Origin of the sequence: Flavobacterium sp. TR2, assembly GCF_025252405.1 — a bacterium.
GTDB lineage: Bacteria > Bacteroidota > Bacteroidia > Flavobacteriales > Flavobacteriaceae > Flavobacterium.
The window spans coordinates 4,958,821-5,074,163 of record NZ_CP104307.1 but is presented as its reverse complement, the minus strand read 5'-3'; the positions used below and the strand labels follow the sequence as shown (position 1 = coordinate 5,074,163).

At 35.2% G+C, this 115,343-nt stretch carries 102 protein-coding genes and 2 tRNA genes (1 of these 104 running past the window's edge); 55 read left to right on the top strand and 49 right to left on the bottom strand.

Annotated elements, in window-relative coordinates:
• The first annotated feature begins 224 nt into the window (after positions 1 to 224).
• Together N4T20_RS21615 and N4T20_RS21610 are read left to right on the top strand one after the other, a co-directional pair.
• On the top strand, positions 225 to 1,274 hold the full coding sequence (locus tag N4T20_RS21615) for a sensor histidine kinase (protein WP_260671117.1): 1,050 nt from the start codon (positions 225 to 227) through the stop codon (positions 1,272 to 1,274).
• Between the two features lie 241 nt (positions 1,275 to 1,515).
• Positions 1,516 to 2,229 (top strand): LytTR family DNA-binding domain-containing protein, encoded by a 714-nt coding sequence (locus N4T20_RS21610; RefSeq protein WP_313771883.1) that lies wholly within the window; start codon positions 1,516 to 1,518, stop codon positions 2,227 to 2,229.
• 2 nt (positions 2,230 to 2,231) lie between these two features.
• Here N4T20_RS21610 and N4T20_RS21605 read toward each other — a convergent pair whose 3' ends face one another.
• Positions 2,232 to 3,167, bottom strand: coding sequence for a DUF6268 family outer membrane beta-barrel protein (locus N4T20_RS21605; RefSeq protein ID WP_260671115.1), 936 nt, complete (start codon positions 3,165 to 3,167; stop codon positions 2,232 to 2,234).
• A 166-nt stretch (positions 3,168 to 3,333) separates the two neighbouring features.
• The gene (locus N4T20_RS21600) at positions 3,334 to 3,852 is read right to left on the bottom strand and encodes a hypothetical protein (protein ID WP_260671114.1); all 519 of its coding nucleotides are present in this window, start codon (positions 3,850 to 3,852) and stop codon (positions 3,334 to 3,336) included.
• Positions 3,853 to 4,041: 189 nt separating this feature from the next.
• On the opposite strand from N4T20_RS21600, the gene N4T20_RS21595 reads away from it, so the two are divergent.
• The 3 genes from N4T20_RS21595 to N4T20_RS21585 all read left to right on the top strand — a co-directional run bounded on the left by N4T20_RS21595 (position 4,042) and on the right by N4T20_RS21585 (position 7,720).
• On the top strand, positions 4,042 to 5,424 hold the full coding sequence (locus tag N4T20_RS21595) for an MATE family efflux transporter (protein WP_260671113.1): 1,383 nt from the start codon (positions 4,042 to 4,044) through the stop codon (positions 5,422 to 5,424).
• A gap of 84 nt (positions 5,425 to 5,508) precedes the next feature.
• Positions 5,509 to 5,736 carry a hypothetical protein gene (locus tag N4T20_RS21590; RefSeq protein ID WP_072973177.1) on the top strand — a complete coding sequence of 76 codons (228 nt, stop codon included), beginning with the start codon at positions 5,509 to 5,511 and terminating at the stop codon, positions 5,734 to 5,736.
• Positions 5,737 to 5,782: 46 nt separating this feature from the next.
• The gene (locus tag N4T20_RS21585; protein ID WP_260671112.1) at positions 5,783 to 7,720 is read left to right on the top strand and encodes an LTA synthase family protein; all 1,938 of its coding nucleotides are present in this window, start codon (positions 5,783 to 5,785) and stop codon (positions 7,718 to 7,720) included.
• Positions 7,721 to 8,280: 560 nt separating this feature from the next.
• On the opposite strand, the gene meaB is transcribed toward N4T20_RS21585, so the two are convergent.
• From meaB to N4T20_RS21560, 5 genes are all read right to left on the bottom strand, one after another.
• Entirely contained in the window at positions 8,281 to 9,387 is a 1,107-nt protein-coding gene (gene meaB / locus N4T20_RS21580) for a methylmalonyl Co-A mutase-associated GTPase MeaB (protein ID WP_260671111.1), read from the bottom strand.
• A 239-nt stretch (positions 9,388 to 9,626) separates the two neighbouring features.
• Positions 9,627 to 10,268, bottom strand: coding sequence for an NAD(P)-dependent oxidoreductase (locus N4T20_RS21575; RefSeq protein ID WP_260671110.1), 642 nt, complete (start codon positions 10,266 to 10,268; stop codon positions 9,627 to 9,629).
• A 57-nt stretch (positions 10,269 to 10,325) separates the two neighbouring features.
• Positions 10,326 to 10,733, bottom strand: a complete 408-nt coding sequence (locus tag N4T20_RS21570; protein ID WP_260671109.1) for an RrF2 family transcriptional regulator — start codon at positions 10,731 to 10,733, stop codon at positions 10,326 to 10,328.
• Positions 10,734 to 10,883: 150 nt separating this feature from the next.
• On the bottom strand, positions 10,884 to 11,348 hold the full coding sequence (locus N4T20_RS21565; protein ID WP_260671108.1) for a hypothetical protein: 465 nt from the start codon (positions 11,346 to 11,348) through the stop codon (positions 10,884 to 10,886).
• A gap of 58 nt (positions 11,349 to 11,406) precedes the next feature.
• Entirely contained in the window at positions 11,407 to 11,973 is a 567-nt protein-coding gene (locus N4T20_RS21560; RefSeq protein ID WP_260671107.1) for a Crp/Fnr family transcriptional regulator, read from the bottom strand.
• A 106-nt stretch (positions 11,974 to 12,079) separates the two neighbouring features.
• Here N4T20_RS21560 and N4T20_RS21555 point away from each other — a divergent pair, with 106 nt between their 5' ends.
• Both N4T20_RS21555 and N4T20_RS21550 read left to right on the top strand, forming a co-directional pair.
• The gene (locus tag N4T20_RS21555; protein ID WP_260671106.1) at positions 12,080 to 12,991 is read left to right on the top strand and encodes an AEC family transporter; all 912 of its coding nucleotides are present in this window, start codon (positions 12,080 to 12,082) and stop codon (positions 12,989 to 12,991) included.
• 112 nt (positions 12,992 to 13,103) lie between these two features.
• Entirely contained in the window at positions 13,104 to 13,742 is a 639-nt protein-coding gene (locus N4T20_RS21550) for a peroxiredoxin (protein WP_111363956.1), read from the top strand.
• An 89-nt stretch (positions 13,743 to 13,831) separates the two neighbouring features.
• Here N4T20_RS21550 and N4T20_RS21545 read toward each other — a convergent pair whose 3' ends face one another.
• The 5 genes from N4T20_RS21545 to N4T20_RS21525 form a co-directional block, all read right to left on the bottom strand.
• On the bottom strand, positions 13,832 to 16,108 hold the full coding sequence (locus N4T20_RS21545) for a cation:proton antiporter (RefSeq protein WP_260671105.1): 2,277 nt from the start codon (positions 16,106 to 16,108) through the stop codon (positions 13,832 to 13,834).
• A 214-nt stretch (positions 16,109 to 16,322) separates the two neighbouring features.
• On the bottom strand, positions 16,323 to 16,934 hold the full coding sequence (locus N4T20_RS21540; RefSeq protein ID WP_260671104.1) for a hypothetical protein: 612 nt from the start codon (positions 16,932 to 16,934) through the stop codon (positions 16,323 to 16,325).
• Between the two features lie 4 nt (positions 16,935 to 16,938).
• Positions 16,939 to 18,285 carry an adenylosuccinate lyase gene (gene purB, locus N4T20_RS21535; RefSeq protein ID WP_260671103.1) on the bottom strand — a complete coding sequence of 449 codons (1,347 nt, stop codon included), beginning with the start codon at positions 18,283 to 18,285 and terminating at the stop codon, positions 16,939 to 16,941.
• Positions 18,286 to 18,353: 68 nt separating this feature from the next.
• Positions 18,354 to 19,046 (bottom strand): sterol desaturase family protein, encoded by a 693-nt coding sequence (locus tag N4T20_RS21530; RefSeq protein ID WP_260671102.1) that lies wholly within the window; start codon positions 19,044 to 19,046, stop codon positions 18,354 to 18,356.
• Between the two features lies 1 nt (position 19,047).
• Complete coding sequence (locus N4T20_RS21525) at positions 19,048 to 19,743, bottom strand: NAD-dependent deacylase (protein ID WP_260671101.1); 696 nt, start codon at positions 19,741 to 19,743, stop codon at positions 19,048 to 19,050.
• Positions 19,744 to 19,909: 166 nt separating this feature from the next.
• Here N4T20_RS21525 and cysC point away from each other — a divergent pair, with 166 nt between their 5' ends.
• The 4 genes from cysC (at position 19,910) to N4T20_RS21505 (ending at position 22,832) form a co-directional block, all read left to right on the top strand.
• Positions 19,910 to 20,437: an adenylyl-sulfate kinase gene (gene cysC, locus N4T20_RS21520; RefSeq protein WP_111426678.1), complete on the top strand. Its 528-nt coding sequence runs from the start codon at positions 19,910 to 19,912 to the stop codon at positions 20,435 to 20,437.
• Positions 20,438 to 20,441: 4 nt separating this feature from the next.
• Positions 20,442 to 21,113 (top strand): aspartyl/asparaginyl beta-hydroxylase domain-containing protein, encoded by a 672-nt coding sequence (locus tag N4T20_RS21515; RefSeq protein ID WP_260671100.1) that lies wholly within the window; start codon positions 20,442 to 20,444, stop codon positions 21,111 to 21,113.
• 20 nt (positions 21,114 to 21,133) lie between these two features.
• Positions 21,134 to 22,108, top strand: coding sequence for a sulfotransferase family protein (locus tag N4T20_RS21510; protein WP_260671099.1), 975 nt, complete (start codon positions 21,134 to 21,136; stop codon positions 22,106 to 22,108).
• Between the two features lie 61 nt (positions 22,109 to 22,169).
• A complete protein-coding gene (locus tag N4T20_RS21505) occupies positions 22,170 to 22,832 on the top strand; it encodes a TrmH family RNA methyltransferase (protein WP_260671098.1) in 663 nt (220 codons plus the stop codon).
• Between the two features lie 90 nt (positions 22,833 to 22,922).
• On the opposite strand, the gene N4T20_RS21500 is transcribed toward N4T20_RS21505, so the two are convergent.
• The 7 genes from N4T20_RS21500 to N4T20_RS21470 all read right to left on the bottom strand — a co-directional run bounded on the left by N4T20_RS21500 (position 22,923) and on the right by N4T20_RS21470 (position 32,599).
• Positions 22,923 to 24,521, bottom strand: a complete 1,599-nt coding sequence (locus tag N4T20_RS21500; protein WP_260671097.1) for a PepSY-associated TM helix domain-containing protein — start codon at positions 24,519 to 24,521, stop codon at positions 22,923 to 22,925.
• A gap of 2 nt (positions 24,522 to 24,523) precedes the next feature.
• Positions 24,524 to 26,680, bottom strand: coding sequence for a TonB-dependent receptor (locus tag N4T20_RS21495; RefSeq protein ID WP_260671096.1), 2,157 nt, complete (start codon positions 26,678 to 26,680; stop codon positions 24,524 to 24,526).
• An 85-nt stretch (positions 26,681 to 26,765) separates the two neighbouring features.
• Positions 26,766 to 27,110 carry a hypothetical protein gene (locus N4T20_RS21490; RefSeq protein WP_111378385.1) on the bottom strand — a complete coding sequence of 115 codons (345 nt, stop codon included), beginning with the start codon at positions 27,108 to 27,110 and terminating at the stop codon, positions 26,766 to 26,768.
• A gap of 244 nt (positions 27,111 to 27,354) precedes the next feature.
• Positions 27,355 to 30,702, bottom strand: a complete 3,348-nt coding sequence (secA, locus tag N4T20_RS21485; RefSeq protein WP_260671095.1) for a preprotein translocase subunit SecA — start codon at positions 30,700 to 30,702, stop codon at positions 27,355 to 27,357.
• Positions 30,703 to 30,788: 86 nt separating this feature from the next.
• Positions 30,789 to 31,010 (bottom strand): DUF2795 domain-containing protein, encoded by a 222-nt coding sequence (locus N4T20_RS21480; RefSeq protein ID WP_007138072.1) that lies wholly within the window; start codon positions 31,008 to 31,010, stop codon positions 30,789 to 30,791.
• A gap of 229 nt (positions 31,011 to 31,239) precedes the next feature.
• Positions 31,240 to 31,809: a cob(I)yrinic acid a,c-diamide adenosyltransferase gene (locus tag N4T20_RS21475; RefSeq protein WP_260671094.1), complete on the bottom strand. Its 570-nt coding sequence runs from the start codon at positions 31,807 to 31,809 to the stop codon at positions 31,240 to 31,242.
• A gap of 103 nt (positions 31,810 to 31,912) precedes the next feature.
• Positions 31,913 to 32,599: an ABC transporter ATP-binding protein gene (locus N4T20_RS21470; protein WP_248727918.1), complete on the bottom strand. Its 687-nt coding sequence runs from the start codon at positions 32,597 to 32,599 to the stop codon at positions 31,913 to 31,915.
• Positions 32,600 to 32,895: 296 nt separating this feature from the next.
• On the opposite strand from N4T20_RS21470, the gene N4T20_RS21465 reads away from it, so the two are divergent.
• Positions 32,896 to 33,555 carry a DUF6565 domain-containing protein gene (locus tag N4T20_RS21465; RefSeq protein WP_260671093.1) on the top strand — a complete coding sequence of 220 codons (660 nt, stop codon included), beginning with the start codon at positions 32,896 to 32,898 and terminating at the stop codon, positions 33,553 to 33,555.
• A gap of 55 nt (positions 33,556 to 33,610) precedes the next feature.
• Here the strand turns inward: N4T20_RS21465 and N4T20_RS21460 are convergent, their stop codons facing one another.
• The 4 genes from N4T20_RS21460 to N4T20_RS21445 form a co-directional block, all read right to left on the bottom strand.
• The gene (locus N4T20_RS21460) at positions 33,611 to 34,594 is read right to left on the bottom strand and encodes a hypothetical protein (RefSeq protein WP_260671092.1); all 984 of its coding nucleotides are present in this window, start codon (positions 34,592 to 34,594) and stop codon (positions 33,611 to 33,613) included.
• Positions 34,595 to 34,653: 59 nt separating this feature from the next.
• Complete coding sequence (locus tag N4T20_RS21455; protein ID WP_260671091.1) at positions 34,654 to 35,433, bottom strand: O-methyltransferase; 780 nt, start codon at positions 35,431 to 35,433, stop codon at positions 34,654 to 34,656.
• 23 nt (positions 35,434 to 35,456) lie between these two features.
• Positions 35,457 to 35,936 (bottom strand): FKBP-type peptidyl-prolyl cis-trans isomerase, encoded by a 480-nt coding sequence (locus tag N4T20_RS21450; RefSeq protein WP_260671090.1) that lies wholly within the window; start codon positions 35,934 to 35,936, stop codon positions 35,457 to 35,459.
• 99 nt (positions 35,937 to 36,035) lie between these two features.
• Entirely contained in the window at positions 36,036 to 37,901 is a 1,866-nt protein-coding gene (locus N4T20_RS21445; RefSeq protein WP_260671089.1) for an ABC-F family ATP-binding cassette domain-containing protein, read from the bottom strand.
• A gap of 205 nt (positions 37,902 to 38,106) precedes the next feature.
• Here N4T20_RS21445 and N4T20_RS21440 point away from each other — a divergent pair, with 205 nt between their 5' ends.
• Genes N4T20_RS21440 through N4T20_RS21425 form a run of 4 tightly spaced genes read left to right on the top strand, consistent with a single transcriptional unit; the run spans position 38,107 to position 41,333 of the window.
• Complete coding sequence (locus tag N4T20_RS21440; RefSeq protein ID WP_260671088.1) at positions 38,107 to 38,538, top strand: DUF6326 family protein; 432 nt, start codon at positions 38,107 to 38,109, stop codon at positions 38,536 to 38,538.
• Positions 38,539 to 38,557: 19 nt separating this feature from the next.
• Positions 38,558 to 39,253, top strand: a complete 696-nt coding sequence (locus tag N4T20_RS21435) for a DUF4386 domain-containing protein (protein ID WP_260671087.1) — start codon at positions 38,558 to 38,560, stop codon at positions 39,251 to 39,253.
• Between the two features lie 40 nt (positions 39,254 to 39,293).
• Positions 39,294 to 40,436 (top strand): helix-turn-helix domain-containing protein, encoded by a 1,143-nt coding sequence (locus N4T20_RS21430; RefSeq protein ID WP_260671086.1) that lies wholly within the window; start codon positions 39,294 to 39,296, stop codon positions 40,434 to 40,436.
• 60 nt (positions 40,437 to 40,496) lie between these two features.
• Positions 40,497 to 41,333: an alpha/beta fold hydrolase gene (locus N4T20_RS21425; protein ID WP_260671085.1), complete on the top strand. Its 837-nt coding sequence runs from the start codon at positions 40,497 to 40,499 to the stop codon at positions 41,331 to 41,333.
• 85 nt (positions 41,334 to 41,418) lie between these two features.
• Here the strand turns inward: N4T20_RS21425 and N4T20_RS21420 are convergent, their stop codons facing one another.
• Positions 41,419 to 42,384 (bottom strand): T9SS C-terminal target domain-containing protein, encoded by a 966-nt coding sequence (locus N4T20_RS21420; protein WP_260671084.1) that lies wholly within the window; start codon positions 42,382 to 42,384, stop codon positions 41,419 to 41,421.
• 149 nt (positions 42,385 to 42,533) lie between these two features.
• Here N4T20_RS21420 and N4T20_RS21415 point away from each other — a divergent pair, with 149 nt between their 5' ends.
• Entirely contained in the window at positions 42,534 to 43,952 is a 1,419-nt protein-coding gene (locus N4T20_RS21415; protein WP_260671083.1) for an undecaprenyl-phosphate glucose phosphotransferase, read from the top strand.
• 6 nt (positions 43,953 to 43,958) lie between these two features.
• Here N4T20_RS21415 and N4T20_RS21410 read toward each other — a convergent pair whose 3' ends face one another.
• Entirely contained in the window at positions 43,959 to 44,696 is a 738-nt protein-coding gene (locus N4T20_RS21410) for a tyrosine-protein phosphatase (RefSeq protein ID WP_260671082.1), read from the bottom strand.
• Between the two features lie 111 nt (positions 44,697 to 44,807).
• Between N4T20_RS21410 and N4T20_RS21405 the strand changes: the two genes are divergently transcribed.
• Complete coding sequence (locus N4T20_RS21405) at positions 44,808 to 45,998, top strand: DUF5009 domain-containing protein (protein WP_260671081.1); 1,191 nt, start codon at positions 44,808 to 44,810, stop codon at positions 45,996 to 45,998.
• Positions 45,999 to 46,191: 193 nt separating this feature from the next.
• Here N4T20_RS21405 and N4T20_RS21400 read toward each other — a convergent pair whose 3' ends face one another.
• Positions 46,192 to 46,773, bottom strand: coding sequence for a hypothetical protein (locus N4T20_RS21400; protein ID WP_260671080.1), 582 nt, complete (start codon positions 46,771 to 46,773; stop codon positions 46,192 to 46,194).
• Positions 46,774 to 46,896: 123 nt separating this feature from the next.
• Between N4T20_RS21400 and N4T20_RS21395 the strand changes: the two genes are divergently transcribed.
• The 11 genes from N4T20_RS21395 (at position 46,897) to ftsY (ending at position 56,071) form a co-directional block, all read left to right on the top strand.
• Positions 46,897 to 48,078 (top strand): hypothetical protein, encoded by a 1,182-nt coding sequence (locus tag N4T20_RS21395; RefSeq protein ID WP_260671079.1) that lies wholly within the window; start codon positions 46,897 to 46,899, stop codon positions 48,076 to 48,078.
• Between the two features lie 31 nt (positions 48,079 to 48,109).
• On the top strand, positions 48,110 to 49,273 hold the full coding sequence (locus N4T20_RS21390) for a glycosyltransferase family 2 protein (RefSeq protein ID WP_260673131.1): 1,164 nt from the start codon (positions 48,110 to 48,112) through the stop codon (positions 49,271 to 49,273).
• 84 nt (positions 49,274 to 49,357) lie between these two features.
• Positions 49,358 to 50,716 carry a dihydrolipoamide acetyltransferase family protein gene (locus tag N4T20_RS21385; RefSeq protein ID WP_260671078.1) on the top strand — a complete coding sequence of 453 codons (1,359 nt, stop codon included), beginning with the start codon at positions 49,358 to 49,360 and terminating at the stop codon, positions 50,714 to 50,716.
• Positions 50,717 to 50,935: 219 nt separating this feature from the next.
• Positions 50,936 to 51,706 carry a 3'-5' exonuclease gene (locus N4T20_RS21380; protein WP_111363996.1) on the top strand — a complete coding sequence of 257 codons (771 nt, stop codon included), beginning with the start codon at positions 50,936 to 50,938 and terminating at the stop codon, positions 51,704 to 51,706.
• A gap of 86 nt (positions 51,707 to 51,792) precedes the next feature.
• A complete protein-coding gene (locus tag N4T20_RS21375; protein WP_260671077.1) occupies positions 51,793 to 52,404 on the top strand; it encodes a fumarylacetoacetate hydrolase family protein in 612 nt (203 codons plus the stop codon).
• Complete coding sequence (locus N4T20_RS21370) at positions 52,404 to 52,748, top strand: Hpt domain-containing protein (protein ID WP_008468078.1); 345 nt, start codon at positions 52,404 to 52,406, stop codon at positions 52,746 to 52,748. Before N4T20_RS21375 ends, N4T20_RS21370 begins: the two co-directional genes overlap by 1 nt.
• A 182-nt stretch (positions 52,749 to 52,930) precedes the next feature.
• Positions 52,931 to 54,184 (top strand): competence/damage-inducible protein A, encoded by a 1,254-nt coding sequence (locus tag N4T20_RS21365; RefSeq protein WP_260671076.1) that lies wholly within the window; start codon positions 52,931 to 52,933, stop codon positions 54,182 to 54,184.
• A gap of 71 nt (positions 54,185 to 54,255) precedes the next feature.
• A complete protein-coding gene (rpmB, locus tag N4T20_RS21360) occupies positions 54,256 to 54,492 on the top strand; it encodes a 50S ribosomal protein L28 (RefSeq protein ID WP_008468080.1) in 237 nt (78 codons plus the stop codon).
• A gap of 27 nt (positions 54,493 to 54,519) precedes the next feature.
• Entirely contained in the window at positions 54,520 to 54,702 is a 183-nt protein-coding gene (rpmG, locus tag N4T20_RS21355) for a 50S ribosomal protein L33 (RefSeq protein WP_008253902.1), read from the top strand.
• A gap of 73 nt (positions 54,703 to 54,775) precedes the next feature.
• Entirely contained in the window at positions 54,776 to 54,928 is a 153-nt protein-coding gene (locus N4T20_RS21350) for a DUF4295 domain-containing protein (protein ID WP_008468081.1), read from the top strand.
• A 189-nt stretch (positions 54,929 to 55,117) separates the two neighbouring features.
• Positions 55,118 to 56,071 carry a signal recognition particle-docking protein FtsY gene (gene ftsY, locus N4T20_RS21345; RefSeq protein WP_260671075.1) on the top strand — a complete coding sequence of 318 codons (954 nt, stop codon included), beginning with the start codon at positions 55,118 to 55,120 and terminating at the stop codon, positions 56,069 to 56,071.
• Between the two features lie 252 nt (positions 56,072 to 56,323).
• On the opposite strand, the gene N4T20_RS21340 is transcribed toward ftsY, so the two are convergent.
• Positions 56,324 to 57,394 (bottom strand): serine hydrolase domain-containing protein, encoded by a 1,071-nt coding sequence (locus tag N4T20_RS21340; protein ID WP_260671074.1) that lies wholly within the window; start codon positions 57,392 to 57,394, stop codon positions 56,324 to 56,326.
• A gap of 287 nt (positions 57,395 to 57,681) precedes the next feature.
• Between N4T20_RS21340 and N4T20_RS21335 the strand changes: the two genes are divergently transcribed.
• The 3 genes from N4T20_RS21335 to N4T20_RS21325 all read left to right on the top strand — a co-directional run bounded on the left by N4T20_RS21335 (position 57,682) and on the right by N4T20_RS21325 (position 59,248).
• Positions 57,682 to 58,122, top strand: a complete 441-nt coding sequence (locus N4T20_RS21335; RefSeq protein WP_260671073.1) for a lipocalin family protein — start codon at positions 57,682 to 57,684, stop codon at positions 58,120 to 58,122.
• Positions 58,103 to 58,399, top strand: coding sequence for a DUF721 domain-containing protein (locus tag N4T20_RS21330; RefSeq protein ID WP_111364004.1), 297 nt, complete (start codon positions 58,103 to 58,105; stop codon positions 58,397 to 58,399). The genes N4T20_RS21335 and N4T20_RS21330 overlap by 20 nt, the downstream gene beginning before the upstream one ends.
• Before the next feature lie 129 nt (positions 58,400 to 58,528).
• The gene (locus N4T20_RS21325; RefSeq protein WP_260671072.1) at positions 58,529 to 59,248 is read left to right on the top strand and encodes a hypothetical protein; all 720 of its coding nucleotides are present in this window, start codon (positions 58,529 to 58,531) and stop codon (positions 59,246 to 59,248) included.
• A 64-nt stretch (positions 59,249 to 59,312) separates the two neighbouring features.
• Here N4T20_RS21325 and N4T20_RS21320 read toward each other — a convergent pair whose 3' ends face one another.
• From N4T20_RS21320 to bshC, 3 genes are all read right to left on the bottom strand, one after another.
• Entirely contained in the window at positions 59,313 to 59,732 is a 420-nt protein-coding gene (locus tag N4T20_RS21320) for a nucleoside-diphosphate kinase (RefSeq protein WP_071634812.1), read from the bottom strand.
• A 228-nt stretch (positions 59,733 to 59,960) separates the two neighbouring features.
• Positions 59,961 to 61,232: an acyltransferase family protein gene (locus tag N4T20_RS21315; RefSeq protein WP_260671071.1), complete on the bottom strand. Its 1,272-nt coding sequence runs from the start codon at positions 61,230 to 61,232 to the stop codon at positions 59,961 to 59,963.
• Positions 61,233 to 61,356: 124 nt separating this feature from the next.
• On the bottom strand, positions 61,357 to 62,946 hold the full coding sequence (bshC, locus tag N4T20_RS21310) for a bacillithiol biosynthesis cysteine-adding enzyme BshC (protein WP_260671070.1): 1,590 nt from the start codon (positions 62,944 to 62,946) through the stop codon (positions 61,357 to 61,359).
• Positions 62,947 to 63,214: 268 nt separating this feature from the next.
• On the opposite strand from bshC, the gene N4T20_RS21305 reads away from it, so the two are divergent.
• Complete coding sequence (locus N4T20_RS21305) at positions 63,215 to 64,492, top strand: MFS transporter (protein ID WP_260671069.1); 1,278 nt, start codon at positions 63,215 to 63,217, stop codon at positions 64,490 to 64,492.
• Between the two features lie 46 nt (positions 64,493 to 64,538).
• Positions 64,539 to 64,799 carry an SdpI family protein gene (locus N4T20_RS21300; RefSeq protein WP_260673130.1) on the top strand — a complete coding sequence of 87 codons (261 nt, stop codon included), beginning with the start codon at positions 64,539 to 64,541 and terminating at the stop codon, positions 64,797 to 64,799.
• Positions 64,800 to 64,915: 116 nt separating this feature from the next.
• Here N4T20_RS21300 and N4T20_RS21295 read toward each other — a convergent pair whose 3' ends face one another.
• On the bottom strand, positions 64,916 to 68,266 hold the full coding sequence (locus N4T20_RS21295) for a T9SS type B sorting domain-containing protein (RefSeq protein ID WP_260671068.1): 3,351 nt from the start codon (positions 68,264 to 68,266) through the stop codon (positions 64,916 to 64,918).
• A gap of 137 nt (positions 68,267 to 68,403) precedes the next feature.
• Here N4T20_RS21295 and N4T20_RS21290 point away from each other — a divergent pair, with 137 nt between their 5' ends.
• Positions 68,404 to 70,602: a B12-binding domain-containing radical SAM protein gene (locus N4T20_RS21290; protein WP_260671067.1), complete on the top strand. Its 2,199-nt coding sequence runs from the start codon at positions 68,404 to 68,406 to the stop codon at positions 70,600 to 70,602.
• Here N4T20_RS21290 and N4T20_RS21285 read toward each other — a convergent pair.
• Positions 70,599 to 71,363, bottom strand: coding sequence for an MBL fold metallo-hydrolase (locus tag N4T20_RS21285; protein WP_260671066.1), 765 nt, complete (start codon positions 71,361 to 71,363; stop codon positions 70,599 to 70,601). The genes N4T20_RS21290 and N4T20_RS21285 overlap by 4 nt on opposite strands.
• Before the next feature lie 95 nt (positions 71,364 to 71,458).
• Here N4T20_RS21285 and N4T20_RS21280 point away from each other — a divergent pair, with 95 nt between their 5' ends.
• Complete coding sequence (locus tag N4T20_RS21280; RefSeq protein WP_260671065.1) at positions 71,459 to 71,764, top strand: GIY-YIG nuclease family protein; 306 nt, start codon at positions 71,459 to 71,461, stop codon at positions 71,762 to 71,764.
• 186 nt (positions 71,765 to 71,950) lie between these two features.
• Here the strand turns inward: N4T20_RS21280 and N4T20_RS21275 are convergent, their stop codons facing one another.
• Positions 71,951 to 72,637 (bottom strand): response regulator transcription factor, encoded by a 687-nt coding sequence (locus tag N4T20_RS21275; protein WP_260671064.1) that lies wholly within the window; start codon positions 72,635 to 72,637, stop codon positions 71,951 to 71,953.
• Positions 72,634 to 73,899, bottom strand: coding sequence for a sensor histidine kinase KdpD (locus N4T20_RS21270; RefSeq protein ID WP_260671063.1), 1,266 nt, complete (start codon positions 73,897 to 73,899; stop codon positions 72,634 to 72,636). The genes N4T20_RS21275 and N4T20_RS21270 overlap by 4 nt, the downstream gene beginning before the upstream one ends.
• A 164-nt stretch (positions 73,900 to 74,063) precedes the next feature.
• On the opposite strand from N4T20_RS21270, the gene N4T20_RS21265 reads away from it, so the two are divergent.
• Positions 74,064 to 74,480, top strand: coding sequence for a DUF1573 domain-containing protein (locus N4T20_RS21265; protein WP_260671062.1), 417 nt, complete (start codon positions 74,064 to 74,066; stop codon positions 74,478 to 74,480).
• Positions 74,481 to 74,648: 168 nt separating this feature from the next.
• Positions 74,649 to 76,229 carry a murein L,D-transpeptidase gene (locus tag N4T20_RS21260; protein ID WP_260671061.1) on the top strand — a complete coding sequence of 527 codons (1,581 nt, stop codon included), beginning with the start codon at positions 74,649 to 74,651 and terminating at the stop codon, positions 76,227 to 76,229.
• 97 nt (positions 76,230 to 76,326) lie between these two features.
• Here the strand turns inward: N4T20_RS21260 and N4T20_RS21255 are convergent, their stop codons facing one another.
• Complete coding sequence (locus N4T20_RS21255; protein ID WP_260671060.1) at positions 76,327 to 76,752, bottom strand: C40 family peptidase; 426 nt, start codon at positions 76,750 to 76,752, stop codon at positions 76,327 to 76,329.
• Between the two features lie 302 nt (positions 76,753 to 77,054).
• On the opposite strand from N4T20_RS21255, the gene N4T20_RS21250 reads away from it, so the two are divergent.
• The 3 genes from N4T20_RS21250 to bglX all read left to right on the top strand — a co-directional run bounded on the left by N4T20_RS21250 (position 77,055) and on the right by bglX (position 82,164).
• Positions 77,055 to 78,155 (top strand): SGNH/GDSL hydrolase family protein, encoded by a 1,101-nt coding sequence (locus N4T20_RS21250; RefSeq protein ID WP_260671059.1) that lies wholly within the window; start codon positions 77,055 to 77,057, stop codon positions 78,153 to 78,155.
• Positions 78,145 to 79,536, top strand: coding sequence for a sialate O-acetylesterase (locus N4T20_RS21245; protein ID WP_260671058.1), 1,392 nt, complete (start codon positions 78,145 to 78,147; stop codon positions 79,534 to 79,536). The genes N4T20_RS21250 and N4T20_RS21245 overlap by 11 nt, the downstream gene beginning before the upstream one ends.
• A gap of 330 nt (positions 79,537 to 79,866) precedes the next feature.
• A complete protein-coding gene (gene bglX, locus N4T20_RS21240) occupies positions 79,867 to 82,164 on the top strand; it encodes a beta-glucosidase BglX (protein ID WP_260671057.1) in 2,298 nt (765 codons plus the stop codon).
• A 233-nt stretch (positions 82,165 to 82,397) separates the two neighbouring features.
• Here the strand turns inward: bglX and N4T20_RS21235 are convergent, their stop codons facing one another.
• Both N4T20_RS21235 and N4T20_RS21230 read right to left on the bottom strand, forming a co-directional pair.
• Positions 82,398 to 82,733: a DUF5615 family PIN-like protein gene (locus N4T20_RS21235; RefSeq protein WP_260671056.1), complete on the bottom strand. Its 336-nt coding sequence runs from the start codon at positions 82,731 to 82,733 to the stop codon at positions 82,398 to 82,400.
• Complete coding sequence (locus tag N4T20_RS21230; protein WP_260671055.1) at positions 82,733 to 82,963, bottom strand: DUF433 domain-containing protein; 231 nt, start codon at positions 82,961 to 82,963, stop codon at positions 82,733 to 82,735. Before N4T20_RS21230 ends, N4T20_RS21235 begins: the two co-directional genes overlap by 1 nt.
• Positions 82,964 to 83,381: 418 nt before the next feature.
• Between N4T20_RS21230 and N4T20_RS21225 the strand changes: the two genes are divergently transcribed.
• Positions 83,382 to 83,948: an HdeD family acid-resistance protein gene (locus N4T20_RS21225; RefSeq protein WP_260671054.1), complete on the top strand. Its 567-nt coding sequence runs from the start codon at positions 83,382 to 83,384 to the stop codon at positions 83,946 to 83,948.
• Positions 83,949 to 84,085: 137 nt separating this feature from the next.
• Positions 84,086 to 85,042 carry an L-glyceraldehyde 3-phosphate reductase gene (gene mgrA / locus N4T20_RS21220; RefSeq protein WP_260671053.1) on the top strand — a complete coding sequence of 319 codons (957 nt, stop codon included), beginning with the start codon at positions 84,086 to 84,088 and terminating at the stop codon, positions 85,040 to 85,042.
• A 50-nt stretch (positions 85,043 to 85,092) separates the two neighbouring features.
• Here the strand turns inward: mgrA and N4T20_RS21215 are convergent, their stop codons facing one another.
• The 5 genes from N4T20_RS21215 to N4T20_RS21195 all read right to left on the bottom strand — a co-directional run bounded on the left by N4T20_RS21215 (position 85,093) and on the right by N4T20_RS21195 (position 91,661).
• A complete protein-coding gene (locus tag N4T20_RS21215; RefSeq protein ID WP_260671052.1) occupies positions 85,093 to 86,379 on the bottom strand; it encodes a glycoside hydrolase 5 family protein in 1,287 nt (428 codons plus the stop codon).
• 121 nt (positions 86,380 to 86,500) lie between these two features.
• Positions 86,501 to 87,691 carry an AGE family epimerase/isomerase gene (locus N4T20_RS21210; protein ID WP_260671051.1) on the bottom strand — a complete coding sequence of 397 codons (1,191 nt, stop codon included), beginning with the start codon at positions 87,689 to 87,691 and terminating at the stop codon, positions 86,501 to 86,503.
• Between the two features lie 6 nt (positions 87,692 to 87,697).
• Positions 87,698 to 88,888: a glycosidase gene (locus N4T20_RS21205; protein ID WP_260671050.1), complete on the bottom strand. Its 1,191-nt coding sequence runs from the start codon at positions 88,886 to 88,888 to the stop codon at positions 87,698 to 87,700.
• A gap of 28 nt (positions 88,889 to 88,916) precedes the next feature.
• Positions 88,917 to 90,308, bottom strand: coding sequence for an MFS transporter (locus tag N4T20_RS21200; RefSeq protein WP_260671049.1), 1,392 nt, complete (start codon positions 90,306 to 90,308; stop codon positions 88,917 to 88,919).
• 213 nt (positions 90,309 to 90,521) lie between these two features.
• The gene (locus N4T20_RS21195) at positions 90,522 to 91,661 is read right to left on the bottom strand and encodes a glycoside hydrolase family 26 protein (protein WP_260671048.1); all 1,140 of its coding nucleotides are present in this window, start codon (positions 91,659 to 91,661) and stop codon (positions 90,522 to 90,524) included.
• 306 nt (positions 91,662 to 91,967) lie between these two features.
• On the opposite strand from N4T20_RS21195, the gene N4T20_RS21190 reads away from it, so the two are divergent.
• The 7 genes from N4T20_RS21190 to N4T20_RS21160 all read left to right on the top strand — a co-directional run bounded on the left by N4T20_RS21190 (position 91,968) and on the right by N4T20_RS21160 (position 102,996).
• Positions 91,968 to 92,846 carry an AraC family transcriptional regulator gene (locus N4T20_RS21190; protein WP_260671047.1) on the top strand — a complete coding sequence of 293 codons (879 nt, stop codon included), beginning with the start codon at positions 91,968 to 91,970 and terminating at the stop codon, positions 92,844 to 92,846.
• Positions 92,847 to 93,160: 314 nt separating this feature from the next.
• Positions 93,161 to 96,352, top strand: a complete 3,192-nt coding sequence (locus tag N4T20_RS21185; protein WP_260671046.1) for a TonB-dependent receptor — start codon at positions 93,161 to 93,163, stop codon at positions 96,350 to 96,352.
• Positions 96,353 to 96,364: 12 nt separating this feature from the next.
• Positions 96,365 to 97,963, top strand: coding sequence for a RagB/SusD family nutrient uptake outer membrane protein (locus N4T20_RS21180; RefSeq protein ID WP_260671045.1), 1,599 nt, complete (start codon positions 96,365 to 96,367; stop codon positions 97,961 to 97,963).
• Between the two features lie 20 nt (positions 97,964 to 97,983).
• Positions 97,984 to 99,021 carry an IPT/TIG domain-containing protein gene (locus N4T20_RS21175; protein WP_260671044.1) on the top strand — a complete coding sequence of 346 codons (1,038 nt, stop codon included), beginning with the start codon at positions 97,984 to 97,986 and terminating at the stop codon, positions 99,019 to 99,021.
• 90 nt (positions 99,022 to 99,111) lie between these two features.
• Entirely contained in the window at positions 99,112 to 100,344 is a 1,233-nt protein-coding gene (locus N4T20_RS21170; RefSeq protein ID WP_260671043.1) for a glycoside hydrolase family 27 protein, read from the top strand.
• An 11-nt stretch (positions 100,345 to 100,355) separates the two neighbouring features.
• Positions 100,356 to 101,321 carry a glycoside hydrolase family 5 protein gene (locus tag N4T20_RS21165; protein ID WP_260671042.1) on the top strand — a complete coding sequence of 322 codons (966 nt, stop codon included), beginning with the start codon at positions 100,356 to 100,358 and terminating at the stop codon, positions 101,319 to 101,321.
• Positions 101,322 to 101,907: 586 nt separating this feature from the next.
• Positions 101,908 to 102,996, top strand: coding sequence for a porin (locus N4T20_RS21160; RefSeq protein ID WP_260671041.1), 1,089 nt, complete (start codon positions 101,908 to 101,910; stop codon positions 102,994 to 102,996).
• Positions 102,997 to 103,307: 311 nt separating this feature from the next.
• Here the strand turns inward: N4T20_RS21160 and N4T20_RS21155 are convergent, their stop codons facing one another.
• The 5 genes from N4T20_RS21155 to N4T20_RS21135 form a co-directional block, all read right to left on the bottom strand.
• On the bottom strand, positions 103,308 to 104,213 hold the full coding sequence (locus N4T20_RS21155; protein ID WP_260671040.1) for an N-acetylmuramoyl-L-alanine amidase: 906 nt from the start codon (positions 104,211 to 104,213) through the stop codon (positions 103,308 to 103,310).
• Positions 104,214 to 104,241: 28 nt separating this feature from the next.
• Complete coding sequence (locus N4T20_RS21150) at positions 104,242 to 104,799, bottom strand: hypothetical protein (RefSeq protein ID WP_260671039.1); 558 nt, start codon at positions 104,797 to 104,799, stop codon at positions 104,242 to 104,244.
• 42 nt (positions 104,800 to 104,841) lie between these two features.
• Positions 104,842 to 106,155, bottom strand: coding sequence for a 30S ribosomal protein S12 methylthiotransferase RimO (rimO, locus tag N4T20_RS21145; protein WP_260671038.1), 1,314 nt, complete (start codon positions 106,153 to 106,155; stop codon positions 104,842 to 104,844).
• A 211-nt stretch (positions 106,156 to 106,366) separates the two neighbouring features.
• Positions 106,367 to 107,950, bottom strand: coding sequence for an OmpP1/FadL family transporter (locus N4T20_RS21140; RefSeq protein WP_260671037.1), 1,584 nt, complete (start codon positions 107,948 to 107,950; stop codon positions 106,367 to 106,369).
• Between the two features lie 44 nt (positions 107,951 to 107,994).
• The gene (locus N4T20_RS21135; protein WP_260671036.1) at positions 107,995 to 109,005 is read right to left on the bottom strand and encodes a hypothetical protein; all 1,011 of its coding nucleotides are present in this window, start codon (positions 109,003 to 109,005) and stop codon (positions 107,995 to 107,997) included.
• 102 nt (positions 109,006 to 109,107) lie between these two features.
• Between N4T20_RS21135 and proS the strand changes: the two genes are divergently transcribed.
• The 4 genes from proS (at position 109,108) to rpsT (ending at position 111,259) form a co-directional block, all read left to right on the top strand.
• The gene (gene proS / locus N4T20_RS21130; RefSeq protein ID WP_260671035.1) at positions 109,108 to 110,586 is read left to right on the top strand and encodes a proline--tRNA ligase; all 1,479 of its coding nucleotides are present in this window, start codon (positions 109,108 to 109,110) and stop codon (positions 110,584 to 110,586) included.
• A gap of 78 nt (positions 110,587 to 110,664) precedes the next feature.
• Positions 110,665 to 110,736: transfer RNA gene (locus N4T20_RS21125), tRNA-Glu, on the top strand.
• A gap of 45 nt (positions 110,737 to 110,781) precedes the next feature.
• Positions 110,782 to 110,853, top strand: a tRNA-Glu gene (locus N4T20_RS21120).
• Positions 110,854 to 111,007: 154 nt separating this feature from the next.
• Complete coding sequence (gene rpsT, locus N4T20_RS21115) at positions 111,008 to 111,259, top strand: 30S ribosomal protein S20 (RefSeq protein ID WP_012026903.1); 252 nt, start codon at positions 111,008 to 111,010, stop codon at positions 111,257 to 111,259.
• Positions 111,260 to 111,469: 210 nt separating this feature from the next.
• Here the strand turns inward: rpsT and N4T20_RS21110 are convergent, their stop codons facing one another.
• Entirely contained in the window at positions 111,470 to 111,877 is a 408-nt protein-coding gene (locus N4T20_RS21110; protein ID WP_260671034.1) for a response regulator, read from the bottom strand.
• Positions 111,878 to 111,882: 5 nt separating this feature from the next.
• On the bottom strand, positions 111,883 to 113,592 hold the full coding sequence (locus tag N4T20_RS21105) for a PAS domain-containing sensor histidine kinase (protein WP_260671033.1): 1,710 nt from the start codon (positions 113,590 to 113,592) through the stop codon (positions 111,883 to 111,885).
• Between the two features lie 168 nt (positions 113,593 to 113,760).
• On the opposite strand from N4T20_RS21105, the gene typA reads away from it, so the two are divergent.
• Positions 113,761 to 115,343: the 5' portion of a translational GTPase TypA gene (gene typA / locus N4T20_RS21100; protein ID WP_260671032.1), read on the top strand. It continues 214 nt past the right edge of the window; 1,583 of the gene's 1,797 nt are visible here — the first part of the coding sequence; its start codon is at positions 113,761 to 113,763; the stop codon falls past the right edge of the window.

The window sequence follows — 115,343 nt, the reverse complement described above, 5'->3', positions numbered from 1 at the left end:
AATTGAGATAATTCATCAATTAGATAATTTTAAACCCTGACAGTCTCGAACCTTAGGGACAGTCAGGGTTATTTTATACTCCTTTGTAAAATCCATTGGTCAAAGTAAAAATGCAGTTCGTCAAATTAATTTTAATAGTGGTTGCGGTTTATGCTCCTTTGTTATTTGTTTAAAAAATATAGGATTACTTTTGAAGTTAAATTTTGTCAACAAATTATTTATAGATGATTGCAATCAATAAAAATAGGCATTGGATATTTTTAGTCTTTTTTTGGAGCTTATTAGGCATCACGATTTGGGCGCAGATGATCGAAGATTACGATTTTTTGACCGCTACGATTCAGGCTGTTTTGGTTTTGTTTTGCTCTGCTGTTTTAGCTCATGTGTTAAGTGACGTTATACTGCCCAAAGCACTAAAACAAAATAAAATGAACTGGTTTGCGGTACAAAGCGTTATTGTGGTACTGCTTTTGGCATTTTGCCTGTCATTGATTTATATTGTTTTTTCTGATTCGGTTATGAGAAGAAGAGCATATCCTGAAGCAGCAGATGTAGATTCTCTTCATTTTTTATGGGCGCGATTTTACGGCAACATTCCGTCGGCGATTTTAATTTGCGGTACTGCGTGCGGACTTCGATTTTATCAAGAACACAGCATTATCGAAAAAAATCATGCTCAATTGCAGCAAGTTCATTTAGAAGCGCAAATCAAGATTTTGCAAGATCAGATAAATCCGCATTTAATGTTTAATGTGTTAAATCATATTCATATTCTGATGCAAAGCGATGTAAAGTTAGCCTCCGACTTATTAGTTCGGTTTTCAGATATTTTGAGGTATCAATTGTACGAATGCAATAAAGAATATGTGCCTTTGCATCTTGAAATTAAATACTTAAAAGATTTGATTGCTGTTGAAGAAACCAGATGGGGAAATGAACTCGATGTTAAAAGCAAATGGAAGATTGAAGATGGCCAGCTCCAAATTGTACCTCTGCTTTTAGTTCCGTTAATTGAAAATGCTTTTAAACACGTTTCTAGGCTTCCAGACCAAAAAAGATATGTGAAATTGTCCTGTAAACAATTCAATGACCAATTAAATTTTAAAATTGAAAATTCTTACACGGAGCAATACAAAATACCTTCAAAAAATCAGGGGTTAGGTTTAGAGAACGTAAAGAAAAGACTGGAAATACAATATCCCAAAAAATACAAATTTGAAATCCATAAAACCGATTCTGATTTTACTGCGGAAGTGATTTTAGATTTAAAATAAATTTTTAGCCACGAATTGCACGAATTAGCAAAAATTTTAAATCAGTTTCTTTGCGATCTTTAGTCTTACTTTTAAAATTAAAAATTAAAACTTTGCGAACTTAGGTATCCCGATAGCTATCGGGATTGTGCTCTTTGCGTTTAAAATTTTTGCCACAGTTTATAAAGGTTAAAGGATTTCGAAAAAAAATCTGCTAAATCTGCGTGAAACAAAAAAACACCAAACCTGAAACAAGAAAACTATGAAAATGAAATGTCTCATTATCGATGATGAACCCATAGCAAGAAACGGAATAGCAGATTTTGTTTCTAAAATTGATTTTCTCGAAACGGTAGGCACTTGCGCTTCGGCTCTTGAAGCCACTTCATATCTCCAGGAAAAACAGATAGATTTATTGTTTTTGGATATAAATATGCCTTATTTGTCTGGATTAGAATTCTTAGAATCGCTAGAAAATCCGCCATTGGTGATTTTTACAACTGCTTATTCAGAATATGCTTTAGATGGGTACCGACTTCAGGTAGTAGATTATTTAGTAAAGCCAATTACTTTTCAGCGCTTTTATCAGGCTGCGCTAAAAGCAAAACAATGGTATCAAATGCTGAGTTCTCCAAAACAAAGTCAGTTAGATCCCTTTTTATATGTGCGTCAGGAAGAAGGATTTCAAAAAATTTCTTGGATGGATATTTTGTATATCGAAGGAATGCAAAATTACGCTAAACTTCATTTTAAGGATAAAGTGCTGATTATCCATCAAACGATGATTTCATTAGAAGAAACACTTCCGACAGAAATTTTCTTTCGAATCCATAAATCTTTTTTAGTAAATGTTACACATATCGATTCTATTGCTGGCGGACGTTTATTTATAAAAGGACAAGAACTACCTATTTCAAGAACTCGCAGAGAAGTATTATTGAAAGAGGTAGTCTATAAAAACTTATTGAGCAGATAACTCTAGAATTTCCATTTTAGAGCTATTGCTCCATAAAAAGTGGTGGTGAATTTTGGATCTGCAATATCCTTCTCCTTAAAAATTTCTTTTATTTTTCGGTTTGTCGTCGAAAAACTTCGTACAAGAGTAGTTCCTCCAGTTGGTTCTAAAATCCAATGCTTTCCAAATTTTACCTGAGGCCGTAAGCCTGCAATTATCTGCTGATATCCAAGTAGTGTAGATTTATTTCCAACTTTGGTTTCAGCAGTCATACCGCTTAATTCGGCTACTGCTTTTAAGTCAAAACGATCAGACATTCGATAGCCTATTTCTACACCTTCCGGAAAAGCAACTTTAAAGTGTAAAGCTCCAGTAGATTCCCAGTTAAAATAAATTCCGGGAAGAACCATTGGAACACCAAAACTGTTTGTCAAAACAGGACCTGCACCCAAGGCGAGTTTAGGGTTAAATTGTTTGATAAAAAGAATTCCGCCTTGAATTAAGACATCATCCTTATTAATTTCCACCATGTCTGTGTAAACACCTACAGAAGCCATTATTAATAAAGACCAAGAAGAAGAAATAGATCGCAAGTGCTTGACTCCAATTTGCGTATTGAGCAATTCATCTGGAAATCCGCCTTGAAATGCCACTGGAAGATCTTGAATATTGTAATTTCTGTTTTCCATTTTGGCATAGCTGCTAGTAAAAAACACTGACCAAAGTTTGGGATGATCGTATTGATCCATTTTTAAAGATAACGGCACTTCAAATGCCAATTGCGCTCTTTTAAAATTGCTTTCGGCATTTGTTTTGGTGCTGTCCATTGGTCTTACATATTTAGAAAAAGGGACATAATCGAGTTTAAATTCGCCTGAAATTCCCGACTGTGAGTGTGCGGCAGCTGTAGCCAGTAAAAAAAGTAAAAGCTGCGAGAGATAAAAGATTGTTTTGTTCATGTTTTGATTAATTTTTCTGCGAATTACAGCGTTCTAAATCAATCCCAAAAAATCATTTGACTACCAGCACTTTTCTTTTGACCAACGGCATAAAATAAAAAACCCGACAGACTTCTCAGACTGTCGGGTTTTTACCAAAAACAAAATAATAAATTAAACCTATTTTTTATAGTTTAAAACCATAAGCAACACGCAATGCTACTTGATTGGTTCTAAAGTCATGATAATCTTCGTAACGAACACTTAAATCGATGTACTTGTTGGCATAACCAATTCCCGGAGCCCATAAAAAGGTTGTTTTGTCGTAACCATTTGTTACTGCAAAACCAGCACCAAGTTCTCCTAACACATAAAACTGATCTTTTAAGACAAAAGCTTTAAAACCTGCTTTGGCCGGAATAAATCCAAGATCTTTTACGTTATTTCCAAGTTCATCTTTTCCCATAAATAAATTTGTAAATCCCGTTGTTAAGGTTAATGATGTTTTTTTAGAAAGATCGTACTGTAAACGTACATCTCCACCCAGAGACCAGTCATAATCGTTGTCGGTTGGAAGCCCTCCATTTAATCCGAAACCTAATCTAAAACCCTGATCGTAATTTTGTACTTCGCTCTCTTGAGCAAAAGTTGTGTTGGCAAATAAAAACGTGAACGCAGCTAGGCATAACATCTGTAATTTTTTCATGGCTTATATTTTTGAAATTTCTATGATGTAAAATTATAGGCAAGGCATTTGGAGTTTGTTATACAATTTTTAAAAATCGTTACATAATATTGAGCTCGTCTTATTTTTGTCTTAAAATTGGGATATATTTTTATTGATAGGACAGAATTCGAAGCTTCTGACTATCTTTGCGCACAAAATTGAATACAAGTGAATTTAAAGCAGTACACCAAAGAGTTTTCGTATAATTTAAGACTGGCATATCCTGTTATTTTAGGAATGGTCGGACATACCTTAATCGGTATTGTCGATAATATAATGGTTGGAAAAATTGGAAGCACAGAACTGGCGGCGGTTTCGCTTGGAAATAGTATGATTTTTATCGCAATGTCTTTAGGAATTGGCTTTTCTACAGCCATAACGCCAATTGTTGCTGAAGGTGATGCAGAAAAAAATGATACCAAAATTCGATCTGCTTTTCATCATGGTTTATTTCTATGCACCATTTTGGGACTCGTCCTTTTTACTGTAATCATGTTCGCCAAGCCAATTATGGAATTGCTGCAACAGCCGGCAGATGTTATTGTGCTTGCAAAACCATATTTAGGATGGGTAGCTTTTTCTCTAATTCCGCTGGTAATGTATCAAGGCTATAAACAGTTTGCAGACGGAATGTCGCTGACCAAATATTCGATGTATGCGATGGTCATGGCCAATGTACTTCACGTGGCTATAAACTATGTTTTAATCTATGGTATTTGGATTTTTCCAAAAATGGGAATTATAGGCGCCGCTCTAGGAACTGTGATTTCAAGAATATTTTTGGTAATGTTCATGCATATCATGCTTTCGCGAAGAGACGATTTAAAGCGCTTTTTTAAAGGCTTTAGTTTTAATGAAATAAAAAAGGCAACCATAAAAAAGATTATCAGCATCGGGTTTCCTTCTGCCATGCAGATGCTTTTTGAGGTAGTTTTATTTACGGCTTCAATTTGGCTTTGCGGTAATATCGGCAAAACGAGTCAGGCAGCAAATCAGATTGCTTTGAGTTTGGCGTCGATGACTTTTATGTTTGCAATGGGACTTAGCGTGACTTCGATGGTGCGTGTAAGCAATCAAAGAGGCCTGATGGATTATAAAAAACTAATTGTTGTAGCACGTTCAATCTTTTTGCTTGCCATAATTTTAGAAACCGTTTTTGCTATTTTCTTTATCGTTTTCCACGATTATCTGCCTTATATTTTCTTGAATATGGAAAATACAGGACAGATTTTGGATAATGAAGAAGTAATTGCCATTGCATCAAAACTGCTTTTAATTGCTGCCATTTTCCAGATTTCTGACGGAATTCAGGTTGTGGTTCTAGGAGCATTACGCGGATTGCAGGATGTAAAAATTCCAATGTACATTACTTTTGTAGCCTATTGGGTAATTGGTTTTCCTATTTCGTATTATTTAGGAGAACATACCGAATTGAAGGCTCAGGGGGTTTGGGTTGGACTTTTGGCAGGATTAACTGCGGCAGCGATCTGTTTGTATGTGCGCTTTCATTACTTAACAAAGAGATTAGTTAAAAATTCAGATACAGAATAATTAAATTTGAAAAATATAAACTGCTGATTTTAAATGATAAATCAGTGGCAAACAATTAATAACCAATTACTAAAAAAATAATATATGGAATTACCTAAATTTTTACTTGGAGATAATACTGACTTTCCAGACGATATTTTTATCATTCACCTGGATTATCCAAGATTCATTATCAATTTAAAAGATGATGAGGTTGAGTTTTTAGAAGAAGCTGAAGATCTTGACGAAGCAGAATTAAACGCCGAAATGGAAGGTTTAATTGAGAAGGCCAATGAGTTTTATGATAGAGAAATAAACCGTTACGAAGAGTAATCGTGTTTTTTGAAAATCACTTTTACGTTCTTAATACTTTTTATTGATGAAGAAATTATCTTTTTTAAGGCCGATCTTAAATTTTATAGCAATCGGATTGTTGATAACAACGCTAAGCCGAATTTTTTTATTTTTTCTTTTTAAAGAAAGAGTAGAGCAGACGCCAGACTTCTGGTATATTTTTCCAATCGGTCTCCGAATGGATTTGATATTGCTTTGCTACTTATCTTTTCTGCCGGCGGTTTTGATTACTTTTCTGCCGAATAAATGGTTAAAATTTACCAATAGATTTCTGGTAATCTATAGTTTTCTATTTCTGTTTTTGATTCTTTTTGTAGAATTGGCGTCGCCAGATTTTGTAAAACAATATGACACTCGTCCGAATAAGATTTTCTTAGACTATCTTATCTATCCAAAAGAAGTGGTTGGAATGCTTTTAAAAAGTTATCTGACTTCTATCATCGTGACATTTTTGATTTTGGGAGTTGTGATTTATTTTGCTTTCAAAAAAGGGAAAAAATATTTCCATACAACAAGCACAGAATACAAATTCAAATTGATGGTATTTCCATTAGTAGCTTTTTTACTGTTTTTTGGAGCACGTTCGAGTCTGACTTCAAAACGTCCTATTAATGCGAGTAATGCCGTTTTCTCAACAGATCAACTGACGAATACTTTGGGGTTAAATTCATTTTATACCGTTGCATTTGCGGCGTATTCCATCAAAAATGAAGGAAATACCAAAATGTATGGTAAAATGGATGAAGCCGAAGCAATTGCTCGCGTAAAAAAATACATGATCGCTGGACCAAATGATTTTACCGATAAGGATATTCCGTTTTTGCATATCCAGCAGCCAGATTCTGTTGTACAGAAACCGTACAATCTAGTTATCTTTTTGCAGGAAAGTCTAGGTGCAGAATATGTTGGAATTTTAGGGGGAAAACCATTGACTCCAGAATTTGATAAATTGTCTAAAGAAGGAACACTATTTACCAATTTATATTGTACAGGAACAAGAAGTGTCCGCGGAATTGAAGCTGTTGTTACCGGGTTTTTGCCTTCGCCATCAGAAAGCGTTGTAAAGCTTGGAAACTCGCAGCAAGGATTTTTTACTTTGGCAGATGCTTTAAAACAGAAAGGTTACGACACGAGTTTTATATATGGAGGAATGGCCAATTTTGATAATATGGCATCGTTTTTCAACGGAAATGGTTTTACAGACATTGTAGACCAAACCGATTTTGAGTCTGATGGAAACAAATATGCTTTCAAAGGAACTTGGGGCTATTCTGATGAAGATTTGGTAACCAAAGCCAATCAGTATTTCAAATCAAAAGGAGACAAACCGTTTTTCTCTTTAATGTTCTCGACTTCAAATCATGAGCCTTTCGAATATCCTGCTGGAAGAATTAAACCTTATGACAAAAAGCCTAATACGGTAAATAATGCAATGAAATATGCCGATTTCTCTATTGGTAAGTTCTTTGAAATGGCTAAAAAAGAACCTTATTTTAAAAATACGATTTTCATTGTAATTGCAGATCATAATACAAGAACGTACGGTAAAAATTTAGTGCCGATTAATAAATTCCATATTCCCGCATTCATCATGGGGCCAGGAGTTCAAAAAGGGGCTGTTTATGATAGATTGGCAAGCCAGATTGATATTCCGCCAACATTGTTGGGTTATTTGGGTATGCCTTTCGAAACGCCAATGGTAGGACGAAATCTGACTAAACTAGATCCGAAAGTGCAAGGAAGATCTATTATGCAGTTTAACGACATCAACGCATTTAGAGTAGAAAATCAAGTGGTGATTATGCAGCCAAATTTGAAACCGCTTCAATTTGAAATTAAAAATGATACCACTTTAATTCCTGTAAAACTGAACGAAGATTTAGCAAAAGATGCTCTAGCACACGTTATCACAGCAGGGAATTTGTATAAAGAAAGCAAGTATAAGCTTAGACCTAAGAAATAAAGGTGGTAAGATGCTAAGCTTATAAGTTTTGTCACATTGAGCGGAGTCGAAATGCTTTGCGGGTTCTCGACTCCGCTCGAACTGATAAAGAAGCCTTAAGAAATAAAGGTGCTAAGATGCTAAGCTTCTAAGTTTTGTCACATTGAGCGGAGTCGAAATGCTACGCAGGTTTTCGACTCCGCTCGAACTGACAAGAAGCCTTAAGAAATAAAGGTGCTAAGCTGCTAAGCTTCTAGGTTTTGTCACATTTCGCTCGAACTGACAAAGAAGTCTTAAGAAATAAAGGTGCTAAGATGCTAAGCTTCTAAGTTTTGTCACATTGAGCGGAGTCGAAATGCTACGTAGGTTCTCCACTCCGCCCGAACTGACAAAGAAGCCTTAAGAAATAAAGGTGCTAAGATGCTAAGCTTCTAAGTTTCTAAGTTTTGTCACATTGAGCGGAGTCGAAATGCTATGCAGGTTCTCGACTCCACTCGAACTGACAAGATTGTGTATCGAGATTATTGAGCAATTAAAAGGAGCAAAGCGACTTTTTTCTACTTTGCACTTTTGCACCTTTGTCACTTTGAGCCTTTGCACCTTTTTTCAAAATACAATTTTAATAACTCAGAAGCAGCTGCAAAAGATGAAACTTCATTGTTTTGCACTGCTTTTTTTCTTTCTTCCAATAATGAAATAATTTCTGGCTGATTATAGAAATTTTGTTTCAATTGCTCGTTGATGGTTTCCATCATCCAGAAATTGTTTTGTTCATTTCTTTTTTCTTGGAAAAAACCTGTTTCTTTCATCATTTCGAAATATTCAGAAATAGTTTCCCAAACTTCAGAAATTCCTTCTTTTGTCATCGAGCTGCAGGTGGTTACTTTGGGCTGCCAATTTGATCTTTTGGGAGGAAATAAATGCAAAGCGCGGTTAAATTCTACTTTCGCCTGATTTGCTTTTTTTACATTATCGCCGTCTGCTTTATTAATGGCGATGGCATCTGCCATTTCCATAATTCCGCGTTTAATGCCCTGAAGTTCGTCGCCAGCGCCAGAAATCTTTAAAAGCAAAAAGAAATCGACCATGCTGTGAACAGCAGTCTCACTTTGGCCTACGCCAACTGTTTCAATGATAATAGTGTCAAAACCTGCGGCTTCGCAAAGGATAATTGTCTCTCTGGTTTTTCGTGCCACACCGCCTAAAGTTTCTCCAGAAGCGCTTGGACGTATAAAAGCGTTTTCATCTTTAACCAATTCTTCCATTCGCGTTTTATCTCCCAAAATACTTCCATGCGAAAGCGAACTGCTCGGATCAACTGCCAAAACTGCCACTTTTTTCCCTAATTGGGTCAGATGTTTTCCAAAAGCCTCGATAAAAGTACTTTTCCCAACTCCTGGAACACCTGTAATTCCAATTCGAATTGATTTATTGGCATGAGTCAAACAGCCTTGAATCACTTCGCCAGCTTTTTCAAAATGGTCTGAATTGGTGCTTTCGATTAACGTAATGGCGCGGCTGAGAGAAGTTCTGTTTCCTGCTAAAATACCGTCAATTAGTTCTTGAGAAGTAGGTTGATGCCTGCGTTTGTTTTTAATTTGATTGATAGCCGAAACATTGGTGATTTCGGGAGGTGAAATTCCAGCTTTTTCAGATAGGCTGCTTTTTTTTTTATTTGAATCTGACAAAACGCACTTTTTAGAAATGTAAAAGTACAGAAAACAAAAACAGTTTCAAAAAGTTAGTTTGCCACGAATTACATGAATTTGTTATGCTCAAAGGGAGTTAAAAAAAGTTTGCCACGAATTCACGAATTTTATTTTTAAAATCTTTATCCAATATTATTCGAATTAATTCGAAAAAATAACATCAAAAATTTTAAAAAGAAAATTCGTGAATTCGTGGCAAAAAAAAACTTAAAATATTGTTAGTAACCTGCTGTAAATCTCACCTGATGATGTTTTGGAGTTTCTACTTCGTCAGCAATAACAACGGCCAAATCTTCTACAGACAAAATGCTTCTCTGTTCGTCATTAAAAACTGGATTTTCTAAACCTAAACGATATTTTCCTGTTCTTCCTGTTTTAGTGCCAGCGTGCATTTCGAAAGCGGGACTAAAGAATGCCCAATCCAAATCTTTTTCTTCTTTGATGATATTTAAATAATGTCTTGCAGCATTGGCGCCTGGAAAAATCTCTTTTGGAAAATCTGGCGTGTCAACTGCTTGCAAATCTGGTGCAACGTACAAACTTCCCGCGCCGCCGATAGTGATAAAACGTTTAACGCCCGATTTTTTAACCGCTTCCTGAATAGCTTTAGAGCCTGCTAAAAAGTCATCGTAAATATTAGGATTTGTCCAACCTGGATTGTAAGCATTGATTACAGCATCGTGGCCTTTTAAGATTTCTGCCAATGCATCAACATTAAAAATATCTGCCGCAACCCACGTTGCATTTGCTGTGTCTTTTGGAGTTCTTGCAATAGCAGTGATTTCATGTTTTCTGTCTGCTAATTCGTTTAAAATTGCTGAGCCAACAAATCCTGTAGCTCCGATAAGTGCGATTTTCATAATATATAAATTTATTTAGTAATAAAAAATGTTACAGTTTTGGATAAAAAAATAGTTTTAAAATTGATTCGAAAAATCTTCCAATGAAATTCCCTCCAGCTGTGCGCTGACTTTTTGATTCATTTCGCTGTATAAAGCTTCCAAATGCTGATTGATGTTTTTTCCGACAGGGCAATCAGGATTTGGCTGATTTTTTGCAAAACCTAAACCAATGGTTTCAAAGGTCATTTCGAATATTTGTTTTAAAGTCAGTTCAGCAGCATTAACCGCCAATTTTGTACCGCCATTTTTTCCTTCTTTACTTTCTACAATATGATGCGATTTTAAGTTGGCAATTTCTTTTCGAACCAAAACAGGGTTCAAATTAATACTTCCCGCAATAAACTCCGATGACAAATAATCATTTGGGAATTTATGGAGCAGAGTAAGAATGTGAATCGTTATGGCAAATTTACCTGAAATCATACTGTAATAAAATATGTTACAAATTTACATCTTTTTGTAACACAAACTACTAATTTAACTAAAAATTAATTAAGGCAATCAAAAACATAAAAATAAAACGAAAGGAAAATGCAAATTATTACTAGGAACAATCGGCATTTTCCGTATTGGCTATTTGATTTTTGATTGATTGCTGAGAGTAGAAAAATATACCCAAGCTATAAAAAGAAGCTGCATCGGCACCCTAATCCATAAGTAAGAAGTGCCCTTGCCAGTATAGTCGGCAGTCTGCAAATTGATATTATGGCTTGCCGCATAAATGTTAGCAGGAAGCAGTAGGATAAAAAATAAAATCAGCAGTTTTCCTGTGAGAGCTTTGGTTTTTGGCACTAATAGTCCAATGGCAGCAATTAATTCTATAATTCCTGTAATAAATACAATAACATTTGCGTGAGGCAAAAAAGAGATCATCATCGCCATTCCTTTGCTAAAAACAAAATGTCCTACAGAAGTAAAGACCAGCATAACTGCCATGGCCATTCTGCCTGAAAATGCAAGTTCAAATCTTTTTGTTATAAGCCAATTAATTAGTATCGTTGCGATAAAAACTCCAAAAAGAACAATTAAGGTTTCCATATCTTTTTTTTATTGTGCAAAGATGCATAGTAAAGAAACCTAAAACAATGAACCTGGGTTAATAAATGCGTTTTCTGATTCGGCTTAAAGCTTGTGGAGTAATGCCAATATAAGAGGCAAGATATTTTTGCGGAATTTTTTGTATCAGATGAGGTTTTTCGATAAATAGATTACGATATCGCTGTTCTGCAGAGTCATTAAGCAAAGACAGCTCTCTCTTTGATTTTTTAAGAAATAATCCTTCACTTGCCAATCGGCCAATGGTATTGCCAATTTTGGTTTTGGCGTAAATATCCTGAAGATCGTTATGAGAAATGCTCCAAAGTATGGTATCTGAAAGAGCTTCGATAATATAGCTAGCAGGCAGTCTTGTAATAAATGAATCGTAACCGCTTGTAAACTCGCCATCAAATACAAAAGCAAATGTTAGGTCTTTATTCTCAGAAGGAACATAATACCTAAGGATTCCTTTTTCTATAAAAGAAAGATAATTTTCTACATGACCGGTTTGGAGTATTGTCGTTTTCTTTGGGAATTCCTGACGAATGAGTTTTGACGAAAAGGTATTCCAGTCTTCATCAGAAAGTTTAGCCATTAGTTCAAAATTATCCCTTATTTGCTGCATAGGTTTTTAGAATTACATATTAAAAGTAACAAAAAACTTAAAGAGAGACTATAATTTGTTCAAGCCATCAATATATAATTCGCTATTTTTGTGTCTACGCCATGATATGAACAATTTTATATTAATATTTCTCTTTCTTTCGCTAGGTTTAGTTTTACAGCGCGTAAAACAATTTCCTACCCATATCTATAAGACGCTCAATAAAATTGTTATTTATTTTTGTCTTCCCGCCATTACTTTATATCATATTCCAAAAATAAAATGGAGTAGCGAATTGCTGTTTCCAATAGGAGCGGGGTGGATTACGTATATTTTGGCTTTTATATTTTTTCATTTTTTAGGAAGAAGAAATGGCTGGTCCAACAAATTGATCGGCTGTTTGATTTTGACAGCTGGATTGAGCAATAGTTCTTTTTTAGGATATCCGATTATTGAAGCTTTATTTGGAAAGAAAGGATTAGAAACAGCTGTATTGGTCGATCAGCCGGGAACTTTCGTGGTGGTTTCGACCCTTGGGGTCTTTACTGCGGCATTTTATTCTAAAGGCAGTCCGAATGCATTGGGGATTTTCAAAAAAATCATTTTGTTTCCGCCGTTTTTAATGTTCGTTTTGGCCTGTCTAATGAATGTTTTCGACTATCATTTAAATGAAAATTTGCAATCTGTATTACTGAAAATTGGAAGTCTGGTAACGCCTTTGGCCTTGCTTTCTGTCGGTTTGCAATTGACTTTTGATAGAAAAAGCCAGCATTGGAAATTTTTGCGTCTTGGCCTTTTCTTTAAATTGCTTTTGATTCCTTTCGTAATTTTTGTGCTGTATGTCTTCATTTTTAACCAGCATTCTGAAGCGATAAAAATTACTATAATGGAAACTGCCATGGCGCCCATGATAACGGGCGCAATTTTGGCTTCAACTTACGGTCTAAAACCAAAATTGAGCAGCATGATGATTGGTTTCGGGATTCCAATTTCCTTTGTTACGCTTGCTTTCTGGTATTTGGTTCTGAGTTTTATTTAATAGTAAAATACTAATTATATCGACAAAGTAGAATTTTAACGTTTTTTAAGAAATTCAATGTTTTCGATATGCTTTTTTTGGTTAATTTTAGATGAACTAAAAAAATGAAATTATGTCAACATTAAGATTAGGCGATATAGCTCCCGATTTTCACGCAGAAACCACGCAAGGACCAATTAATTTTCACGAATGGCTAGGAGATTCGTGGGGTGTTTTGTTTTCGCATCCAGCAGATTTTACGCCAGTTTGTACTACTGAATTGGGAACTGTCGCGAACTATGTGCCAGAATTCAAAAAAAGAAATACTAAAGTTATTGCGCTGAGTGTAGACGGTTTAGACTCGCACAAAGAGTGGATTAAAGATATCAACGAAACTCAAAATACTGAAGTAAATTTTCCGATTATTGCAGATGAGGATAAAAAAGTAGCTAATCTATACGATATGCTTCATCCAAATGCAAGCGATAAATTTACAGTGCGTTCTGTTTTTGTTATCGGACCAGATAAAAAAATAAAATTGACTCTGACTTATCCGGCTTCAACAGGAAGAAATTTTGACGAATTGCTCCGCGTTATTGACAGTTTGCAATTGACAGCAAATTACAGCGTTGCAACTCCTGCAAACTGGAAAGATGGAGAAGATGTGGTAATCGCACCGGCAATTCCAGACAGCGATATTCCAGCAAAATTCCCAAAAGGGCATACGCCAATAAAACCTTATTTGAGATTGACACCGCAACCGAATAAGTAACTTTAAGGGACAAAGGTTCAAAGGGACAAAGGGACAAAGTTTAAATGCTGGTATTTTTCCAAATGAAAAAATACCAGCCTTTTTATTTTCTACGAGATCTTTGAACCTCTGTCCCTTTGAACCTTTGCACCTTCAAAAGCCATCAAAGCACTCATTCTTTTTTTATCTCCTACAACCCACAGAATGTCATTTTTTTCTAATATTAAACTAGATTCTGGATTTAGGATACGGTTTCCGTTTCGTTCTATTCCTACGACCATTCCATCAGTTTTGGCTCTAAATTGGCCAATGCTTTTTTTAATGAATTCGTCTTGAGAAACTTCAAGCTGTCGCAGCACAATATCGGTTTCTTCTACTTTTGTAGGCGGTTCGGTTTCGTTTTGAGTTAAAAATTTCGTGAATTCGGCAATTTGGGCATCAGTTCCAATTACGCAAATTTCATCGCCTGGAAATAAGCGTTCAGTTTTGGTAGGAATCGGTATTGTGACTTCTCCTCGTTTTATGTAGGCAATATTGATTCCTAATTGCTCACGAATTTTGAGTTCCTGTAAAGTCTGCCCCACTAAATTGGATTCTTTTTTAATTTCAAAGAATGACATATGTCCATCCCAAGGCATTAAATTGGCATATCTTCTGTCAATCTTTTTGTTTTCGCGATCGTTTAGATTTTTTAGAAAGTGATTTTCGATTTTATGATATTGCTCATTCAGTTTTTTAGGGAAAATTTGATAAGCTCCGATTGCAATAATCAGCGCTACAAAAGCTACTAAAGGAGAGAAGAAAATGTTCAATAAAAATCCAACGAAGAACAAGCCAAGACTCATTCTGATCAAGATAAGCATTAAAAGCGCCCCGCGGTATTTACGTTCTTCCCAAAGAATTTCAACTTCATCTACTTTTACACGACGCAGCGAAAGCGCCCATAAAAACGGCGCGATTACGACAAGGGTCAATAAAGCGGCCAATGTATTTCCGAATCTTGTATCGGCTACCAATGGCGCTACAAATTTAGAGGACAATAATATAATGGCTGTAATAATGATAGTATGGAGGATAATTTGCGTAATCGAAGAACGAAGAACAATCTGCCAAGTGCTGACAGACTTAATCGCTTGCGCATTCACACTATAACGGTTGATGTTTTTAACCCATCTTTTAGGCATTTTAGATTCTAGTATCAGAGCAAATCTCTCCGAATATTTTATTAAAAAAGGAGTTGTAAATGTGGTAATGGCAGAGACGGCAACAATAATTGGGTACAAGAAATCGCTTGTAACTTTTAAGGACATTCCGAGAGTGGCAATAATAAACGAGAACTCCCCAATTTGCGCCAAACTCATTCCGGTTTGAACTGATTGTTTTAGCGGCTGGCCAGAAATTAAGGCTCCAATAGAAGAGCTGAAAGCTTTTCCAAAGATGGTCAGTAAAGTAATTATAGCAACAGGAAGCGCATAATTTACCAATGTTACAGGGTTGATTAACATTCCGACTGACACAAAGAATACAGCACCAAAAAAATCTTTTACGGGCTGAATTAAATGCTCAATTTTTTCTGCCATTGTAGTTTCAGCAATAATAGATCCCATGATGAAAGCGCCTAGCGCAGGAGAAAAACCAACATTGGAAGCAAAAATAACCATCATTAAACATAATGCCAATGAAATAATCAGCAGCATTTCGTCTGTTAAGAGGTGTTTTGCTTTTTTGAAAATAGTTGGAATAATAAAAATTCCTCCTAAAAACCAGATGATTAAAAAGAAAATAAGTTTTAAAACAGATTGCAGTAATGCTGTCCCCGAAACCTGATCGCTCACGGCAATGGTTGATAATAAAACCAGCATCAAAATGGCAACAATATCTTCAACAATTAAAGCGCCAAAAACAATTCCGACGAATTTTTTTCCTTTTACGCCCAATTCATCAAAAGCCCTGATGATAATCGTGGTGGACGAAATTGAAAGTGTTGCTCCCAAGAATATGCTGTCCATTTTTCCCCAGCCCATCCATTGCCCGACTGCATAGCCAATGACGGTCATAAACAGAATCTGGGTTATGGCGGTGACAGACGAAGTCCCACCAACCTTCATTAGTTTCTTAAAGCTGAATTCGAGTCCTAAGCTAAAAAGTAAAAATATAACTCCAATTTCTGCCCAGACTTCGACACTTTTCATGTCGGTAATAGACGGGAAGAAATCAAAATGGTTTCCAGCTAAAAATCCTGCGATGAGGTAGCCTAAAACCAAAGGCTGTTTCATTTTTCTAAAGAGCAGAACGGCGATTCCGGCAGTCATCAGGATTAATCCTAAATCACTAATTAAAGGTTGTAAATGGTGTGAAGTTTCCGCAGCGGCATTTAATGCAATCATATAAAAATATGGTGTTTTTTTAAGCGGCTGATCCAGCTTATTATTTCAAATGAAATGCATGAGCTCCAATTAAAATAAAAAGGAGCGGAATCTGGATTTGCCTCTGGATTTAATAAAAAAAAGCTATCTCGATAAAGATAGCTTTTTTTGGTAAAATATTTGGTGTTTTTCTTAAATTCCTTGCGTAATTACTCGGTTTTTTAGATTGTGCTCCTTATTCTATTTTGACTGTACCCACATTAACATCCCTGTAATAAAGACTAAATGTAGAAACTTTTAATGTCAGCGGAATAATGAAAAATAACTCAGCTTTAAAGTTTTTGTAAGCAGTTTGTCCAAAATATACAATACTGGAATCTGGATTTTTTTTAGTCCCAAACTCGACTGGAATTTCATAGTTAGTATAACCTGCTATATTAAATTTGTCAAATTGATCTATTTCAGTGCTTTTATATTGAGGCAAGTTACTACTGTAATCTTTATTTTCAGATTTTGTTTTTCTGAAATAATTTCTTTCAGGATTTCCTACCATAGCTCCGTACCCTAAATAATCTCCAAGACGATATCTAATTTTATTAACAGTATCTAGTAATGCAAAAGCACTTATTCTGGCATGATTTTCTTCTATTGACTTGACTTTACATTTGACCATAATGTACTTATACTGCGATTGGTCAAATTTTATGCCTCTCAACATTAGAGTAGAAAATTCTGAAGGTTCTTTTGCCTTTAGAATTTCTATTTCAATTCCGTTAACTACTTTTTTTTGCGCATAAATAGATATGCTGAATGCAAGTAATAAAAAGAGTGAAAAGCGATATTTCATCGAATTAAATTCCTGTGTAATTACTAGGAGTTATAGCCAATAATTCGGCTCTAACAGCATCTGAAACTTCAAGAGTTGCAATGAAATTATGAATCGCATTTTTGTCGATTGCTTCATTAGTTCTTGTCAGACCTTTTAAAGCTTCGTACGGATTTGGATATGCTTCACGACGCAAAATAGTCTGAATTGCTTCAGCTACTACAGCCCAGTTTTTCTCTAAATCTTCAGTAAATTTACTTTCATTCAAAAGCAATTTGTTCAAACCTTTTAAAGTTGCTTCAAAAGCAATAATCGTATGTCCAAAAGGAACTCCAACGTTACGTAAAACAGTACTGTCAGTTAGATCGCGCTGTAATCTTGAAATTGGAAGTTTTGCAGCTAAATGTTCAAAAATAGCATTTGCAATTCCTAAGTTTCCTTCAGAGTTTTCAAAATCAATTGGGTTTACTTTGTGTGGCATTGCAGACGAACCAATTTCTCCCGCTTTGATTTTTTGTTTAAAGTAATCCATTGAAACATACGTCCAGATATCACGGTCTAAATCGATGATAATAGTATTGATTCTTTTCAATGCATCAAAGAAAGCGGCAAAATGATCGTAGTGCTCAATTTGAGTGGTTGGGAAAGAATGTTTTAAACCAAGATCTGTTTCAACAAATTTATTTCCGAATTGTTTCCAGTCAATCTGCGGGTATGCTACGTGATGCGCATTGAAATTTCCTGTTGCTCCTCCAAATTTAGCGGCAAACGGAATATTGAACAGTAAACGCATTTGCTCTTCTAGACGCTCTACGAAAACCAAAATCTCTTTTCCTAAACGAGTAGGAGAAGCAGGCTGTCCGTGCGTGCGTGCCAGCATCGGAATGTCTTTCCACTCAACGCTTAATTCTTTTAATTTTGCAATTACTGCAATTAAAGTTGGCATATAAACTTGCTCAAACGCTTCTTTTGTAGAAAGCGGAATAGCTGTATTATTAATATCTTGAGACGTTAATCCGAAGTGAATGAACTCTTTGTATTGAGACAAACCTAATTTTTCAAACGCATCTTTAATAAAGTATTCAACCGCTTTTACGTCGTGGTTGGTTACTTTTTCTGTTTCTTTAATCCAAAGAGCATCTTCAGTTGAGAAATTTTTATAAATGTTTCTCAAACTTTCAAATAAACTAGAGTCAATGCCTTGCAGTTGAGGTAATGGAATCTGGCATAAAGCAATAAAGTATTCCACTTCAACCAAAACGCGGTATTTTATTAAAGCTTCTTCAGAGAAGAAAGGCGCTAAATTTTGAGTTTTATTTCTATATCTTCCGTCAATTGGCGATATAGCATTCAATTCGTTTAGAGTAGTCATTGTTATGTTGTTTTTCGAAAGGTGCAAATATAAGGTATTGTTAAAACTTCTGAAAGTTATATTGGAGCTTAAATTATGGTTTTGAAAATTTTATCCCAAATTGTAAAGTAAAAGCCGTAATTGTGAGACTCATTTTTATGATGGTCATTATGGAATTTAGTCGTCGAAATCCATTTTGTAAAGTAATTGCTGTACCAAAAAGAAGGGAATATGTCTTTTTTTAAATGTCCAAATATTCCATAAGACAGATTTAGAATCAAATAAATAATGATGCTCAAATAATTAAATTCCAAAACCGTAATTAAAAACAGCCATATAAAGCCAAAACCTAAAGTTTCTATTGGGTGAAGGACATACAAACTGTAGACATTGGTTTCGATATGCGTGTGATGCAGTTTATGGATTGGGTAAAGCCATTTTAATTGATGGACCAGAAAATGAAAAATAAACATGAAAAGATCCATTAGCAGAATCAGTAAAAGCGTATCAAAAATGATGTTTTTAGCGGAAGCTGAAAAATCTATTTTTAGAATTCCGCAGCGATACAATTCAAAGCCGATTAAAGTGATGACTGTATTGCAAAGCAGCGTAGAAAACACCCATTTTTGATCTGTATTCTTCAAAAAAGTGTTTTCAGGTTCCATTATTTTTCCAACCAAAACTGATAATCCGACTAGGACTGAATTTTCGATCAAAAAGAAAATAAAGAGCCAGAAGAGATTGAACTGGGTTAACTGCTGCAGCCAGCTTTCAAAAATCATGTTATTTTTCTAAGTTGGTTAATTTCTCTCTTAAATCTGCAACGCCTTCAGAAGCAAATTTGGCAATGGTTTCGACTTTATTTCTAAGATTCGGAATCGAAATAGGTTTCGGATCAATATAAAAAACTGGAGTCGTGCTTGGTGTGTAGGCAATTAATCCAGCAGCGGGATAAACTTGCAGAGAAGTCCCGATTACAGCAAAATAATCTGCGGTTTCTGTAATGTCAATGGCTTCTTCGAGTGCAGGAACTTCTTCGCCAAACCAGACAATGTGCGGGCGCAATTGATGTCCGTTTGCATCCAAATCTCCGGTAAGCAAATCTTCTGTCCAATCTAAAATGAGGTTTTTATTCTGCGTGCTTCGCACTTTTAGCAATTCGCCATGCAAATGCAAAACGTTTGTGCTGCCTGCGCGCTCATGAAGATCGTCAACATTTTGAGTGATGATGTGTACGTCGAAGTCCTTTTCTAATTCAGCCAAAATCGTGTGGCCAAGATTCGGATTTACTTCTTTTAGCTGCTGGCGTCTTTTGTTGTAGAAATCCAGAACCAATTCCTGATTTTTATGCCAGCCTTCTGGAGTTGCAACCTCCATTACATCATGGCCTTCCCACAAACCATCGCTATCGCGAAAAGTTTTAATGCCGCTTTCAGCACTGATTCCCGCTCCTGTCAGAACAACAAGTTTCTTTTTCATTTTTAGTTTTATTAAAAGATAAAAATAGTGATTTCTTTATTCAAATGTTGGAGAAATAGTTAGGTTTAGCAATGCTTTTTTTGAGAAAATAAAGGGTATTTATACTCTTTGACTCTCTTTCTAAATTATTTAGTTTTAATGTTCTGTTTATTAAAAGTGATTTTAAATGATTTTAATTCAATTTACAGGGTTGTCTGGTTCAGGAAAAACCACATTGGCAGAAAATGTCAGGCATCTGCTGCTTCAAAATAATTATGAAGCTGAGATAGTAGATGGCGACGTTTACCGACAGACAATTTGTAAAGATTTAGGATTTTCTAAAGAAGACCGTTGCGAAAATGTACGGCGTCTTTTTAATGTTGGCCGGAGTTTGATTGAGGAAAATAAAATCGTTCTGATGTCAGTTATAAATCCCTATGAAAATGTTAGAAATGAATTACGGGCTTTTGAATTCGTAAAAACAGTATTTCTAGATTGTTCCATTGCCAATCTCATTGAAAGAGATCCGAAAGGATTGTACAAAAGAGCATTATTGCCAGACCATGATCAAAATAAAATTAGGAGTTTTACCGGTATAAGCGATGTTTTTGAAATCCCAGAAAAAGCAGATTTAGTATTAAAAACAGATTCTGAAACGGTTTCGGTTTCTGCCAATAAACTGTACAATTTTATAATTAGCAATTTAAATTTTTAGGCTTATGAATCCTTCTTCCTGCCAGCTTCCCATTTCTTTTTCAATTGAAAAATTGCAAACCGATTTGGCAACTTGCGAGACTAATTTATGGACGCCGCATTTTAATACGAATCGCTACGAAGGAAAATGGACAAGCGTTTCTCTGCGATCGCAATCTGGTTTAGAAACCGATATCCTTTCTTTTGCAGATAAAGAATATAAAAATACGCCTTTGCTTGACAGCTGTCCTTATTTTGAAGAAATAATGGATTGGTTTGAATGTGAAAAAGAGGCGGTGAGATTATTAAGGCTTGGTCCTAACAGCGAGATTAAAGAGCATATGGATAATGATACTTCGTATGAAGATGGTTTTTTTAGGATTCATGTTCCTATTGTCACCAATTCTGAAGTTTATTTTTATGTAGACAAAAAGCTGGTTCCGATGAAAATGGGAGAGTGCTGGTATGCCAATTTTCAATTGCCGCATAGTGTTGAGAATAAAAGCTCAGAACCTAGAATTCACTTGACTTTGGATTGTATCAGAAATAAATGGTCTGATGAATTGTTTTCTAAAATGGGTTTTGATGTTGAGCATACGTCCAAAAGTCAATATTCAGATGAGGTGAAACAGCAGATTATTGCTGAGCTTTCTAGAAATCCATCTGAAATTAACGCTAAGATTATTGCCGAACTTTAGGTGTAAATGAACTCATAAAAATGGAAAGTATACAAGAGCTTATTTTAAATTGGATTCCGATTAAATTGATCGAAAAAGAGAAAGAGAAAGAGGTCTATTTTGAGTGGATTTATTTTTCGGATATTCCTTTTGCAGAACCTTTTTTTGAAGAGACAATCGTGAAATGCTACAGCCACATCTATAATTCAAAACCTTTTAAATTAGTAAGTACAGCACAAAATCTGATTGACTGGTCTAAAGAACTGGATTTTGTAGCATTAAAAGGATTGGTTTTTCATGTCTCAAGATGCGGATCTACCATGCTGAGTCAGTCTCTAGCAACGTGCTCTGAAAATATTATGGTTTCTGAGGCTCCTATTATCGATCAGATTTTAAGAAGCGATGCTTTTGATACAGAGGTTAAAGCGGTTTTGCTGAAATCGGTCATCAGGTTGCTTGGGCAGAAGAGATTTGCCGAACAAAAGAATCTTATTATAAAACTGGATGCGTGGAGTATTTTTAAGGCTCCTTATTTAAGATCGGTTTTTCCTGAAGTTCCTTTTGCTTTGCTGTATCGAAATCCGGGAGAGGTTTTAAGGTCTCATCAAAATAAGGCAGGAATGCATATGATTCCAAATTTAATTCCGTCAAAGGTGTTTGGAATTACTCCTAAAGAAATTCAAGGTATGAGTTTTCGGCAGTATCAAGCTGTGGTTTTAGAAAAGTATTTTCGCGGTTTTCTTGATTTTTATAAAACAGACCGCAATGTTGTAATGCTCAATTATAATGACGGCATGAAAAATGTCATAGAGCGCTTTATATCTTTTATTGCTGTCGATTTTTCTGAAAGCGAATTAAATGTCATGCTGGAACGCTTGAAAAATCATTCTAAAAATGAAAATAATGTTTTTGCCGGTGACTCTTATCAAGATGATATTTTGTCTGCAAATTTGGATGAAGTGAACGTTCTGCACGAAAAACTTAATGCTAATTTCGTTGAAGATTTAGCCCGTTGAAAATTTTAGCGGAGCCTTCTTTCTCTTTTATTTATGTATTTTTGCGCCAAACTTAAATAAAATGATTGATTTAGATTATCTCGCATTCTTAGAAAACATATTAACTGAAAATAGAAAAGCTAATTTTTTAAAAGTACTAGAAAATAGAACAAAACATTTTACAGTTGCAGTAGAAGATGTTTATCAGATGCATAATACAAGCGCAGTAATGCGAAGCTGTGAAGTTTTTGGAATTCAGGAACTGAATGTAATCGAACAGCGTTTTGGAAAAAGAATCGATAAAGAAATTGCTTTAGGTGCGCAAAAATGGGTTGATATCAATCGATTTGATTCAGTTTCAGGATGTCTTTCTGATTTGAGAAGTAAAGGTTACCAGATTATTGCCACAACTCCGCACGAGAAGGATTGTATGCTGGAAGATTTTGATATTTCAAAGCCGAGCGCCTTATTCTTCGGAACAGAAAAAGAAGGATTATCAAAAGAAATTATGGAAAACGCCGATGGTTTTCTAAAAATACCAATGGTAGGTTTTACAGAGAGTCTAAATATTTCAGTTTCTGCAGCGATTATTATTCAAAGCTTGACAAACAGACTTAGAAGATCTGATATCGATTGGAAATTGACTGATGAAGAAATTTTAGCAAAACGTTTGGATTGGGCTAAAAACTCAATACGGGATATAAAACGAATTGAAGAACGTTATTACCAAGATAACCCGAGATAAATTTTTTTAAGGTTCTAAGATGCTAAGATTCTGAGATGCTAAGTTTTTTTTCTTAGAACCTCAGAATCTTAGTTGCTCAGGACCTTTTATTTACTTTTTCAGAAAAAGGATAAAACCTAAAATACTCACAATTAAAATGGATAGCGCTGCCAAAACGGTCGCTAAATCCCGAATATTTTTTCCTGCCCAGTCCATAAATAGAAATTTATGAAGAATGGCAAAAGAATAGCCCTCAACTCGATCTGAATTATTGACAACTGCCGCCAATCTTGATGTTGAAGTTTCTATAAAATAAGTGGTTTTCTGAGGTGTGTCATAAGCCAGTTTTACTACAGGGAGCCTTTTGTTGACAAAACCATATTCTCTGCTATCAAAATCGGTCAAAACTTTAGATTCAAGCAATTTTATATTTTCAAAAGAAGGCTGAGAATCATCTTTAGAAGTTTCGATCATTTCGCAACAAGAAGCTTTTGGCGCTCCATCCGTAAAATAATACGCTAAAAATTCGGCATATTCTAAATCGAGATTCGGAGTGACTTTATTTGTTGCTGCATTAATGTAAATCGATTCAGATTTTTGATCCTCTTTTTTGGTCCATTTCGAATCTGATTTTGGTATTTTAAATCGTTTTGTGTTTTTTTCAAGCAATTGGCATCTGTAATATGTAGAGTCATTTAGCATAATCAAACTGATGTTTTGAAAACGACTCCAATCCAAATTTAGATTATTATTTGCTTCAGGAATTTCTTTGGTGACAAAAGTTGGTTCGTAAACCATTTGCGATAAAGTATAAGGATTCCATTTTGTAGTCGCATGATACGCGCCGCTGAAAGCAAAAGTCAATGTAAAAAGCGAAATCCAAATTCCAATTTGGCGGTGGTATTTTCTTAAACCTTTTTTCGGAGCCAAACTATCTGTTTTTTTGAATTGTTTCCAAAGCAAACCATAAATTAAAATACCGCTCAAGGCAGAAAAACCAATTATTGACAATAGTAAAATCATTGTAATAATTCGGACGCTATTGTTGCTTATGGCATCAATAAAAGACCAATTATGAAAAGTGTCAAAAAACCAGATGAAAGCTTGCCGAGAAATCGGATTATAGGTTGCCAATTTGCTCGAAGAAGTTTCTACATATACCTGCATGGCATCTGGACGGTCAAAACTTAATTTGTAAACGGGCAAATAACGGTTGACATATTTATATTGCGAAGTAAATTCGGTTACAACTTCGCTATTTTTCACCGCACTTTTTTGATCGTCTAAGAAATAACGAGAAAGCCATTCGGCATATTTGTGATCTCCATTTTCCAACTTTTTGGCCGTGTTCGCATCATAATACCAAAGTTCGCCTAGAATTGTTTTTACCTGATAATAAGTAGCGTTATTGAAAGCAACAATCCTGAAATTTTTGAATTGCGATATTTCATTTTTCAGTAAAACCTCTTGAATAGAATAATGCAATTGGCTTTTATCGATTATGGGTTGTTCAATTTTATCATGAGCAATTTCAGGTTTAAAAAAGTGTGCCATAAAAGGATGCATCAAACCAGAAAATGTCCAGAAAATTACAGGAACAACCGTAATCAAACCAATAACACGATGCCATTTGTACATATTTTGTTTGACTTTTTTAATGACTTTAGAATCCTTTTTCTTTGGAGACTTTTTGTTTGTTTCTTTACTCATGTTTATTTTTTTAATGAAAAATTATATTGAATTCCGAATACAAAAGTTCTCGGTGCAGCGGCAGTATATGTGGGTTGGGCATTGGCAGCATTCGTTCTTGTAACATTATACGCATATAGTTTGTCCGTAAGATTTAATACATTTCCATAAACCTCAATTTTTTTCCATTGATAGCCAATTCTAGCGTTGAAAATATTGTAGCCATCATATTTTACTGTATTAATTTGATCTTGATAGTAACTGCCTACAAGTTGCCATTCTAAAGATGTTCTTAAATTAGGAAGCCAGTTGGGATAATAGCTCACTTCTGAATTTCCTGACCATTTTGGAGCAGAAGGCATTTCTTTTCCGTTTAAATCCTGAATCGGATCTGATGGTTTGTCTGAAAGTTTAAAATCAATGTAAGTATGCTGCGCGTAAGTTCCGCCAAGACGAATATTAAATTGTTTTGAAGGTCTGTAAGAAGCGCCAAACTCGATTCCTTTATGGCGCGTTTCTCCTGCTGAGCGATAATCGGTTGAATTGTCTGGAAGTTTGATGTTCAGTAATTCATTTTTACCTTCCATATAGTAAAAAGCATAATCAATGTTTAATTTGTTTTCTAAAAACGAAAACCATCCGCCAACTTCATAATTGTCAAAATCTGCTGGTTTTAAGTTGTAATAAAATTCTGCAGGAACGCCAGAAGTACCGCCGGTTCCTGGTTTGGCTCTAAAAATAGAAGTAATGCCAGGAGGAGCAAATCCTTGAGAATAATTACCATAAAAGCCTGCAAATTCTGTGGGGTTATAATTGGCTCCAATCTTGAAAGTAAATTTGTCATACATTTTGCTTCCTGTAGAAAGGTCAATAGCATTATCATAATTCACTTTCATGTTGTCATAACGGCCGCCGACTGTAATAACTAATTTTTCGATTGGATTAAAGCTGATTTGCGCGTAACCAGCTGTATTGAAAATATCAGCTGTATAATCAGAAAGTTTAGAATCTGGATGTTCAGCAACGATCTCATACGAATCTACTGTTTGTTTTCCTGGCTGTCCTGGATTCAAATTGGCTTTTAAATCAATTACATACGACCAATAAGTCACAGGAGAATAATCGTATAAAGCTCCAGCCACAATTTTGGTATTCAAGAAATCAAATTTTTGCGTGTGCTGTCCAATTGCGCCATAACTTTTAAAGTTGTTTGAATTTACTTCACCTTTGGCTGTTGTTGGATTTACTGTCGGACTCCATTTAATTCCATAAGACGGATTTTGCCCTAATTTATTATCACGCAAATAGGCTGTAATGTAACTGTTAGAATTAGCATTCCAGTCATGTTCTAACGTTACACGAGTTCTCAAAGCATCCGATTTTCTATAGGTAAAATCAGAAGTGCTTTTGTAAGTTCTATTGTTAAAAGCTTCTTCATTGACTGTTCCGCTCATGTCAGAATAATACTTTCCGTACATCGTATTGCTGATCAGTCGCGTAGAAGGCGAAATGTTGTAATCAATTCTGGCGTTCAAATTATCCTTATTATAATCAGAATACGTCATCCAGCCATTTTCCTGCAAACTTGAAATTCCAGCAATATGAAAACCAACTTTTCCGATTGTTGCTCCTCCAGCAGCTTGAAATCTTCTGTATCCATAATTGTCGGCCTGAACTCCAAATTTAAATTCAGGATCTACAGGTGGTTTTAAGGAAATCAGATTGATGGTTCCGCCAACGGCTTCTGGCCCGTACAAAGAAGAAACAGGTCCTTTTACAATTTCAATGCTTTGCAGATTGTATTGGTTTATTTCTAATAAGGCATTATGATTAAAAATTCCCATTGGACGAATTGGCAATCCATCTTCAAGGTATAAATAATAAGCATTTGTAGTCATAGGCTGGCGAATTGACATCATATGCTGTTCGTTGCCTAAATTCACCATTAGCACGCCAGGCGTTTTATTAATGATTTCGTAAACTGCAGTTGCTTTTGTTTCGTTAATTGTTTTGGCGGTTAATTTGCTTATAGCAACTGGCGTTTCTTTTCTTAAAGTTGCTGTACGATTGGCCGTTACAAAAACATTTTCAAGTTCTTGCTTTGTTGTGTCTTGTGCGGTTTTGTTTTGTGCAAAGACACATTGCCCTATGATCAATAGGGTAAAATATATTTTTTTCATTTTGGATTATATAAATTAAAGCTGTAAGCTATAGGCTTTAGGCCGTAAGCGAACTGCAAGTCTTAAAATTTTGACTTTTTAAAATTTATATAAAATAGGATGGAGGGTGAAAAATTGAATTTGCGATTGCAATAGGCTTTTTATCAAATGAAGCGAAAATTTTTGCTTTTGATTCGATAAGTCCTGTTAATTTAAAATTGTTTAAGATTGAAGTCTGAATGTAAACGACCTCTGCTTTTTCTTTCAGATTGTTTTGCATTCTTTTTTCATTGTCTGCGTATTTTTTTAAGCTTTTTTGAAGTTCACAACGGCCATTACAGCTATTGAAAACCATTTTGCGCTGTACGCAAATTGTTTTAGAAATTTCTTCTTGATTTAGTTTGAATGAGGTATAAACAAAGAAACTGCCAAAAGAAGGAACTAATAGCATGCAGGAAAGAAATATGACCAAAAGCCGTTTCAAAGCGTGTTTCGTTGTTTTTGAAGGCAAAAATACATTATATTATTTTTAATTGTAATGATTTTTGTTGTTTAATTTAGTTTCTGTTTACAATTAGAATGCAGAAACTGGAAATTTAAAAAAAAAAGAAACCCGACAGAATCTAAAAATCTGTCGGGTTGAATATGTAATTTAAATAGTCTGCAAAATGTGATTGCGACCAACTGCTTAGAATTTATTCATTAACCAAAACCCAAGTTCCAGCTGCTAATAAGCCTTCAGCCTTTTTGTACTTCATCGTTTCTGTTTTGCCAGTAGCAATTTCTTGAACGACAACAGTATCATTTCTGTTGATTTTTGGCATATCTCTAACGATAGTTTCAGTAACCTGACGTTGTTGAGTTTCTCCAGCCTCACGGTTCATACTTTCGCTATTTGGAATTTCGTCTTTACTTAACTGTAAGTTTTCTTTTGGACGAACTACTTCTCTTGCTTCGTGAATTTCAGGAACGTTTTGAGCAGGTAAGTCACCTTTGAATAAGAATGAAATAACTTCTTTGTTAACGTTGTCCAACATTCCTCTAAACAAATTGAAAGCTTCTAATTTGTAAATAAGCAATGGATCTTTTTGCTCGTGAACAGCCAATTGAACAGATTGTTTCAATTCGTCCATTTTGCGTAAGTGTTTTTTCCAAGCCTCATCAACAATTGAAAGCGTGATGTTTTTCTCAAAATCAGCAACCAATTGAGCACCTTCGCTGTCGTAAGCTTTTTTCAAGTCAGTAACCACATTCAAAGTTTTGATTCCGTCTGTAAAAGGAACGACAATTCTTTCGAAATGGTTGTTTGGCTCTTCGTAAACTCCTTTAATGATTGGGAAAGCTTCTCTAGCGCTTCTTTCTGTTTTTTCAGTGTAGAAAGCTAAAGCTTCTTTGTATACTTTTCCAGTAACTTCAATATCTGATAATTTAGCGAAATCAGCTTCTGAAAGAGGAGATGTGATTCCGAAATAACGAATTAAATCAAATTCAAATCCTTTGAAATCATTAGCTACTTTATTGTTGCTTACGATTAATTCGCAAGTGTCATAAAGCATATTCGCAATATCTAGTTTCAAACGCTCTCCGAACAATGCGTGACGACGACGTTTGTAAACCACTTCACGTTGTGAGTTCATTACGTCATCATACTCTAATAAACGTTTACGAACACCAAAGTTGTTTTCTTCTACTTTTTTCTGAGCACGTTCGATAGATTTAGTCATCATAGAATGCTGGATAACTTCACCTTCTTTAAGTCCCATTCTGTCCATTACTTTCGCAACTCTTTCAGAACCGAACAAACGCATTAAGTTATCTTCAAGAGAAACGTAGAATTGAGAACTTCCTGGATCTCCCTGACGGCCAGAACGACCGCGTAACTGTCTGTCTACACGACGAGAATCGTGACGTTCGGTACCTACGATTGCTAAACCTCCCGCAGCTTTTACTTCTGGAGATAATTTAATATCGGTACCACGACCAGCCATATTTGTTGCAATAGTTACAACTCCCGCTTTACCAGCTTCTTCAACGATTTGTGCTTCTTGCTTATGCATTTTAGCATTCAATACGTTGTGTGTGATTCCTCTCATTTTAAGCATACGGCTTAATAATTCAGAAATTTCTACAGAAGTTGTTCCAATCAATACTGGCCTTCCAGCTTGCGATAATTCAGTTACGTCTTCGATTACAGCGTTGAATTTTTCACGTGTAGTTTTGTAGATGTAATCTTCTTTGTCTTGTCTTGCAATTGGACGGTTGGTTGGAATTTCAACAACATCCAATTTATAGATTTGCCATAACTCGCCGGCCTCGGTAACAGCAGTACCAGTCATACCAGCCAATTTGCTGTACATTCTGAAATAGTTCTGTAATGTAACTGTTGCAAAAGTTTGAGTTGCAGCTTCGATTTTTACGTTTTCTTTTGCTTCGATCGCTTGGTGAAGACCATCAGAATAACGGCGTCCGTCCATGATACGACCTGTCTGCTCATCGACAATCATAATTTTGTTGTCCATGATAACGTACTCTACGTCTTTTTCGAATAAAGCGTAAGCTTTTAAAAGCTGGGTAAGAGTATGGATACGTTCGCTTTTTACACCAAAATCTTGGAATAATCTTTCTTTAGCTTCGGCTTCAGCGTCTTTGTCTAGTTTTTGTTTTTCAATCGCAGCGATTTCTGTTCCAATGTCTGGTAACACGAAGAAATCTGCATCTGTATCTCCAGAAAGGTATTTGATACCATTGTCTGTCAATTCAACTTGATTGTTTTTTTCTTCAATCACAAAATACAAAGCTTCATCAACTTTGTGCATTTCGCGATTGTTGTCTTGCATATATTGATTTTCAGTTTTTTGAAGCAATTGTTTAATTCCTTCTTCACTTAAAAATTTAATTAATGCTTTATTTTTAGGTAAAGATCTGTAAGCTCTTAACAATAAGAAACCTCCATCTTTAGTATTTCCTTCTTTGATTAATTTTTTAGCTTCAGCCAAGAAACCATTTGCTAACTGACGTTGTTGAGAAACTAAGTTTTCAATTTTTGGTTTCAATTCGTTGAACTCATGACGGTCTCCCTGAGGAACTGGTCCTGAAATAATAAGAGGTGTTCTGGCGTCATCAATTAATACAGAGTCAACCTCGTCGACGATTGCAAAATTGTGTTTTCTTTGCACTAAGTCGCTAGGCGAGTGTGCCATGTTATCTCTTAGGTAGTCAAAACCAAACTCATTGTTAGTTCCGTAAGTGATGTCAGCGTCGTAAGCTTTTTTTCTAGCTTCTGTACTTGGCTGGTGATTGTCAATACAGTCAACAGATAAACCGTGGAACTCGAATAAAGGCGCTTTCCAAGTGCTATCACGTTTTGCTAAGTAGTCGTTCACTGTTACTAAGTGAACTCCGTTTCCTGTCAAAGCGTTTAAGTAAAGCGGAAGGGTAGCAACCAAAGTTTTTCCTTCTCCCGTTTGCATTTCGGCAACTTTACCTTCGTGCAATACCATACCGCCAATTAACTGAACATCATAGTGAATCATGTCCCAAGTGATGTCTTTTCCGGCAGCATTCCATTTGTTAGCCCAAATAGCTTTATCGCCATCAATAGTGATGTATGATTTTGTTGCTGAGAATTCGCGGTCTTTTGGAGTTGCTGTAACTTCGATATGTGAGTTTTCTTTAAAACGGCGAGCCGTTTCTTTTACAACAGAAAATGCTTCTGGAAGAATTTCCAATAAAGTTTTTTCAGAGATTTCATAAGCTTCTTTTTCAAGAGCATCTATTGCGTCATAAATGTCTTCTCTTTTATCGATGTCTTCGATGTTTTCTACTTCAGCTTTAAGCGAAGCGATTTTAGCATCTTTATCAGCTCTAGCTTCTTTGATTCTGTCTTTAAAATATACGGTTCTTCCTCTTAATTCGTCGTTTGTAAGACTCATTAATGGAGCTTCGAATGTTTTAATTTTATTTAAGTAAGGTTGTAAAGCTTTGACATCTTTTTGCGACTTATCGCCGACAAAGACTTTAATAATACTGTTTATGAAACTCATGATTTATTGTATTTCTTTATTATATAATATGTATTTGAACCAAAAAAAAAGTCTCTGTGATGAGACTTTTTCCTTTGGTTTATTTTTTAATATTCATCCTCATTCCAAAGATAATCTTCGTCTGTTGGATAATCAGGCCAAATTTCTTCCATTGATTCATATATCTCCCCTTCATCTTCGATTGACTGAAGGTTTTCTACCACCTCTAATGGAGCACCAGCTCTAATGGCGTAGTCAATAAGTTCATCTTTGTTAGCAGGCCATGGCGCATCACTTAAATAAGATGCTAATTCTAATGTCCAATACATCTGTTATCTGTTTAGTTTGTGCAAAAATAAATTTTTTACTGAAAAAGACAAGTAAATTTTGATTTATTTTAATAAAATTTAAGAACGTCAATTGCTAAATTCCAATTTTTAAATTCCAAACTCCAAAAAAGGCAATTATAGCGCCCAGTTTCGGAATTTTATTCTGTAATTTAAACTCCTAGATTTTTACTTTTCCCTCGGAATTTAAAATTTGGAATTTCCAGAAAATTTATTTTCTGGGTATCCATTTCACTTCCTCCGCTTTTAAGTCTGAGGACAACTTTCGTGCCAAGACAAAAAGGTAGTCAGAAAGTCGGTTTAAGTACTGTATTGCTATTTCAGGAACGTGTTCGTTATGGCTTAAATGCACTGCTAAACGTTCTGCGCGACGGCAAATACAGCGTGCTATATGACAATGTGACACAGTTGGATGTCCTCCAGGCAAAACAAAATGAGTCATTGGCGGAAGGCTTCCGTCCATTTTATCTATTTCGTTTTCTAATAATTCAATATCCGAATCGATTATGCCTAGATTTTCTAAGCGTAGTTTTCCATTTTTTAAAACTTCTTTTTCTTGCGGAGTTGCCAAAATGGCACCAACAGTAAAAAGACGGTCTTGAATTTCGATTAAAATGGTTTTATAATGCGAGTCCATTTCCTGATCACGGATTAATCCAATATAAGAGTTCAGCTCGTCAACAGTTCCATAACTGTCAATTCTGATGTGGTCTTTTGGGACGCGGTCTCCGCCAAATAGAGCTGTCGTTCCTTTATCGCCTGTTTTGGTATATACTTTCATTTTTATTGTAGATTGTAGATTTTTGATTTTAGATTGTGATATGCTGTTGTCTACAATTTTAGATTTAGAGAATAATCTAAAATCTAAAATCAGAAATCTAAAATTATTTTGTGGTGTCGCTTTCAATTAAGCCATCTCGCAAACGAATAATTCTGTGAGCGTAAGCGGCAATGTCTTCTTCGTGAGTTACTAGAATTACAGTATTTCCTTGCGCATGAATATCTCCAAAAAGTTTCATGATTTCTACAGAAGTTTTACTATCTAGGTTTCCTGTTGGTTCGTCGGCCAAAATAATAGAAGGCTTGTTGACCAAAGCGCGAGCAACTGCAACACGCTGGCGCTGCCCTCCAGAAAGCTGATTGGGCTGGTGATCCATTCTATCGGCAAGGTTTACTTGTTTTAAAACTTCGGTTGCGCGGGCAATTCTTTCAGATTTTCCGTAACCGGCATAAATCATAGGTAATGCAACATTGTCTAAAGCAGTTGTTCTTGGTAAAAGATTGAAAGTCTGAAAAACGAAACCAATTTCTTTGTTTCGAATTTCGGCCAATTCATCATCTTTCATTTTGCTGACATCTTTTCCATTTAAAATATAACGACCAGAAGTTGGTGTATCTAAACAGCCTAACAAATTCATTAATGTAGATTTTCCTGATCCGGAAGGTCCCATTAAAGCAACATATTCGCCTTTTTGTATTTCTAGATCAATTCCTTTTAAAACATAAACAATTTCGTTTCCTAAAGTAAAATTTCGTTTAATGTCGGTTATTTTAATTAATGGTTCAGCCATTTTATTTTACAATTTTGGATTTAAAAGTACAAAACACTTTTGAATAAGTAGTTGATAATTGGTTTTTGTTACAAAAATCGCTTTCCTTAAATTATATGTATTACAACAATCAATAGAATACATTTTTTAAGTCTAAATGTGTTATATGATTTTTGATGATTTTTGTGTAATTCTCAGTATTTGCTGTGTTTTATAGTTTTAATATGTTTTTAATTTTTAAGATGTGAGAATAATGTAATTTTTTTAAATAGGCATTAGGTAAATTTGTTTATATAATTAATTAATAACTATAGATTATGAAAAATATAAAAATAGCCACAGGAATTGCATTATTAGTATTTGGACTTACATCGTGTAAAGATGAAAAACAAGAAAGAGCGCAAAAAACAGTAGAGAACTACGTTGTGTATGTTGACTCTGTTAAAAATGTTGCCGCCGCTGATTTGAAAGATAATTGGAAGAGCGTAGAAGCTGAATACGACAGAAGATCTCAAGAAGCTCAAGCCGCTTTGGCAGATATTAAAGATAATGCTGCTGCGACTGAAAAAATAAATGCAAGTAAAATTAAATACGAAGAATTTAAAAATGAAATGACCGCCCAATTTGCCCCTCCAGCTCCTAGTCCTAAACAGCAATTAAGAGATGCTTTGTTTGGCGCAGGAAAAATTGGTGATGATATGAATTTTAACTGGGTTAATGCTCAAAATATTCATAGCGTTTATCAGCAGTTTGTCCATACTGTAGAAAATAATAAGGACAAATATTCTAGAGAAGACTGGGATGAAGTTAAATTAATGTATGAAGCCCTTGACAGCCGTAAAAATACAGTTGAAAAAGAAGGATTGACTGCTGAGGATAACAGAAAAATTGCTGGTTTGAAAATTAAGTTCGCACCAATGTACACTGTAAACAGAATGGGTGCTAAGTCTGAAGAAAACAAAGATGCAAAGAAATAGATTTTAAAATTTTGAATTAGAAACGAAAAAGACGATCAGAAATGATCGTCTTTTTTTATTTTTTACTTGCTAGTTCTTTTTTCATTTGTTCTAGCTGCTTATTTTGTTCTTCCATTTTTTTATTTAAATCTATGATATATAATGTCAGCTCTTCAATTTTTTGGAGAAGTTTAGCATCCATTTCACCTAAATTTATACCATTTTTGATCACTTCTTTTTCACTCGGTATATTTTCTAAGTGCCCTTTTTCATTAATGTGTTTTTCAACTTCAATTAGAGTTGGAAGATTGTAATTTTCTTTAAAAACGAAATCTGACCACCCATCCATATCAACTTTTACTTCTTTTGAATGGACTGTGCCATTAACGTCTAACTTATTTTGAGGATTCTTTATTCCTATCCCAACATTGCCAGAGTTAATAAAAGAATTACCTGATGCTGAAAAATGTATACGTGTTTCATAATTATCTATTCCATGTGCGACATCAATATCAAATGTATTATCAAGAAAACCACCTGCAGCACCACCAGGTCTCAATACTAGACCATTATGAGTAAAGGCTCCTTTTGGTGATCCCATAATTAATGAATGGCCTTGCCAATAAATATGTGAAATACCCCATCCATTTAAACTTTCATTACTGTAGATGGCTAGTTCTTTTGCTGTTAGAAGTTTAGCGTAAAAGTCTGTTTCATTATTGTTGAGATTGCCTGAATGGTAGATTTTATTCCATGCTGACCACGAAGTTCCTCCATTATTTGTAGATTGTCTGAAATAAAAATCATTTTTAGTATCAAATACTAATTGACTTCTCCAGTCTGATACTCCTCCATCCCAGTATCTAAGTGCCAAAATAGTTCCATAATCAGAAAAAGGAGGTTTGTTAGCTGTCATTGTGGTATACGGACCTAGATCGTTAGCAAATGAATTTAAATCGCTAAGAGGTAGTCTTTGGGTGAAAAATTGAGCTTTTCCGGCAATCACTGAAAACAATAAAATTGTGGTAAAGCATTTTTTTATTAATAACCTGTATGCCATAGATTTTTAAAAATTAGAGTAGTTATAAAAACACAAATGTAGTTTTTTTCGTCTTTTTTTTATGCTCGTATTATAAAATGTTCTTTCGGCTGTTCTCTTCTGAAAAATACGAAACCCCATTGAAAAGTATCAATTGTGACTTTTACTTGAGGATGATTTTTAATCATTTCCCAAGCCCTTTCCATGTCTTTTGACCAATGAATATCATCAAAAATCCAAACAGAATCATTGTTGATTGTGGGCAATAAAAGTTCAAAATATTCTAAAGTTGCTTTTTTAGAATGATTTCCGTCAAAGTATATCAGATCGTAATTTGCTGCTTGAATGTTTTCTGAAATTAAAAAAGATTCAAACTCAGAAATTACATTTTCAACATTATTACAATCAAATTCAGCCAATTGATTTTGGGCTGCTTTTGCTGTATTTGGACAGCCTTCAATAGTAACGACTTTTGCTTTCGGATTTCCTAATGCTAATGCAGAAGTTGCCAAGCCTAAAGAAGTTCCTATTTCTAAAACATTTTCTGGTAGAAAGTAATTGGTAACACGAAATAATAGTTCGGCACGTTTTGGCGAAATTCCAGCTGTTTGCGCAATTTTAGAAATCTGCCTTCGATTGGATTTGAAAACTCGGGAGCCTGCTCCAAAATCGGTTACTTCTATAAAGTTTTTATTCTCTAAAAGCGTTTTTCTGTACTTTTTAAGAATGGCATATTCTGGTTTGGATTTCTTATCGTAGAGGCATTTGGTAAGCAGGCTAAAAACGAACGGCGAATGAACCGCGTGCTCGTTTTTAGAATGCCAAAGAAATTTTAAATAAGATTGTATTTGAAATAGCATTTTTACTTTTCAGATTCCAACAATTAGTTTACTGAAATTAGTTCAATGTCAAAAATGAGTACAGAACCCGCAGGAACACCTCTTGGGTCATCATAACTTCCGTAACCTAAATGCGATGGTATAAGCAAAACTCCAGTTCCTCCTTCTTTAAAAAATGGAATTCCTTCTTTCCAGCCTTGAATTACTTTACTTAATGGGAAAGTAGCTCCAGCAGCATCTTTGCTTTGGTCAAATATTTTTCCAGATGTATAGTATCCTTTGTATTTAACAGTTACAGTAGATAGTACGCTTGGCTGTTTTCCCGTTCCTTCTGTTTTGATTATGTAATACAATCCTGTGCTTGTTCTTGTTGCTGTTAAATTGTTTTTAGCAAGATAATCAGTAATTTCTTTTTCATTTTGTGCTGTGTAGTCCTTTGGCGGTGGCAGAATATCGTCAGGAGTAGAACTAGAGCATGAAACGAAAAGTGTCAATGTAAATAATGCGATTAATAATTTTTTCATGAGGTATTTATTTTAAAAGCCGTAAATATATAAATTAGTTTTTGAGTCGCTGTGATGGTTTATGGATATTAACATTAATTGCTGAAACTCAAAACATAATTATCCTTCAAGTTTGGCAGAAAGTTCAAACCAGCGTTCTTCTTTAGCGTCTATTTTATTGATTATATTTTGAAGTTCGTTCGCTTTTTTCTCGATATCGGCATCGGCAACTTTTCCATCTGAGAATAATTGTTCAATTTTGGCTTTTTCAGCTTCCAGATCTTTAATCTCTCGTTCGATTTTCTGATATTCTTTCTGTTCGTTGAAAGTCAGATTGCCTGCTGTATTGTTTTGTTTCCAGTCTTTTTTCTCTGTTTTAGTTTCTTCTTTTGCAGCAGAAACATCGGCACTGTCTTCGTAAGCTCTAAAATCTGAATAGTTTCCTGGGAAATTTTCAATTTCTCCTTGTCCTCTAAAGACAAACAAGTGATCGACAATTTTGTCCATAAAATAGCGGTCGTGAGAAACTACCAATAAGCAGCCAGGATAATCTAAAAGGAAGCTTTCCAAAACGTTAAGCGTTACAATATCCAAATCGTTTGTTGGCTCATCCAGAATCAAAAAGTTCGGATTCTGAATCAAAACCGTACACAGATATAAACGTTTTAATTCGCCTCCACTCAGCTTTTCTACATAGTCATATTGTTTTTTAGCATCAAAAAGAAAACGCTCTAACAGCTGAGAAGCCGAAATAATTTTCCCTTTTGCAAGAGGAATATATTCTCCGTATTCTTTTATGACATCAATAACACGCTGTCCAGGCTTTGGATTAATTCCAGATTGCGTATAATAGCCAACTTTTATAGTATCGCCTTTTACCACGCGCCCGCTGTCTGGAGGAATTGTTCCTGTCAGCAAATTTAAAAAAGTCGATTTTCCAGTTCCGTTCTTACCAATAATTCCGATTCTTTCGCCACGCTGAAAGTCAAAGCTGAAATTATCCAGAATGACTCTGTCTTTGAATTTTTTAGAAAGTTTATGAAGCTCAATAATTTTGCTTCCCATTCTTTCCATATTAATTTCAAGTTCAACTTTATTCTCTTTTCGTCGGCTTTGGGCTTTTTCTTTAATAATGTAAAAGTCATCCTGACGCGATTTAGATTTTGTTGTTCTCGCTTTTGGCTGGCGGCGCATCCATTCTAATTCTTTTACAAAAAGGTTTTTAGCCTTATCGATACTGGCGTTTTCAGAAGTGATTCTTTCTTCCTTTTTCTGCAAGTAATAAGAATAATTTCCTTTGTATTGATATAATTTTCCGTTGTCTAATTCGATAATTTCGTTGCAGACGCGTTCCAGAAAGAAACGGTCGTGCGTTACCATAAACAGCGTAATGTTTTCTTTGGCAAAATAGCTTTCAAGCCATTCGATCATTTCTAAATCCAAATGGTTGGTTGGCTCATCCAGAATCAATAAATCTGGACGGTTGATTAGGATTATAGCCAGTGAAAGACGTTTTTTCTGTCCCCCAGAAAGGCTTTTAACCTTAAGTTTAAAATCTTCTAGTTTTAATTTAAAAAGAATCTGTTTGTATTGCGTTTCAAAATCCCAAGCATTGTGCTGATCCATAGCATCAAAAGCCTTTTGATATGCTTCTTCGTCTGACGGATTTTCCAAAGCTTTTTCGTAGGCCTCGATAACTTTCAATGTTTCGTTATCAGAAGCGAAAATGCTTTCTTCAATTGTAAGCTCATCTTGCAGATTATTGTCTTGAGAAAGAAACGCCATTCTAATTCCTTTTCTTAAAACAACTTGCCCTGTATCTGGTTCTTCCAACCCGTTAATGATACTCATGATGGTTGTTTTTCCAGAACCATTTTTTGCAATAAAAGCGATTTTTTGATCTTTGTTGATTCCAAAAGAAATGTTGTCAAAAAGGACTCTTTCGCCAAACGACTTTGATATATTTTCTACAGATAAGTAATTCATGAAGATTTTTAACTGAAATATCAGTTTCTATTAATTAAAATTCTAAATAATGTTGCGCAAAGATAGGTTTTTGAATTAGAGAAAAAAAACGGGTCTTAAAGCCGGTTTTTGTGCTTTTGTAAAACTAGAAAACAAGCTAATCGTAAAAATGGATTGTAACATTTTAAAACTACAGTCGTCATATTTGAAATTTAATTTCCTAAACATGAGCGAGAAACAGATAAATTCTAGTGGTTACGAAGATTTTAAGATTAATGCCAAAATCAAACTTGCAGCATTGTGGACTTCAGTAATGTTTTGTTATGTGTACGGAGATTATTTCTCGCTTTATGTGCCAAAGAAAGTAGAGGACTTTATAAGCGGAGAAACACTTTTAGATACTCCAATAAAATTATTTCTTGCCGCGATTTTAATGGCAATTCCCGCATTGATGATTTTTGCATCGGTTGTTTTAAAACCCAATTTTAACCGTCTCCTCAATATGATTTTTGGAATTGTTTACACGCTAATCATGCTTTTAATCGCCTTCACGACTATTGCGCCTTGGTGGAGCTTTTATGTTTTTTTTGCATTAATAGAAAGCGTTCTGACAGCGATAATATTTTGGACGGCCTTGAAATGGCCAAAACAGTTTTAAATTTTAAAAAATATAAAGCATGAATCAAGAATCAAAACTATCGTTTAGAAATACTGGGAGAATTGCCGGTTTGCTGTATTTAGTAGTGGTGCTGACAGGAATTTTTAGTTTAGGATACGTTCCTTCAAAATTAATTGTTTGGGATAATGCTCCCGTGACTTTTAACAATATTGTCCAGTCTGAGTTTCTTTTTAGATTAGGAATCGTAAGCGGTTTAATCTGCTACACCTTTTTTATATTTCTGCCTTTGGTTTTATACAAATTATTAAAACCAGTCCACAGGACTTATGCCGCTTATATGGTTATTTTGGCAGTGGTTAGCGTGCCGATTTCTTTTGTGAATATGCAAAATAAATTTGCTGTGCTTTCTATCATCGGTTCTCATCAGAAAGATGCGGAACAGGTTATGTTTTATCTAAACCAATATGATTACGGAAATCTGATTGTTCAGATATTTTGGGGACTTTGGCTATTGCCGCTTGGCTGTTTAATTTTTAAATCTGGAATAATTCCTAAATTTTTTGGGATATTGTTAATGCTTGGCTGTCTGGGCTATGTGATAAATTTCTTTGGAAACGCATTGTCTCCTAATTATTCTGAACTCGGAATATCATCTTATGTGAGGCTTCCTGCAAGTCTTGGAGAAATCGGAACCTGTTTGTGGCTTTTGATAATGGGGGCGAAAAACAATTCAGATGTATTTTCTGCAGAGTAAGGCAAACTTAATTGTTTAGATTTGTGATCAAAATTGTTTTATGTATTCAATATTTAATGCAATAATTTGTGGTGCAGCATTTTTACTGGCCTTTATAATTTTTATAAATCAAAATAAGATAAACATAAGAGCCAATCGATGGTTTGGATCTTTTATAGCCTGCATTTTTTTAATCTTATTGCAAAATGTTATTGTAGACTGCAAAATACTCGGCGAAGATGATATTTTGAATCAATTGATAAATATCTCCAGTTTTGTTGTTGCTCCAGTATTTTATCTCAGTGTTTGCTATTATATTGAACCAGTTAGAAAATGGAAAGCAATTGATTGCTTGCATTTTAGTTTCGCTTTTCTAATTTTTATTCTCCTTGTTTGTTCTTGGCTGATAGATAATAAGTCTGAACCCGAAGATATTAGTCCTGAAATTGTACAGAAAACCATAGCGATATTTAATTTTATTTTCAGTCTATACGTTTTTATTTATTGTTTTCTGGCTTACAGAAAAATTGCCAAACATCAGAAAACGATTAAACTTTTAAATTCTACTTCTGAAAATCTGGATTTAAAATGGCTGAAAAATATTATTGTAGGCGTAATTTTTATCACGTTTTTCTGGATTCTGGATATTGTCTTTCAAATATCCGAAGGGAATAAAACTTTTGACACCCTAACCAGTCTGATTTACTTTTTAAGTATCCTCTACATAACGTATTATTGGCAGAAACAAAAAGAAATCTTTCCGTACAGTTTAAAGGAGAAAGAAGAAATTGAAACTATTATCGTTGAAAATACTTTGCCGGAAGGCAGACGGAAACAATTGCTGACCCATGATGAATTGCAGGAACAAAAAAACAGATTGTTGCAATTGATGGAACTCGAAAAGCCTTTTTTGGACTTTGATTTAAGTCTGGTAAAATTGGCCGGTTCGATGAAAATTTCTACGCATATACTTTCATACGTAATCAATAATGGGTTTGATGAAAATTTCTATCAGTTTATAAATAGATATCGAATCGAAGAAGCCAAAAAATTAATGGCTGATGCTGAAACGGATCGATTAAGTTTATTAGGAATTGGATTTGCTGTTGGTTTTAATTCAAAAACGGTTTTTAATACCACATTTAAAAAAGTCACAGGACAAACGCCGTCAGAATATAAGAAACAAATAGGTTCTACTTTATAAATCAGAACGACTAGCCTTTGTTTTTAAGGGATTTTTGCTGAAAATTTTAATCTTAAAGAAATGAAATCAGCAAAAAGCATCATTGCAAAAATTGGCCTAAGTTTATTTTTTACATTCGTTTCGTGCGACAAAGACAGTGATAATAACACTGAAACTTTAAAAGAAACCAAAGTAAATGTCGGAACTCATAAACTGGCTGTTTATTCCATCATTCATAATTCAAAATATTTGGTGGTTTTTGAATCCGGGCTCGGAGATGGACATTCCGTTTGGGACGAAAAAAAAATACCAATAAAACTAAATGCCAAATTAGATGTCTTAACATACGATAGGGCAGGTTATGAAAAATCTGAAAAAGATTCAAAACCGCGAAATATAAATCAATTAAGAAGCGAACTCGAAACTGTAATCAGTAATTTTTCAAATGGCAGAAAAGTTATTCTTATCGGGCATTCGCTTGGCGGAATGATTATTAGAGATTATGCCGTTAAAAATCCTTCTAAAGTTGCGGGATTATTGTTTATAGATCCTTCGCACGAGTATTACAATCAGCCTTCGCAAGAAGACGAAGATATGCTTTATACTCTTTGCAAGACCAATTATGGAGCAGATTTTGGAGGAACGCTCGAAGCTAGAGAATTAATAGAAGATTCTCAATATATGGCGACACTTCCGCATTTGCCAAATATTCCGGTAATTGTAATTTCGAGCTTAAAAGTCGATGCCTCTACTTCTGAATCAGATAAGCAAAAATGGTTTAAGGCACATGAATTATTAAAAGACGGAGTTTCTGATTTTACGCATATCACAACGACAAAATCTGGGCATTATATTATGAACGATGAACCAAGTTTGGTAGTCGATAATTTTAATCTGCTTTTATCTAAACTGCCATAAAAAGCAATTATTAGTTTTTTTGCGAGATTTGGGCAGAAGAATATTTTTGTGCTTTTCTCGCAAAAAAAAAAGCTATGATTCGCAATTATTTATGGAGATACAAGCCTAGTACAGAACTTAAATCTAAATAATGAATTTGCTGCGGATTGTTTAAAATAGGTTTTCGTACCAAAGACTCGTTTGTCATGAAATAATGAAGACCGTCTTTTGTTGCAATTCCTTCTATTTGATGAAAACGAAGTTTTAAATCGATTCGCCTTTTATTTCCAGACAAAAAATCGTGATTTTTAAAATCGTAAAGCAGATACAAAAATGGTTTTCCTACTTTGGTATAGCCGCACAAAGCAATGAGTTTTTTATCTTCCAAATAAGTGGCGCCAGTAACCAAACCTTTGGTGTTGAGTGTTGCTTTAAATTTGGCCGTTTGTATTCCTCCTTGCTTCGGCAAAGCATAAATATTGGTTTTAGCCGATTTCCATTGTTTGGTAAACAAATAAATGCTGTCTTTAGAAACAATAAAAGCTTCGCAGTCAAAATCGGTTTTGTTGGGTTTTGAAGAAGAAAAATCAGTTTGGTCAGCATAAGAAAATGAAATCGTTTCAATAGTTGGACTGCATTCAAGAAAAGATTTTTTTTCGATTTTAAGAATTTTCAAATCCGATCGGTTTCCAGAATAGTTGTTTCCAAAATCTCCTATATATATGTGCGTGCTGTCTTGCGAGATTTCTTCCCAGTCATGATTTACCGCCTGTTCCAGAACAATTTTCTTTTTAATTTTTCCTAAAGAATCCAATCCGTAAATTGTTTTGTCGTGATCGTCATTGTGCGTCCAAAGCAGATTTTCAAAGTCAACTAACCCAGAAGTTTCCTTTAGCGAATCGCTTAGCCGAAAAGAATATTCAGGTCTTAGTTTTAGATTTTTATAGCTGCAGCTTCCGTTATTTTGCCCAGCTTTAGCATTGTAATTTTCTGCCAGCGGATCTGTACAGCCAGAAATTTGAGAATAAACCGAAGCGGTAATGGTAAGGAAGAAAAATAGAATTTTTAGCATGGGAGCAATGTTAAGTCTGCATAAGATAAAAGTAAAGTTTTAAATAATAGAATGAAATAAGTATTTAAAAAATATAATTTAAGTGTTATTTTGCATCACTTTAAGTGTAAACATTTTTTTATTCTTTTGGATAAAACGAAGCCCCCGCGATGAAAATTTTACAAAAATTATCACACTACCGAATTTCACGTTATTATAAACTTTTGTTTGTAGTAGTTGATGTTGTATTATTGAATCTTGCGACCATTCTTTCTGCACTGGCTAGATTTGGCAATTTAGATAAACTATTGTCTAAAGACGAAAGAACAATTTCTCTTTTAGCCATTTTAATATGGGTTGCTTTGCTGCTCCAAAAAGATTCTAATCGAAGCGTGAGGGTCGAACCCATAGAATCGATATTATGGAGAACAATCAAAAAGATTTCAATTCATGCCGCCTTAGTGTCAATATTTGTCGTTTACTTAAAATATACCGACATTTCAAGACTTCGCTTGGTTTATTTTTATCTCATATTTTTTGGGCTGTTGATGGTTTCTCGATATTTCTCGATGAAACTTTTAAAATATGTTCGCGCAAAAGGATATAATTTTAAGACTTTTATAATTGTAGGCGCAAATAAATCTAGCGAAAAAATCCGTAAAGTGCTTGCAAAAGACTTAACGTTCGGCTATCGCTTTTTAGGTTTTTTTGATGAAATAAATAGCAGTCAAGATGTTGATTCTGATTTGATTGTTGGAAAATTTGAGGATATTGAAAAGTTTGCGGTCGATAAAAAAATTGACGAAATGTATGTGGCGCTGCATATAGACAATATCGAAATTATTAATGAATTGACTAGAATTTGCGAACAGAATATGATTCGCATCAAATTCATTCCCGATTTTCAGCTTTATACAAAAGCAAGCAAAGTAGAAGTTGCTTTTTACGAAAATACGCCTGTCTTGATGTTTCGTCCAGAACCTTTAGAATTTGCTTCCAACAGGCTTTTAAAGAAAGCTTTCGATATTTGTTTTTCGAGTCTGGTTATCTTACTCGTTTTTCCGTGGCTATTCCCTATAATTATGCTTATCATAAAACTAGAATCGCCGGGCCCTGTTTTTTTTAAACAAGAAAGATCAGGAAGAGACAACAGATCTTTTATGTGCATAAAATTCAGGAGTATGTACGTAAATGGGCTTGCGCATAACAAACAAGCAGAAAAGGGAGACAGCCGAATTACGAAATTTGGGGCTTTTATCCGTAAGACCAGTATAGATGAACTGCCACAGTTTTTTAATGTTTTTCTAGGAGATATGTCAGTCGTTGGGCCTAGACCGCACATGGTTAATTTGGCAAAAGAGTACAGCGATCTTATTAATAATTATCTAGTGCGTCAATATGCTAAGCCTGGAATTACCGGTTGGGCGCAGGTAAACGGTTTTAGGGGAGAAACAAAAGTGTTAAGCGATATGGAAAACAGAGTGGAATACGATATCTGGTATATCGAAAACTGGAGTTTCTTGCTTGACATGAAAATTATCGTAAAGACGATTATTAATATCTTTAAAGGCGAAGAAAACGCGTATTAAGCTTCTTTAGAATTTAAAAAACTGATTATTGGCTATGACTTCTTTTAAAGGGTCAATATTTTTAATTTTTATTTTACCGTCAAAAGCTTCGATGTGTTTTTTATGATGAACATCGGTTCCGCAAAAAGTATACATTCCTTTCGCCAAAAGCTCATCGGCAATCTTAGCAATTGGAGAACCATAATATTCTACTGCAGAGAGAAGGTTCAGCTGAAAAAGGCAGCCTGTATTCTTCAGCTTTTCATATTCCGAAAATTTATTGTGGTAAAAAACATATCGTTCAGGATGAGCCAAAACAGGAACGTAACCCGCTACTTGTATTTCAAAAATCGTTTTGTAAATATTTAGCGGAGCACTTAAATAGGACATTTCCACCAAAACATAATTGTCTTTTAAAGTCAGAAGCTTTTCTTCTTTGAAATGATTTTCAAACCAGCTGTCAATAAAATATTCGGCGGCGGCATGAACAGGCATCTTAATTTTATTCTCTTGTAATGCTTTTTGGGTCTCGTGAAGCTTAGATTGAATAATCTCAGGAGAATTATTCCAAACATGATGTTTGATATGGGGTGTTGTCACAATTTGAGAAACTCCAAAGTTTTGCAGAGACGAAACCAGTTCAATTGATTTTGCTATATTTTTTGCTCCGTCATCAATGCCGGGTAAGATATGAGAATGAATATCTACAAAACTGCCGTCAAGCAGTTCTTTTAATGCAGGTTTTGATTTGAGGAATGATAGCATCTAACAAAAATGTATAAATCAGTTTTATAACGCGCAAAATTAATCTAGAATTTGTAACAGCACATTTTAGAATTATACTATATTTGATTTTTAGTAAAAAAGTAAAAAATTATGAAAATAAAAGAGAATTTGTTTAATCAACGTATTGTTTCAATTGATGCTTTGCGTGGAATTACCATTTTTGTAATGATTTTTGTAAATGAACTTGCGAGCATTCAAAATGTACCGCAATGGATGAAGCATATGCCCGCAGATGCAGATGCAATGACTTTTGTTGATTTGGTTTTCCCTGCTTTTTTATTTATTGTCGGAATGTCCATTCCGTTCGCCTTCAATGCCCGATTAATAAAAGGGGACAGCCCAAAAACAATTTGGACACATACCCTAAAAAGAGCTATTGCACTTATCGTAATTGGCGTCTTTATGGTCAATGCCGACTATGGTTATGATGCAGCTAAAATGCTTATCACGCCTGCATTTTGGGGACTTTTGGCTTACGCAATGCCAATTCCGATTTGGAATAAATATCCAAAAGGCTTTCCAGTTTGGTTAAAAAACGTCTTGCAATACGGAGGAATTTTGGTTCTAATTGCGCTTTACTTTATATATGTTCAAGATACAGGAGATCGAGGAATGACACCAAAATGGTGGGGAATTCTAGGGCTGATAGGTTGGGCGTACCTTTTTACAGTCATTTATTATTGGCTGGTTTCGGGAAACTTATGGGCAATGATTGCTTTTTTAGTTTTTGCTGTTGCCATGAATTCCTTTAATTTAATCGAAAATTCTTTTGTTCAAAGCACTCCTTGGTTGAGTTTTATAGCGGGGCATCTTACACACGTTTCGCTGACTTCGGCTGGAATTATAATTTCGCTATTGTTTTTTGATCGAAAAATAAGTGCCAAAATCAACTGGCCGGTAATTGGTTTTATCGCCTTATTTACAATTACAGCAATTTTGCTTCGCCCGTATTTTGGAATATCAAAAATAAAAGGAACGCCATCTTGGACAATGTTTTCGGCAGCAATTTGTACAACTTTATTCTATTTCCTGTATTGGCTGATGGAAGTTAAAAAACAAACCAAATGGAGCGAGTTTTTCATGCCCGCCGCCGCAAACCCTTTATTGATTTATATTTTGCCAGGCGTTATTTATTATTTCTGTAAAGCTTTTAACTTTCATATTATACCGGGCTATTTCAGAGTAGGAGTTCCAGGAATTTTATGGTCTCTGCTGTTTTCAATAATTATGCTTTTTGTAATGAAGATTTTGAATAAGTATAAAATTCAGCTGCATCTTTAAGGTTTTTTTTAGTTTCAAGTTTCAGGTTTCAGGTTTCAGGTTTCAAGTTTCAAGTTTCAAGTTGTTGGACTTAACCGCAAAATTCGCAAAGACATACGCAATTTTTCGGGTTTCGCATAAAACCTGAAACTTGAAACCTAAAACCTAAAACCTGAAACCTGAAACCTGAAACCTGAAACTTGAAACAAAAAAACTATAAAATACGAACAGATTTTATTTTTAGAACCGCACCAGAAATTGGGTTATAATTGACAAAATTGAATTTACATACATTATTGATATTCAAAAGTTTTCCATTTGGAAGCTCGTCTTGTCTGAAACTTGACCACGGAATTTTTATGGTAGAAAAATGTTTTGGCGAAGCAGGAATTGCAACTCTTGGATGCGAGCCTCCATGTACGCAACCCGTTCCTTCAGCATTTCCCTCTCTTGCCTGTAATTTTATAATTTGGGTCGATTCGTAGCTGATTTCTACTGCTTTAGAATCCTCTGAAAGATGCGTTGGAATCCCGTCATTGGTTTCAGAAGGTGTAATCATGACATTCAGTTCTATTTCTCCCCTTGGATTGTCTTGCGCTGTAACTGCAACAATTCCTTTTTCTAATCGAATTTGGTTTATTTTTTCTTCATTCTCTATTGTGGGGCCGGCAATAAACCATTTATTTGATTTTACGAGGTTTACTTCATTTTTCTGATGCATTTCAGAAAAACCAAAAAGAAGCATTAGGGGTAAAAAATATAAAAGATGTAGTGTTTGCAAGTTTTTCAAAATCATAAATTTAGCATTTCAAATGTAACTTTTTTGATTCATCTGAAATTCATTTTTTGCGCAAAAAAAAGGATTGTTATTCTTAAGAAAATTTTAAATTTGTAAGAGGTGGTTTTTAAAATATTGTGCGTGAATAATTTAAAGATTAAATACGTCTTAGTTTTATTGATGGTAGGATCGTTTTGTCAGGCTCAAAATGATAGTACAGCTGTGGAAACTAGAGATATCTTAGACGTAATCCATAAAATTTTTGATAAGCAGGATACAATTCGCCCAGATAGAAAAAGAAAACTGACTTTTTCGCTGTTGCCCGTTCCGGTAGGTGTTAATTCCAGCAATGGTTTAGTCGTTTCTTTTTTGACTACTTTTTATTTGGGAGATGCCGAAAGAACCAAAATGTCACAGATAACCTTTTCGCCTTACTTTAGTTTCAGCAATCAATTTGTATTTCCGATCCAATCTTATATTTATACAAAAGATAATAAATGGAATCTTATGGGAGATTATCGTTATATGATTTATCCTCAGGATACTTACGGATTGGGTGAAGATAATACAAAAAAGGAAATCTCTACGCTCGATTATCAGCAGTGGCGCTTTTACCAATTTATTACAAGGCAGATTGTTGGCAATTATCGTTTGGGAGTTGGTTTTCTTCTGGATAATTATAAAAACATTTCTGAAGAATCTTATATCGATGGAGAAACCGATTACTACAAATATATGAATGGCGATTATTCTGATGAGACTTCGTTCGGATTTGCAATTCAAGGCTTGTACGACTCCAGAGAAAATATTATTAATCCCGAACAAGGCTTGTATGTCGAAGCCGATTTGCGACTCAATACCAGCGGAGTAGAAGGAGACAAGTGGCAGTCATTGTATTTTGATGCCCGAAAATATCATTCTTTTAGCAAAACCAAACATCGGGTTTGGGCTTCAAGGGCCTTTTATTGGTCTACATTTGGCGGAAAACCGCATTATTTGGATTTGCCAAGTATTGGTTGGGATCGTGAAGGAAAAACGGGCCGCGGATTTACCAAAAACAGGTATCGAAGCAATGCGTTAATTTATTTTGAAACCGAATACAGAACCGACATAAGCCGTAACGGATTTTTTGGCGCTGTTTTTTTTACCAATGTTTCATCGGTTTCCAAACTAGATACCTATCAGTTTAAAAAATGGAATCCCGCAGTAGGAACCGGAATTCGTATAAAATGGAACAAACGTAATGGAAGCAATTTGGCTTTGGACTACGGAATCAGTAAAAACGATTGGTCACTGCGTTTGGGGTTATCAGAAAATTTCTAACTTCGGCCAAAATCTACAGACCCAATTATTCATGCAGTTATCGGTTGTTATTTTAAATTACAATGTGCGCTACTTCCTCGAACTATGCCTCTTAAGCGTGCAGGAAGCAATTGCGACAGTCGATGCAGAAATTATTGTGGTCGACAACAATTCATCTGACGAAAGTGTTTTGATGATGAATGAAAAATTTCCAGACATAAAACTCATTGAAAACAAAGAGAATTTTGGTTTTCCCAAAGGCAATAACATTGGCGTTCGTCAAGCGAAAGGGAAGTATGTTTGTATTTTGAATCCTGATACTGTTGTTGCAGAAGATACTTTTATAAAAATTATGGCTTTCGCCGAAAGGCAAAACAATCTCGGAATTATGGGCTGTAAACTAATTGACGGAACTGGAGAGTTTCTGCCAGAAAGCAAAAGAGGAATTCCAACGCCTTGGGTTGCCTTCACAAAAATATTCGGATTGTATAAAATTTTTCCCCAAACCAGACTTTTTAATCAATATTACGCCCAGCATTTAAACGAAAATGAAACAGGGAGAGTAGATATTCTCGTTGGCGCTTTTATGTTTTTAGAAAGAAAACTGTATGAAGATTTAAACGGTTTTGATGAAAACTGTTTCATGTATGCCGATGATATTGATTTGTCTTATCGCGCTTTGCAAATGCAAAAAGAGAATTTTTATTTTCATGAAACTGCCGTTCTGCATTATAAAGGAGAAAGTACGGTAAAAGATGAAAAATATATGATGCGTTTTCAGGAGGCAATGAATTTCTTTTATCAAAAGCATTTTAAACAATCTTGGTTCTTTAGTTTTTTTATTCAAATTGGCGCCTTTTTGTTTTCAAGTGCTAAAAAGTTTCAGGGAAAACCAAAAGAAAATCCATTGCCAGAAAGTTATTTTTTGTATTCCGAAAATGAGAATTTCGCTAAAAAACTGGCCTCGATTTTGGAAAATAAAGTTGCTTTTTTAGATTTCAAAGGAGAAAAAATGGTAAATTCGTACCTAATTTTCAAGGGTAAAACGGCAGAGATCATTTTGGATAATCACTATATTTCATTCAAAAAATGTATCGAAATCATAGAAACTCTTAAAGATAAGCAGGTTACTTTTAAAATTTTTCCCAAAAATACAGGTTTTATTATTGGAAGTAATTCAAGGAATGACAGAGGGCAAATCATGAAAATTGAGTAAAAAATTATATTAAGTGTAATTTATGTTTAAAATTTTCGTTAAATTCGCAATCTGAAAATCAAAAACATCTTTTAGATTAACAATATGGCAAGATTTGAATTAAAGCTTCCTAAAATGGGAGAAAGTGTCGCTGAAGCAACCATTACAAACTGGTTGAAAGAAGTTGGAGACAAAATTGAGGCTGATGAAGCCGTACTCGAAATTGCAACCGATAAAGTTGACAGCGAAGTGCCTAGCGAAGTATCAGGAATTTTAGTTGAGCAATTGTTTGGTAAAGATGATTTAGTGCAAGTGGGGCAGACCATTGCCATTATTGAAACTGAAGGAGGAGAAACAGCGGCTCCAGAAGCTGTAAACGCAGTTCCAGAAACTGCCGCTCCTACAGAAGCTGTCGAAATCGAAAAAACAATCGAATCGGTTAAAGAAACTGTGGCTTCTCATGATTTTTCAGGATCAGATAAATTCTTTTCTCCTTTGGTGAAAAATATTGCAAAAGAAGAAGGGGTTTCTTTAAATGAGCTTGAAAATCTTGCAGGTTCTGGAAAAGACGGAAGAGTTACAAAAGAAGATATTCTGAAATACGTTGAAAATCGTAAATCAGGTTCTGTTCAGGCGCCTCAGGCAGTTGAAGCAGCTCCAAAAGCAGTTGTTGAGACTCCAAAAGCTGAAGCTCCAAAAGCAGTTGAGCCAGTTGTTCAAAAAAGCCAGCAAGCAGTTCCGGTTTCTGTAAACGGTGCTGATGAAATTGTTGAAATGGACAGAATGCGTAAACTGATTTCTGGTTACATGGTAGCTTCGGTTCAGACTTCGGCTCACGTACAGTCTTTTATCGAAGTAGATGTGACAAACATTGTGAAATGGAGAGACAAAGTAAAAGCTGCTTTTGAGAAACGAGAAGGCGAGAAATTGACTTTTACTCCAATTATGATGGAAGCTGTTGCAAAAGCTTTAAAAGATTTCCCTGGAATGAATATTTCTGTTGACGGAGATTACATCATTAAAAAGAAAAATATCAATTTAGGAATGGCGGCAGCATTGCCAAACGGAAATTTAATTGTTCCTGTAATTAAAAATGCAGATCAGTTAAACCTTGTTGGAATGGCAAAAGCGGTTAACGATTTAGGAAACCGTGCAAAAGCAGGAAAACTAAAACCAGATGATACGCAAGGCGGAACTTATACGGTGACAAACGTGGGTACTTTTGGAAGTGTTTTCGGAACGCCAATTATCAATCAGCCTCAAGTGGGAATTCTAGCGCTAGGAGCAATTCGTAAAGTTCCTGCAGTAATCGAAACTCCAGAAGGAGATTTCATCGGAATCCGTCAGAAAATGTTCTTGTCGCACTCTTATGATCATAGAGTTGTTGATGGAGCTTTAGGAGGAAGTTTCGTGAAAAGAGTAGCAGAATACTTGGAAGCTTTTGATGTAGATAGAGATTTCTAAAATCATTTAAAAAATAAAATCAGATCCGATAGGTTTAAAACTTGTCGGATTTTTTCTTTTGTAAGAAAAGAATTAAGTGGAAATGCGTAATGAGGCTGTGGGCTTATTTTGGAAAAAGTTAAAATCGCTAATTGAAAGCTTTTTTTCGGCAAAAAAACTCAGAATAAAGGAAGATATTCCGCTTTAAAAATTACATTTGTAAACTTATAAAAAATAGAAATGGAATTAAAACTTAACAAACCAATTTGCTTTTTTGATCTCGAAACAACGGGAATTGATATCGGTAAAGATAGAATCGTAGAAATTTCAATATTCAAAGTTTTTCCTAACGGAAACAAAGAAAGTAAAACCTGGCTGGTTAATCCAACAATTCCAATTCCTCCACAGACAACTGCGGTTCATGGCATCACCGATGAAAAAGTGGCTAATGAACCAACTTTTGCAGAACTTGCGCCACACATTCACAATATGATCAAAGATAGTGATTTGGGCGGTTTCAACTCAGATCGTTTTGATATTCCGCTTTTAGCAGAAGAATTGCTTCGCGCAGGGGTCGATTTTGATATGAAAAACAAAGTTTCTGTAGATGTGCAGACTATTTTCCATAAAATGGAAGAGCGTACTTTAAGTGCGGCTTTAAAGTTTTATTGCGGAAAAAGTCTAGACAATGCCCATTCGGCAGAAGCAGATACTATGGCAACTTACGAAATTTTGAAAGCGCAGTTAGATCGTTATCCAGAACTGGAAAATGATATCAAATCGCTGTCTGAATTTACAACCCGTAAAAAAATTGCCGATTTTGCAGGAATGATTGCTTTTGATAAAGATGACGAAGAAATTTTTACTTTTGGAAAGCACAAAGGCGCAAAAGTGGAAAAAGTTTTAGAAACAGAGCCTGGGTATTTCAGCTGGATTCAAAATGCTGATTTTCCGCTGTACACTAAAAAAGTTTTGACAGCAATTAAATTAAGAAAGTTAAATACGAAATAAGGTGCTAAGTTACTAAGGTTCTAAGATGCTAAGTTTTTTGCTTCCTTAGAACCTTAGCACTTTAGCGTCTTAGAACCTATAAAAAAATGAAGATTATCTGTGTCGGCAGAAATTATGCCAATCATATAGAAGAATTAAAAAACGAACGCCCGAGTGAGCCTGTCGTTTTTATGAAGCCAGATTCTGCGGTTTTGCTGAAACAGCATCCGTTTGTCATTCCCGAATTTTCTGAAGATGTTCATCATGAAGTAGAAATAATCGTGAAGATTGCTAAAGTCGGAAAATATATTGAGCCAAAATTTGCTCATAAATATTATGACGAAATAAGTGTGGGAATCGATTTTACGGCTCGAGACTTACAGAGCAAATTGAAAGAAAAAGGGCTTCCTTGGGAAAAAGCCAAAGCATTTGACGGCTCAGCAGTTATTGGAGATTTTTTGCCAAAAACTGACTTTGTTTCTATGGAAAATCTTAATTTTGAATTAAGAAGCAATTCTGAAACAGTTCAAAAAGGAAACTCAAGCATGATGCTTTGGAAGATTGATGAATTAATTGCTCATGTGTCTCAGTTTTTTACTTTAAAAATTGGAGATATTATTTTTACAGGAACGCCTGCAGGTGTTGCGGCTGTAAAACCAAATGATGTTTTAGAAGGCTTTTTAGAAGATAAAAAATTATTCAGAATACAAGTAAAATAATGGCTTTAAAGTACAACCTTTCGAAAGTATATGCGCTTTCAGATAACGATCCTGAATTTGTAAATCAAATTTTAACTTTATTTGTTACAGAAGTTCCGGAAGATTTAAAACAAATTAAAGAAGGAATTAAAAAGAAGGATCATAAATATGCCTATTCGTATGCGCACAAAATAAAGCCGACGTTAGATTTAATGGGGCTGAATGTAGCTTTTGAAGAGATCTTGCAAGTAGAAGCATGGACAAAAGCTGAAGGCAAGAAAAAAGATATTATCGAAACTTTTAAAAGCATTAAAGTGCAGGTGAAAGAAGCGATTAAAGAAATAAAAAAAGACTTTGATCTTTAATATAAATTTGACTTATTCCTAATCTGTTTGAATTAAGGAATAAGTCAAAATCATTTTTTAAATTTTGTAAACGGCTTATAGTCTGTAAAAGCTGTCAATAACTTCCTTTAAAACAAAATTTAAATTTTCTACTTATAAATTATAGTCTTGCTTAACGTAAGAAACAAAAATATTTCACTGATATGAAAGCAGCAATTATTACTATTGGAGATGAAATCTTAATTGGCCAAATCGTAGATACAAATTCAGCTTTTATTGCTAAATCACTCGACAGAATTGGAGTTGAGGTGGCAGAAATGCTGTCAATTAGCGATGATAAAAAACACATTTTAGACACTTTTGCGCAATTGCAAAATAGGGTAGATGTTGTAATTGTGACAGGTGGGTTAGGGCCGACAAAGGATGATGTTACCAAGAAAACTTTCTGTGAGTATTTTGATGACGAACTAGTAGTGGATCAAAAAGTTTTAGCACACGTTACAGAGCTGATTGAAGGTTTTTACAAAAGGCCAATCTCTCAATTGAATAAAGATCAAGCTCTGGTTCCTTCAACTTGTACGGTGTTGCATAATAAAGTTGGTACTGCGCCGGGAATGTGGATGAAGAAGGAAAATACAGTTTTTATTTCGCTTCCAGGAGTTCCGTACGAAATGAAATATTTGGTTGAAGAGGAGATAATTCCAAAAATCGTCCGCGAATATAAACGTCCTTATATTATCCATAAAACGATTTTGACTTATGGTCAGGGCGAAAGTTTAGTCGCAGAGCGTATTGAGCAATGGGAAAATAATCTTCCGGAATTTATAAAACTGGCTTATCTGCCAAATCCAGGACGAGTTCGTTTGCGTTTGACTGCCCGCGGAACCGATAAAGAAGAATTAGAAGAGGCTATAGAGCGTAATGTACAATCGTTGGATGCCATAATTCATGATATAATTGTAGGTTACGAAGAAAATGAAACCATTGAAACCGTAATTGGCAAATTACTTTCTAAGCAAAATAAAACAATCTCAACAGCAGAAAGTTGCACGGGAGGAAGAATTGCTTCGCTGCTGTCATCTGTTCCGGGTTCATCAAATTATTTTAAAGGGAGTGTTGTTTCTTATGCGACAGAAGCGAAAGTAAATGTTTTAGGAATTTCTCAGGATTTGATAAACCAGTTTTCGGTCGTTAGCGCTGAGGTCGCATCAGCTATGGCTTTGAGTGCTAAAGAATTGCTGAAAACTGACTATGCGCTCGCAACGACGGGTAATGCAGGACCTTCAAAAGGCGATTCTGATGCCGAAATTGGCACTGTTTTTATTGCTTTAGCAACGCCAGAGGGAGTGATTACAGAAGAATTTAACTTCGGACAACCGCGTGAAAAAGTGATAGATAGGGCATCTGTTAAGAGTTTAGAAATATTACAGAAAGAAATTTTAAAATTTGTGCAATAATTTTTTGCTACAATGGTTTATTTTTCTTTTCTTTGCACCCTGATTTTGAATAACGATAAAAGATAAGTATAATGTCAAGAGTTTGTGACCTTACAGGTAAAAGAGCGATGGTAGGAAATAACGTTTCTCACGCTATGAACAAAACTAAGAGAAAGTTTTCTGTAAACTTAGTTAAAAAGCGTTTTTATCTTCCAGAAGAAGATAGATGGATTACTCTTAGAGTAGCAGCATCTACGATAAAAACAATTAATAAAAATGGAATCACTGCAGTTTTGAAAAAAGCGCAGTCAGAAGGATTTATCAAATAATCTTTTCCTAAATAAATATATAGCAAGATGGCAAAGAAAGGTAATAGAATCCAAGTAATTTTAGAATGTACTGAGCACAAAACTTCTGGTGTTCCAGGAACTTCTAGATATATTACAACTAAGAACAAAAAAAATACTCCAGATAGATTAGAGATTAAAAAATTTAATCCAATCTTAAAAAGAGTAACTGTTCACAAAGAAATTAAGTAATAATTAGAGATTTTGATACAATCTCAAATGGTTTTTCATTTGAAGATTTATTGAATTCCAAAACATTTGAATCATGGCAAAGAAAACCGTAGCATCGTTACAAACATCTTCTAAGAGATTATCAAAAGCCATCAAAATGGTAAAATCTCCTAAAACTGGTGCATATACATTCGTAGAATCTATTATGGCTCCTGAAGAAGTTGATGAATTCTTGAAAAAGAAATAATTACAATTACATTATATAGAAAAGCTACTTTCTTTCGGAAGTAGCTTTTTTATTGCCTATATTTGTCTAAAAATTTAAAGAATCGTAACAATTGGCCTTTTTTTGAAGCACAATTGCGCTTTCTTTAAAGATTTGGGTTTCTGGTCTGAAAATCGAGAAATCTAGTAAATCTAAATAATCTACAAAAAAATGAGTTTTTTTAAAAAATTATTCTCTACCGAAAAAAAAGAGACTTTAGACAAAGGTCTTGAAAAAACGAAAACTACTTTTTTCTCGAAGTTAAGCAAGGCCGTTGCAGGGAAATCTAAAGTTGATGATGATGTTTTAGATAATCTGGAGGAAGTTCTTGTAGCTTCGGATGTTGGGGTAAATACTACTTTGAAAATCATTGAAAGAATTGAAAAACGTGTTGCTGAGGATAAATATCTTGGAACAGAGGAGTTAAATCAAATTCTTCGCGATGAAATAGGGGCTTTATTGTCTGAAACCAATACAGGTGAAGCGACAGAATTTGAAATTCCAAAAGATAAAAAGCCTTATGTCTTAATGGTTGTTGGAGTAAATGGAGTTGGAAAAACTACAACAATCGGTAAATTGGCTTATCAATTTAAAAAAGCAGGTCATAAAGTGGTTTTAGGTGCGGCAGATACATTTCGTGCTGCAGCGATCGACCAATTGCAAGTTTGGGCTGATCGTGTAAATGTGCCTATTGTAAGACAGCAAATGGGAAGCGATCCTGCTTCTGTAGCTTTTGATACTTTGCAGTCGGCGGTTGCGCAAGATGCTGATGTTGTTATTATTGATACGGCAGGTCGTCTTCATAATAAAATCAACTTGATGAATGAGCTTACAAAAGTTAAACGCGTCATGCAGAAAGTGGTTGCCGATGCGCCTCACGATGTGCTTTTGGTTTTGGACGGATCAACTGGGCAGAATGCTTTTGAACAGGCAAAACAATTTACGGCTGCGACAGAAGTTACTTCATTGGCTGTGACTAAATTGGATGGAACTGCAAAAGGAGGAGTTGTAATTGGTATTTCAGATCAGTTTCAAATTCCGGTGAAATACATTGGTGTTGGTGAAGGAATCGAAGATTTGCAGGTCTTTAATAAATACGAGTTTGTTGATAGCTTCTTTAAATAAAATGTAATGAAAAATATATCAGCTCTAACGTTCTATTTTGCTAGTGTAATATCTTTTGTATTGGCAAATGTTTTAAAGGATAAGAATATCTCAATATATTATATTCTATTGGTACTGGGAATTGTTTTATTCTTTTTAGGGGTTCTTAAAAGAATAAAAACAAACCGATAGTTTTATCTAGTTATTGTTCTAAAAATATTTGAGCTTTTAAATAAAAGTGTTTTTAACGACTTTTATTTAAAAGCTCTTTTTTTACTGGTATAATGCATTGATTTTCTCCCATAGCGTTTTATCAAAATCGGATAAAGCCAGATTTACGTTGTCTGCAGCATCTCCCATTCTGATGACGACCATTTTTTTGCTTGGAATTACATATATTTTCTGATCATTTTTTCCTAAAGCCATAAACATATCAGTTGGTCCAGTTGGGATAACGCTTCCCTGAAAGGTTAGTTGAGATTGCGGCAAATGATAACTTGATTTTCCGTTTAGCCACCACAAATACCCATAACCTAAATTAATGTTTTGAGAAGTTGAGGTTGCTTCATTAAAGAAGGCTTCATTCAGAATGATGTTATTTTCCCATTTTCCTTTATTCAGCATTAATAATCCGAAACGTGCCATGCTTCTTGTTGTGCTCGTGTAAACGCTATTTACGCCAAGTTGAACCCAAGTGCCATTCATGCCGATTTTGTCTCTTAATTTGGTATTGAAATAATTCTCCCAAGTTTGGTTGCTTGCTTTTGCTACAACATCCTGAAGTTTTACGTATACATTATGATAAGCCCATCTTGTTCCTGCATCGGCTTTATAGATTAAATCTTCTGGATCAACTTCGTCTGAGGTATCGTCAAGTCCAGAGGTCATGGTTAAAAGTTGCTTGCAGGTAATCAAGTTTTCTTTTGCAAGGGGTTCGCTTGTCCAGCCAGTTCCAATATAATCAGAGACTTTATTGTTGATGTTTAAGAGTCCTTCTTGCTGAGCAATTCCTGTCATGGTTGAGGTTAATGTTTTTCCTGCGCTTGCCCAATACCAGTTTGTTGTGGCTGTATGGTTATTGAAATAGTTTTCTAAAACAATTCGTCCGTTTATTAAAATCATGAATGATTTAGAGTTTTTGAGTTCTAAATAATCTAGAAGCGGCTGTACTGCATTTTGATTCCATTTTAGATCGGCGATAGATTTTGTTTCCCAAGCTGTTCCTGTTAATGGAGGAAAATACATTTTTTCTTCGGGAGCCGGAAGAGGGTCTTGTTCTGCTGAATCTTTACTGCATGAGGTTAATGATAAGAATGTCAGGATGGTGCAAATTATTCGGTTCATGTTTTTAGTTTTTGGTTTTGGGGTTTGACCAAAAATATGCAAAATAGTTTAATGTGTTTTTTGATTTTTTATTTCTTTTGATGATTATAAGAGTATCTTTGTAGTCCAAGAAATTTCTTTTGAAAACGGAAGCCCTAGCCCTGATGAGAGTGGCATCTCCCGATTTAGAAAAACAAGGCTTTTTAGCCGTAGTTTTGGTTTATCGGGAATACAGCGGACAGCAGGATTAGCTCCTAAATCTTCGACTTCATTTAAAGAAAAAAGAATAAATTTTAATATTTTTATTTATGAAAAATGCTTTCATTGTGTTGTTTTGTTCGCTTTTGTTTGTGAGCTGCAGACAGGAAATAAAACCGGCAGATATTGCTAAATTGAATGGCTATTGGGAAATTGAAAAAGTGGTTTTTGAGAAAGGTGAAGAGAAGGAGTATAAAATGAATGAGACTTTTGATTTTTTTCAGATTAAGGATAATAAAGGTGTGCGAACGAAAGTGATGCCGCAATTTGACGGCACATTTTTGACAACAGATACTTTTGAGAATGTTTCGGTGCGTTTTGCAGGGGAACAGGTTTTCTTGGATTATAAAACGAAATATGCCAAATGGAGCGAAGAAATTATTTCACTTTCGGATGACAAATTAGTGGTTAAAAACCCTCAAAAAATAGAATATCATTATAAAAAAGCAGGACCAGTAAATCTTTTGAACGATGGCGAAAAGACTAAATAGCGAAACCACTATTGGCGCTGTTTTACAGCAAATTATTCAGGTGAATAAATTACAGCCTGGAATGGATCAAATCGATGTTCGTGAGGCTTGGAGGCAGCTTATGGGGAATGGCGTGAATACGTATACTCGAAATGTTGTTCTAAAAGGCAGTACGCTTTATGTTGAATTGGGTTCTTCTGTTCTGCGCGAAGAATTAACGCATGGAAAATATAAAATTGTGAAAATGATCAATGAAGAATTGGGACGTGAGGTGGTGAAAGACGTTATATTGCGGTAATATTTTTTAGTAAGATAAATTTGAAAAATAATTAACACTTCTATTGCGGAGTGTTTTTTTTTACGATACATTTGGGCAGTTATTTCTTTAAAATAACATCTTTTTATAAACCCAAAATAATAAAAATCAATGAAAAAAATTTTGCTAATTTTAGCCGTATTATGTACGTTAACAGGTTATTCACAAAAGAAAAAAGTTGCTGTTGTTGCTTTTTACACTGACAAAACAATTGATCTTTCAGAGCTTGGTTTAAGTGCCGTTGCTGCAGTAACAGATTTAGGGAACAATCCAAATTTTAACCTGCAACCAATTTTGGAAAAGTATCATAATGCTTTTTTTAATGATTATTCTAAAAAGTTTCCATTTGATTTACTTCCTGAAACAGATATAACTCAAAAACAAGAGTATATTGATTATATTCCTCATTTTGATAGAGAGGGAGAAAAGGGAAAATATATTATCAATTACCCTGGATATAAATATATATATGAAGGAATAAATGGTTCTGCAAATGAAGTAGCAACCGCTACGATGTTTAAAGATAATGCTGATGGTGTCTTGTTTACAGAAATTCATTTTGCTGTAGTAAAAGGGTTTGCAGTTGGAGGAACTGGAACTATTAAGATGAGAGCTTATGCAAGAATCGCTTTGTATGATAAAAATGGGAAAAAAGTTTTTGCTTTTAACGAAGGGGCAAATTCAAAGAAAACGGGAACAATAGTAGGAGGAATTCCTGTTTTATCTTTTGATAAAGTATTGCCAATGTGTGAAAGTGCATTAGACGAACTTTTAAAAGATTTGGATGGCAGAGTTGAGAAAATGGTAAAGAAGACTTCTGAAAGTCTTTAATTATTTTAAATCATAAAAAAACCGCTTCAGTTATGGAGCGGTTTTTTTTATGATTTAAGAAGTCTTAGAACTGCTCTCTTCCTGCAAAGTGGAATGCGCTTTCGATAGCAGCGTTTTCGTCACTGTCAGATCCGTGAACTGCATTTTCTCCGATTGAAGTAGCGTATGCTTTACGAATAGTTCCTTCAGCAGCTTCAGCTGGGTTTGTAGCACCAATTAAAGTTCTGAAATCTTCTACTGCGTTTTCTTTTTCTAAAATAGCAGCAACAATTGGTCCGCGAGACATGAATTCAACTAACTCTCCGTAGAAAGGTCTTTCTGCGTGTACTGCGTAAAATGCTTTAGCATCAGCTACAGTTAATTGAGTTAATTTTAATGAAACGATTTTGAAACCGCCATTAGTAATCATTGCTAAGATATTCCCGATGTGTCCGTTTGCAACAGCATCTGGTTTAATCATTGTAAAAGTTCTATTTGTTGCCATTTTTTATTTTATTAAATTTTGTGCAAAAGTATACTTTTTTTATGAATTGATTTTAATAAAATCATAATTAAAACGCTTTAGAGTGATGTTTTGATTAGAAAACCTTTTTTGAACCATATAAGTTATATAAGTTCATTTAAATTGTAGCGTTGTGGTAGTTATCGCATAGTTGATATGCAATTAAAAAAAAGACGCACTGCTGTGCGTCTCTACTTCTATCGTTCAAAATTATACTTTGAATATTAATTTGTTTCTATAGAAAATCCATAAAATAAAAGTCCAAATTCCAACGTAAGTTAAAGCGCCGGCTAGAGAAGCATTCATAGGATTGCTGAACCAAGGCGCAATTCCGAAACGGTATAAATAATCTAAAAGATTGGTTTGTTCGCCAGCAAGTGACGGATGCTGAAAACGAATCATGACTAAAGCCTGCGGGATAATCTGTGAAGCAAAGAAAACAATCATTGGGTTTACTCCCCAAATGACAAATAGCTTAAATCCTTTTTTGAATTCTTTTATGTCAATGATATAATACAAAACTGTCAGACAAACTGTTGCTAATCCCGTGGTGTATAAAACATAGCTGCTTGTCCAAATCGATTTGTTAATTGGAAAAACTAAATCCCAGATTAATCCGAAAAAGATAAGCGAGGTGCCGATCATTCCCATTCTTTGAGCTTTTTGGATTTTAGTTACGCTAAGCAGTAAAATTTGACCAATAAATAAACCGATAATTCCGTTTACAATTGGCGGAAACGTACTTAAGATTCCTTCAGGATCCCAAGTATTGGTTTCGTGATACATATGTCCTTTCAATAAGACGCTGTCAACCCAAGCGGCTAAATTGGTTCCTTTTTCTAAATTTGCTTCTCCAATTCCAGGGACAGGAATTAAAGTCATAACGGCCCAATAGCCAAAAAGCAAAATGATTCCTGTTATCAGCTGCGTTTTTCGGGAGGTTTTTAAATACAATAGCGAAACAACAAAATAAACTACTGCAATACGCTGTAGAACCCCAGGCAGTCTCACATCTGCATAGTTTTCAAAGCCTCCGTAAGCTAAAATCAGATATAATGCTAATATGCTAAAGGCAAAAATGTTTTTTAGTCGGTTGCTGAGATTTCCCATCAGCGCATAACCAACTGCGAAAGTAATGATTAATCTGCCCAGGAGAAGCGGGATTCCTTCTAAACCGAAAAGCTGAATTTTGCCAAAGAAATTAAAGAAAATTCCTAAACAGAACATTCTTAAAGAACGAATCAGAATTTTGTTAAATGTGGTCTCATCATATTTTTTTTCTGGCATTGCAAGCGGTACAGCGACTCCCATTATAAAAATAAAAAAAGGAAACACAAGGTCGGTTGGCGTGCAGCCGTTCCAGTTTGCGTGCAAAAGCGGGGGGTAAACATTTCCCCAATCGCCAGGATTGTTTACAATAGTCATCAATAGAATAGTCAGTCCGCGAAAGACATCAAGCGAAATTAGGCGTTCTCTTACCATTTGGTTAGGTCGTTAAATAGGTTATAAAAAATAATTCTATTTGGTTTGAGAGAGCGATAATGTCGGAAGTGAGCTGGTTATTTGTCCCTAAATTATCGCTTTTGAATTTCTAAAGATACTTATTTTAGATTATTATGATGTCAAAATTATGTTCTAAAGGTTTTAATTTTTGAATTAAAAGCGGAATCAACTGTTCTCCTTTTTCTAAATAAAATTCAGAAAAATTGGCTTGACGCTCTTGAAGGCTGTTGTTCGGGAACAATTCGCATTGCAAATCAGTAACTCGCTGCAGCTGATCCTGAAGTTTTCTTTTTTGGGCTTTTAATAATCTCTTTTCCAGATTTTCTAGACCTTTCTTTTGTTTTACTTCTTGCGCTTTTACGGCTCCAGAAAAAGATTTATCGGTCTTTTCGGCCAATTCAAAAAGATAGGCAAACTGCTTTTCAAGTGTTTCTTTCTGAGGAGTTAAATCAATTGGAAAAGGAGAAAGTTTATGTGTGATTTCATTAGTTAAATTCTCCGATTTGCTGAATAAATCTTTCCAAGTCAAACCTAGATTATCTGCTTTTTTAACTTGCTTTTCTGTTGCCAAAAGAACAGAATTACGAATTAACAATATTGGAAATGTTATGTTTACAGCCTCAAAAAAAGCTTTAAGTTCTAGCCAATAAGCGATTTCTCCGCCTCCGCCAATATAGCAGAGATTAGGAAGGATAATTTCTTGGTATAACGGACGCATAATCACATTTGGACTGAATTTTTCAGGATTGCTTTCTAACAGTTTGAAAATTTCATCTTTTGAAAACGAGATTTTAGTATTGTTAACCAGATATTTATCTTGTTCCAGAATGATTCTTTCGCGTATCTTATCTTCAATATAGAATAAGTTAATCTCACGCGGATTTACCTGGACAGCATATTCCTTAAGTTCTTCAATAGATTTTTGAACTGCTTTAAACGAAGTTTGATTTTCCAATTCTTCTTTTGCGAACGGTATAAAAGCGCGTTTTAAATCGGCGTCATCTGCATCGATAATAACCAAACCGTAGGAAGAAAAAAGAGCATTGGCCAAATAACGAGTGGCATCGGCTAGATTTTCGTGTTTTAAGTAAGCGTCTTCAAAAAGCTTTTTCAAGGCATTGGCGTTGGTGCTTGAACCTAATTCTTTAGAATAGATTTCAAATAAATCTTCTAAACCTTCAGTTGAAAGCCTTCCTACAGGGCCGGTGCTTTCAGCGTTCCAGCGGATTTTCTTTCCTTTAAAATTAAAATAATTGATTTCTTCAAAATCGTGGTCTTCTGTCGCCATCCAATAAACGGGAACAAAATTGTATGAAGGGTATTTCGACTTTAATTCTTTGGTTAAATTAATTGCAGAAATAATTTTATATAAAAAATACAGCGGTCCGCTAAAAAGATTTAACTGATGTCCTGTTGTAATTGTAAAAGTATTTTCGAGTGCTAAAAGCGAAATATTCTGTCTGGTTAAATCAGAGATTTCAATGTTTTGGTATTGCTTATGCAAAGCATAAGTCAAAACAGCTCGGTTGTTATGATCAAAATTGGCTGATTTTTCAGCAATTTGTTTTTCAAAATTTTCTAAGGTTGGAAAATTATTGTACAGCGGTTTTAATTCTGGCTTTTGATCTAAATAATCCTGCATTAGTTTAGAGAAATATCCAGAAGATTGAAAGCTGATACAGTCGGTAGGCATAATTTTAAGTTTATTTTTGATAGCTGTAAATTTAATGAAAATATACAGTTAAAAACGCTATTAACAATTGCTTAAGAATTGATTTTTTTTCTGATGCTTTTAAAAACGTTGTAATCAGGATTTTAAATTTTTATTTTGGGAGGTTGGTTAAAATTGATAATTTATCTAATTTGTTAAAAATGTAATGTAGTTGTAAAAGTAATTTGTGTAATTGTGAATTATTAATAATGAAACTCTATTTTTGCAAGTAAAAAAGATATCAGTTTTCATGGAAAATAACCCCAATAAAAAGAACTCGTTAAAGCACGTTCTTTTTGGAAGCCTTATAGGCACGACAATCGAATTTTTTGATTTTTATATTTATGCTAATGCTGCGGTATTGGTTTTTCCACAATTATTTTTTCCAGGTTCAGATCCAACGATGGCCACTCTAGAATCGTTAGCAACTTTCTCGATTGCCTTTTTATCTCGTCCGTTAGGTTCTGCTTTTTTTGGACATTACGGGGATAAGATCGGACGTAAATTTACTCTTGTTGCGGCTTTACTAACAATGGGGATTTCGACAGTGACTATTGGATTTTTGCCTAGCTATGCTAGTATTGGTGTTGCCGCTCCGCTATTATTAATGCTTTGCCGATTTGGGCAAGGAGTTGGTTTAGGAGGTGAGTGGGGCGGAGCTGTTTTGCTTGCAATCGAGAACGCGCCGCCAAATAAGCGTGCGTGGTACGGAATGTTTCCGCAATTGGGAGCTCCAATCGGGTTGCTGCTTTCGGGCGGAACTTTTTTATTGCTTACCGATTCGATGAGTAATGAAGATTTTATGAATTATGGCTGGAGAATTCCGTTTATTGCCAGTGCGCTTTTGGTAATAGTCGGATTTTACATTAGAACAAAAATTACAGAAACGCCTTCGTTTGAAAATGCTAAAAAACATGAAGAAGAGGTAAAGGTTCCTTTTTTAGAAATAGTGAAGTCATATAAAAATCAGTTGATTTTTGGAACTCTTGCAGCAATTACAACGTTTTTGGTTTTTTATCTGATGACCGTTTTTACATTAAGCTGGGCCACTTCAGATTTGGGGATTGCTAAAAGAGACGGATTACTGATTCAATTATTCTCGGTATTATTTTTTGCGCTTTTTATTCCGGTTTCAGCTGTTGTGGCAGATAAGATTGGCCGTCGCAAAATGCTAATTGCAGCGACAGCGGCAATTGCAGTTTTCGGATTTTTCTTTTCTTACTTTTTGAGTGCAGGAAATATTGCTTTGGTTACTATTTTTGCTTGTATCGGAATGTCTTTGATGGGCTTTACGTACGGGCCTTTGGGGACTTTTTTGTCTGAATTGTTTCCAACGAATGTTCGTTATTCGGGAGCATCTTTGACTTTTAATATGGCTGGAATTCTAGGAGCTGCTTTTGCGCCGATGATTGCAATTTATTTGGCTAAGACCTACGATGTGAGCTATGTCGGCTATTATTTAATTGGGGCAGCAATTATATCTTTAGTTTCATTTTTGGTCATAAGCAAAGACGAGCATAAATTCTAAAAACAGTTTATTTAAAATATTCCTAAAGCAGTAATGTAAAAAATTACTGCTTTTTTTTAGACCCAATTATTTTGTCGGAATTAAGACACCGCGGACTTTAGAAAATCAAGAAGTCTGGAAAACGACACACCTATTTGCTGGCAAACTTTGGTTTATTGCCGGGCTGATCATTATTTTGGGAGGCTTAATTTTTGACAGTGCTATTTTCGCTAAAGTGTTTTTGGCCATTGTTTTTACTATAGCCATTGTGCCTATTGCTTACTCTTATCTGAAATTTAGGATTCTGAAAAAGAAAGAACAACTGTAAATCTAGAAGTCATGATAAAAATAATAATTATTCTAGTAGAATTGGTAATGCATTGTATTATAAAATTTTAAATAAGAAAGGTTCGTTTTCCAACGAACCTTTTTTGCTATAACTGATTATCTTTTTAAAGAAAAATGCCCTCTATATTCTGTTCCGTTTATCCTGGTAACGGTAAACCAATAGTCTGAGGCTGGTTGTTGATTTCCGAGGTAAGTTCCGTTCCATGAAGAGTTTAATGTCAATTCCTTGATTAATTTTCCGTAACGATCAAATATTCTAATAGATGAATTAGGGGCTAAATAATCTGGGTCTATTGTCCAAGTGTCATTAAAGCCGTCTCCATTTGGCGTGAAGATCTTTGGATACGGAATATCATTAACCAAATGAATGCAATCGCCAGCTGTGGCCTCAAGAATATTTATTGTGACAGGAATTCTGTCGCTTTCGCAATTGCTAAGTGTTTGAGAAGCATAATAGGTAATTCCATTTTCAAGAGAAGTCGATTCTGATAAATTATTTGTAGCGGAAGAACTTTCATACCATTTAATATTTTGACCATTAATTTCAATATCACTAATTTTTGCATTTTTTTGGATGCAGAATTGCTGCGGAGAATCGGCAATTGGAATTTGCGTGTCTTGTATTTTTACAGTAATTGCTAATCTTTCGCTTTCGCAGTTGTTTAGGGTTTGACTCACATAGTATTTTCCATTTTGTAACAAATCTGTTTTTTGTAAAGCATTCCCATTCGTTGCAGCATCATACCATTTTAGAGAAGTTCCAGCAATTTTAAGAGCTGCAATTGTTGAAAGTTCATCGATGCAAAATTGCTGGTTATTATTTCCTGTTGGCATTGGAGTATCGTAAACATGAATCAAAATAGGTATTCTGTCACTATCGCATCCAATAGTTTGAGAAACGTAATAGGTTCTGTTGTTTTCCAATAGAGTTGTAGCTGGTAAAACAGAGGCAGAAAAACTGGTGTCAAACCATTTTATATTTTGTCCCGTTATTTGAATATCGTTGAGCGTTTTATTTTCCCTTTTGCAAAACGATTGTTCTGAGTTTCCAGTTGGCGCATTAGGAGTGCTTACAAATGAAACTGTAATTCCAAATCTAGGGCTTTCGCAACTATTTAAAGTTTGAGAAGCATAATAGGTTTTGCCATTAGCAAGATTAGTCGTTTCTGCTAATAAAGATCCGTTTCTTGGAGCATCGTACCATTTTATTGAAGCGCCTGTAATTTCGATATTTGAAAGGGTTGCATTCTGTCCTATGCAAAAGTATTGATTCGCATTTCCTGTTGGAGCTAACGTATTCTGAATATTAATGGTTACAGGAGTTCTTTCGCTTTCGCAACCATTTACAGTTTGTGATGCAAAATAAGTCACTCCATTTTGAAGTGCAGTTGTATTAGACAAAAGTGCTCCAGCTGTTTGTGCATTGTACCATTTTATACTTTGTCCTGTAATTTGAATTTCATTTAAAGTTGCGTTTTGCTGTATACAGAAAGTTTGTGTAGTATTAGCAATAGGATTTTGCGGTTTACTAATGATAATTAGCTTAAAATCTTTCTCTACAAAACAAGAAGGATTTGTTTTGAAATAACTTTTTGCAGTTATAATTTCTTCATTTTTTACAGTATTGGTGTAAGGATTTGGCAGCGGACTTGGTAAAGAGATTCCATTTTGATTCCTATATTCTACAATTAAATCTGATTGATTTCCTATTACGGTTGCGTGTATGCCAGAGGTGTCAAAAGAATTTGAAATGCCAGATCCAGCATTTGCTTCGCAAGAATAAATAGAATTTAGCGTAAAGTCATTGGGACTATTGGTAATTTTGACTTCTTTAGTTATGGTTTGGGTCTCACTTCCGCATTTTATTGTCGCAGTAACATTGTATGTTCCTACAGCAGTAAATTGATGCTGGGGATTGTTTATTGCTGCAGTATTGTTTGTTGTTGAACTTGGATCATCGAAATTCCAAAGTATTGAATCAAATGTTCCTTTAACATTAAAATTAACAGCTTTATTAAAACAAGTGTTTTCTGCCAGTATTTCACCTTTATTAGCCGGAGATGTACTGGCCTTAAGCTTATAAAGCAATCCATTTGCTTCATTGTTTCCGCTATTGCCATAAATAACCGAATTATTAATTATTAAGGGCTCGCTTTGAAAATTTGCGGTTAAAAACAAATCATCTTTGTCAAATCTAATTGGTCCTGCCGCATCTAGAGATAGGCTATTGGTATAATGGTTTGTACCAGTAGATTTTAAAACATACTCTGGTTCAAAAGTATCTAAATTCATTTTAAAGAGTACGAGATCTTCGCCTAAATTCCTTGATGTAATAGTTGCATTGGGAAAAATCATGGTATTGGAAAAACTGGTAAAAACAAACAATTCATTGCCTTTTCCAGCCATATATGCTTTATTTAAACTGCTTGGTCGAAGATTGGCTTCTCCAGGATATTCAAGCATTGTGTTGTTGTTAATTTGTTTAAATCGTTCCAAATTTCCGTTAGAAGGATTAAATTCTGTCAAAATAGATTGTGTGACATCATTTCTTGGGGAATTTGTATTAAAGACATTTCCCAGAACATTTACATCTCGATCAAAACAGCCCCATAAATATAGTTTGTCATTTATTGGGTTATAATGCAATATAGTTGGTCTATAAACGGTTTTGTTGAGGATATTGCCATTGTTGGAAATTTCTTTACTCCACACCATCTCTAAGTTTGAATTGACTTTGAAAATAGTGGAAGAAGTATAGTTCTGGCCAATTTTGCCGAAATAGATATTTCCATTTTTATCGATTTCAGAAGTTTTAAGAACCTCCAAGCCAGATCCATATTTTTTAGCATCAATTAAATTTCCTCCAACATCAAATTTTGCAACAAATGCTCGTCCATAATAAGAATTATCACTTAATAAAATTTGATTATTGATATTGATAGAATTATTAAATGATCCGGTGACATAAATGTAGCCATTATGGTAGTAAACGTTTTTTGCTAAGTTGTTTATAATGCCAATTTTACGATTCCATACAACATTTCCGCTTGGAGACAATTTATAAAGCGTAACGCCAAAATAAAAGTCTAGACCATCAAGAACAAATGGCTCTCTCCCGGAGTTGTAATTTCCTCCTAAAAGTTCTTTTACCAAAACGTACGAATTTCCCTGATCATCAGCACAGAAATAATCGGCAATTGTAGAATCGGGAAATTCTTTTTTCCAAAGAAGATTACAATTTAAATCATATTTGTAAAGTCCTGATCTATCGGTTCTATTGGCGCCAGAAAGATTTGTTCCTATAGTTACAAACACGGCATTGTCTGTTTTTTCTAAATCAAAAACCGCACCTCCAATCCAGCCAGCATAGACTTTTGCGCAATCAAAACATTGGCTTTGCATTAAAAAGGAATAAAAAAGAAAAAGGAAAAGTAATTTTTGTTTCATAAAAAAAAAAATTAAGCCATTTCAAATGTAATTAAATATCTACAAATCCAAATTAAAAAGTCAGAAGCCAGACGAATAAAATCTTTTCAGTAAAAAAATCCACAATATCCCGTATTTTTGCAAAAAAATAAATCCTTTTGAAAACGAAACTTTTTGTAATTACGCCGCCATTTACCCAACTGAATACCCCGTATCCGGCAACGGCGTATATAAAAGGTTTTCTGAATACCAAAAATATCGAATCGGTCCAGGCTGATTTAGGCATTGATGTGATTTTGGAATTGTTTTCAAAAAAAGGGCTTTCTGACTTGTTCCGATCCATCAGCCAACAGCCAACAAGCGACAACTGTAAAAGAATTTTTGCCTTACAAGATGAATACATCAAAACAATCGATTCTGTAATTCAGTTTCTTCAAGGAAAAAATCCAACTTTAGCATTGCAGATTTGTCAAGAAGATTTTCTGCCAGAAGCTTCTCGCTTTGCACAATTAGAAGAATTGGATTGGGCATTTGGTTCGATGGGAACTCAAGACAAAGCAAAGCATTTGGCGACTTTATATCTGGAAGATATTTCAGATTTTATTGTCGAATGTGTAGACGAAAACTTTGGTTTCAGCCGATACGCAGAACGTTTAGGTCGAAGTGCCAATTCTTTTGATGAATTGTACGAAGCCTTACAGCAAGAGCCAACTTATATCGATTCGATTTTAATTTCGCTTTTAAAAGCTAAAATTGAAGCCGTAAAACCAACCTTATTTTTAATTTCTGTTCCTTTTCCAGGAAATTTGTATAGTGCGTTTCGTTGCGCGCAATGGGTAAAACAAAATCATCCTGAAATTAAAATTTCGATGGGTGGAGGTTTTCCTAATACCGAATTGCGTTCGCTTTCTGATAAACGTGTTTTTGAATTTTTTGATTTTATCACTTTAGATGATGGCGAAGTTCCAATTGAAGAACTTGTTGATAATCTGTCATCCCGAGCGGAGTCTAAGGAGGATAAGCGTTATAAAAGAACTTTTTTATTAGAAAACGAAGAAGTTGTCTATAAAAATGATTCGCTAAAGCACGATTATAAACAATCTCAAGTAGGAACGCCCGATTATTCAGATCTGCCTTTGGATAAATATATTTCGGTGATGGAAATTGTAAATCCGATGCACAGAATGTGGAGCGATGGGCGCTGGAACAAACTTACAATGGCGCATGGCTGCTATTGGGGAAAATGTACTTTCTGCGATATTTCTTTGGATTACATCAAAGTGTACGAGCCTGTCGCGGCAAGTCTGCTTTGTGATCGAATAGAAGAATTAATAGAACAGACAGGCCAAAACGGATTTCATTTTGTGGATGAAGCCGCTCCGCCTGCTTTAATGCGTGCTTTGGCGCTTGAAATTCTAAAAAGAAAGCTTGCAGTAACTTGGTGGACAAATATTCGTTTTGAAAAAAGCTTTTCAAAAGATTTATGTCTCCTCTTAAAAGCTTCTGGATGTATTGCCGTTTCAGGTGGTCTTGAAGTAGCTTCAGATCGATTGCTGAAATTAATTGACAAAGGCGTAACTGTTGAACAAGTCGCAAAAGTCACACGAAATTTTACCGAAGCTGGAATTATGGTTCACGCGTATCTGATGTACGGATACCCAACGCAAACTATTCAGGAGACGGTTGACAGCCTCGAAATGGTGCGCCAGTTATTTGAAGCAGGAGTTTTGCAGTCAGGATTTTGGCATCAGTTTGCTCTGACGGCTCATAGCCCAGTTGGATTGTATCCTGAACAGTTTGGCGTAACCAAAAAAACGGAAGCGATTGGAACCTTTGCGAATAACGATATTGAATACACAGACGCAACGGGAATTAATCATGACAAATTCAGTTTCGGATTAAAGAAATCGCTTTTTAATTTTATGCACGGAATTTGTTTTGATTACGAATTGCAAGAATGGTTCGATTTTAAAATTCCGAAAACCAAAATTCATCCCGATTTTATTTTTAATGCATTAGAGGAGCAAAACGATTTCAATACAAAACCAAATGCAAAAGTGGTTTGGCTTGGAGGAAAACCTGCTGCAGAAATCTTTACAAAATCAAAAAAAGGAAGAAGCTGGGAAATGATGTCCTTGACTTTTCATGATAAAAAAGAAAGTTTCAATATTCAAACCGGTAAAGAAGAAGGCGAGTGGCTGGCTTCAATTTTATCAAAAATCGCAGTTTCTGGTTCTAAAAGTTATACTTTTCAGGAGGTTAAAAATGATTTTGAAACTGAATTGGAAGATTTCGAATTATTCTGGTATTCTAAACCTGTAAACACTTTGCGCGAATTTGGATTATTGGTGCTTTAATACTCAATGCATTCTCCGTCTTTTGGAATAGAAGTTTTGCCTAAAAGACCATGATCTGAAAGGGCAGTTCTTAATTCTAGTCTCGTGGTCGGACAATGGTTTAAAGCTTCTAAATGATTGGCGAGAACTTTGCCGGGTGCAAGAGTTGCAAATTTCAAAATATCATCCATTCGCATTAACAAGGGCTGGCCAAAATCTAACCTTGCAGTGCCGCAGGCTACAATCGAAATGTCAGGTTTAAATTGCGTTAGCACTTTTTCTACGTGTTCTGTAAAAATAGTGTCAGAGCTGACATAAATGGATTTTTGATCTGCCAGCTCAATAAGAAAACCCATTACATTTCCCATCAATTTTGCAACAAATCCGTAGCCGTGAATGGCTGGAATTCCAGTTATTTTTCCGTCTAGAAATTTTTGCGGTTCCCAATATTCCAAGGTTTGAATCACGCTTAATCCTCTTTGCACAAGCGCTTTTTCGTCCTTAGAACTGCAGATTACAGGAATGCTTTTTCGTCTCAAAAAAACTTCGCCTGCTTTGTCTATATGATCTGGGTGTAAATGTGTTATCAAACAGTGCGTTACGCGACTTAAAATATCACGGCTGTTTTTAGGCAGTGCCACCAGAGGATTTCGTTTTGGCTTGTATCTGAAAATAGTAAAAGGCGGAATTGTTTTTCTTTTACCTAACATTGGGTCAACTAAAATGACATGCTTTTCTGTTTCAATTACCAAAGTGGCATTTCGCAAATGATGTAATTTCATATCCAAGAAAATTAGATATTAAAAATACAAAGTTTTTCGAAAAATAATTTACAGATTTTTCTTTATTTTTAGCAGAATTGTTATTATTTACATTTATGCATTTACAAGAAGGTTTTCATACCTATTTCATTTATATTTTGACAAATAAAGCGAAATCTGTTTTTTATGTTGGAGTTACTAATAATTTGAAAAACAGATTAATAAAGCATAAAGAGAATCTTCTGGCTGGAAATAAAACCTTTGCTTCAAAATATAATGTGGAGTTTTTATTATACTTTGAAAAATTTACTTGGATCCAAGAAGCGATTGCTAGAGAAAAGGAAATAAAAGGCTGGAGAAGGGAGAAGAAAATTGCTTTAATTAAAACTATGAATCCTGAATTGGAATTTTTGAATTATTAATTGAAATCAAAGTATTTCAAGTCTAGTATGCCATTCCGAGGAACGAGGGCACGAGCGATAGCGAACTCGCGAAGCAATCTCCGCAAGCAGCTCGCCAAAGATTGGAAAAACTTTGTGGAATATTGCCGCGGAGATTCCTCCTCCGTCGGAATGACAAACTGTACGTGTATAAAACTCAGGAATGCTTTACCCAATAGAAAACCTAAACCCAATTCCGTGCAGGTTTTCTATCGAAATGCCTTGCTCGTTTGCTAAGATTTTGCGAAGACGCGAAATAAAAACGTCTAAACTTCTACCCATAAAATAGTCGTCTGTTCCCCATAGCGAGGTTAAAATTTGTTCTCTCTTCAAAACAGAATTTTTATGGTCTAGAAAAAGTTTTAACAATTCGGCTTCACGCTGCGTTAAACCGACTTTTTCCTCATCATTAAAAAGAATGAAGTTTTTAGTGTCGAATTGATATTTGCCAACTTCATAAATCGTTTTGGCAGCTGGAATATTTTTTTGCGAACGTTTTAAGAAAATTTCAATTTTCAAAAGCAATTCCTCAATGCTGAAAGGCTTTACCAAATAATCATCGGCACCTAAGCGCAGTCCCTTAATGCGGTCTTCTTTTAATGTTTTGGCCGAAAGGAAAATAATCGGAACATCAAGGTCTATTTTTCGAACGGCTTCGGCAAGTTCAAAACCATCCATTTTGGGCATCATAATATCAAAAATGCAAATGTCAAATTCTTCTTCCTCAAAAATTTTCAGAGCCGATTTTCCATCAGGACAATGAATCACTTCATAATTGTTCTGCTCCAAATTATCTTTGGTTAAAAACGCTAAGGTTTCATCGTCTTCGGCATATAGTATTTTGAAGTTTCTCATTTTTTGTAAGGAATTGATAAAGTTATAGTAATGCCTTTTTCTTGATTGTTTTCGGCTTTGATTTTCCAGTTTTGCAGACTGCAGATTTCTTTTACATAATATAAACCAAGTCCAAACCCGTTGACTTCGTTACTTTTTTCGTTCTGCACTCGGTAAAACTTATCAAAGATAAAAGATATTTTTTTAGGATTAATTCCAATTCCATTATCAATAAATTCCAGTTTTAAACAGTTATTATTTTCGATGATTTTTATCGTAACTTCTGGCTTTTCATTGCAGTATTTCATTGCATTATCCAACAGATTGTACACTAGATTAGCAAAATGAAAAGTATCTGTTTCGAGTAAATATTCTCTAGAAACTGTTTCAATTGCAATAGAAGCTTCAGGATATTTTAATTTAATGTTTTCAATTGCTTCTTCAATAATCGGAACAATTAAAATGTTTTCTTTTTTAAGTTCTAAAGGAGCATAATCGGCCTTTGCGACATTCAGAATCTTTTCGATATGGCCATTCAATTTATTGCCCTGATTGATAATAATATCGGTATACGTATACAATTTTTTGTCTTCTTTAATTGGCTTTTGCTCAATAAGATATTTTGAAGCAATCAGAATAGAGGCCAGCGGCGTTTTAAATTCGTGCGTCATATTATTGATAAAATCGCGCTGCAGTTCTGAATATTTTTTATGCTGTAAAAGAGTAAAAATCGAGTACACATAAATAAGCAGAATGAGAATTAGTGCAGTTGAAAGAATAAACCAAAAACGCATCGAACTGAAAAGATAAGTCGTCTCGTTTGGAAAACGCACGGCAAAATAATAAACCAGATTTTTATGCTTCGGAAAATAAACGGTCTTTTTGCATTCCGCTTTTTTCTTATAAAGCGAAATATAATCTCCATAAATCATTTCGTCGCTTTGGCAATTATACATCGCATACTCAAAATCGGTGGTGATATTCACCTTTTTGAATTCCGTTTTGAGATAGAATTCTAGAATATCAGGCTCAAATTCGTTATCGACATTTACAATATAATAGTCATTTGCAATTTTCTGAACCGGATTTTGTACCGGCAGTTCGTGATTGGTTCCTTCGTATAGTTTTTTAGCCACTTCAAGCAAGGCGATATGCGCTTTCTGGCTCAGTTTTTTTTGTTCGATTGTAAAAGCCTCTTTTGTCCATAGCAATTGTGCCACCAAAATACTGATGATAGCGACTAATCCTAAGAGAATGATGCTGTTGAGTTTATTAATTTTCAAGAATAAAGAATTTTGAGAGTGTAATATTAATCAATTTTAGCCTAAAAACGGGCGGTTAACAAGTCATTAACAAACGTTTGAAACCAGTTAACAGCGACTTGAATTTGTCTGAATTACCTTTGTAATATCAAAATGAACTATAAACCATTTTAAATATATCAGTTATGAAAATGATCAAAATTTCGATGTTAGCTTTGGCTTTAGGCCTAATGTCTTTTTCAGCAATTGCTCAAGTACAATCTTTAGTCTCAGAAACCGAAGCTTCAGTAACGGCAGCTTCTACAATAGCTTGGAAAGCAGAAACTATTGATGTTGGACAGATCCCGCAGGGAACTCCAAAAGCAATTGTTTACGAATTTAAAAATACAGGAAAAACAGCTGTAGTCATTACAAACGTGCAAGGATCTTGCGGCTGTACAGCAACAGATTATACAAAAGAGCCAATTCAGGCTGGTAAATCTGGAAAAGTTACGGCAACATACAATGCTGCAAACAAAGGCGCTTTTACAAAAACAGTAACGGTTACAACTAGCGCAGAAACAACGCCAAAAGTACTTACTTTAAAAGGCACAGTTATTTAATAGAATTTTAATAGGTTGGTTATATGGCAAAAGCTCCAGACAAGTAAATTGTTTGGAGCTTTTTATTTTATTAACCGCTTAGACATCAAAAAAATAAGGCTTAAGATTTATTGCTGAGTCCTTTGTTTTAATAGATTTTTTTCTACTTTTAATCAAAAATTTTGAGTTATGAAAATTTGGTATGTGCCTATTGTTGCTATTGTTTTTTTGATTGTTTCTTCGTGTAATTCGAAAGCTGATAAAAAAGAGGAGAACTCGATAAAGAAAGTTGAAAAAATTCCAGAATTAAAACTGACCATCGACACAGTTCGTATCGCAAAGTTTTATGAAAGTTACCCAAAACTGGAAAAATTTAAAGCAGATGTAATTTCTTTGTATCAGAAAAATAAATCTACCCAATTGTGGCAGGACAATAAAGGCGTGATTGAATTTGGAAATACCTTATTTAATCAATACAAGAATTTAGATCAGGAAGGATTAAAAGCTAACTATCCTTATAAAGAAGAACTAAATTCGGTTTTCGAAAATAACCCGACCAAAAAATTATCTAAAGAAGATACCGACTTACTGCTTTCCAATTTGTATTACTATTATGCCGAAAAAGTATACGCAGGTTTTGACGAAAAAACCAGTATTTCTTTAGAATGGCTTTTGCCTCGAAAAAAGCTGAACTATCAAGTCCTTTCTGATTCGATCTTTAAAAAATCAACCATTTTGGATGATAAGAAAAAAAAGATGTTCAGCCAGTATTACAAACTTCGCGATGCGCTTAAAGAATACAGAGAAATTGAGAAAAAAGGCGGATGGAAAACTATCGAAACGGGTGAAGATTATAAAGCTTTAAAAGTTGGCGATTCTTCAAATATTGTTGCACAAATTAGAGAAAGGCTTTTTGTAATCAAAGATTTAAAAGAAGATACCAAAAGCGCAGTTTGCGATACGGTTTTGATGAAAGCCATGAAAAACTACGAATTGCATCATGGCTATGCTCCAAAGAATGTTATTCTGTTAGAACATATAAATGACCTGAATATTCCGGTTGCTGAGCGAATCAAAACGATTATTGCCAATATGGAGCGCTGCCGATGGATAGATCCCGAATTGGAAAAAGGCCAGAAGTATATTGAAGTCAATATTCCAGAATTCAAGCTGTATATAGTTGAAGATGGTAAAATTTCTTTTGTATCGCCAGTTGTTGTGGGAAGAGCCATGACAAAAACAGTTATTTTCAGCGGAATGATGAGCAATATTGTTTTCAGTCCGTATTGGAACGTGCCGCCAAGCATTATCAAATCGGAGATAAAACCTGGAATGGCTAGAGATAAAAATTATTTGCAAAAGAAAAATCTGGAATGGAACAATGGTGCAGTGCGTCAGCTTCCAGGTAAAAATAACTCGCTTGGTTTGGTGAAATTTTTATTTCCAAATTCAAGCAATATTTATCTTCACGATACGCCATCAAAAAGTTTGTTCGAAAGAGAGAGCAGAGCTTTTAGCCACGGTTGCGTGCGTGTAGCAAAGCCAAGAGAATTGGCAATTGAATTATTAAAAGTCGATCCGCAATGGAATCCCGAAAGAATTGATAAAGCGATGCACGCCGGAAAAGAAAGCTGGTATACGCTTAAGAAAAAAGTTCCAGTTTATATTGGCTATTTCACCGCTTGGGTTGACCGCGAAGGCAATCTAAATTTCTACAAAGATATTTATGGAAGAGATGAAAGTCTTATCAAATTATTGACTGAAGAATAACGGGTGAAGGTTGTCACGAATTACACGAATTTCCACCAATTTTAATTAGCGAAAATTCGTGTAATTCGTGGCAAAAAAATAATTTGTAACGAAAAAACTATTTAGACAAAACATCAACACATTTATAAAAACGTCTGGTATAATGTTCTGTATCAAGCGCTGTTATAGTTACTTGCTGTGCTTTTCCTGAAGAGGCATGAATAAATTTGGACTGCATTCCGTTGGCTTCACAAATTATGCCTACGTGACCGACCACATTTCGGTTTTTATATCCGTAAAAAACCAAAATATCTCCCACCTTAAATTCTTCTGGTTTTAGAGTTTTGCCTATATTTTTATAGCCGCCAGAACTTCTTGGCAGTGTCATTCCGAAATTTTTAAAAACATAACTCACAAAACCCGAGCAGTCAAAACCTTTTTGCGGATTGCTGCTGGCATACACATACGGAATCCCTAAATGTTTTTTTGCAAAGGAAATAATAGAATCACGATTGATTTCAGTTTGGATTTTAGGATTTGGCACAAGAATTTTCTTTTCATCCTTTTTTAAATTAAAAGAAGAAAACACGATGAAGGCTGATAGAAAAATAAAAAAACGTAGTCTCATTTTGTAAAATAAAAGTATTCGGTTGATAAAGAAAAGCTGCAAATTAAGCATTTCAAAAAGAAAACGATTTGCTTCGCTTGTAAGAAATAACGTTACGAAACATAAAATTGATGTGTTTATGTGGTGTTTTTTTATTGCTTTTTGACATTTTAGTATCTTTTTGGATAATTTCTTTCCAATATATTTGTGAATCGTATTTATATTTTAACAAATAAATTATGTTTTCTAAAAAAATCACTGTTTTAATTTCTTTTTTGCTGATTTCGGCTTTTTCGAATGCTCAAACTCAAAATTCCAATAAAACTTTTTTATATCAAGGCAGAGTCGATCAGCTTCAAAAAGACCAAGTCGTTTTAATTGGCACAGCTTCTTCAGTTTCTTTTAATTTTATTGGAAATGAATGTTCGATATCGCTACAAAGCGTTGATTCTTACGAGCATCATAATTATGTTCAGCTGGTTTTGGATGGAAAATATATTGGAAAGATCAGGATTGAAAAAGGACCAATTCAGTCATTTCCAATCAAAATTACTTCAAGTCAAAAAGAACATCGATTAGAAATCTACAAAAATACAGAAGCGCAAAGCGGCAATATTTTGTTTGCAGGAACAACAGCAAAACTGGCTCCGATTTCATTTAAAAAGAAAAAGAAAATAGAGTTCATTGGTGATTCAATTACGTGTGGCGCAGCTAGTGATCCGACAGATGTTCCTTGTAATAAAGGAGAATATATGGATCATCATAATGGCTATTATGCTTACGGTCCAACGCTTTCGAGAGCAATTGAAGCCGATTATTTAATGAGCTGTGTTTCGGGAATCGGAATGTATAGAAATTGGAATGACGAGCATAAAGACGAAGCGATAATGCCAGACGTTTATCAAAATTTATATCTGACAAAAGATGCTGCAAAACCGAAATACGATTTAGCTTTTCAGCCTGATATTATCAGCATTGCTTTAGGCACAAATGACTTTTCTGGCGGAGACGGCAAAAAGGAACGTCTGCCTTTTAATGCCCAAAAATATGTTTCAAATTACATCACTTTCATAAAGATGCTTTACGAGCACAACCCTAAGGTGCAGATTGTCATTACCAATAGCCCAATGGTTGGCGGAGATAGAGGAGTTGTTTTTGAAGATTGTCTGAATAAAGTCAAAAGCGCTTTCGCGAATGATAAAGCACATAAACCGATTCAGATTTTCAAATTCAAGCCTATGACTCCAAACGGATGCTCTGGTCATCCTGATGTGGCAGATCATAAGGTTTTGGCAGATGAATATGGTCCATTTTTAAAGAAATTGCTAAATGAAAAATAATATATTTAAGTTTGTTTTCTTTCTATTGATTTCCAGTACTATGATGGCAAATGTTTCGCTTCCGAATATTTTTAGTGATAATATGGTTTTACAGCGCAATGCTGAAGTGAAAATTTGGGGCTGGGCCAATCCAAAAGAAGAAATTAAACTAATTGCGGGCTGGAATAATCAGGAGTATAAAACCGTTGCCAATAATCAGGCAAAGTGGGAAATTACGATTAAAACTCCAGAAGCGGGCGGACCTTTTACTATTTCGATAAAAGGCTATAACGAAGTTATCCTAAAAAACATTTTAATTGGCGAGGTCTGGCTTTGTGCTGGACAGTCGAATATGGAAATGTCGGCAAGTTGGGGAATTGATGATGGAGAAGAGGAGGCTAAAAATGCGGCTAACCCAAACATTCGATTTTTTACAGTTCCAAAACTGACAGCTGAAAATCCACAGAATAATTTATTGGGAAATTGGACAGAATCGACTCCTGAAACGATGAAATATTTCAGTGCTGTCGGCTACTTTTTTGCGAAGCGCCTTCGCGAAGAGTTAAAAAATGTTCCCATCGGATTGATTTCTTCAAACTGGGGAGGAACTCCTGCTGAAATCTGGATGTCGGCAGAAGTGGTCAATAATGATCCTGTTTTATTGGAAAACGCCAAAAAATTGAACGAACAGGAATACGGACCAAGACAGCCTGGAAGAGCTTACAACGCCATGATTTACTCAATAATTGGATTTAAAATTGCAGGAACGCTTTGGTATCAAGGAGAGTCTAACGTTGGATCGCTGGTTTATGATAAAACTTTGGGAGCGCTAATTACATCTTGGAGAAAAGAATGGAAAGACGAATTTCCGTTTTATTATGTTCAAATTGCGCCGTTTAAATCAGGAAGCAATAATTTTTCGAATGTGATGCTTAGAGATTCACAAAGAAAACTGCTGAAAGAAGTATCAAAAACGGGAATGGTGGTAATCAGTGATATTTCGGACACTATTGATATTCATCCAAAGAATAAAAAGTCGGTTGGAATTCGTCTGGCTAATTTAGCTTTGGCTGAAACCTATCCCGAGGCTTCGGGACTAAATTTTAGTTTGGTTAATAGTCCGCTTTTCAAAAGCATGAAAACGGACAAAAACACAGTAACGGTTTCTTTTGACTACGGAGACGGATTATATTTTAAAGATAAAAAGTCGAATCAGTTTGAAGTTGCGGGAGCAGATGGGGTTTTCTATCCAGCTGAAGCTTCAATTAAAAATAACGAAGTGGTTTTGACAAGTAAAAAAGTGGCTTCTCCAGCAAAAGTGAGATTTGCATGGGGAAACACAACGCAATCGGATTTGTTTAATAAAGCCAATTTGCCTGCTTCTTGTTTTGTTTCTGAGTGAGTCTATAAAGAAGAAAGAAGAAAGATTTTAGATTTTAGATTTTAGATTTTAGATCTTTCGCATTTTTTGTCAGGCTGAGCGAAGTCGAAGCTTTGCAAAGTGAAACACAAAGTTTGTCATCCTTCGTTCCTCACAATGGCAAGATAACCAAAAATACTCTTTTGAAAACGATTTGCGTGAGGGATAGAAGTGGAAAGCCCAGAGCCTGACGAAGGAAGTGCGAGGACTTGAAACGGATAGCCCGACCCGGAGGGACACGCCCCAAAAAGGACTTAGAATCTCAGCATCTTAGTGCCTTAGAAGCTAAAAAAAAACTAACTAAACCACACTATGAAAAATAAAAGAATACTAATTATTGGAGTTTTTGCTCTGTTTACTGTTGGAAGTATGAATGCACAAAAAAAGCCGTATCTGGATAAGAATAAGACTGTTGAGCAGCGTATAGATCTGCTTTTGCCATTAATGACGCTGGAGGAAAAAGTGGGGCAGATGAATCAATATAATGGTTTTTGGGATGTTACGGGACCGGCGCCAAAAGGAGGAACAGCCGAATTGAAATACGAACATTTAAGAAAAGGATTGGTTGGGTCGATGCTGACGGTGCGCGGCGTGAAAGAAGTTCGTGCGGTTCAGAAAATTGCAGTTGAAGAAACAAGATTGGGAATTCCGCTGATTATTGGTTTTGATGTAATACACGGCTACAAAACGTTAAGCCCGATTCCGTTGGCAGAAGCGGCAAGCTGGGACTTGGAAGCGATTAAAAAATCGGCGGCGATAGCGGCAGATGAAGCTTCGGCATCTGGAATCAATTGGACTTTCGGACCAAATGTCGATGTGGCAAATGACGCCCGTTGGGGACGCGTGATGGAAGGCGCGGGAGAAGATCCGTATTTGGGAAGCAAAGTGGGGTATGCACGGGTAAAAGGCTTTCAAGGAGAAACAATTGCCGATTTATCCAAGGTAAATACGATCGCGGCTTGTGCGAAACATTTTGCGGCTTACGGTTATGTTGAAGCGGGTTTGGAATATAATATTGTAGATATCAGCAATTCTAAATTGTACAATTCGGTTTTGCCTCCTTTTGAAGCAACAGTTGAGGCTGGAGTTCGCACGTTTATGAATTCGTTTAATACTTTGAATGGTGTTCCAGCAACTGGAAATGCCTTTTTGCAGAGAGATATTTTAAAAGGAAAATGGAAGTTTGACGGATTTGTGATTTCTGATTATGCTTCGATCCGCGAGATGATCGCGCACGGCTATGCAAAAGACGAAGCCGATGCAACGGCAAAAGCGGTGATTGCAGGTTCTGATATGGATATGGAATCGTATTTGTACGTGGCAAAACTAGTTGATTTGGTAAAGTCTGGAAAAGTAAAAGAATCTCTGGTTGATGATGCCGTTCGCAGAATTCTTCGTGTGAAATTTGAATTGGGATTATTTGATGATCCGTACAGATATTGCGATGAAAAACGCGAAAAAGAAGTGGTTGGAAGCAAGGCCAATAATGATGGCGTTTTGGATATGGCAAGGAAATCGATCGTTTTATTGAAGAACGAAAATAATCTGCTTCCGCTAAAGAAATCTGGTCAAAAGATTGCTTTAATTGGTGCTTTGGCAAACGATAAAAATAGTCCGTTGGGAAGCTGGAGAATTGCAGCTTCAGATGACACTGCGGTTTCAGTTTTAGAAGGAATGCAGCAGTATAAAGGCAATCAGCTGGTTTTTGAAAAAGGTGCTGATTTATTGAAACAAAAAGCGACTTTCTTAACCGAAACCATTTTCAATACGACAGATAAAAGCGGATTTGAAGCAGCGAAAAAAGCGGCGAAAAATGCTGATGTGGTAGTAATGGTTTTGGGTGAGTACGGTTTCCAAAGCGGTGAAGGAAGAAGCCGAACTGATCTTAACTTGCCAGGTTTGCAGCAGGAATTGTTAGAAGAAATCTATAAAGCAAATCCAAATGTAGTTTTGGTTTTAAATAATGGCCGTCCGTTGAGTATTCCTTGGGCGGCAGAAAATGTACCGGCAATTGTAGAGGCTTGGCATTTGGGAACGCAGGCCGGAAATGCTATCGCTCAGGTTTTGTACGGAGATTATAATCCGAGCGGAAAATTGCCGATGTCGTTTCCGAGAAATGTTGGTCAGGTGCCAATTTATTACAACAAATACAGCACAGGAAGACCAATTGACAGCGATAAAAATGTTTTCTGGTCGCATTATATGGATGTGGAGAAAACGCCTCAGTTTCCGTTTGGTTTTGGCTTGAGTTATACGACTTTTGATTATAAAAATCTTAAGATTAACAAAACGTCTTTTGCTAAAGGTGAAAATGTTCAGGTGAGCGTTGAGGTTACGAATTCTGGAAATTATGACGGAAAGGAAGTGGTGCAGCTGTACCTTCATGACGAATACGCAAGCATTGTGCGCCCGATTAAACAATTGAAAGGTTTTGAATTGGTTAATCTTAAAAAGGGGGAAACTAAAACGGTAAACTTTACTTTGACAGATAAGGAACTTGGTTTTTATAACAACGAAGGAAAATATCTTGTAGAACCTGGAACTTTTAAAATCATGGTTGGAGGAAGCTCTGATAAAGGTTTGCAGAGTGGTTTTGAAATTAAAGAGTAAAAGGTTTTGCCACGAAGGCGCTAAGGCACTAAGTTTTTTTATCTCACAAATTTGATAGCTATTGCGAATAAGGATTTTTGAATAGCCTCTAGCTTCAGCTAGGGGAATAAGATTTGAATAAGGGAAAGGGCTTTAGCCAAACTTTGCAGTTTTGGCTGAAGCCTTTTTGATTGTGTTTATATTTTGCTCCCGAAGCCTTGGGACTGCAGCTTTACGATATTATAGAACGCTTTTTAGTAAATTTCTAAAATCATTAATTCTTCGTTTTGAATAAATGATTGGATAGTCTCTTTTTTTGATATTAATAGTTCTGAAAGTTCTTTAGTGTTTTTATTGAAAGTCTTCAGAATAATCACTTTAGGAGGAACACCTTTTAAAAGAAGTAATTTTTCAAAATCATCATCATGCGTAAGTATGGTAAAATTGTTTTTTCTAGCATACTCCCAAATTTCTAAATCTTTGGCGGGTTGATTTACTGGAATATCTTTAGAATGAAAACAAGCAGGAAAACTACTTTCAATGAGTTTAGTTATCCTCCAAGAAATATTGGCGTCTAAAAGCAGTTTCATTATGCTGCCACTATTTTGGTAATATTTTCTCTATTGGCCGCAAAAGCTAATGCTGCAAGAATATGCTCTTTAGTTAATTCAGGAAAATCTTCAATAATTTCTTCGAATGACATCCCTGTTGATAGCCATGAAAGAATATCTGAAATACAAATCCTAGTTCCCGTTATTACAGGTTTGCCAAATCTGATATCAGGATTTATTGAAATTAAATTTTGCCAGTTAGTATTCATATGTTTTAGAGTTTAAACAAATTTACAAAATAAAAAATGAATTAGATTTCTAATTGTTGCAACTTCTTTTTGCTTTTGAGGGATAAAGGGGCAAAGTAACAAAGGTTTAAAGTTTTTGAGCAAACCCGATAGATTTTTAAAACTGGTTGAGCTTCCTAAGTTGTTTTAATAGCCCCTAGCTTTAGCTAGGGGAATAAGATTTGAAATAAGGGAAAGGGGGTTACATTTTCATTCAGTTAAAGCTGGATGCTATTTGTTATAATGCTTAAGTGTTTAAATGTCAGTATTTTATTATTAGAAAAGTGTTTTGGTCTACGCTTTTGTCTTATCTTTGATAGACAGCCGGTTAAATATTTTTTATTGGCAATTAAGGTAAGCTGAAAACTTTATAGAGTAGGCAAGATTTTAAAATAGTATTATGGAACATTCTTTATTTAAAAAAGTGAAAGCAGCAATTGATTATTGGTACATTCCGTTATTAGTGGGAATACTTTTTGTAATCATCGGATTTTGGTCTTTTGCCACACCTGTAAAAGCATATTTAACATTGGCATTTTTGTTTAGTGTGTCGTTTCTGGTCAGCGGAATTTTTGAAATTATTTTTGCACTTTCAAACAGAAAAAAAATAGACAATTGGGGCTGGACACTGATATCTGGAATTATAGGTTTAGGTGTTGGAATAGTATTAATTGCTAATCCGTTAGTTTCAATAACACTTTTGCCGCTATATGTTGGATTGGCTATTTTGTTTCGTTCTGTAATGGCTATTTTTATGGCTTTTAATTTAAAAAGTTATTCTGTGCCAGATTGGAAAAATCTTTTGGGATTAGGAGTCTTGGGATTATTGTTTTCATTTTTATTATTATGGAATCCTGTTTTTGCGGGATTTTCGATAGTATATTGGACAGCTTTTGCTTTCATCGCAAGCGGTATTTTTTATATTTATTTTTCTTTCAAACTCAAAAAACTGCACGATTTAGTTTAAAAAAAGAATTCGAAATTAATTTCTCTCGTAGATTTTACAGATCAAGTGGATTTTTTTAATCTCTAAAACCTGCAAAATCTGCGGGAGTTTTTTGTATTTTTAAAATCTATTAAATCTCCAACTTATAAAGTAAAATAATGAAATATAACAGATGCGGAAGAAGCGGCTTACTGCTTCCTGAAATTTCCTTAGGATTATGGCACAATTTCGGTTCGGTCGATAATTTTGAAAATGCCGAAAGTATCGCTATCGAGGCTTTTGATAAAGGAATTACCCACTTCGATTTGGCAAATAATTATGGTCCTGTTCCAGGTTCGGCTGAAGAAAATTTTGGAAAAATATTATGGCATAACTTTCAGGGAAATCTTCGCGATGAAATCGTAATTTCTACAAAGGCAGGCTATACCATGTGGAGAGGACCTTATGGTGACTGGGGCTCGAGAAAATATCTGCTTTCAAGTTTAGACCAAAGTTTGAAGCGGATGAGTATAGATTATGTGGATATTTTTTATTCGCACCGTCCAGATCCAGAAACTCCGATTGAAGAAACAATGATGGCTTTAGATCATGCTGTTAGAAGTGGAAAAGCTTTGTATGTTGGAATTAGCAATTATTCGGCAGAGCAGACTCGCGTTGCTGTGGATGTTTTAAAGCAATTAGGAACGCCTTGCTTGATTCATCAGGCAAAATATTCAATGCTGGAGCGTTGGGTTGAAAATGGCTTATTGGATGTTTTGGAAGAAAAAGGAGTGGGATGTATTGCATTTTCACCTTTGGCACAAGGGCTTTTGACCGATAAATATTTAAATGGAATTCCTGAGAACTCACGCGCTCACAATCCGAACGGGCATTTGAGGGAAGATGAAGTGACGCAGGAAAGAATTCAGAAATTAATTCAGCTGAATGAAATTGCTCAGAATAGAAACCAATCTTTGGCGCAAATGGCTTTGGCTTGGCTGCAAAAAGACAAACGAATTACTTCTGTTTTAATTGGGGCAAGTTCTGTAAAACAATTGTGCAATAACATTGATTGTTTGCAGAATACTGAGTTTTCGCATGATGAATTGAATGCGATTGAGAAGATTTTAGCGTAATAGTCAAACCTAACAGGTTTTAAAACCTGTTAGGTTTCCTAAATCATGATTTATTTTTTCAATTTCAAATTATAATCTTTTACAATTTCTAATGTCGATTTATCACCATTAAAAACAGAATTTAAACCCTGCGGCTCTTGCGGCGGATCTGTGGTCAAAGGATCGCCTGGATTCCATTTCCCAGTTTCATTAACGGCTTTTCCTTCACCTCCGTAGCCCCAAAAATTTGCAGCTCTTAACGGTCCGTTGTTTTTAACGCTTTCTGCAACTCTTCCAAAAATATAACTGTAAAATTTATCTCTGTAAACAGAAGAAGCTCCTGAATTCAGATTTTCATTTTCTCTCGGAAGCCCAAATTCTTCAATAATAATCGGTTTTTTTAGATTGTTGGCTACTTTAATATGGTCATCAATATATTTGCCAGCGTTTTCGATGGTTTTTGGCATAGTGGCTTCCGCATTATCAGCTTTAAACCAATTCCAGTTTTTAGGCCAGATATGCATCGTCAAATAATCGATATTCGGATTTTGGTGCGTTCTCTCGAAGATTTCCATGCTGTCGTTCGAGCTGTTTTTCCCTTCAGAACCTGTAGAAACCAAATGATTCTTGTCTAAACTGTCAATCAGATCTACAATATTATTGAGCCATTTCGTGAATTTTGCCTCATTTTCTACTGTAAAAAGCCTAGGTTCGTTCCCAACCTGCCACGACATAATGGTATTGTCTTCGTTGTATTTCTTTTTAGAATAAGCGTTTGTTCTGCCGATAATAAACTTCACATGATTGTTTAAAGCTTCCATGCACGGCTCGCAGCTGTGAAATTGTTCTGTATACGACATAAATTGCGGCCAAGTATTGGGCGGAATATTCGGAACCGGAATTGCGCCTTTACCATTCCATTCCAAATATTGCGACATTCCGCCCGACCATTCCCAGTTATTGGTCAAATATAAAACAGCGTACATATTGCGTTTGCCCATTTCGCTAATCAGAAAATCCAATCCGTCCAATAAATCTTCGTCGTATTTTCCCTGCTCGTATTGAAGCGCTGGACGTACCGTGAAGTCGTATTTTCCGCCATCTGCTCCGACTAGAATGCGTAAATTATCAATTCCGTTTTTCTTCATTACATCCAGTTCACGCAAAAGCCTTTTTCGATCGCCTATTTTTTTAGAAGCCAGCATACTTCCGTACCAATAATTGGTTCCGATATAAGCGTAAGGTTTGCCGCCTTTGTAAAACTGGTTCCCTTTTACCGTAATTTTTTCCTGTGCCTGACAAGCCATTGCAATAAAAATTAAGGCTAATGAAAGTGTTTTAAAAAATCTGTTTTTCATAATTTATATTTTAAGGAGCTAATCCCGCTATCCGCTTTATCTTTTATGGTGAACCCCACCATAAAAGGATATCGCTTCTATCGGGGCTAGGACTTTACGTTGCGTAAGACGTTTTGATTTTTTAATTTTCAATTCGATTTATAAGTTCTAGACAAGCGCGGCTGTTGTGATAGGGGCATTTCCAGAATCCGGCTTTGTCTTTTTGCATTACAGAATAATCTTTGTAAACTCCCCAAAACCATTCGCCGTTTTGCTGGTCAATGATATGTTTTTTAATGAATTTCCAGTTTTTGTAAACAATGTCCAGATATTCTTCTTTTCCTGTCAATTGATACGCATTGTAAAAACCGATTAAAGCTTCTGCTTGCGGCCACCAATGCTTTTCTTGAATTAAATGATTCTTTTCAGGATCATATTCGTACCATAAACCGCCATCAGAATCCAAACCTTTTTTGGTAGCCTCTGCCATCTGAATGGCATATTTTTTATAATGGGCAATCAAAGTTTCATTTCCCGAAATTTCGGCGCATTGCTGTAAAAGCCATGCTGCTTCAATGTCATGTCCGTACGAGACAACATCAGGTTTTTCTTTCCAGTTTTCATCAAAAAACAAATGAAGATGGCCTGTTTCGGCATTGATGAAATATTTTTCGATAGTCTCTAATAATTCGATAATAGCGGCAAGCAATTTTTCGTCTTTCCAGACTTTATACAAATTCGCATAGGCTTCAATAATATGAAGATGCGTATTCATAGTTTTCTTTTCGTTGGCATCTTTTATGCTCAGACGCAAATCTTCGATAGGATTCCAATCTCTGGTAAAAGCTTCCAAATAGCCTTTGTTTACAGGATCGTAGCTGTGTTCTTGAATTTTCTGATATAAATTTTTAGCTATTTCTAAAGCTTTTTCCTCTTTCGAAATGCTATAATATTCAGATAATCCATAAATCGCAAAGGCCAAAGCATAAATCTGATTTTTGGTGTCTTTTGGAGTTTTATCCTCGTTTATGCTCCAAAAAAGACCTCCAAATTGTGTGTCATAAAAATAAGCCGAAAGAAATTCAAATGCTCTGGCAGCCAGTTTTTTGTGGTTTTCGTTTTTTGTGGTTTTGTAGCTGGCAGAAAACGTCCAAAGGATTCGGGCATTTAAAACCGAACCTTTTTCTGCATGGGCAATGAGTTGATCATTAAAATCAATTTGACCGACAAAACCTCCATTTTGGTCATCAAAAGTGTGTTCTGACCAGTATTTTAGAATAGAATTCAGTTCTGCGGTTAATTCCGATTTTAAAAGCTTTCTTTGTAATGACACGGTATTTTAAATTGCGTTATTTTTTTCGATCTGATTGATGATAGTCTGTACAGAGCCAGCAGAAACAAAAGTATCGGCAGGAGCATTAGTCACGTAATCAACCAGTTTGTCTACGGTTGAAACAGCCACGTGCATTCTGGTGTCTGATGAAGCATAATACACATACACAGTTCCGTCTTCGTCTTCAATCCATCCGTTCGAAAATAAAACATTAGAAACATCGCCGACTCTTTCAATTCCTTCTGGCCCCATAAAATGCCCGGCTGGAACATGGGTAACTTTTGCAATATCATGCAAATCGGTCATGAACATATACAATGTATAGCGTAATCCTGCGGCAGTATTGCGGACACCGTGCGCTAGATGTAGCCAGCCTTTTGGAGTTTTAATTGGAGCTGGACCCAAACCATTTTTCAATTCGTAAATCGTGTGATATTGTTTTCCAAAAATGATTTTCTCGTCTTTAACAACGGGATTTTTCATGTCTTCAACATAACCCAAACCGATTCCTCCTCCAGAGCCAACATCTATAAAACCATCTTGCGGGCGTGTGTACAAAGCATATTTTCCGTTTACAAATTCTGGATGCAAAACTACATTGCGCTGTTGTCCTGTATTCGAAATCAAATCAGGAAGTCTTTCCCAGTTTATTAAATCTTTAGAGCGTACAATTCCTGCATTGGCAACAGCCGAGCTTGTATCGCCTTTTGCGGCATTTGGATCTTTTCTTTCGGTACAGAAAATGCCGTATACAAATCCGTCTTCGTGATTAACCAGACGCATATCGTAAACATTGGTGTCAGGTTCTTCAGTCTGCGGAATCACGCAAGGTTTATCCCAAAACTTGAAATTATCAATTCCGTTTGGACTTTCGGCAATGGCAAAAAACGATTTCCTGTCAATTCCTTCTACACGCACAGCCAAAAGATATTTTCCGTTCCATTTCATCGCTCCAGCGTTGAAGGCTGCATTGATGCCGATTCTTTCCTGTAAAAACGGATTTGTTTTTTCGTTAAAATCAAAACGCCAGTTTAACGGAATGTGAGAAGCGGTAACAACGGGATTTTTGTATCGGTCGTAAATGCCGTTTCCTACAGTTTCCTGCGGCTCGTTTTTTTGCTCGATAAGTGTTTTATGTTCGTTTTCTAATGCCGATTTTCTTTCTTGAAAATGAACTGAAGATGTTATTGTTGTCATATAAATTTATTCTTTGTCTTTGGTTTTTTTAATGGTTTTGATCTCTCTTTTCGTTTAAATCCTGTTCTATAATCTGTAGTTTTTCTTCTGATAAAGGGTAAAATGCGATAAAAGCTACTGATATTGCGGCAGCAAGTGCCGGCAATATGCTTAACATTAATTGTATTCCGTTTTGAGCTGTTGCAGTCTGCTCAACATTGGCCTGAAAACCAAAATAGCCTAAAAGCCATCCTGCTCCTGCACCGCCAATCGTCCAGCCAAATTTTTGCGACATGGATGAAGCGGAGAAAACCAATCCTGTCGCTCTACGGCCTTTTTTCCATTCAGAATAATCGGCGCTGTCGGCGTACATTGACCAGATTAATGGGAAAATGCATCCTGCGCAAATACTGATTAAAACTTGAAAACTCATAATTAGCGCAACATCTTCTTTTCCGAACAAATAGAAAATCAGACTTAAGATTGCCGCTAAGGACATTGCTCCAAAGAAGGTTTTCTTTTTGCCAATTTTATTCGCAATTGGCGTTGCGATAATCACTCCGATGATGTTTGCGGCTTGTCCTAAAACCAAATAGATTGAAGTTGGCGTCATATGAAAATCGGTTCCAAAAAGCGAAAAATCAAAATTGACTGAGCTGCTTACATAATATTTGAAATAATAAACAGCCGCTCCATCTCGTATAGAATTGAAGACCAAAGCCCCAATTCCGGCTCCAAGCAAGATCCACCATGGTCTGTTTTTCCAAAGATCTTTTAAGTCTTCTTTGAGATTGTTCTGTTCGTCTGCTATAGGTTTTATTCTTTCTTTGGTGAAGAAAAAACAAGCCCAGAAAAATATCGTTGTAATGAATCCGAATACAGAAATTGTGGCAAGCCATCCTGTTTTAGAATTTAAATTTCCTCCAAAGTAGTTTACCAAAGGTTCAATCAGCCAAAGCGCTAAAAGACTTCCGCCAAAAGCAAAAACCATTCTATAAGAGGAAAGCGTATTTCTTTCTTTTCGATCAGATGACATTACGCCCAAAAGCGATGCGTAAGGAACATTGATTAAAGAATAAATCATCATCATTAAAGAATAAGTTACATAAGCGTAGATGATTTTTCCTTTTTCGTCAAAATCGGGTGTGTAGAAAGTTAAAACTCCAATCACGGCAAAAGGTATGGCAACCCAAAGAAGATAAGGTCTGAATTTTCCCCATTTGCTTTTGGTTCTATCGGCTAGAATGCCCACAATAGGGTCGAAACAAGAATCCCAGATTCGGGTAATTAAAAACATGGTTCCGACTACAGCAGGCGCCAATCCGAAAACGTCAGTGTAGAAAAAAAGCAGATACATACTGAAAATTTTCCAGAACATAGATGAAGCGGCATCTCCAAGACCGTAACCGATTTTTTCTTTTAAAGTAATTTTGTCGTGCATTGGTTATTTTTTAAGGTTGCAATTTATTTTGGGGCAGTTATTTTTAATTCGTTTGTTGAGATATTTTTGTCTTAAGACATAGAAACATAACTTTTAGAAATTTACTAAAGTCGTTTCACTTAGAATAATACACATTTAAAGCTTGCTTTTTCTTTAACCTTGAGCAGAAGCAATAAAAATCTATGTTTCTATGTGTTCAATTTTTCATTTACATTATTGTTTTAGCTTTTTTTGAATGTCTTTTTCAAATATAGTTTGATCGAGATTATAGAAATCAACAAAATCTTTCTCGCTTACTTGTCCGGAAAATGGGGCGTAGTAATGCATTTTTTGTTCTTTTTCCTGCCAGCCGTGGTTTCTCCAAAGCAAAACATAAGAAATTTTATAATCTCCAATGGCTTTCAATAAAGTGCCAGTCCACCATTTTGGATCGGGAACAGCCTCATAACCCGCTTCTGCCAATGCCATTGGTTTGCCTTTTTGAAGACTTATTTCGTTTACTATTTTTAATTGCTTCTGTACTTCATTTATAAATTTTTCGCCATTCGTATCATCATTGTTTTGATACGTGTCAAAGCTTAAAATATCAGCATAGGCATCACCAGGATAATTGGTTAAGAAATCGGCTTCACTAGCGAAGCTTCCTGTGTTGTATACGTATATGAGGTTATGAACGCCTTTTTTCTGAAGATAATCGAAGGTAAATTTCCAAGCGGTTTTAAATTCTTCTGGCGTGCAGTTTCCTTTTCCCCACCAAAACCATCCGCCAGTAAGTTCATGAAAAGGTCTGAAAAGAATTGGAATGTTTTTTCCGTTTTTATCTTTTAGAGACAAAAAGAAAACGGCAGCTTTATCTAGCCAAGAAGTAAACTTTTTATGATTTTCTGCGCCTGGCAGAATTGTTTTTAGAGAATTTGGAACATTATTCCAAGCGTCTTTTCCTGTCGCCGGATTATCAAAATGCCAGCTGATGGTTGAAATTCCGCCTCTTGCATCTAATTCCATAATATAGTGTTTCATTTTTGCAAAAGGAATTCCATCAATATTATTTGGACTGTCTTTTTCTAAACCTGCAATATCCCATCCATAAACTGCTGGATAATCGCCCACAACATCTTTTACATCACTTCTTCCATCTTCATATTTCCACTTTACGCCATAAGCCAAATCGTCCTGATGTCCAAACAGAAAACCTTTTTGCGATAATATGTTTAGTTTTTTATAAAGCGCATTTGTTTCTGGAGTTGCTTTTTTATCTGAAAGTGACAAAATCGTATTACTTGTTTTTTTTTGCGCCTCACATGATGTGCCAATTAATACAGTTGCCAGAAGCATGATAAAATGTTTTTTCATTGTCGGATTATTTGTTGTTATTGGGGCTAAATGTTAAATATGCAATGGTTTACAGTGTCAAAAATGACTGTCTTTTTTATTCAGTGAATATGTAACGATTTGCCTTTAAATTTGTTAAAACTATAAAAAGTTATTTGATTAAAAATGATTAATGTTTATTATTAATATTCTTTTTAAAGAAATGATAATTAATTTTTTCAAAGATAAACGGATGATTATAGTGTGATTAATATTATTTTATCAATTATATATCATATTATTGCAGTCAAAAATAGAAATCACTTTTCCTGAAAAATACTTTTTAAGATGAGCAATACGAAAAATTTTTATAGAGAAATCGCACCGCTTGCTGAGAGCGACAGCTTTCTGGTTTTTGATCGAGTAAAAGATAGTTTTGATTTTCCTGTTCATTATCACCCGGAATTTGAAATCAATTTTATTCTAAATGGTAAAGGAGTAAAGCGGGTTGTGGGAGATAATATTGAAGAAATTGATAATGTCGAATTGGTTTTGATTGGCCCGAATTTATATCACGGATGGGAGCTAAATAAATGCACCAATAAAAAAATACACGAGATAACGATACAGTTTCATAATGATTTATTTCATGAATCTTTGCTGGCAAGACGCATTATGAATCCGATTCGAGATATGTTTAATAGATCTATTCATGGAATTCTGTTCTCAAAAAAAACTGCCGAAGAACTGGCTCCACGGCTTGTAAGGCTTTCAAAATTGGATGGGATGGATTATTTTCTAGAGATCACTTCTTTATTATATGATTTGGCCAATTCTAGAAATCAGCGTTTGCTTTCTACTTATACGGTAGACTATGATACTTTTGATGACTATGATAAAATGAAATTGGTTTACGAATATGTGCAGAAAAATTTTGCCGAAAAAATCACTTTAGAAGATGCTGCAAATGTTGCGAGTATGTCTATCATTTCTTTTAATCGGTTTATTAAAAAACGTACCGGAAAAACTTTTGTCAATTATATAAATGATATTCGAATTGGCTATGCTGCGCGCTGGCTGGTAGAGAAAGATATGAGTGTTTCTGAGGTTGCTTTTAAATCGGGATTTAATAATATTGCGAACTTCAATCGCAGTTTTAAAGCAATAAAAAATTGTACGCCAAGTCAGTATCGCGAAGAATTTTCGGGTCTGAAACGCATTTTATAGTGATACTTTTTTATCATAAATAAATATTATTTTTAACGAAAACGTTTGCTTTTCCAGATTTCATTGGTTTTTATTCATTGGTTAAGTTCTTTTAGAGGGTTGTTGTTGCGAATAATTTAATTTTTATATGATTTAATTTTCATATATGTTTTTTTAATCGCTTACAGTAAAAATATTATCATTAAATGATATAATATTATCGATTTGATAATGCTCCCTGTTATAGATTTGTTAAATAATTTCAAAGTAAAAATTACCCAGGCATTTACTTATGAGGTTATGCAATAAACAAATTTAACTAACCAAACATTATTATGAAAAAACTAATGACTAACTTTCTTCATTGGAATGCTAACCACAGAGCGGTTCCTTTGATTTTATTCTTGCTGCTGACTAGTAATTTTATTGCTGCTCAAGTTAAAATAACAGGAATAGTGTCTGATGATAAGGGAATGACAATTCCTGGTGCCAACATTGCTGTTGTTGGATCCAAAAACACGGCTTCTTCAGACTTTGATGGTAAATATAGTATTGATGCTCCTTCAAATGGGACTTTGGTAGTATCGTTTATCGGTTTTGATTCTCAAAAAATTGCCATTGCCGGCAGAACGAAAATCGATATTTCTTTAAAATCTAGTTCAGAAGACTTAAAAGAGGTTGTTGTAATTGGGTATGGAACTCAGAAAAAGAAAGATGTAAATGGTGCAATTTCTTCTGTTAGATCAAAAGATATTGAAAACTTAAAGCAGGTTTCTATCGATCAAATGCTTCAGGGTAAAGCTGCTGGGGTTTCGGTTACCAATAACTCAGGGCAGCCGGGTGGTGCAGCTTCTGTGAGGGTTCGTGGAACCACTTCTATTACTGGAACAAACGAGCCTTTGTATGTAATTGATGGGGTGCCAATTTCTGGAGATGCGACCGGCAAATCTACCAGCGGGCAGACTTTGGCAGGTAAAGATGGATTTTCTGCTTCTGGCGGAAGCGGTAACACGGCTATGAGTCCGTTGTCTATGATTAATCCAAATGATATTGAGTCGATGGATATTTTGAAAGATGCTTCTGCAACTGCAATTTATGGATCTCGAGGAGCAAATGGCGTTATTATTATCACTACTAAATCTGGTAAAAAAGGCGGCGGAAAAGTTTCATACGAGAACTACACTTCTTTTGCAACAATTACCAATAAATTGGATGTTTTAAATTTATCCGAATATGCGACTTTAAAAACAAATCTGGCTAAATTATGGGGTTTTCAGACTCGTCAGGAATTTTCTCATCCAGAGTTGCTTGGGGCTGGTACAAACTGGCAAGATGAAGTGTATAGAACAGCAATTTCTAACAGTCATCAGCTTTCATTTTCTGGTGCAAAAGACGGAACAAGCTATTATTTGTCTGGAAGCTATTTGGATAATGAGGGAACTATTATCAATTCTGGATTAAAAAGATATACAGTAAGATTGAATTTGGATTCAAAAATTAAATCTTGGCTAAGAGTAGGAGGAAATTTAACAGGAGGTATTACAAATGAAAGAATTACAGTAAACCAAAGTTACTCAGGACTAATTTCTAATACATTATTGCAATCTCCTGATATTCCAGTTAGAAACGCTGACGGTTCATTTGCAGGACCGCCATCTTCAGAACAGAGCGTTACATATTATAATCCAGTGGCTGAGGCATTGACCAGAGATAATAAATTGGTTAGAAAAAATTTCTTAGGAAATGTGTATGCTGAGGCTGATATTTTTAAAGGGTTGAAGTATCGCATTGAAATTGCAGCCAATACTGAATTCTCTGAAAATGATGACTTCAGGCCATCTTATGCGTGGGGAAGCCAAGTAAATTTATTGGCAGATTTAGATGTCAGAAGACAAAACTGGTATTCTACAAACATTAAAAATTTATTGACTTACGATAGAACTTTTGGCAAGCACAAAATTACGCTTTTGGCAGGTCAGGAAGCAAATGATTCTCATTGGGAAGGTTTGATTGCATCTGCGCAAGGGTTTAAAACAAATTCAATTCATACCATTAATTTAGCTGATGTAGACAATAATACGATAACACAATATAAAGGAAGCGCCTCGCTTTCGTCTTTATTTGCCCGTGTTATTTACGACTTTAATGATAAGTATAGTATTACTGCTTCTATCAGACAGGATGTTTCGTCTAAATTTGATCCAACTACAGATAACCAAAAAGGTGTTTTTAATGCTATTTCTGGTTCATGGAAATTGTCTAATGAGTCTTTTATGGAAGGAACTCGCAAATATGTAGACAATATTAAATTTAGAGTTGGTTACGGAGAAACTGGAAACCAGCAGATTCCAAACAATAGTTATTCTGCAATGTTAGGAACTCAAAATTCAGGTTTAGGAAGCGGGTTTTTGCCATCAAATTACCCGAATCCAGATTTAGTTTGGGAATCTTTAAATCAGACGAATTTAGGTATCGATTTTACATTATTGAATAATAAGCTTTCTGCAAGTTTTGATGTTTACGATAAAAAATCTAAAGGTTTCTTGTTTCAAGTGCCATTGCCTTTATACCTGACAGGTGGCGGAGGCCAATATGGGGGAGTTTCTGCTCCATATTCTAACTTAGGGACAATGAGCAATAAAGGGTACGATATTACGGTTGGCTACGATTTAAGGTCTTCGGGTAAATTTAACTGGGATGCTTCTTTGGTTGTCTCTCACTACAAAAACAATCTAGATGAAATTGCTAACGGAATTGTATTGACTCAAGAGGTTAACACTAACGGATATCAGCCGGTAGTAGTTACAAATACTACAATTGGAAACCCAATCGGACTGTTTTATGGCTATAAAACAGATGGAATCTTTAAAGATCAGACAGTTTTAGATAATGCGCCGCTTCAATTTGGGCAAGCAGTAGGAACAGGTGCCGGAGAAACAGCTTTAGGAGATGTTAAATATGTGGATGTAAATGGAGACGGAAAAATTGATGCAAATGATAAAACATTTATCGGAAATCCGCATCCAAAATTCACTTACGGGTTTACAAATAATTTCAAATATAAAAATGTAGACCTTTCTATTTTTCTTCAAGGTTCATATGGGAATGATGTCATGAATTTGACTAGAAGAGCAGGCACAACAAATGCTTCTTTGTATGATAATCAATTAGTGGAAGCGATGGATTATTATTCTCCAACAAATACAGCAAGCAATAATCCAAGACCAATAGCAGATTCTTCAAATAATAACCTTCTTATTTCAGACCGTTATGTTGAAGATGGTTCGTACTTAAGAATTCAAAATATTACGTTGGGGTACTCTCTGCCGCAAGATGTAATTTCAAAATATAAAATATCAAGATTAAGATTGTACGGGTCTGCTCAGAACTTGTATACGTTTACCAATTATTCAGGTTACGATCCAGAGATTGGTTCATTTAATCAGAATGTGCTTTTATCAGGAATTGATAACGGAAGATATCCGGTGGCTAGAACATTTTTAGTTGGACTTAACCTAGAATTTTAAAAATTAAAGAAAATGAAAAAGAAATCTTTTTTAAATAGATATAGCCTGCTTTTAATGGCAGTGACATTTTTGGCTTTCGGATCTTGTCAGGATGAATTTACTGATAGGCCTTCTGAAGATGGAATAAGTTTGGATTCGTACTACAGCACAGACGATCAGGTGGCATCAGCAACAAATGGTATGTACAGTAGAACTTGGTTTCAAATGTATAATAAATTTTGGTGGGCGCTAGAAGTAGGATCTGGAAATATGTATTCTGGTTCTCCTGACGTAAGCGGATTAAGAACTTTCTCTTTAAACGGAAGCGATCCCGAATTGGTAAACGGATGGTCTTCTTTATGGGCAAATGTACAGCAGTCTAATATGATTATTAATTTCCTTACTGCAAGAGTTGGGCCAGGAGTTTCTCGAGATGTCTTGAATAATACTATGGGGGAAGCTTATTTTATGAGGGCCACTGCTTATTTTGATTTAGTGAGACTTTGGGGGCCAGTGCCAATCATTGAAAACCCGTTAGATTACACGAGCAATCCTTATGTAAATACAAATACAGTTGAAGATATCTATAAATTAATCACATCTGATTATTTAAAGGCAATTGATTTATTGGTGGCAAAAAACAGAGGCGCCAATTATGCCAATAACGGGCACGTTTCCAAAGGTTCTGCAAAAGCAATGCTGGCAAAAGTATATTTGTACCAAAAAGACTATGCAAAAGCCAGAACAATGGCAGAAGATGTTATCAATAGCGGTGAGTTTAAACTATTAGGAGGGGATCAGCTTCCTGGGAAAAGTTTTGCTGATTTGTTTACATATGCAAACAATAATAACGAAGAGTCAATTTTTGCGCTTCAATGGAAAGGAGACGGTGCTTATGGATCTGCAAATAACTGTAACACGCAATTCGGGTTTCAAGATGGCACATTGTCAACTTCTAATGCATCTTATGCTGGAGTTTTTGGACCAAGCCAAGAAGTGATGCTTTCTCTATATGATGCTGGCGATTTAAGAAAACATGAAACCGTAATGACAGGCGGTGATACTTACCCAAACATCAAAACTACGCAAGGAATTGGGTTTACAGTTCCATCAGGTAAAGACCTTGCTCAGGCATCTGGAGGAGCAATCAAAAAATATTGCATTGGCGTGGTTAACGGAAATGTAACAGGTCAGGCAGACGGATGGGCAATGATGGATAACAATACCTATGTAATGCGTTACGCAGAATTGCTGCTGATTCATGCAGAAGCAGTTTTAGCAGGAGGCGCAAGCACGTCAGATGCAGCGGCTTTGAGCTCAATCAATGCGGTAAGAAAAAGAGCCGGTTTAGCCGCTTTAACTTCAATTACTTTTGACGATATATTTTTAGAAAGAAGAAAAGAATTATGTTTTGAAGGAGATTATTGGTTTGATCTAGGGCGTATAGACAAAGCGAAAGCAATCGCAATCATGTCGGCGCAAAATAGAGGTGACAGATACGGAGAGCGCCACTATACGCCAGTTTATAGTGAAGATCACGCGACAAATGATTTCTATATGGACTATCCAGATAATGAAGTGGCTAAAAACCCCAAGTTATTGCAGGCTCCAGTTCCGTATACTTTTAAATAATTCCTAAAAATTAAACGAATATGAAAAATATAAAAATAAAATACCTTTTGCCTTTCATTGCAATGGCATTTATGGTACTGGGCGTATTTTCATCATGTGACAATGATGATTCTTCAGGAAGTTCTGGGGCGCCTGTAATAACAAGTGTAGCAAAATCTGTTGAAGGCGATTTGATCCCGGTTACAATTGGAGACCCTAAAAACTATTATATCATTCAAGGAAAAGGACTTGCTGGGGTTACAAAAATTTATTTTAATGATTTTGATACGTATTTTAATCCTACGCTCGTTACTGATACTGCCATTTTTGTTTTAATTGACGAAAAAACGCCGTATGCAGATGCAAGCAACAAATTAAAAGTGGTTACAAAGCAAGGAACAGTTTTGTATGATTTTGTTGTTGCCCCGCCAACGCCTAAGTTTGGAAGCTATAACCCAATAAATGCAGCAGATGGCGATGTGGTTACCATTTATGGGGATTATTTCCTTGATCCTATAGTTAAGGTTGGAACTGCAAATGCAGAGATAATTTCTTCATCATTAACAGAGATTAAATTTAAAATGCCAGCAAATTCTTTAGATAAGTATGTAAGTGTTACCAATATTTCAGGAACTACTACATCTGAAGAAGCAGTCGGGTCAGCTTTGTATGATGATGTGCTTCAAGGTGATGCAGGACATTGGATGTGGAGCGGAAGTGATACTTTTGATACTAATTTTAAAGATGATGTAGTGCAGGGACAAGCGGCAATTAAGTTTGTTTTCGGAGGATGGAATGGAGCCGACATGAAATTTAACACAAGAGATGTTTCTAAATACAAAGCCTTTAGAGTAAAAGTAAAAAGCGTTTCTACTAATACAGATGCCAGCGTGATATTTGTTTTTGGCGGATGGGCGTATCAAATTAAAAAGCCGTTAACAAACAAATGGACTACAATTGAAATTCCGTTTTCTGAAATTGGAAACCCAACTACGTTTGATCAGCTGACGCTTCAGGAATCTGGAAATTTTGGAGGAAATACAATTCTAATGGATGATATGGGATTTGTTTTAAAATAAAAATCATTTTATTGGTTTGAGTTTTGTTTAAATATTCCCTAATCTACTCAATTAGGGAATGTTTTTTTAATGTATTTTAAATTTTGTTTGATGAAAAAAATAATTTTAGGATTACTTGTAGGTATTTCGAGTCTTGCTTTCAGTCAAGGCAACACACATAAACAGCAGGCTGGAAAATTTGAAGGATTGGCCATGACACCTCCAATGGGATGGAATTCGTGGAATACTTTTGCAACCAATATTGATGAAAAATTAGTAAAAGAAACTGCCGATATTATGGTTGCATCCGGTTTGGCTGCCGCGGGTTACAATTACATTGTCTTGGATGATGGCTGGATGACGCACGAGCGCGATGCCAATGGTGATTTAGTGCCCGATCCACAAAAATTTCCAAACGGAATGAAAGCGCTTATCGATTATGTGCATAGCAAAGGCTTGAAATTTGGGCTGTACAATTGTGCAGGAACCAAAACCTGTGCGGGCTATCCGGGAACGAGAGGCTACGAATACCAAGATGCTAGATTTTATGCAAAACTCGGAATTGATTTTTTGAAATACGATTGGTGCAATACCGAAGGAATCACGGCAAAAGAAGCGTATGCCACAATGAGTAATGCATTAAAGACAGCTGGCAGGCCAATTGTTTTTAGTCTCTGCGAATGGGGAGACAATCAGCCGTGGGAATGGGGAAAGCCAATTGGAAATCTTTGGAGGATATCAGGAGATATTTATCCATGTTTTGACTGCGAATTCAAACATCCAGAAAATTGGTCGTCGTGGGGATTCATGAAAATTGCCGATATGAGAAAAGATATCCGCAAATATTCTGGGCCAGATCACTGGAATGATTTTGATATGATGGAAGTTGGAAACGAAATGAATGATACTGAAGACAAAACGCATTTTGCAATGTGGTGTATGCTTTCGTCACCGTTATTTACAGGAAATGATTATAGAAAAATGTCAAAAGAGACTTTGGCAATTTTGACAAATAAAGAGATGCTGGCAGTAAATCAGGACAAATTAGGTATTCAAGGATTTAAGTATGCAGTTTTAGATGGAGTGGAAGTATGGGTAAAACCGCTTTCAGATAAGGCTTGGGCTGTAAGTTTTGTAAACAGAACCGAAACGTCAAAAATAATTAACTTTGATTGGAAGAAGAACAAAATCAAAGACACTGATTTTGGATATGAAGCTGATTTCAGCAGCACCATCTTCAAAATAAAAGACCTTTGGAAAAACAAAGAAATTGGAAGTACAAAAAAGGCTTTCACAGCCAAAATTGCATCACATGATGTTGTAACCTTGAAATTAATCCCTTAAATAGATACATTATGAAATTAAAGTTTTGGTATGCCGCCTTTTCGCTTTTGCTGTTTGTAAATGTTTCAAAAGGACAATTTGTAAAAAAATATGGTCAGTTAAGTGTTGTTGGAACCCAGCTAGTAGATAAAGATAATAACCCAATTGTCCTTCGCGGATTGAGTTTTGGATGGCATAGTATGTGGCCGAGATTTTATAATGAAAAAGCAGTAAGCTGGCTAAAAAAAGATTTTAACTGCAATGTAGTTCGAGCTGCAATGGGAATTGAACTTGGCGATTACTCTTATATGAAGGACCCGCAATTTTCTAAAGAAAAAATAGAGGCAGTTGTAAACGGCGCTATAAAATCGGATATATACGTAATTATAGATTGGCATAGCCATAATATAAATTTGAAAGAAGCCAAACAGTTTTTTGCAGAAATGTCAAAAAAGTATGCCAAGTATCCTAATATTATCTATGAAGTGTTTAATGAGCCGGATTATGAAACTTGGTGGGAAGTAAAAAATTATGCAGAAGAAATCATTAGGGTAATCCGTGAAAACGATCCCAATAATATTATTCTGGTCGGCTGTCCGCATTGGGATCAAGATATTGATCTTCCGGCTGAAGATCCCATAAGAGACTATACCAATATAATGTATACCATGCACTTTTATGCGGCGACACATGGCAAAGAATTGAGAGATAGAACAGATTTGGCTATTAAGAGAGGTCTTCCAGTTTTTATTTCTGAATCTGCTGGAATGGAAGCCTCAGGTGATGGACCCTTAAATTATAAAGCTTGGCAGGAATATATAGATTGGATGGAATCTAAGAAACTAAGCTGGATTACTTGGTCAGTATCAGATAAAGAGGAAACCTGTTCTATTCTAAAGAAATCAGCCAAATCTGACGGAAAATGGAAAGATGAGGATTTAAAAGATTCTGGAATTAAAGTCAGAGAATATTTAAGAAAATATAATAAAGAGGAATAAGCCATTTTGGTGATTTTTTGAAAGCCCGTTCAGTTAAATGAACGGGCTTTTTTCATGGAATATAACGTCACATTGATCTTAGCTAAAAGGATGCTTTGTAAGGATATTTTTTGTAAGAATTTTGTTTGCTTAAAAATAGCTTTAAACTTGGTTTTTTTAAAGTTCCTGCAAATGGGTTATTTTTTAGTATTTGATTTATACCCTATTTTTTAATAGGGTATTTTGTTTTGCTGTTGGTTTATTTGGTGTTTTTTCTTTAATTTTTGTAGTAATTTTTATCTGTACCCTTGTAAAAATTTAAAAATTGACTTAAATGGCGTTGTTGAATTTTCAAAAACGATTATCGATAAATATCAAATCACGATTATTGGTGACTTAATTTTTGTAATCCATAATTCTTCGTCCAAAACGGCAAAAAAGCAGTTTTGAATTGTTCTACTCATACAAAAGTTAATAAATTCGCTAATGAAAATGATGGTGATTTGAAGGCGCATGAAAGGTTTTAGAAATGACTTATACTATTTAAATAGATATATAAAAGATTAACTAACCAGAATCAATTAATAACTAAAAACCAAATTAAAACATGAAAAAAGCATTTCACATTTTAGCCGCGATGTTAACAAGTTCTTTTGCCTTTGCCCAAGAAGAGGAAGCAGCCGCTCCAGCAACCACATGGGGGGGCTCTGCAGATGCGTACTATAAATATGATTTTTCAAAACAAATGAATGGATTAACGAGCTTTACCAACTCACAGAATTCATTCGAATTAGGAATGGCATCGATTGAAGCGGGTCATACTTTTGGAAAAGCTTCTGTTTTTGTAGACTTAGGTTTCGGAAAAAGAGCAGCAGAATTTTCATATAACGAAACGCCAGATAAAGATGCAAGCGCAAAATTTATGATTAAACAATTATATTTTACATACAATTTAACCGATGAATTTAAAGTAGTAGCGGGTAGTTTCGGAACCCATATCGGTTATGAGGTGTTGGATGCAGTAGATAATAAAAACTACAGTATGTCATATGCGTTTTCTTACGGGCCGTTTTTTAACACTGGGGTAAAAGCGCAATACACTTCTGGCAAATTTACAGCAATGTTAGGATTAACCAACCCGACAGACTTTAAATCGGCTATGGATGCAGGTTCTTATCAAAAAACATTTATCGGACAAGTGGGGTATATAGGAGATACAGGAAGCGCTTATTTGAATTTTACAACAGGAAGCACTAACCCAATACCGGGAAGTACAATTCCGGTTTCTGATGAAAATAAAACGCAGTTTGATTTAACAGCTTCGAAAGCAATTTCAGATAGTTTTTCGCTTGGATTAAATGCAACGTATGCTAAAACAACAAACGATTTTGATAGTAATTTAGACGGAGATTGGTTTTCTTTGGTAGGATATGCTACTTATTCTTTCAAACCAGCATTGCTTTTGGCTTACAGAATGGAATATTTTGATGCTAAAAATGCAGCTCCAAGTTTAGGAACATTGTCAGGATCAAGCGTATTTGCCAACACAGTTTCTTTAAACTACAAAGTTGGAAAACTTACTATAATTCCTGAGCTAAGATACGACGCGGCATCTGAAGATATATTTTTAGATAAAGATGCATTGCCAACAGGCGGAAGCTTCTACGCTCTAATTGCAACAACATACTCTTTCTAGAGATAAAGATTGATATTTTTTTTTTTTTTTTTGGAGCTGTCGAAACATTATTTTGTTTTGGCAGCTTTTTTACTTTAGGAAGTTTTTGAATTGTGAGTTGTGAATTGTGAATTGTGAATTGTGAATTATGAAAATTAGTTTCTTTAAAGGTTGCTGTGTATGTCTTGTATATTAGGATTGTAGAAACGCACCGCAGTGCGTCTTTTGGTGTACGTTCAATTATTAATTATGTTCTGACTGTGTTTTAAACAAAAAAAAAACGCATTTCTAATGACTAGAAATGCGTTTTGTATTTTAAAATAAATCTTTATTTATTGAACTTGCTTTTTATAAATCGAATAAATAGTATCAATTGTTTTTCTGTCTAAGACTGAGGTTGCATCGGTTTGAATGTAATGCAGTTTGAATGCTTGAATTGCAGCAGTTAAATTCTTGGTATTGTAACCGATAATTCTTAGTGCAGGCTCAATTTTAAAATCGAATGGTGCAGGTTCTAAGACTTCGTCTGGCCAAATTCCAAATCCTTTTTCTGCTAAGGTTTTCCACGGAAATAAGGCGCTCGGATCTTGTTTTCTTCCTGGAGCAATGTCAGCGTGGCCTAAAAAGTTTTGTGTCGGAATGTTGTAATCCTTTTTTAGTTTGGTTAACAAAGCCACTAAACTACTAATTTGTGCCTCAGTAAAAGGTTTAAATCCGTTATTGTCCAATTCGATTCCGATTGAGCAGGAGTTTAAATCGGTTGTTTTCCCCCAAGTAGAATTTCCGGCGTGCCATGCTCTCAAATAGTCATTAAGCATTTGCACTACTTTTCCGTTTTCAGAAATGACATAGTGCGCGCTTACCTGAGTTTTTGTTTTTGTAAAAGTATTAATCGTCTGCTGAAGAGAATCTTGAGCTGTATGATGAATAATTACGAAACTTGGTTTTCTTAAATTGAAATTTACCGTACCAATCCATTCAGTGTTGATTCCGTTCTGCAAATAAGTAGAATTTGTCTTTGATAAGGTGTCTTTCACAATTCTCAACTGCTGTGCATAAGAAGTATCAATCACAACAGGAGAAACTGCAGGGATTGGCTTGGCCTCTTTGCTTGTAATCTGGTTTTCCAAATTTTTCAGCTGCTGATCATAAGCTTTTTCAGTATTCTTGTACGGATTTGTAGAACAAGCACTGATAATAGCTGCTAAAATCAGATAACAAAAAAGTTTTTTTGTCATAATTCGTTGCTTTATAAGTTAATAACGATTATTCTGAAATTTTCGTATCTGGGGTTTCTTTTACTTCTTTAGAATCTTCTTTCGAATCTTTATCTTTTTTCTTTTTCGATTTGGTCTTTTTTACTTCTTTTAAAGTGTTCATGAAAGTTTTGTACTTTTCAATTTGATCAGGATTTAAAAAAGCAGTAACTTTTTTATCAGTACTTTCTCGTAAAGCTTTTATCTGCTCAATTTTTTGATCTTGGCTGCTGCTTTCATTTTTTAGTAAAATGCCTTGTTCGCGTATGCTGTCAGCCAAAACGTTTGTAATGGCAATTGCCTGCAATTCATCTAAATTTACTTGAGGTTTCATTTGCTCTACAATCATCCCTGCAGTTTCTTCAGGTGGGGTTTCTTTAGGCTTGCTTTGAGATCCCTGCTGTTGTCCGGCCATCATGCTTCTGTCCATACCCATTCCGCCTCCTCTTCCGTAACCGCCGCCATAACCGTTGCCATATCCATTATTGTATCCTCCGCGATATTGAGCAGAAACAGTAAAAGTGAATAAGCCAAAAACTAAAATAAATAAAGTTTGAAAAGGTTTCATAAAAGTATTTTTATCTGTGATTAACAATTGTTCAGCGTAAATTTAAGCAGGTTCCCCGTATAAATCAAATTCTGTAGCTTCAATTATTTTGATATTAACAAATTCGCCTGTTTTTACATAATGTTTAGAGGCATCGATTAAAACTTCGTTATCAACATCTGGGCTATCAAACTCGGTACGGCCCACAAAATGAGCACCTTCTTTTCTGTCAATGATGCATTTATAGACTTTGCCAACTTTTTCCTGATTCAGATCCCAAGAAATTTGAGATTGAAGCTCCATAATTTCGTTTGCTCTAGCTTGTTTTACATCATCTGGAACATCATCTTCTAATAAATAGGCGTGGGTATTTTCTTCATGAGAATAAGCAAAACATCCCATTCTGTCAAATTTCATCTCCTGAACAAAGTCTTTAAGAATTTCAAAATCTTCTTGAGTTTCACCTGGATAACCTACAATAAGAGTAGTTCTAATTGCCATTCCAGGAACCGCTGCACGGAAATCTTTTAATAATTGAGTCGTTTTGGCTTGAGTTGTACCGCGACGCATTGATTTTAAAATCGAATCAGAAATATGCTGTAGCGGAATATCAATGTAGTTACAGATTTTAGGTTCGCGTTTCATCACTTCCAAAACATCCATTGGGAAACCAGTAGGGAAAGCGTAGTGTAAACGAATCCATTCAATTCCTTCCACTTTTACTAATGCTTCAAGTAATTCGGCAAGATTTCTTTTTTTGTATAAGTCAAGACCGTAATAAGTTAAGTCTTGAGCAATTAAGATTAATTCTTTAACTCCGTTTTTAGCTAGACCTTCTGCTTCTTTAACCAATTTTTCAATTGGCTGAGAAACATGAGAACCTCTCATTAGCGGAATTGCGCAAAAACTGCATGGTCTGTCGCATCCTTCTGCAATTTTCAAATAAGCATAATTTTTTGGAGTTGTAGTCAGACGCTCTCCAAGTAATTCATTCTTATAGTCTGCACCAAGAGCTTTTAATAGCAGAGGTAATTCTGTTGTTCCAAAATATTGGTCAACATTCGGAATTTCCTTTTCTAAATCCGGTCTGTAACGCTCAGACAAACATCCTGTTACAAAAACTTTGTCTACAAGTCCTTTGTCTTTTTTATCTGCATATTCCAAAATCATATTTACCGATTCTGCTTTAGCATTATCAATAAATCCGCAAGTGTTAATTACAATAATGTTTCCTTCTTTTTCTGCAGGAGCTTCGTGTTCAACTTCTTTTCCATTCGCGCGAAGCTGTCCCATTAGGACTTCACTATCATAAACATTTTTTGAACACCCAAGAGTGATTACGTTAATTTTGTTCTTTTTTAAAGACTTGGTTCTCATACTTTTATAAATTGGAGTGCAAAATTACACTTTTTTTATTCAAACCACACTAGTTTGCAGTTTGTTTTAGCTGTTTTTTATGAAGCTGACCTTTCTGACTGCTTAGTACGCCTGAAGTTAGATTTATAATAAAAAGATTTTCTCTAGGGTAAAAAAAATCCGTCAAGCAAAAACCTGACGGAAATTTTCAATCATCTATTTTGATTTTTAATTACAATTCAAATAATAAGGTCATAGTGACATTGTTTAATTTCGAGGTAATGTTAGCTCCATCAGTAAATCCTCTTGTAAAGAAACCTTGATTTGAATCTCTTTCCAAATAAGAATATGCTAAGTCTAATTTTGTAGATCCAAAATTATACCCTAAACCTGCAGAATAGCTGTTTAATTCACCAACTGTGATTCCGTTTTTATAAGGGCTTCCTTCGTAACGGTATCCTCCTCTTAAACTCAATTGCTTGATTTTGTATTCGGCTCCAATACGAAGTTCTCCTGTACTGGTAAGACTAGTGTCAATTTGGTCGTTAATACCTCCGAAGCCTGCGTGAGTTGGTTTGAATTTGGCATTTCCATAGTTTCTTAAACCGTAGTCAATGCTTAATAAACCTGTTTTTCCAAACACATAAGCAGCACTGAAAGTCCATTTGTCTGGTGTTTGTAAAGTGTAAGATTCATAAACATTTACAACGTTAGGGTTTACATTGGCATTTACAATTGGCCCGCCTGCCGCTTGTCTTGTGGTGTATAAGCTTTGCGAAAGTTCTTCGTATAATTCATACCAAGTATTTGACTCATAGGCTATACCAAGTCTGAAATTATTAGTTACTTTTCCGATTGCTCCAAGCTGGAAAGAAAATCCATTTCCGTAGGTGTACAAATCGTTATTGAATCGTATGCTTGATATCGTTTCGTTTGATTGCAGTGCGCCATTATTGGTTTCGTAAAAACTCGTAGATCTTCTATAATCGGTGATATGAACATTTAAATTGGCTCCTAAATATAGTCGGTCTTTATAAGATGTTGCGATATTGAAACTTGCTTTGCTATTGTAGCCTCTTGAGTAAATGTCGTTGGTTTGGTAGTAATTAGTGTCTTTGCCTTTTGGAACATTTGTAGAATAAGTGCTATTAGGGTTATCCACATCATCGATGTTCATGATATATCCTTGATATCCTAATAAGGCTTGTTGTGCAGAAAAACCGCTTAGATTAGGATATTGCCCATTTGGGAAATTAGATCCTAGATAGCGATATAGATCAGAGACTGTTTCGTTGCCTTGTGTATTGACAAATTCATGAGGAACAGGAAAGCCTCCGTTGCTATAATTTGCATAGTCTAGGAAATAAGCGCCAACTGAATGGGTAGGATTGGTTCCTGCTGAGAAAATTTCATTATTGAAATTGTTGGTGTTCTCATAAGTTGCACCAATTGAGATTTTATTCCATCCGACATTTGGATTACTATTTTTAAATACAAAAACACCTCCTGCTTGATTTAAGATAAATGAATTTTCTTTGTCTGAGGTTTGAGTCCCATTATAGTTGGAGTTGTTTTTAATATTCTGATTGCTAAATGATACTCCAACTTGATTGCTGTTAAAAATGGCAGATCCAGCAGGGTTAACGCTCAATGCAGATATGTCTCCTCCAACGGCTCCAAAGGCGCCGCTCATGGCTCTGTAGCGCGCGGTTCCAGTAAGATTTTCTTGGGAATAACGTAAAGCGTCTGAAACTTCTTGTGAATATGACGCGCTGACAGTTAGTCCTGTTATAAATAGGAATAATATTTTTTTCATTTTGATAAGTTTTAGTTCAAATTTAAGTGGACTGAGAGAAAAAATTATCTTCTTCCTCCACCGCCACCGCCAGATCTCATTCCTCCACCGCCGCCACCGCCGCTGTATGATCTAGAACCGCCACTGCCTCCCATGCTAGGAGAGTAGCTTCTTGATGGAGCACTGTTGCTTGGTGTATAGCTTCTAGAAGAACCGCTGTTGTTGCTAGGAGTGTAGCTTCTGTTTGTTGTGGTATTTCCGCTATTGTTATAAGATCTTCTGTTGCTATAGGTGTTGTAATTAGAACCGTTGTTGTATGATCCTCTATTGGTAAATGTAGGACTAGTTGTTCCTCTATTTAAAGTAGAAGTTCTTCTAAAGTCAGTATAGCTATTAGATGATCTATTTGTGGTGTAACTTCTGTTTGTGGTGTAATCTCCTCTATTGGTGGTATATCCTCTGCCAGTTGAGTAGTTTCTATTGGTAGTGTATCCTCTGCCTGTAGAGTAATTTCTATTGTAGGCATAGTTTCTGTCTCCATAATAAGCTGCAGAGCCTCTTCTTCCATAGTTGTAAGAGTAGTTATATCCATAGCCATAGTGTGGATATCCCCATCCTGGATATCCCCAACCTGGGTAGCCCCATCCTGGATATCCCCATCCGTAATAAGGGTAGCCCCATCCGTAATATCCATATCCATAATAAGGGTATCCCCATCCAAAGCCAAATGACCATGTTGGAGTAGTATAGAAGTTTACAGAAACGTCAGAACTGCTGCTTCCCCATGCAGGATAAGCTATAGAGGCAGTTTGAGTGCTGTCTGAATAATTAGTATAATTGTCAACGTCAGTAAATATTTCAGTTGGCTGATTATCGTCTTGCAGTGATCTGAAGTATTCTTTGTACTGGTTGTTTGTTCCATTTGCTACATATTGAACAGATGAACCACCATAAACACCATCATTATCGTAATAAGATGAATTTTGGTAAGAACCACATGATGCTAGCAATAAACTCAGTAATCCGATTAAGTAAAAATGATTAGAGTTTTGGCGGAGTGAAAGGTAAGTTTTCATATCTGTGGTGTTTTTTATTGTTGCACATTACAAAATTAGTTAGTTTTGTCAAACTATTTAGTTAAAATTGTTTAAAACAAAATTTGTGCCAAAAAATATAATATGAGTAAGAACCTTACTACAAGATCAGAAGATTATTCGAAATGGTATAACGAACTGGTTGTAAAGGCAGATCTAGCTGAAAATTCAGGAGTTAGAGGATGTATGGTAATTAAACCATACGGATATGCTATTTGGGAAAAAATGCAAGCTGAGTTAGATCGTATGTTCAAAGAAACTGGACATCAAAATGCGTATTTTCCGTTATTTGTACCGAAAAGCATGTTTGAGGCAGAGGAGAAGAATGCAGAGGGATTTGCAAAAGAATGTGCAGTTGTAACGCATTACAGATTAAAAAATGACGAGGAGAGACCTGGTAAATTAATGGTTGATCCGAATGCAAGATTGGAGGAAGAGCTTATTGTTCGTCCAACGAGTGAAGCTATTATTTGGTCTACATATAAAGGATGGGTGCAGTCTTATAGAGATTTGCCTTTATTAATTAATCAATGGGCAAATGTGGTTCGATGGGAAATGCGTACGCGTTTGTTCTTGAGAACTGCTGAGTTTTTATGGCAGGAAGGGCATACTGCTCACGCTACAAAAGATGAAGCGCTGGAAGAATCGGAAAAAATGATGAATGTTTATGCTGATTTTGCAGAAAACTTTATGGCGATTCCGGTTGTTAAAGGTTTTAAAACAGAAACAGAGCGTTTTGCCGGAGCAGATGAGACATATTGCATTGAAGCATTGATGCAAGATGGTAAAGCATTGCAGGCTGGAACGTCACACTTTTTGGGACAAAACTTTGCAAAAGCATTTGATGTTAAGTTTGCTAACGCTGAAGGGAAACAAGAACACGTTTGGGGAACTTCTTGGGGAGTGTCTACACGTTTGATGGGAGCGCTTATTATGACGCATTCTGATGATCAGGGATTGGTGTTGCCTCCAAATTTGGCTCCAATACAAGTAGTTATTGTTCCTATATATAAGACTGATGAACAGTTGGCTCAAATTACAGAAGCGGTTAAGGATTTGACAGCTAAATTGAGAAAATTAAAAATCACTGTTAAATTTGACGATAGAACAACCCAAAAACCGGGATTTAAATTTGCAGAGTGGGAATTGAAAGGTGTTCCTGTTCGAATTGCTGTTGGTCCAAAAGATTTAGAAAACGGAACTTTTGAGGTGGCAAGACGAGATAATTTGACAAAAGAAGTCGTTGCTGGCGAAAAAATCGTTGAACACATCAATGATCTTTTAGAACAAATTCAAGCGGACTTATTTACAAAAGCATTAGATTATCGCAATACTCATATTACGGAAGTAAATAGTTTTGAGGAATTTAAAGAAGTTTTAGAAGGTAAAGGAGGCTTTTTATCGGCTCATTGGGACGGAACAGCTGAGACAGAAGAGAAGATAAAAGAATTGACAAAAGCGACGATTAGATGCATTCCTTTGGATGCAGTTGAAGAGGCGGGAACCTGCGTGTTTACTGGGAAACCTTCTTCTAAAAGAGTGCTTTTTGCTAAGGCATATTAAAAAAAAATAGTTTTTTTTGCATTAGGTATTGCGCAACTAAAAAATAGATGTATCTTTGCATCCGCAATACAGAAGCGCGGTCCGTTCGTCTATCGGTTAGGACGCCAGGTTTTCATCCTGGTAAGGGGGGTTCGATTCCCCCACGGACTACAAGTTATATTACATATTGAAAAGTTTCCAACTTAGGAGAATTAAGGTCCGTTCGTCTAGGGGTTAGGACGCCAGGTTTTCATCCTGGTAACAGGGGTTCGATTCCCCTACGGACTACAAAATTAGTTGTAAATAAGTTTTGTAAAACAAAAATTGGTGTCTCGGTTTTTGTTTTATTAGTTAAAACCAAAGTGATTGTTTTGCAATTGTGGGAGGTTTTTCTTTTTTAACTAGTATTTATAATAATTATTACATCTAAAATTAAAAGAAAATGGCAAATCATAAGTCAGCATTAAAAAGAATCAGAAGTAACGAAAAAAGAAGAGTTCTTAACAGATATCAGCACAAAACTACTCGTAATGCAATTAAAGCATTAAGATTAGCTACTGATAAATCTGATGCTGCTGCTAAATTATCAACTGTTATCTCTATGATCGATAAATTGGCTAAAAAGAACATCATTCACGATAATAAAGCTTCTAACTTGAAGTCTAAATTAACGAAACACGTTGCTAAATTGTAATTGAACAATTTATTAGATATATAAAAAAGTCCTCTTTTCGAGGTCTTTTTTTGTTTTAACTCAAAATGAAATTTTGATAAAAAATAAATTCCAAATTCCAATTTTATAGCTATTGGGGTTTGGAATTTTGTTGTTTTGAAGGTTTTATTTTGAATCTTGATTTAATCTGGTATTTAGATTTTGAAATTTGAAATTTGAAATCCTTTCTCCTTAAGGTTCTATTTTCTTTTTAAGGTATTCGAGCATTGGCTGTGTAATGGGTTTCGAAAGGAAATCTATAATAATAGGGTATTTTTTGGCCTTAGCAAGGTCTTCGGGATCAATTGTAGAAGACAAAACAATTACAGGGACAGTATTGAATTCTCTGTAATCTGAAGAAGTAAAATGATCCAAGAACTCCCATCCTCCCATAATAGGCATATTTAAATCTAAGAAAATTAATTCAGGCCTTTTTTTAGCTTTGTCGTTTGTATATTTTAAGATATTGAAATGATGAAGGGCCTCTTCGCCGTTTTGAGCCGTAATAACTTCATGTGAAAATGAAGATTTTGAAATTACTTTTTTGCATAGCATCAATGTGATAGGATCATCATCAATACATAAAATCTGCTCAAGCATAATAATTAATTTTTAAATGTTATTGTAAAAGTGGTGCCTTTGTTGACTTCGCTATCAATAGAAATTGTACCTCCCATTGTTTCTACCTGCGATTTTACAAGATATAACCCTAAACCTTTGCTGTCGGGATAGTTGTGAAATCTTTGATAAAGGCCAAATACTTTGTCGCGATTTCTTTCTAAATCTATTCCAATTCCGTTGTCTTTAAAGGTTAAGATTGTTCTCTGTTCGATTTGTTCTGCTATTATGGATATTTTTAGTTTTCTGTTTTCTGATTTGTATTTAATAGAATTGGTGAGCAGATTTAATAAAATACTTTCAATGTAGGCTTTGTTTGTAATAAGTTCTGGTACTTTATCAAATTTGAGTTTAATTATTGGTTTGTGTAACTCAATTTGAAATGAAAGCTGGCTAAATACATTTTCAAAAACTTCTTTTAAAGATACTTCTTCTTTTTGCATTGAAGGGTTGTCTTTAATGATAATAACTTTTACTAAATCATTGATGGTCTCATTTAGCAAATGGGTCGATTTGGTGAATCCGGCTAGTATTTCTTCGAGTTCTTCGTTTTCGATCGGAATGTCTTCTATTAAATTTAAAAGTCCGATTAAATTTGAAAGAGGTGCTCTAAGATTGTGCGATGTGATATAAGAGAATTGTTTTAGGTCTTTGTTGTTTTGTGTTAATTCTCGAATAAGATGTTCTTTTTCTGTTTCTAGTTTTTTCTCGTCGGTGATGTCTCTTTGTATCGAAATCCAGTGCGAAATTATCCCTTCATTATTAAAAATAGGAATCATAGAAAAGCGTACCCAGTATTCTTCTTTTTTTTTGGTATAAGTAATGGTTTCAATTAGACATTCCTCCTCATTTTTTATGGCTTTTAAAAGTTTTTTTAATTCATCAGAATCTGATTTTGGACCTTTAAAAATGTTAGGCGATTTTCCAATTATTTCATTTGATTGATAACCTGACATTTGAGAAAATGCTGGATTAACATACACTATTTTCGGTATTTTTCTTTCAGAAGAATTGGCTTCGGTAATTAAAATAGAGTCTTTAGATTGTGTAATTACAGTTTCTAAAAGTTTTAGCCTTTGTTCTTCTTCTTTTTGTTTTGTAATGTCCTGAATCGCCCCAATCATTCTGATTGCTCTTCCGTTTTCATCCTTTAAAAGAAAACCTCGATCCAAAACGTATTTGTATGTTCCGTCAGCGCATCTAAAACGATATTGATCCTGCCATTTTTCAGTTTTTTGCTCTATAAAAGAATAGAGTTTTATTGACATTCGGATGCTGTCTTCTGGGTGAATTTTGTCGAACCACCATTTAGAAGTTTTGCCAACTTCTTTCGGGTCATAACCAAAAACACCTTCAATTCCTTTGTTCCAATTAATACTGTCCTCTTGAATTTTCCAATCCCAAATAGTATCACTAGTCGCTTTTGCTACAATGTCATATTTCTCATTAGATTCTTTTATTTCTTCATTGGTTCTGTTTAATTTTTCAAAGATGGTAATGTTTCTTTTGTCATTTTTTGAAAGTATAAATCTAAAAACCAATCCTGTAATTAGAATAAATGCAACGTCTTTTATTAAAGATAAATATAAATATTCTGAAGAAGAAAAGTAGGCTGTGAGTAATTTATGACATAAGACCGCCATAATTATCGAGATGATTGTATAAATAAGAGTAATTTGGAGAGTTTTACTTTTCATCACTTCAAATATAGTTAATTTAACTATAATTAAACGTATGTTAATGTCATTTTGAAACCGATATTTTAATGTTTTATATTAACTAATTGATTGTATATACGCAAACTATGGCAGAAACATTTTTTTTTAGAAAATAAAGTGTACCTTTGCGCCCATTAAAAATCACAGATGGAATCTATTAGAAACATTGCAATTATTGCCCACGTCGATCACGGTAAAACAACTTTGGTTGATAAAATTATGTATCACTGTCAGTTATTTCGTGAAAACGAAAACACAGGTGATTTAATCTTAGATAATAACGATTTAGAGCGCGAGAGAGGTATTACAATTACTTCTAAAAACGTATCAGTTCAATATAAAGGAACAAAAATCAATATTATTGACACTCCTGGCCACGCCGATTTTGGAGGTGAAGTAGAACGTGTATTGAACATGGCCGATGGTGTATGTTTGCTAGTTGATGCTTTTGAAGGTCCAATGCCTCAAACTCGTTTCGTTTTGCAAAAAGCGATCGATTTAGGATTAAAGCCTTGTGTGGTTATCAATAAAGTAGATAAAGAAAACTGTACTCCAGAAGAAGTTCATGAGAAGGTTTTCGATCTAATGTTCGAATTAGGAGCTACTGAAGAGCAGTTAGATTTTCCAGCAGTTTATGGTTCTGCTAAAAACAACTGGATGTCTGACGATTGGAAAGTGCAAACGCAAAACATTGAGCCTTTGCTAGATATGGTTATTGCGAATGTTCCAGCTCCAAAAGTTTCTGAAGGAACTCCACAAATGTTGATTACTTCTCTTGATTTCTCTTCATTTACAGGTCGTATCGCTATCGGACGTCTTGAAAGAGGTACTTTGAAAGAAGGAATGCCAATTTCTTTGGTAAAGAGAGATGGCAAAATCATCAAATCTAGAATTAAAGAATTGCATACTTTTGAAGGTTTAGGCCGTAGAAAAGTTGAAGAAGTTGTTGCTGGTGATATTTGTGCTGTTGTAGGTATTGAAGGTTTTGAAATTGGTGATACAATCGCTGACTTTGAAAACCCAGAAGCTTTACAAACTATTGCGATCGATGAGCCAACAATGAGTATGTTGTTTACAATTAACGATTCTCCTTTCTTTGGTAAAGAAGGTAAATTTGTTACTTCTCGTCATATTCGTGAAAGATTAACAAAAGAGCTTGAGAAAAACTTAGCAATGAAAGTTGGAGAAACTGATTCTGCTGATAAATTCATGGTTTTTGGTCGTGGTGTACTTCACTTGTCTGTTCTTATCGAAACAATGAGAAGAGAAGGATACGAACTTCAAATTGGTCAGCCACAAGTTATCATCAAAGAAATTGATGGCGTTAAATGTGAGCCAATTGAGGAATTAACTATCGACTTGCCAGAAAACCTTTCAGGTAGAGCGGTTGAGTTCGTAACTATCCGTAAAGGTGAAATGCTTTCTATGGAAGGTAAAGGTGAGCGTATGATTATTAAATTCAACATTCCATCTCGTGGAATTATTGGTTTGAGAAATCAATTGCTTACAGCTACTGCTGGTGAGGCTATTATGGCACACCGTTTCATTGGGTATGAGCCATACAAAGGAGAAATTCCTGGACGTAACAACGGTTCATTAATCTCTATGGAAAACGGAAAAGCAATTCCTTACTCTATCGATAAATTACAAGATCGTGGTAAATTCTTCGTTGATCCAAACGAGGATATCTATGAAGGTCAGGTAATTGGAGAAAACACTCGTAGCGACGA

Coding starts and splice junctions, on each gene's coding strand:
- N4T20_RS21615 (WP_260671117.1), top strand. CDS start 225: ATGATTGCAATCAATAAAAATAGGCATTGGATATTTTTAGTCTTTTTT.
- N4T20_RS21610 (WP_313771883.1), top strand. CDS start 1,516: ATGAAAATGAAATGTCTCATTATCGATGATGAACCCATAGCAAGAAAC.
- N4T20_RS21605 (WP_260671115.1), bottom strand. CDS start 3,167: ATGAACAAAACAATCTTTTATCTCTCGCAGCTTTTACTTTTTTTACTG.
- N4T20_RS21600 (WP_260671114.1), bottom strand. CDS start 3,852: ATGAAAAAATTACAGATGTTATGCCTAGCTGCGTTCACGTTTTTATTT.
- N4T20_RS21590 (WP_072973177.1), top strand. CDS start 5,509: ATGGAATTACCTAAATTTTTACTTGGAGATAATACTGACTTTCCAGAC.
- N4T20_RS21585 (WP_260671112.1), top strand. CDS start 5,783: ATGAAGAAATTATCTTTTTTAAGGCCGATCTTAAATTTTATAGCAATC.
- N4T20_RS21575 (WP_260671110.1), bottom strand. CDS start 10,268: ATGAAAATCGCACTTATCGGAGCTACAGGATTTGTTGGCTCAGCAATT.
- N4T20_RS21570 (WP_260671109.1), bottom strand. CDS start 10,733: ATGATTTCAGGTAAATTTGCCATAACGATTCACATTCTTACTCTGCTC.
- N4T20_RS21565 (WP_260671108.1), bottom strand. CDS start 11,348: ATGGAAACCTTAATTGTTCTTTTTGGAGTTTTTATCGCAACGATACTA.
- N4T20_RS21560 (WP_260671107.1), bottom strand. CDS start 11,973: ATGCAGCAAATAAGGGATAATTTTGAACTAATGGCTAAACTTTCTGAT.
- N4T20_RS21555 (WP_260671106.1), top strand. CDS start 12,080: ATGAACAATTTTATATTAATATTTCTCTTTCTTTCGCTAGGTTTAGTT.
- N4T20_RS21550 (WP_111363956.1), top strand. CDS start 13,104: ATGTCAACATTAAGATTAGGCGATATAGCTCCCGATTTTCACGCAGAA.
- N4T20_RS21545 (WP_260671105.1), bottom strand. CDS start 16,108: ATGATTGCATTAAATGCCGCTGCGGAAACTTCACACCATTTACAACCT.
- N4T20_RS21540 (WP_260671104.1), bottom strand. CDS start 16,934: ATGAAATATCGCTTTTCACTCTTTTTATTACTTGCATTCAGCATATCT.
- purB (WP_260671103.1), bottom strand. CDS start 18,285: ATGACTACTCTAAACGAATTGAATGCTATATCGCCAATTGACGGAAGA.
- N4T20_RS21530 (WP_260671102.1), bottom strand. CDS start 19,046: ATGATTTTTGAAAGCTGGCTGCAGCAGTTAACCCAGTTCAATCTCTTC.
- N4T20_RS21525 (WP_260671101.1), bottom strand. CDS start 19,743: ATGAAAAAGAAACTTGTTGTTCTGACAGGAGCGGGAATCAGTGCTGAA.
- cysC (WP_111426678.1), top strand. CDS start 19,910: ATGATTTTAATTCAATTTACAGGGTTGTCTGGTTCAGGAAAAACCACA.
- N4T20_RS21515 (WP_260671100.1), top strand. CDS start 20,442: ATGAATCCTTCTTCCTGCCAGCTTCCCATTTCTTTTTCAATTGAAAAA.
- N4T20_RS21510 (WP_260671099.1), top strand. CDS start 21,134: ATGGAAAGTATACAAGAGCTTATTTTAAATTGGATTCCGATTAAATTG.
- N4T20_RS21505 (WP_260671098.1), top strand. CDS start 22,170: ATGATTGATTTAGATTATCTCGCATTCTTAGAAAACATATTAACTGAA.
- N4T20_RS21500 (WP_260671097.1), bottom strand. CDS start 24,521: ATGAGTAAAGAAACAAACAAAAAGTCTCCAAAGAAAAAGGATTCTAAA.
- N4T20_RS21495 (WP_260671096.1), bottom strand. CDS start 26,680: ATGAAAAAAATATATTTTACCCTATTGATCATAGGGCAATGTGTCTTT.
- N4T20_RS21490 (WP_111378385.1), bottom strand. CDS start 27,110: ATGCTATTAGTTCCTTCTTTTGGCAGTTTCTTTGTTTATACCTCATTC.
- secA (WP_260671095.1), bottom strand. CDS start 30,702: ATGAGTTTCATAAACAGTATTATTAAAGTCTTTGTCGGCGATAAGTCG.
- N4T20_RS21480 (WP_007138072.1), bottom strand. CDS start 31,010: ATGTATTGGACATTAGAATTAGCATCTTATTTAAGTGATGCGCCATGG.
- N4T20_RS21475 (WP_260671094.1), bottom strand. CDS start 31,809: ATGAAAGTATATACCAAAACAGGCGATAAAGGAACGACAGCTCTATTT.
- N4T20_RS21470 (WP_248727918.1), bottom strand. CDS start 32,599: ATGGCTGAACCATTAATTAAAATAACCGACATTAAACGAAATTTTACT.
- N4T20_RS21465 (WP_260671093.1), top strand. CDS start 32,896: ATGAAAAATATAAAAATAGCCACAGGAATTGCATTATTAGTATTTGGA.
- N4T20_RS21460 (WP_260671092.1), bottom strand. CDS start 34,594: ATGGCATACAGGTTATTAATAAAAAAATGCTTTACCACAATTTTATTG.
- N4T20_RS21455 (WP_260671091.1), bottom strand. CDS start 35,433: ATGCTATTTCAAATACAATCTTATTTAAAATTTCTTTGGCATTCTAAA.
- N4T20_RS21450 (WP_260671090.1), bottom strand. CDS start 35,936: ATGAAAAAATTATTAATCGCATTATTTACATTGACACTTTTCGTTTCA.
- N4T20_RS21445 (WP_260671089.1), bottom strand. CDS start 37,901: ATGAATTACTTATCTGTAGAAAATATATCAAAGTCGTTTGGCGAAAGA.
- N4T20_RS21440 (WP_260671088.1), top strand. CDS start 38,107: ATGAGCGAGAAACAGATAAATTCTAGTGGTTACGAAGATTTTAAGATT.
- N4T20_RS21435 (WP_260671087.1), top strand. CDS start 38,558: ATGAATCAAGAATCAAAACTATCGTTTAGAAATACTGGGAGAATTGCC.
- N4T20_RS21430 (WP_260671086.1), top strand. CDS start 39,294: ATGTATTCAATATTTAATGCAATAATTTGTGGTGCAGCATTTTTACTG.
- N4T20_RS21425 (WP_260671085.1), top strand. CDS start 40,497: ATGAAATCAGCAAAAAGCATCATTGCAAAAATTGGCCTAAGTTTATTT.
- N4T20_RS21420 (WP_260671084.1), bottom strand. CDS start 42,384: ATGCTAAAAATTCTATTTTTCTTCCTTACCATTACCGCTTCGGTTTAT.
- N4T20_RS21415 (WP_260671083.1), top strand. CDS start 42,534: ATGAAAATTTTACAAAAATTATCACACTACCGAATTTCACGTTATTAT.
- N4T20_RS21410 (WP_260671082.1), bottom strand. CDS start 44,696: ATGCTATCATTCCTCAAATCAAAACCTGCATTAAAAGAACTGCTTGAC.
- N4T20_RS21405 (WP_260671081.1), top strand. CDS start 44,808: ATGAAAATAAAAGAGAATTTGTTTAATCAACGTATTGTTTCAATTGAT.
- N4T20_RS21400 (WP_260671080.1), bottom strand. CDS start 46,773: ATGATTTTGAAAAACTTGCAAACACTACATCTTTTATATTTTTTACCC.
- N4T20_RS21390 (WP_260673131.1), top strand. CDS start 48,110: ATGCAGTTATCGGTTGTTATTTTAAATTACAATGTGCGCTACTTCCTC.
- N4T20_RS21385 (WP_260671078.1), top strand. CDS start 49,358: ATGGCAAGATTTGAATTAAAGCTTCCTAAAATGGGAGAAAGTGTCGCT.
- N4T20_RS21380 (WP_111363996.1), top strand. CDS start 50,936: ATGGAATTAAAACTTAACAAACCAATTTGCTTTTTTGATCTCGAAACA.
- N4T20_RS21375 (WP_260671077.1), top strand. CDS start 51,793: ATGAAGATTATCTGTGTCGGCAGAAATTATGCCAATCATATAGAAGAA.
- N4T20_RS21370 (WP_008468078.1), top strand. CDS start 52,404: ATGGCTTTAAAGTACAACCTTTCGAAAGTATATGCGCTTTCAGATAAC.
- N4T20_RS21365 (WP_260671076.1), top strand. CDS start 52,931: ATGAAAGCAGCAATTATTACTATTGGAGATGAAATCTTAATTGGCCAA.
- rpmB (WP_008468080.1), top strand. CDS start 54,256: ATGTCAAGAGTTTGTGACCTTACAGGTAAAAGAGCGATGGTAGGAAAT.
- rpmG (WP_008253902.1), top strand. CDS start 54,520: ATGGCAAAGAAAGGTAATAGAATCCAAGTAATTTTAGAATGTACTGAG.
- N4T20_RS21350 (WP_008468081.1), top strand. CDS start 54,776: ATGGCAAAGAAAACCGTAGCATCGTTACAAACATCTTCTAAGAGATTA.
- ftsY (WP_260671075.1), top strand. CDS start 55,118: ATGAGTTTTTTTAAAAAATTATTCTCTACCGAAAAAAAAGAGACTTTA.
- N4T20_RS21340 (WP_260671074.1), bottom strand. CDS start 57,394: ATGAACCGAATAATTTGCACCATCCTGACATTCTTATCATTAACCTCA.
- N4T20_RS21335 (WP_260671073.1), top strand. CDS start 57,682: ATGAAAAATGCTTTCATTGTGTTGTTTTGTTCGCTTTTGTTTGTGAGC.
- N4T20_RS21330 (WP_111364004.1), top strand. CDS start 58,103: ATGGCGAAAAGACTAAATAGCGAAACCACTATTGGCGCTGTTTTACAG.
- N4T20_RS21325 (WP_260671072.1), top strand. CDS start 58,529: ATGAAAAAAATTTTGCTAATTTTAGCCGTATTATGTACGTTAACAGGT.
- N4T20_RS21320 (WP_071634812.1), bottom strand. CDS start 59,732: ATGGCAACAAATAGAACTTTTACAATGATTAAACCAGATGCTGTTGCA.
- N4T20_RS21315 (WP_260671071.1), bottom strand. CDS start 61,232: ATGGTAAGAGAACGCCTAATTTCGCTTGATGTCTTTCGCGGACTGACT.
- bshC (WP_260671070.1), bottom strand. CDS start 62,946: ATGCCTACCGACTGTATCAGCTTTCAATCTTCTGGATATTTCTCTAAA.
- N4T20_RS21305 (WP_260671069.1), top strand. CDS start 63,215: ATGGAAAATAACCCCAATAAAAAGAACTCGTTAAAGCACGTTCTTTTT.
- N4T20_RS21295 (WP_260671068.1), bottom strand. CDS start 68,266: ATGAAACAAAAATTACTTTTCCTTTTTCTTTTTTATTCCTTTTTAATG.
- N4T20_RS21285 (WP_260671066.1), bottom strand. CDS start 71,363: ATGAAATTACATCATTTGCGAAATGCCACTTTGGTAATTGAAACAGAA.
- N4T20_RS21280 (WP_260671065.1), top strand. CDS start 71,459: ATGCATTTACAAGAAGGTTTTCATACCTATTTCATTTATATTTTGACA.
- N4T20_RS21275 (WP_260671064.1), bottom strand. CDS start 72,637: ATGAGAAACTTCAAAATACTATATGCCGAAGACGATGAAACCTTAGCG.
- N4T20_RS21265 (WP_260671062.1), top strand. CDS start 74,064: ATGAAAATGATCAAAATTTCGATGTTAGCTTTGGCTTTAGGCCTAATG.
- N4T20_RS21260 (WP_260671061.1), top strand. CDS start 74,649: ATGAAAATTTGGTATGTGCCTATTGTTGCTATTGTTTTTTTGATTGTT.
- N4T20_RS21250 (WP_260671059.1), top strand. CDS start 77,055: ATGTTTTCTAAAAAAATCACTGTTTTAATTTCTTTTTTGCTGATTTCG.
- N4T20_RS21245 (WP_260671058.1), top strand. CDS start 78,145: ATGAAAAATAATATATTTAAGTTTGTTTTCTTTCTATTGATTTCCAGT.
- bglX (WP_260671057.1), top strand. CDS start 79,867: ATGAAAAATAAAAGAATACTAATTATTGGAGTTTTTGCTCTGTTTACT.
- N4T20_RS21235 (WP_260671056.1), bottom strand. CDS start 82,733: ATGAAACTGCTTTTAGACGCCAATATTTCTTGGAGGATAACTAAACTC.
- N4T20_RS21230 (WP_260671055.1), bottom strand. CDS start 82,963: ATGAATACTAACTGGCAAAATTTAATTTCAATAAATCCTGATATCAGA.
- N4T20_RS21225 (WP_260671054.1), top strand. CDS start 83,382: ATGGAACATTCTTTATTTAAAAAAGTGAAAGCAGCAATTGATTATTGG.
- mgrA (WP_260671053.1), top strand. CDS start 84,086: ATGAAATATAACAGATGCGGAAGAAGCGGCTTACTGCTTCCTGAAATT.
- N4T20_RS21215 (WP_260671052.1), bottom strand. CDS start 86,379: ATGAAAAACAGATTTTTTAAAACACTTTCATTAGCCTTAATTTTTATT.
- N4T20_RS21205 (WP_260671050.1), bottom strand. CDS start 88,888: ATGACAACAATAACATCTTCAGTTCATTTTCAAGAAAGAAAATCGGCA.
- N4T20_RS21200 (WP_260671049.1), bottom strand. CDS start 90,308: ATGCACGACAAAATTACTTTAAAAGAAAAAATCGGTTACGGTCTTGGA.
- N4T20_RS21195 (WP_260671048.1), bottom strand. CDS start 91,661: ATGAAAAAACATTTTATCATGCTTCTGGCAACTGTATTAATTGGCACA.
- N4T20_RS21190 (WP_260671047.1), top strand. CDS start 91,968: ATGAGCAATACGAAAAATTTTTATAGAGAAATCGCACCGCTTGCTGAG.
- N4T20_RS21185 (WP_260671046.1), top strand. CDS start 93,161: ATGAAAAAACTAATGACTAACTTTCTTCATTGGAATGCTAACCACAGA.
- N4T20_RS21180 (WP_260671045.1), top strand. CDS start 96,365: ATGAAAAAGAAATCTTTTTTAAATAGATATAGCCTGCTTTTAATGGCA.
- N4T20_RS21175 (WP_260671044.1), top strand. CDS start 97,984: ATGAAAAATATAAAAATAAAATACCTTTTGCCTTTCATTGCAATGGCA.
- N4T20_RS21170 (WP_260671043.1), top strand. CDS start 99,112: ATGAAAAAAATAATTTTAGGATTACTTGTAGGTATTTCGAGTCTTGCT.
- N4T20_RS21165 (WP_260671042.1), top strand. CDS start 100,356: ATGAAATTAAAGTTTTGGTATGCCGCCTTTTCGCTTTTGCTGTTTGTA.
- N4T20_RS21160 (WP_260671041.1), top strand. CDS start 101,908: ATGAAAAAAGCATTTCACATTTTAGCCGCGATGTTAACAAGTTCTTTT.
- N4T20_RS21155 (WP_260671040.1), bottom strand. CDS start 104,213: ATGACAAAAAAACTTTTTTGTTATCTGATTTTAGCAGCTATTATCAGT.
- N4T20_RS21150 (WP_260671039.1), bottom strand. CDS start 104,799: ATGAAACCTTTTCAAACTTTATTTATTTTAGTTTTTGGCTTATTCACT.
- rimO (WP_260671038.1), bottom strand. CDS start 106,155: ATGAGAACCAAGTCTTTAAAAAAGAACAAAATTAACGTAATCACTCTT.
- N4T20_RS21140 (WP_260671037.1), bottom strand. CDS start 107,950: ATGAAAAAAATATTATTCCTATTTATAACAGGACTAACTGTCAGCGCG.
- N4T20_RS21135 (WP_260671036.1), bottom strand. CDS start 109,005: ATGAAAACTTACCTTTCACTCCGCCAAAACTCTAATCATTTTTACTTA.
- proS (WP_260671035.1), top strand. CDS start 109,108: ATGAGTAAGAACCTTACTACAAGATCAGAAGATTATTCGAAATGGTAT.
- rpsT (WP_012026903.1), top strand. CDS start 111,008: ATGGCAAATCATAAGTCAGCATTAAAAAGAATCAGAAGTAACGAAAAA.
- N4T20_RS21110 (WP_260671034.1), bottom strand. CDS start 111,877: ATGCTTGAGCAGATTTTATGTATTGATGATGATCCTATCACATTGATG.
- N4T20_RS21105 (WP_260671033.1), bottom strand. CDS start 113,592: ATGAAAAGTAAAACTCTCCAAATTACTCTTATTTATACAATCATCTCG.